Annotated in this window: 120 protein-coding genes (2 of these 120 only partly in view); 48 read left to right on the forward strand and 72 right to left on the reverse strand. The window is 73.1% G+C overall.

Annotated elements, in window-relative coordinates; all coding sequences use genetic code 11:
• A protein-coding gene (locus BLQ67_RS08255; RefSeq protein WP_172802277.1) for a LacI family DNA-binding transcriptional regulator crosses the window boundary here: on the reverse strand, positions 1–126 show its beginning. 921 nt of this gene lie to the left of the window's left edge; 126 of the gene's 1,047 nt are visible here — the first part of the coding sequence; the start codon lies at positions 124–126; the stop codon falls past the left edge of the window.
• Positions 127–194: 68 nt separating this feature from the next.
• Here BLQ67_RS08255 and BLQ67_RS16595 point away from each other — a divergent pair, with 68 nt between their 5' ends.
• Positions 195–689 (forward strand): BP74-related protein, encoded by a 495-nt coding sequence (locus BLQ67_RS16595; RefSeq protein ID WP_172802278.1) that lies wholly within the window; start codon positions 195–197, stop codon positions 687–689.
• Positions 690–698: 9 nt separating this feature from the next.
• Here BLQ67_RS16595 and BLQ67_RS08265 read toward each other — a convergent pair whose 3' ends face one another.
• Positions 699–1,292, reverse strand: a complete 594-nt coding sequence (locus BLQ67_RS08265; RefSeq protein WP_092504117.1) for a DUF2510 domain-containing protein — start codon at positions 1,290–1,292, stop codon at positions 699–701.
• A 192-nt stretch (positions 1,293–1,484) separates the two neighbouring features.
• Positions 1,485–2,492, reverse strand: a complete 1,008-nt coding sequence (locus tag BLQ67_RS08270; RefSeq protein WP_092504119.1) for a LacI family DNA-binding transcriptional regulator — start codon at positions 2,490–2,492, stop codon at positions 1,485–1,487.
• Positions 2,493–2,714: 222 nt separating this feature from the next.
• On the opposite strand from BLQ67_RS08270, the gene BLQ67_RS08275 reads away from it, so the two are divergent.
• From BLQ67_RS08275 to BLQ67_RS08320, 10 genes are all read left to right on the forward strand, one after another.
• The gene (locus BLQ67_RS08275; protein WP_092504121.1) at positions 2,715–4,322 is read left to right on the forward strand and encodes an ABC transporter substrate-binding protein; all 1,608 of its coding nucleotides are present in this window, start codon (positions 2,715–2,717) and stop codon (positions 4,320–4,322) included.
• A gap of 20 nt (positions 4,323–4,342) precedes the next feature.
• Positions 4,343–5,290, forward strand: coding sequence for an ABC transporter permease (locus BLQ67_RS08280; RefSeq protein WP_231944998.1), 948 nt, complete (start codon positions 4,343–4,345; stop codon positions 5,288–5,290).
• Positions 5,287–6,159 (forward strand): ABC transporter permease, encoded by an 873-nt coding sequence (locus BLQ67_RS08285; RefSeq protein ID WP_092504125.1) that lies wholly within the window; start codon positions 5,287–5,289, stop codon positions 6,157–6,159. The genes BLQ67_RS08280 and BLQ67_RS08285 overlap by 4 nt, the downstream gene beginning before the upstream one ends.
• Positions 6,156–7,082 carry an ABC transporter ATP-binding protein gene (locus BLQ67_RS08290; RefSeq protein WP_092504127.1) on the forward strand — a complete coding sequence of 309 codons (927 nt, stop codon included), beginning with the start codon at positions 6,156–6,158 and terminating at the stop codon, positions 7,080–7,082. Before BLQ67_RS08285 ends, BLQ67_RS08290 begins: the two co-directional genes overlap by 4 nt.
• On the forward strand, positions 7,079–7,810 hold the full coding sequence (locus BLQ67_RS08295) for an ABC transporter ATP-binding protein (protein WP_092504129.1): 732 nt from the start codon (positions 7,079–7,081) through the stop codon (positions 7,808–7,810). Before BLQ67_RS08290 ends, BLQ67_RS08295 begins: the two co-directional genes overlap by 4 nt.
• Positions 7,807–8,871, forward strand: a complete 1,065-nt coding sequence (locus BLQ67_RS08300; protein WP_092504131.1) for a P1 family peptidase — start codon at positions 7,807–7,809, stop codon at positions 8,869–8,871. The genes BLQ67_RS08295 and BLQ67_RS08300 overlap by 4 nt, the downstream gene beginning before the upstream one ends.
• A gap of 1 nt (position 8,872) precedes the next feature.
• The gene (locus BLQ67_RS08305) at positions 8,873–9,613 is read left to right on the forward strand and encodes an FMN-binding negative transcriptional regulator (protein ID WP_092504133.1); all 741 of its coding nucleotides are present in this window, start codon (positions 8,873–8,875) and stop codon (positions 9,611–9,613) included.
• Positions 9,610–10,701 (forward strand): C45 family autoproteolytic acyltransferase/hydolase, encoded by a 1,092-nt coding sequence (locus tag BLQ67_RS08310; protein ID WP_092504135.1) that lies wholly within the window; start codon positions 9,610–9,612, stop codon positions 10,699–10,701. The genes BLQ67_RS08305 and BLQ67_RS08310 overlap by 4 nt, the downstream gene beginning before the upstream one ends.
• A gap of 202 nt (positions 10,702–10,903) precedes the next feature.
• Positions 10,904–11,998 carry a C45 family autoproteolytic acyltransferase/hydolase gene (locus BLQ67_RS08315; protein WP_092504137.1) on the forward strand — a complete coding sequence of 365 codons (1,095 nt, stop codon included), beginning with the start codon at positions 10,904–10,906 and terminating at the stop codon, positions 11,996–11,998.
• Between the two features lie 174 nt (positions 11,999–12,172).
• Positions 12,173–12,517: a YciI family protein gene (locus BLQ67_RS08320; protein WP_092504139.1), complete on the forward strand. Its 345-nt coding sequence runs from the start codon at positions 12,173–12,175 to the stop codon at positions 12,515–12,517.
• 15 nt (positions 12,518–12,532) lie between these two features.
• Here BLQ67_RS08320 and BLQ67_RS08325 read toward each other — a convergent pair whose 3' ends face one another.
• From BLQ67_RS08325 to BLQ67_RS08340, 4 genes are all read right to left on the reverse strand, one after another.
• The gene (locus BLQ67_RS08325; RefSeq protein ID WP_092504141.1) at positions 12,533–13,285 is read right to left on the reverse strand and encodes an anti-sigma factor; all 753 of its coding nucleotides are present in this window, start codon (positions 13,283–13,285) and stop codon (positions 12,533–12,535) included.
• Positions 13,266–13,841, reverse strand: coding sequence for an RNA polymerase sigma factor (locus BLQ67_RS08330; protein ID WP_092504143.1), 576 nt, complete (start codon positions 13,839–13,841; stop codon positions 13,266–13,268). Before BLQ67_RS08330 ends, BLQ67_RS08325 begins: the two co-directional genes overlap by 20 nt.
• Before the next feature lie 24 nt (positions 13,842–13,865).
• Entirely contained in the window at positions 13,866–14,534 is a 669-nt protein-coding gene (locus BLQ67_RS08335) for a class F sortase (RefSeq protein WP_092504145.1), read from the reverse strand.
• A 142-nt stretch (positions 14,535–14,676) separates the two neighbouring features.
• The gene (locus BLQ67_RS08340; RefSeq protein ID WP_092504147.1) at positions 14,677–15,492 is read right to left on the reverse strand and encodes a DUF4397 domain-containing protein; all 816 of its coding nucleotides are present in this window, start codon (positions 15,490–15,492) and stop codon (positions 14,677–14,679) included.
• Between the two features lie 174 nt (positions 15,493–15,666).
• On the opposite strand from BLQ67_RS08340, the gene BLQ67_RS08345 reads away from it, so the two are divergent.
• Together BLQ67_RS08345 and BLQ67_RS08350 are read left to right on the forward strand one after the other, a co-directional pair.
• Entirely contained in the window at positions 15,667–16,032 is a 366-nt protein-coding gene (locus BLQ67_RS08345) for an ArsR/SmtB family transcription factor (RefSeq protein ID WP_092504149.1), read from the forward strand.
• Positions 16,029–16,940 carry an SRPBCC family protein gene (locus BLQ67_RS08350; protein WP_092504151.1) on the forward strand — a complete coding sequence of 304 codons (912 nt, stop codon included), beginning with the start codon at positions 16,029–16,031 and terminating at the stop codon, positions 16,938–16,940. The genes BLQ67_RS08345 and BLQ67_RS08350 overlap by 4 nt, the downstream gene beginning before the upstream one ends.
• Before the next feature lie 119 nt (positions 16,941–17,059).
• Here the strand turns inward: BLQ67_RS08350 and BLQ67_RS08355 are convergent, their stop codons facing one another.
• The 5 genes from BLQ67_RS08355 to BLQ67_RS16600 form a co-directional block, all read right to left on the reverse strand.
• The gene (locus BLQ67_RS08355; RefSeq protein WP_092504153.1) at positions 17,060–18,385 is read right to left on the reverse strand and encodes an MFS transporter; all 1,326 of its coding nucleotides are present in this window, start codon (positions 18,383–18,385) and stop codon (positions 17,060–17,062) included.
• A gap of 41 nt (positions 18,386–18,426) precedes the next feature.
• Positions 18,427–18,888, reverse strand: coding sequence for an RpiB/LacA/LacB family sugar-phosphate isomerase (locus tag BLQ67_RS08360; protein ID WP_092504155.1), 462 nt, complete (start codon positions 18,886–18,888; stop codon positions 18,427–18,429).
• Between the two features lie 31 nt (positions 18,889–18,919).
• A complete protein-coding gene (locus BLQ67_RS08365) occupies positions 18,920–19,906 on the reverse strand; it encodes a LacI family DNA-binding transcriptional regulator (RefSeq protein WP_092504157.1) in 987 nt (328 codons plus the stop codon).
• A 190-nt stretch (positions 19,907–20,096) separates the two neighbouring features.
• A complete protein-coding gene (locus BLQ67_RS08370; protein WP_092504159.1) occupies positions 20,097–20,498 on the reverse strand; it encodes a hypothetical protein in 402 nt (133 codons plus the stop codon).
• A 114-nt stretch (positions 20,499–20,612) separates the two neighbouring features.
• A complete protein-coding gene (locus tag BLQ67_RS16600; RefSeq protein WP_172802279.1) occupies positions 20,613–20,783 on the reverse strand; it encodes a hypothetical protein in 171 nt (56 codons plus the stop codon).
• 149 nt (positions 20,784–20,932) lie between these two features.
• Here BLQ67_RS16600 and BLQ67_RS08380 point away from each other — a divergent pair, with 149 nt between their 5' ends.
• Entirely contained in the window at positions 20,933–21,388 is a 456-nt protein-coding gene (locus BLQ67_RS08380) for an SRPBCC family protein (RefSeq protein ID WP_092504163.1), read from the forward strand.
• Positions 21,389–21,573: 185 nt separating this feature from the next.
• Here the strand turns inward: BLQ67_RS08380 and BLQ67_RS08385 are convergent, their stop codons facing one another.
• The 15 genes from BLQ67_RS08385 to BLQ67_RS08450 form a co-directional block, all read right to left on the reverse strand.
• Entirely contained in the window at positions 21,574–23,187 is a 1,614-nt protein-coding gene (locus BLQ67_RS08385) for an ABC transporter ATP-binding protein (protein ID WP_157674733.1), read from the reverse strand.
• On the reverse strand, positions 23,184–23,762 hold the full coding sequence (locus BLQ67_RS08390; RefSeq protein ID WP_092504165.1) for a GbsR/MarR family transcriptional regulator: 579 nt from the start codon (positions 23,760–23,762) through the stop codon (positions 23,184–23,186). Before BLQ67_RS08390 ends, BLQ67_RS08385 begins: the two co-directional genes overlap by 4 nt.
• Positions 23,759–25,270, reverse strand: a complete 1,512-nt coding sequence (locus BLQ67_RS08395; RefSeq protein ID WP_197674583.1) for a serine hydrolase domain-containing protein — start codon at positions 25,268–25,270, stop codon at positions 23,759–23,761. The genes BLQ67_RS08390 and BLQ67_RS08395 overlap by 4 nt, the downstream gene beginning before the upstream one ends.
• On the reverse strand, positions 25,267–26,160 hold the full coding sequence (locus tag BLQ67_RS08400) for an ABC transporter permease (protein WP_092504167.1): 894 nt from the start codon (positions 26,158–26,160) through the stop codon (positions 25,267–25,269). Before BLQ67_RS08400 ends, BLQ67_RS08395 begins: the two co-directional genes overlap by 4 nt.
• Positions 26,157–27,089, reverse strand: coding sequence for an ABC transporter permease (locus BLQ67_RS08405; RefSeq protein ID WP_092504169.1), 933 nt, complete (start codon positions 27,087–27,089; stop codon positions 26,157–26,159). The genes BLQ67_RS08400 and BLQ67_RS08405 overlap by 4 nt, the downstream gene beginning before the upstream one ends.
• The gene (locus tag BLQ67_RS08410) at positions 27,086–28,543 is read right to left on the reverse strand and encodes a M14 family zinc carboxypeptidase (RefSeq protein WP_092504171.1); all 1,458 of its coding nucleotides are present in this window, start codon (positions 28,541–28,543) and stop codon (positions 27,086–27,088) included. Before BLQ67_RS08410 ends, BLQ67_RS08405 begins: the two co-directional genes overlap by 4 nt.
• A gap of 106 nt (positions 28,544–28,649) precedes the next feature.
• Positions 28,650–30,239 carry a peptide ABC transporter substrate-binding protein gene (locus BLQ67_RS08415; protein WP_092504173.1) on the reverse strand — a complete coding sequence of 530 codons (1,590 nt, stop codon included), beginning with the start codon at positions 30,237–30,239 and terminating at the stop codon, positions 28,650–28,652.
• Positions 30,240–30,511: 272 nt separating this feature from the next.
• Positions 30,512–32,269: a cytochrome c biogenesis protein DipZ gene (locus BLQ67_RS08420; RefSeq protein ID WP_092504175.1), complete on the reverse strand. Its 1,758-nt coding sequence runs from the start codon at positions 32,267–32,269 to the stop codon at positions 30,512–30,514.
• Between the two features lie 168 nt (positions 32,270–32,437).
• The gene (locus BLQ67_RS08425) at positions 32,438–32,851 is read right to left on the reverse strand and encodes an arsenate reductase ArsC (protein ID WP_092504177.1); all 414 of its coding nucleotides are present in this window, start codon (positions 32,849–32,851) and stop codon (positions 32,438–32,440) included.
• Positions 32,852–32,917: 66 nt separating this feature from the next.
• Complete coding sequence (locus BLQ67_RS08430; RefSeq protein ID WP_231944999.1) at positions 32,918–33,985, reverse strand: oxidoreductase; 1,068 nt, start codon at positions 33,983–33,985, stop codon at positions 32,918–32,920.
• The gene (locus BLQ67_RS16705; protein WP_197674584.1) at positions 33,982–35,136 is read right to left on the reverse strand and encodes a M20 family metallopeptidase; all 1,155 of its coding nucleotides are present in this window, start codon (positions 35,134–35,136) and stop codon (positions 33,982–33,984) included. The genes BLQ67_RS08430 and BLQ67_RS16705 overlap by 4 nt, the downstream gene beginning before the upstream one ends.
• Entirely contained in the window at positions 35,133–36,140 is a 1,008-nt protein-coding gene (locus BLQ67_RS16710) for a ketopantoate reductase family protein (protein WP_197674585.1), read from the reverse strand. The genes BLQ67_RS16705 and BLQ67_RS16710 overlap by 4 nt, the downstream gene beginning before the upstream one ends.
• Positions 36,137–36,922: an SDR family NAD(P)-dependent oxidoreductase gene (locus tag BLQ67_RS08440; protein ID WP_092504178.1), complete on the reverse strand. Its 786-nt coding sequence runs from the start codon at positions 36,920–36,922 to the stop codon at positions 36,137–36,139. Before BLQ67_RS08440 ends, BLQ67_RS16710 begins: the two co-directional genes overlap by 4 nt.
• Positions 36,922–38,235 carry an MFS transporter gene (locus BLQ67_RS08445; RefSeq protein ID WP_092504180.1) on the reverse strand — a complete coding sequence of 438 codons (1,314 nt, stop codon included), beginning with the start codon at positions 38,233–38,235 and terminating at the stop codon, positions 36,922–36,924. The genes BLQ67_RS08440 and BLQ67_RS08445 overlap by 1 nt, the downstream gene beginning before the upstream one ends.
• 28 nt (positions 38,236–38,263) lie before the next feature.
• The gene (locus tag BLQ67_RS08450; RefSeq protein WP_092504182.1) at positions 38,264–39,163 is read right to left on the reverse strand and encodes a polysaccharide deacetylase family protein; all 900 of its coding nucleotides are present in this window, start codon (positions 39,161–39,163) and stop codon (positions 38,264–38,266) included.
• A 189-nt stretch (positions 39,164–39,352) separates the two neighbouring features.
• Here BLQ67_RS08450 and BLQ67_RS08455 point away from each other — a divergent pair, with 189 nt between their 5' ends.
• The 5 genes from BLQ67_RS08455 to BLQ67_RS08475 all read left to right on the forward strand — a co-directional run bounded on the left by BLQ67_RS08455 (position 39,353) and on the right by BLQ67_RS08475 (position 42,241).
• Positions 39,353–40,372, forward strand: coding sequence for an Lrp/AsnC family transcriptional regulator (locus BLQ67_RS08455; RefSeq protein ID WP_157674734.1), 1,020 nt, complete (start codon positions 39,353–39,355; stop codon positions 40,370–40,372).
• 124 nt (positions 40,373–40,496) lie between these two features.
• A complete protein-coding gene (locus BLQ67_RS08460) occupies positions 40,497–40,691 on the forward strand; it encodes a hypothetical protein (RefSeq protein ID WP_092504186.1) in 195 nt (64 codons plus the stop codon).
• 69 nt (positions 40,692–40,760) lie between these two features.
• On the forward strand, positions 40,761–41,714 hold the full coding sequence (locus BLQ67_RS08465) for a glycoside hydrolase family 26 protein (protein WP_092504188.1): 954 nt from the start codon (positions 40,761–40,763) through the stop codon (positions 41,712–41,714).
• Positions 41,715–41,807: 93 nt separating this feature from the next.
• On the forward strand, positions 41,808–41,996 hold the full coding sequence (locus BLQ67_RS08470; RefSeq protein ID WP_092504190.1) for a hypothetical protein: 189 nt from the start codon (positions 41,808–41,810) through the stop codon (positions 41,994–41,996).
• Entirely contained in the window at positions 41,993–42,241 is a 249-nt protein-coding gene (locus BLQ67_RS08475) for a hypothetical protein (RefSeq protein WP_092504192.1), read from the forward strand. The genes BLQ67_RS08470 and BLQ67_RS08475 overlap by 4 nt, the downstream gene beginning before the upstream one ends.
• Positions 42,242–42,256: 15 nt before the next feature.
• On the opposite strand, the gene BLQ67_RS08480 is transcribed toward BLQ67_RS08475, so the two are convergent.
• Both BLQ67_RS08480 and BLQ67_RS08485 read right to left on the reverse strand, forming a co-directional pair.
• Positions 42,257–42,772, reverse strand: coding sequence for a hypothetical protein (locus tag BLQ67_RS08480; RefSeq protein ID WP_092504194.1), 516 nt, complete (start codon positions 42,770–42,772; stop codon positions 42,257–42,259).
• A 103-nt stretch (positions 42,773–42,875) separates the two neighbouring features.
• Positions 42,876–43,199 carry a DUF7882 family protein gene (locus tag BLQ67_RS08485; RefSeq protein WP_092504196.1) on the reverse strand — a complete coding sequence of 108 codons (324 nt, stop codon included), beginning with the start codon at positions 43,197–43,199 and terminating at the stop codon, positions 42,876–42,878.
• Between the two features lie 148 nt (positions 43,200–43,347).
• On the opposite strand from BLQ67_RS08485, the gene BLQ67_RS08490 reads away from it, so the two are divergent.
• Positions 43,348–43,842, forward strand: coding sequence for a MarR family winged helix-turn-helix transcriptional regulator (locus BLQ67_RS08490; RefSeq protein ID WP_092504198.1), 495 nt, complete (start codon positions 43,348–43,350; stop codon positions 43,840–43,842).
• Positions 43,843–43,885: 43 nt separating this feature from the next.
• Here the strand turns inward: BLQ67_RS08490 and BLQ67_RS08495 are convergent, their stop codons facing one another.
• From BLQ67_RS08495 to BLQ67_RS08510, 5 genes are all read right to left on the reverse strand, one after another.
• A complete protein-coding gene (locus tag BLQ67_RS08495) occupies positions 43,886–44,644 on the reverse strand; it encodes a uroporphyrinogen-III synthase (RefSeq protein ID WP_092504200.1) in 759 nt (252 codons plus the stop codon).
• Complete coding sequence (hemC, locus tag BLQ67_RS16865; protein WP_231945000.1) at positions 44,641–45,567, reverse strand: hydroxymethylbilane synthase; 927 nt, start codon at positions 45,565–45,567, stop codon at positions 44,641–44,643. The genes BLQ67_RS08495 and hemC overlap by 4 nt, the downstream gene beginning before the upstream one ends.
• Positions 45,564–46,805, reverse strand: coding sequence for a ferrochelatase (locus BLQ67_RS16870; protein ID WP_231945231.1), 1,242 nt, complete (start codon positions 46,803–46,805; stop codon positions 45,564–45,566). The genes hemC and BLQ67_RS16870 overlap by 4 nt, the downstream gene beginning before the upstream one ends.
• 131 nt (positions 46,806–46,936) lie before the next feature.
• Complete coding sequence (gene hemQ / locus BLQ67_RS08505; RefSeq protein WP_231945001.1) at positions 46,937–47,668, reverse strand: hydrogen peroxide-dependent heme synthase; 732 nt, start codon at positions 47,666–47,668, stop codon at positions 46,937–46,939.
• 59 nt (positions 47,669–47,727) lie between these two features.
• Positions 47,728–48,294: a MarR family winged helix-turn-helix transcriptional regulator gene (locus BLQ67_RS08510; RefSeq protein WP_407922465.1), complete on the reverse strand. Its 567-nt coding sequence runs from the start codon at positions 48,292–48,294 to the stop codon at positions 47,728–47,730.
• A 132-nt stretch (positions 48,295–48,426) separates the two neighbouring features.
• Here BLQ67_RS08510 and BLQ67_RS08515 point away from each other — a divergent pair, with 132 nt between their 5' ends.
• Complete coding sequence (locus BLQ67_RS08515) at positions 48,427–48,720, forward strand: hypothetical protein (protein WP_157674735.1); 294 nt, start codon at positions 48,427–48,429, stop codon at positions 48,718–48,720.
• A gap of 1 nt (position 48,721) precedes the next feature.
• Complete coding sequence (locus tag BLQ67_RS08520; RefSeq protein WP_092504204.1) at positions 48,722–49,174, forward strand: MarR family winged helix-turn-helix transcriptional regulator; 453 nt, start codon at positions 48,722–48,724, stop codon at positions 49,172–49,174.
• Positions 49,175–49,180: 6 nt separating this feature from the next.
• On the opposite strand, the gene hemG is transcribed toward BLQ67_RS08520, so the two are convergent.
• From hemG to BLQ67_RS08580, 13 genes are all read right to left on the reverse strand, one after another.
• Positions 49,181–50,653: a protoporphyrinogen oxidase gene (hemG, locus tag BLQ67_RS08525; protein ID WP_092504206.1), complete on the reverse strand. Its 1,473-nt coding sequence runs from the start codon at positions 50,651–50,653 to the stop codon at positions 49,181–49,183.
• Positions 50,650–51,747, reverse strand: coding sequence for a uroporphyrinogen decarboxylase (gene hemE / locus BLQ67_RS08530; RefSeq protein ID WP_092504208.1), 1,098 nt, complete (start codon positions 51,745–51,747; stop codon positions 50,650–50,652). The genes hemG and hemE overlap by 4 nt, the downstream gene beginning before the upstream one ends.
• Positions 51,748–51,875: 128 nt before the next feature.
• Positions 51,876–52,175 (reverse strand): hypothetical protein, encoded by a 300-nt coding sequence (locus BLQ67_RS08535; RefSeq protein ID WP_092504210.1) that lies wholly within the window; start codon positions 52,173–52,175, stop codon positions 51,876–51,878.
• Positions 52,172–53,011, reverse strand: coding sequence for an Asp23/Gls24 family envelope stress response protein (locus BLQ67_RS08540; RefSeq protein WP_157674736.1), 840 nt, complete (start codon positions 53,009–53,011; stop codon positions 52,172–52,174). Before BLQ67_RS08540 ends, BLQ67_RS08535 begins: the two co-directional genes overlap by 4 nt.
• Positions 53,008–53,559 carry an RNA polymerase sigma factor gene (locus BLQ67_RS08545; protein ID WP_092504214.1) on the reverse strand — a complete coding sequence of 184 codons (552 nt, stop codon included), beginning with the start codon at positions 53,557–53,559 and terminating at the stop codon, positions 53,008–53,010. Before BLQ67_RS08545 ends, BLQ67_RS08540 begins: the two co-directional genes overlap by 4 nt.
• Before the next feature lie 113 nt (positions 53,560–53,672).
• Positions 53,673–53,804 carry a hypothetical protein gene (locus tag BLQ67_RS16960; RefSeq protein ID WP_269457079.1) on the reverse strand — a complete coding sequence of 44 codons (132 nt, stop codon included), beginning with the start codon at positions 53,802–53,804 and terminating at the stop codon, positions 53,673–53,675.
• Between the two features lie 31 nt (positions 53,805–53,835).
• Positions 53,836–54,222, reverse strand: coding sequence for a hypothetical protein (locus tag BLQ67_RS08550; RefSeq protein WP_092504215.1), 387 nt, complete (start codon positions 54,220–54,222; stop codon positions 53,836–53,838).
• Positions 54,223–54,322: 100 nt separating this feature from the next.
• Positions 54,323–54,514, reverse strand: coding sequence for a CsbD family protein (locus BLQ67_RS08555; protein ID WP_092504217.1), 192 nt, complete (start codon positions 54,512–54,514; stop codon positions 54,323–54,325).
• A gap of 59 nt (positions 54,515–54,573) precedes the next feature.
• The gene (locus tag BLQ67_RS08560; protein ID WP_092504218.1) at positions 54,574–55,176 is read right to left on the reverse strand and encodes an Asp23/Gls24 family envelope stress response protein; all 603 of its coding nucleotides are present in this window, start codon (positions 55,174–55,176) and stop codon (positions 54,574–54,576) included.
• Entirely contained in the window at positions 55,173–55,715 is a 543-nt protein-coding gene (locus tag BLQ67_RS08565; RefSeq protein ID WP_092504219.1) for a hypothetical protein, read from the reverse strand. The genes BLQ67_RS08560 and BLQ67_RS08565 overlap by 4 nt, the downstream gene beginning before the upstream one ends.
• Positions 55,712–56,017 carry a hypothetical protein gene (locus tag BLQ67_RS08570; RefSeq protein WP_092504220.1) on the reverse strand — a complete coding sequence of 102 codons (306 nt, stop codon included), beginning with the start codon at positions 56,015–56,017 and terminating at the stop codon, positions 55,712–55,714. Before BLQ67_RS08570 ends, BLQ67_RS08565 begins: the two co-directional genes overlap by 4 nt.
• The gene (locus tag BLQ67_RS08575; RefSeq protein WP_092504221.1) at positions 56,014–56,202 is read right to left on the reverse strand and encodes a hypothetical protein; all 189 of its coding nucleotides are present in this window, start codon (positions 56,200–56,202) and stop codon (positions 56,014–56,016) included. The genes BLQ67_RS08570 and BLQ67_RS08575 overlap by 4 nt, the downstream gene beginning before the upstream one ends.
• A complete protein-coding gene (locus BLQ67_RS08580) occupies positions 56,199–56,639 on the reverse strand; it encodes an Asp23/Gls24 family envelope stress response protein (RefSeq protein WP_092504223.1) in 441 nt (146 codons plus the stop codon). Before BLQ67_RS08580 ends, BLQ67_RS08575 begins: the two co-directional genes overlap by 4 nt.
• A gap of 281 nt (positions 56,640–56,920) precedes the next feature.
• Between BLQ67_RS08580 and BLQ67_RS08585 the strand changes: the two genes are divergently transcribed.
• On the forward strand, positions 56,921–57,115 hold the full coding sequence (locus BLQ67_RS08585) for a CsbD family protein (protein WP_092504225.1): 195 nt from the start codon (positions 56,921–56,923) through the stop codon (positions 57,113–57,115).
• Positions 57,116–57,277: 162 nt separating this feature from the next.
• Here the strand turns inward: BLQ67_RS08585 and BLQ67_RS16375 are convergent, their stop codons facing one another.
• Positions 57,278–58,117: a type IV toxin-antitoxin system AbiEi family antitoxin domain-containing protein gene (locus BLQ67_RS16375; RefSeq protein ID WP_157674737.1), complete on the reverse strand. Its 840-nt coding sequence runs from the start codon at positions 58,115–58,117 to the stop codon at positions 57,278–57,280.
• Between the two features lie 175 nt (positions 58,118–58,292).
• Here BLQ67_RS16375 and BLQ67_RS16380 point away from each other — a divergent pair, with 175 nt between their 5' ends.
• The gene (locus tag BLQ67_RS16380; protein WP_157674738.1) at positions 58,293–59,729 is read left to right on the forward strand and encodes a glutamyl-tRNA reductase; all 1,437 of its coding nucleotides are present in this window, start codon (positions 58,293–58,295) and stop codon (positions 59,727–59,729) included.
• 6 nt (positions 59,730–59,735) lie between these two features.
• Positions 59,736–60,410, forward strand: a complete 675-nt coding sequence (locus BLQ67_RS08595; RefSeq protein WP_092504228.1) for an HAD family hydrolase — start codon at positions 59,736–59,738, stop codon at positions 60,408–60,410.
• Between the two features lie 23 nt (positions 60,411–60,433).
• On the opposite strand, the gene BLQ67_RS08600 is transcribed toward BLQ67_RS08595, so the two are convergent.
• The gene (locus tag BLQ67_RS08600) at positions 60,434–60,946 is read right to left on the reverse strand and encodes a hypothetical protein (RefSeq protein WP_157674739.1); all 513 of its coding nucleotides are present in this window, start codon (positions 60,944–60,946) and stop codon (positions 60,434–60,436) included.
• A gap of 116 nt (positions 60,947–61,062) precedes the next feature.
• Between BLQ67_RS08600 and BLQ67_RS08605 the strand changes: the two genes are divergently transcribed.
• Positions 61,063–61,935: an SDR family oxidoreductase gene (locus BLQ67_RS08605; protein ID WP_092504232.1), complete on the forward strand. Its 873-nt coding sequence runs from the start codon at positions 61,063–61,065 to the stop codon at positions 61,933–61,935.
• A gap of 4 nt (positions 61,936–61,939) precedes the next feature.
• Here the strand turns inward: BLQ67_RS08605 and BLQ67_RS08610 are convergent, their stop codons facing one another.
• Genes BLQ67_RS08610 through BLQ67_RS08620 form a run of 3 tightly spaced genes read right to left on the reverse strand, consistent with a single transcriptional unit; the run spans position 61,940 to position 65,789 of the window.
• Complete coding sequence (locus BLQ67_RS08610; protein ID WP_092504234.1) at positions 61,940–63,022, reverse strand: aromatic acid exporter family protein; 1,083 nt, start codon at positions 63,020–63,022, stop codon at positions 61,940–61,942.
• A 5-nt stretch (positions 63,023–63,027) separates the two neighbouring features.
• Complete coding sequence (locus BLQ67_RS08615; RefSeq protein WP_407922466.1) at positions 63,028–64,899, reverse strand: glycoside hydrolase family 15 protein; 1,872 nt, start codon at positions 64,897–64,899, stop codon at positions 63,028–63,030.
• On the reverse strand, positions 64,896–65,789 hold the full coding sequence (locus BLQ67_RS08620; RefSeq protein WP_092504236.1) for an SDR family oxidoreductase: 894 nt from the start codon (positions 65,787–65,789) through the stop codon (positions 64,896–64,898). Before BLQ67_RS08620 ends, BLQ67_RS08615 begins: the two co-directional genes overlap by 4 nt.
• Before the next feature lie 161 nt (positions 65,790–65,950).
• Here BLQ67_RS08620 and BLQ67_RS08625 point away from each other — a divergent pair, with 161 nt between their 5' ends.
• From BLQ67_RS08625 to BLQ67_RS08640, 4 genes are all read left to right on the forward strand, one after another.
• Positions 65,951–67,015, forward strand: coding sequence for an acyl-CoA/acyl-ACP dehydrogenase (locus BLQ67_RS08625; RefSeq protein ID WP_092504238.1), 1,065 nt, complete (start codon positions 65,951–65,953; stop codon positions 67,013–67,015).
• A complete protein-coding gene (locus BLQ67_RS08630) occupies positions 67,015–68,331 on the forward strand; it encodes a bifunctional PIG-L family deacetylase/class I SAM-dependent methyltransferase (RefSeq protein WP_092504240.1) in 1,317 nt (438 codons plus the stop codon). The genes BLQ67_RS08625 and BLQ67_RS08630 overlap by 1 nt, the downstream gene beginning before the upstream one ends.
• Positions 68,328–69,035 (forward strand): glycosyltransferase, encoded by a 708-nt coding sequence (locus BLQ67_RS08635; protein WP_092504242.1) that lies wholly within the window; start codon positions 68,328–68,330, stop codon positions 69,033–69,035. Before BLQ67_RS08630 ends, BLQ67_RS08635 begins: the two co-directional genes overlap by 4 nt.
• A gap of 94 nt (positions 69,036–69,129) precedes the next feature.
• Complete coding sequence (locus BLQ67_RS08640) at positions 69,130–69,486, forward strand: PRC-barrel domain-containing protein (RefSeq protein ID WP_092504244.1); 357 nt, start codon at positions 69,130–69,132, stop codon at positions 69,484–69,486.
• 37 nt (positions 69,487–69,523) lie between these two features.
• Here the strand turns inward: BLQ67_RS08640 and BLQ67_RS08645 are convergent, their stop codons facing one another.
• Complete coding sequence (locus BLQ67_RS08645; RefSeq protein WP_157674740.1) at positions 69,524–69,736, reverse strand: hypothetical protein; 213 nt, start codon at positions 69,734–69,736, stop codon at positions 69,524–69,526.
• Positions 69,737–69,746: 10 nt separating this feature from the next.
• A complete protein-coding gene (locus BLQ67_RS08650) occupies positions 69,747–70,094 on the reverse strand; it encodes a DUF7882 family protein (RefSeq protein WP_092504247.1) in 348 nt (115 codons plus the stop codon).
• Positions 70,095–70,295: 201 nt separating this feature from the next.
• On the opposite strand from BLQ67_RS08650, the gene BLQ67_RS08655 reads away from it, so the two are divergent.
• Positions 70,296–71,252: a zinc-binding metallopeptidase family protein gene (locus BLQ67_RS08655; protein ID WP_092504249.1), complete on the forward strand. Its 957-nt coding sequence runs from the start codon at positions 70,296–70,298 to the stop codon at positions 71,250–71,252.
• A gap of 27 nt (positions 71,253–71,279) precedes the next feature.
• Here BLQ67_RS08655 and BLQ67_RS08660 read toward each other — a convergent pair whose 3' ends face one another.
• Genes BLQ67_RS08660 through BLQ67_RS08675 form a run of 4 tightly spaced genes read right to left on the reverse strand, consistent with a single transcriptional unit; the run spans position 71,280 to position 73,812 of the window.
• The gene (locus BLQ67_RS08660) at positions 71,280–72,032 is read right to left on the reverse strand and encodes an alpha/beta fold hydrolase (RefSeq protein WP_092504251.1); all 753 of its coding nucleotides are present in this window, start codon (positions 72,030–72,032) and stop codon (positions 71,280–71,282) included.
• Between the two features lie 4 nt (positions 72,033–72,036).
• Positions 72,037–72,837, reverse strand: coding sequence for an SDR family NAD(P)-dependent oxidoreductase (locus BLQ67_RS08665; protein WP_092504253.1), 801 nt, complete (start codon positions 72,835–72,837; stop codon positions 72,037–72,039).
• Positions 72,838–72,880: 43 nt separating this feature from the next.
• Positions 72,881–73,096 carry a hypervirulence associated TUDOR domain-containing protein gene (locus tag BLQ67_RS08670; protein ID WP_092504255.1) on the reverse strand — a complete coding sequence of 72 codons (216 nt, stop codon included), beginning with the start codon at positions 73,094–73,096 and terminating at the stop codon, positions 72,881–72,883.
• On the reverse strand, positions 73,093–73,812 hold the full coding sequence (locus tag BLQ67_RS08675) for a hypothetical protein (RefSeq protein WP_092504257.1): 720 nt from the start codon (positions 73,810–73,812) through the stop codon (positions 73,093–73,095). The genes BLQ67_RS08670 and BLQ67_RS08675 overlap by 4 nt, the downstream gene beginning before the upstream one ends.
• A 144-nt stretch (positions 73,813–73,956) precedes the next feature.
• Between BLQ67_RS08675 and BLQ67_RS08680 the strand changes: the two genes are divergently transcribed.
• Complete coding sequence (locus tag BLQ67_RS08680) at positions 73,957–74,433, forward strand: pyridoxamine 5'-phosphate oxidase family protein (protein ID WP_092504259.1); 477 nt, start codon at positions 73,957–73,959, stop codon at positions 74,431–74,433.
• Between the two features lie 126 nt (positions 74,434–74,559).
• On the opposite strand, the gene BLQ67_RS08685 is transcribed toward BLQ67_RS08680, so the two are convergent.
• Positions 74,560–75,573: a cation diffusion facilitator family transporter gene (locus BLQ67_RS08685; RefSeq protein ID WP_092504261.1), complete on the reverse strand. Its 1,014-nt coding sequence runs from the start codon at positions 75,571–75,573 to the stop codon at positions 74,560–74,562.
• Positions 75,570–76,037, reverse strand: coding sequence for a transporter substrate-binding domain-containing protein (locus tag BLQ67_RS08690; RefSeq protein ID WP_092504263.1), 468 nt, complete (start codon positions 76,035–76,037; stop codon positions 75,570–75,572). Before BLQ67_RS08690 ends, BLQ67_RS08685 begins: the two co-directional genes overlap by 4 nt.
• Positions 76,038–76,233: 196 nt before the next feature.
• Between BLQ67_RS08690 and BLQ67_RS08695 the strand changes: the two genes are divergently transcribed.
• Complete coding sequence (locus tag BLQ67_RS08695; RefSeq protein ID WP_092504265.1) at positions 76,234–77,370, forward strand: glutathione-independent formaldehyde dehydrogenase; 1,137 nt, start codon at positions 76,234–76,236, stop codon at positions 77,368–77,370.
• Between the two features lie 53 nt (positions 77,371–77,423).
• On the opposite strand, the gene BLQ67_RS08700 is transcribed toward BLQ67_RS08695, so the two are convergent.
• From BLQ67_RS08700 to BLQ67_RS08710, 3 genes are all read right to left on the reverse strand, one after another.
• Positions 77,424–77,612, reverse strand: coding sequence for a hypothetical protein (locus BLQ67_RS08700; protein ID WP_092504267.1), 189 nt, complete (start codon positions 77,610–77,612; stop codon positions 77,424–77,426).
• A 35-nt stretch (positions 77,613–77,647) separates the two neighbouring features.
• The gene (locus BLQ67_RS08705; protein ID WP_092504269.1) at positions 77,648–79,054 is read right to left on the reverse strand and encodes an ABC transporter substrate-binding protein; all 1,407 of its coding nucleotides are present in this window, start codon (positions 79,052–79,054) and stop codon (positions 77,648–77,650) included.
• A gap of 215 nt (positions 79,055–79,269) precedes the next feature.
• A complete protein-coding gene (locus tag BLQ67_RS08710; RefSeq protein WP_092504270.1) occupies positions 79,270–80,163 on the reverse strand; it encodes an Lrp/AsnC family transcriptional regulator in 894 nt (297 codons plus the stop codon).
• Positions 80,164–80,376: 213 nt separating this feature from the next.
• Between BLQ67_RS08710 and BLQ67_RS08715 the strand changes: the two genes are divergently transcribed.
• Genes BLQ67_RS08715 through speB form a run of 4 tightly spaced genes read left to right on the forward strand, consistent with a single transcriptional unit; the run spans position 80,377 to position 86,001 of the window.
• Positions 80,377–81,702 carry an MFS transporter gene (locus BLQ67_RS08715; RefSeq protein WP_092504272.1) on the forward strand — a complete coding sequence of 442 codons (1,326 nt, stop codon included), beginning with the start codon at positions 80,377–80,379 and terminating at the stop codon, positions 81,700–81,702.
• Positions 81,699–83,375: an amidohydrolase gene (locus BLQ67_RS08720; RefSeq protein WP_092504274.1), complete on the forward strand. Its 1,677-nt coding sequence runs from the start codon at positions 81,699–81,701 to the stop codon at positions 83,373–83,375. Before BLQ67_RS08715 ends, BLQ67_RS08720 begins: the two co-directional genes overlap by 4 nt.
• Complete coding sequence (locus tag BLQ67_RS08725) at positions 83,372–85,045, forward strand: thiamine pyrophosphate-binding protein (protein WP_092506856.1); 1,674 nt, start codon at positions 83,372–83,374, stop codon at positions 85,043–85,045. Before BLQ67_RS08720 ends, BLQ67_RS08725 begins: the two co-directional genes overlap by 4 nt.
• Entirely contained in the window at positions 85,042–86,001 is a 960-nt protein-coding gene (gene speB / locus BLQ67_RS08730; RefSeq protein WP_092504276.1) for an agmatinase, read from the forward strand. The genes BLQ67_RS08725 and speB overlap by 4 nt, the downstream gene beginning before the upstream one ends.
• Before the next feature lie 340 nt (positions 86,002–86,341).
• On the opposite strand, the gene BLQ67_RS08735 is transcribed toward speB, so the two are convergent.
• The 4 genes from BLQ67_RS08735 to BLQ67_RS08750 all read right to left on the reverse strand — a co-directional run bounded on the left by BLQ67_RS08735 (position 86,342) and on the right by BLQ67_RS08750 (position 91,520).
• Entirely contained in the window at positions 86,342–88,306 is a 1,965-nt protein-coding gene (locus BLQ67_RS08735; RefSeq protein ID WP_197674586.1) for a BCCT family transporter, read from the reverse strand.
• Between the two features lie 318 nt (positions 88,307–88,624).
• The gene (locus BLQ67_RS08740; protein ID WP_092504278.1) at positions 88,625–89,428 is read right to left on the reverse strand and encodes an ABC transporter ATP-binding protein; all 804 of its coding nucleotides are present in this window, start codon (positions 89,426–89,428) and stop codon (positions 88,625–88,627) included.
• Between the two features lie 26 nt (positions 89,429–89,454).
• A complete protein-coding gene (locus tag BLQ67_RS08745; protein WP_092504280.1) occupies positions 89,455–90,477 on the reverse strand; it encodes a FecCD family ABC transporter permease in 1,023 nt (340 codons plus the stop codon).
• Positions 90,474–91,520: a FecCD family ABC transporter permease gene (locus BLQ67_RS08750; protein WP_197674587.1), complete on the reverse strand. Its 1,047-nt coding sequence runs from the start codon at positions 91,518–91,520 to the stop codon at positions 90,474–90,476. The genes BLQ67_RS08745 and BLQ67_RS08750 overlap by 4 nt, the downstream gene beginning before the upstream one ends.
• A gap of 79 nt (positions 91,521–91,599) precedes the next feature.
• Between BLQ67_RS08750 and BLQ67_RS08755 the strand changes: the two genes are divergently transcribed.
• Both BLQ67_RS08755 and BLQ67_RS08760 read left to right on the forward strand, forming a co-directional pair.
• The gene (locus BLQ67_RS08755; RefSeq protein WP_092504282.1) at positions 91,600–92,601 is read left to right on the forward strand and encodes an ABC transporter substrate-binding protein; all 1,002 of its coding nucleotides are present in this window, start codon (positions 91,600–91,602) and stop codon (positions 92,599–92,601) included.
• 251 nt (positions 92,602–92,852) lie between these two features.
• The gene (locus BLQ67_RS08760) at positions 92,853–93,503 is read left to right on the forward strand and encodes a hypothetical protein (protein ID WP_092504284.1); all 651 of its coding nucleotides are present in this window, start codon (positions 92,853–92,855) and stop codon (positions 93,501–93,503) included.
• Between the two features lie 4 nt (positions 93,504–93,507).
• Here the strand turns inward: BLQ67_RS08760 and BLQ67_RS08765 are convergent, their stop codons facing one another.
• The 4 genes from BLQ67_RS08765 to BLQ67_RS08780 are packed head-to-tail and all read right to left on the reverse strand — an operon-like array spanning position 93,508 to position 97,748.
• Entirely contained in the window at positions 93,508–94,341 is an 834-nt protein-coding gene (locus tag BLQ67_RS08765) for a carbohydrate ABC transporter permease (RefSeq protein WP_092504286.1), read from the reverse strand.
• The gene (locus BLQ67_RS08770) at positions 94,338–95,504 is read right to left on the reverse strand and encodes a carbohydrate ABC transporter permease (RefSeq protein WP_092504287.1); all 1,167 of its coding nucleotides are present in this window, start codon (positions 95,502–95,504) and stop codon (positions 94,338–94,340) included. The genes BLQ67_RS08765 and BLQ67_RS08770 overlap by 4 nt, the downstream gene beginning before the upstream one ends.
• A 4-nt stretch (positions 95,505–95,508) precedes the next feature.
• On the reverse strand, positions 95,509–96,741 hold the full coding sequence (locus tag BLQ67_RS08775; RefSeq protein ID WP_092504289.1) for a sugar ABC transporter substrate-binding protein: 1,233 nt from the start codon (positions 96,739–96,741) through the stop codon (positions 95,509–95,511).
• Complete coding sequence (locus BLQ67_RS08780) at positions 96,738–97,748, reverse strand: LacI family DNA-binding transcriptional regulator (protein WP_172802280.1); 1,011 nt, start codon at positions 97,746–97,748, stop codon at positions 96,738–96,740. Before BLQ67_RS08780 ends, BLQ67_RS08775 begins: the two co-directional genes overlap by 4 nt.
• Positions 97,749–97,875: 127 nt before the next feature.
• Between BLQ67_RS08780 and BLQ67_RS08785 the strand changes: the two genes are divergently transcribed.
• Positions 97,876–99,765, forward strand: coding sequence for a glycogen debranching N-terminal domain-containing protein (locus tag BLQ67_RS08785; protein ID WP_231945003.1), 1,890 nt, complete (start codon positions 97,876–97,878; stop codon positions 99,763–99,765).
• Positions 99,766–99,999: 234 nt separating this feature from the next.
• On the opposite strand, the gene BLQ67_RS08790 is transcribed toward BLQ67_RS08785, so the two are convergent.
• Positions 100,000–100,836, reverse strand: a complete 837-nt coding sequence (locus BLQ67_RS08790) for a PhzF family phenazine biosynthesis protein (RefSeq protein ID WP_092504293.1) — start codon at positions 100,834–100,836, stop codon at positions 100,000–100,002.
• 77 nt (positions 100,837–100,913) lie between these two features.
• Here BLQ67_RS08790 and BLQ67_RS08795 point away from each other — a divergent pair, with 77 nt between their 5' ends.
• The 8 genes from BLQ67_RS08795 to BLQ67_RS08830 form a co-directional block, all read left to right on the forward strand.
• Entirely contained in the window at positions 100,914–101,648 is a 735-nt protein-coding gene (locus BLQ67_RS08795; protein WP_092504295.1) for a 3-keto-5-aminohexanoate cleavage protein, read from the forward strand.
• A 149-nt stretch (positions 101,649–101,797) separates the two neighbouring features.
• Entirely contained in the window at positions 101,798–102,742 is a 945-nt protein-coding gene (locus BLQ67_RS08800) for an NADP-dependent oxidoreductase (protein ID WP_092504297.1), read from the forward strand.
• Between the two features lie 530 nt (positions 102,743–103,272).
• Positions 103,273–104,115, forward strand: coding sequence for a sugar phosphate isomerase/epimerase family protein (locus tag BLQ67_RS08805; RefSeq protein ID WP_092506860.1), 843 nt, complete (start codon positions 103,273–103,275; stop codon positions 104,113–104,115).
• Positions 104,112–105,137 carry a Gfo/Idh/MocA family protein gene (locus tag BLQ67_RS08810; RefSeq protein ID WP_092504299.1) on the forward strand — a complete coding sequence of 342 codons (1,026 nt, stop codon included), beginning with the start codon at positions 104,112–104,114 and terminating at the stop codon, positions 105,135–105,137. Before BLQ67_RS08805 ends, BLQ67_RS08810 begins: the two co-directional genes overlap by 4 nt.
• Complete coding sequence (locus tag BLQ67_RS08815) at positions 105,134–106,300, forward strand: Gfo/Idh/MocA family protein (RefSeq protein WP_092504301.1); 1,167 nt, start codon at positions 105,134–105,136, stop codon at positions 106,298–106,300. The genes BLQ67_RS08810 and BLQ67_RS08815 overlap by 4 nt, the downstream gene beginning before the upstream one ends.
• A gap of 121 nt (positions 106,301–106,421) precedes the next feature.
• Complete coding sequence (locus tag BLQ67_RS08820; protein ID WP_092504303.1) at positions 106,422–107,951, forward strand: ABC transporter substrate-binding protein; 1,530 nt, start codon at positions 106,422–106,424, stop codon at positions 107,949–107,951.
• A gap of 69 nt (positions 107,952–108,020) precedes the next feature.
• A complete protein-coding gene (locus BLQ67_RS08825; RefSeq protein ID WP_092504305.1) occupies positions 108,021–108,962 on the forward strand; it encodes an ABC transporter permease in 942 nt (313 codons plus the stop codon).
• Positions 108,959–109,001: the 5' end (the start) of a dipeptide/oligopeptide/nickel ABC transporter permease/ATP-binding protein gene (locus BLQ67_RS08830; protein ID WP_092504307.1), read on the forward strand. The gene runs 1,799 nt beyond the window's last position; 43 of the gene's 1,842 nt are visible here — the first part of the coding sequence; the start codon lies at positions 108,959–108,961; the stop codon falls past the right edge of the window. The genes BLQ67_RS08825 and BLQ67_RS08830 overlap by 4 nt, the downstream gene beginning before the upstream one ends.

Here is a 109,001-nt window from a genome sequence, read left to right on the forward strand (position 1 = left end):
GCGCTCGGCGGTCTCGGGCGCGACGGGGCGCGAGCCGTTGAGCGTGAAGCTCACGACGGCGGGGCTCACGCCGGCGAGGCGCGCGACGTCGGCTCGGGTGGCGCGGCGCGACGATTCGGGCGTCATGTCTCCATCCTGACCGAGCGTCGAGCAGAGCCTGTACGACAGGTGTCGGATCGTGGAACGATCGCCGCATGCGCCGAGCCCTCGGAATCCTCGTCCTGCCGCTGATCCTCGGGGTCTGCGCGTGCACGCCCGGTGCGCTCGGGCCCGATCCCTCCGGCGCGCCGGTGCCGTCGGCGGATCCGTCGGCGGGGCCGTCGGATGGTCCGACCGTCGAACCATCCGACGCCCCCGACGAGCTCGAGCCGCCCGTCGTCGCGACGTTCGACGTGGGCGACGAGTCGTTCCGCGTCGAGCTCGCGACGCCCGAGCTCGTCGAGCAGGCCGAGGCGGTGCTCGCGGGCACGTCGGGCTCCACGATCCCGAACGGCATCGTCGTGCGCGACGACCCGAGCGTCAACGAGCCCTGGTCGTGGCACATCGACCCGGCGACGTTCGAGTTCGCGTTCCAGACGACCGAGGTGTGCGACGGCATCCCCTCGTTCGTCGAGGACGAGACCGTGACGAGCCCGTACTTCTGCCCGTGGTCGGCGCGACTCGTGTCGCTGGAGCCGCTCGAGGGCTGACGCGTCGGGCTAGGCGGACCCGGGGTCGCGCTTGCCGAGGAGGCGGTCCTTGGCGTCCTGGAACTCCTGGTCCGTGATGGCTCGCGAGTACAGCAGCTTCTGGAGGTTCTGCAGCGCGGTCGCGGTCTCGGGGTTCGAGATCGCCGCGATCTGCGCGGCCTCCGCCTCGCTGCTGTGGACGTTGATCGTCGTCGAGTGGTGCACGCCGGGGTTCTGCGCCGCGGCCATCGCGCGCTGATGCTCGGCCTCGGACGCGAGTCGAGCGTCCACCCGCTCTGCCGCGAGGCGCGTCTCGACGCTCTTCGTGGTGGGTCCGGCGCCGCGCAGGAGGTAGACGCCGAAGGCGAGGAGGGCGATGCCGACGACGGCGGTGGTCAGCGGCGAGGCGGACTGCGAGGAGGCAGCGCCCGTGAACGAGCTGAGCACGGCGGCTCCGCCGAAGATCGTCAGCCCGATGCCCCATCCCTTGTGCGCGGCTTGGGCGGCGAAGGTCTTCCTCGGGGGTCGCGTGTCGCCGGACCAGCGTCGACCATCCCAGTACCTCGTGCCCGCGTCACCGGCGTTCGGGTACCAGCCTGGCGCGGTGTTCGAGGGCGCGGACATGGGGCCTCCTTCGACGTGACGTCGAGTCTCGACGGTCGAGGTTCATCTTGACCTGTCGCGACCGCGGAGGCCGCGTCCGACGCGCCGGGTCGCGGTCGAGCTGGGCCGCGCACGAGATGCGCGTGAGCGGGGGCTCGGCTGGAATGCGCCCTCGCGGGGTCGCTCCCGCCCATCTCGTGCGGAGCGCGAGGGTCAGCCGGCCGCGCCGAGCGTGCTCGCGCGGTAGCGCACCGCGATCGGCAGCGGCACCTCGGCGTCGCCGGCGGCGTCGCCGCGCACGATGTCGAGCAGCAGGCGGATGCATGCCGCCCCCGCGGCGCGCGGCGTGAGGTCGATCGCCGTGACGGGCGGGTCGGTGTAGACGTACGCGGGGTTGTCGACGAGCGCGGCCACGAGCACGTCGTCGCCGACCTCGCGGCCGAGGTCCTGCAGCACGTCGACGACGACGATCGCCGAGCCGTCGGGGCCGCAGAGGAAGGCGTCGACCTCGGGCCGAGCGACGAGCAGCTCGCGCGCGGCGGCCGCGTACGCGCCCGACTCCGAGCCGAAGGGACGCTCGACCATCGCCGGCTCGACGCCGCGCTCGTCGCACCACGCGCGGTAGGCGGCCTGCACGCGCCCGCCCCAGTCGGTGACGGCGGGGGAGGCGAGCAGTGCCGGCATCGTGGCGCCGCGATCGGCGAGGTGGTCGAGCAGCTCGCGCACCGCGGCCTCGTGGTCGGCGGAGACGACGCCCACCGAGCGCGAGGCAGGGGAGCCCTCGAGCGTCACGATCGGCTGGTCGAGGGCGAGGAGGCGCTCGGCGACGGGGTCGTCGGCGAGCGGGTCGAGCAGGATGACGCCGTCGACGGCAGGCGGGGCCTGGCCGCCCGCGAGGCGCCGCGACGTGATGAGCGTGACGTCGACCTCGTCGGCCGCGGCCTGCTCGAGCGCCCCGTAGACGGTCTGCAGGTAGTACTCGATGCGCGTCATCGCCTCGGGCAGGTGGATGCCGAGCGTGCCGGTGGTCGCGGCGCGCAGCGAGCGCGCTGCCGAGTTCGGCCGGTAGCCGAGCGTCGCGGCGGCGGCCTCGACGGCGACGCGCGTCTCCTGCGAGACGCGCCCGTGGCCGCGCAGGGCGTCGGATGCCGTGGTGCGCGAGACGCCGGCGGCGCGGGCGACGTCGACGATCGTCGCGGCGCGGCTGGCTCGGGCGGGCATGCCCCGTGTCTACCACAGGCGCGTCCCCCGGAATCGCTGGGGCCGGATCGATCCGTCATGCGGTGTTACGAGTGCGTGACGAAACGGGCCGGATGTGCGTCCGACGCTTGACCGCGGCGGACCCCGAGCGTAGATTCCCGGCAATGCCGGAACGATCCGGCATCCGGCACGAGGCATCCAGCACCCCGCCTTCGCGTCGGCCCCACCGACCGGGAGGCTCCCGTGCGCACCACCTCCACCGCAGCCGTCGCGGCCGCCGCCATCGCGGCGCTCGCGCTCGCAGGATGCTCGGGCGGCTCGACGCCGACCGCGTCCCAGGCCGACGTGCCCGACGGCTACGTCGCCTTCGCCGACGACTCGATCGACAGCGCGGGCGGCAGCCTGCAGGTGCAGGTCGACTACGACACCGCCGAGGCGCAGGGCCTCGACCCTGCCTACGCCGAGGTCGCCCGCTCGTGGTCGATCATGGGGCTCGTGTACGAGTCGCTCGTGACGGTCGGCCCCGGCTTCGAGATCCAGCCCGAGCTCGCCTCCGAGTGGGAGCAGCCCGACGCCACGACCTACGTCTTCACCATCCAGCCCGACGCGACGTTCTCGAACGGCCGCGCCGTGACGGCCGCCGACGTCGTCGGCTCGCTGCAGCGCCTCGTCGACTCCGGCTCCGTGTGGTCGGGCCAGCTCGGCCCCGTCGCGTCGATCGAGGACACGAGCGGCGACGCGCAGCAGGTCACCGTGACGCTCGAGACGCCGTACACGCCCTTCCTCGCCGCGCTCGCGAACACGCCCGCGGCGATCCTGCCCATGGAGGAGCTGACGGCCGGCACGTTCGACCCCGTGACCGAGATGCTCGGCACCGGCGCCTTCACGGTCGCCGAGCACCGGCAGGACGAGTCGTGGACGTTCGACGCGAACCCCGGCTGGTGGGATGCGGATGCGCTCGGCATCGACACGCTCGAGCTCGTGATCGCGGGCGACGAGCAGACGCGTCTCGCCGGCCTGCGCGACGGGTCGACGCAGCTCGCGAACTTCTCGAACCCCGACGCGCTGCAGCTGCTGCAGTCGGCGTCGAACGTCACGGCCGTGAGCCAGACGCAGAGCGACTTCTTCTACGCGATGCTCAACTCGGTGAACCCCGACTCGCCGTTCGCGGACCCCGAGGTGCGCCAGACGGTCAACGCGCTCATCGACCGCCAGGCGCTCGTCGACGTGGCCCTCGCCGGCGCCGCCGAGCCGACGGCCGTCACGCCGGCGAACCTGCCCGACGCGTGCACGCCCGACTCCGTGCCGTCCGCATCCGCCGAGGTGGATGCGGATGCGCTCGCAGGCGTCGAGGCCAGCATCCTCATCTACAACTCCGACCCGGCGCTCGCGGCGATCGCGCAGCTCATGCAGCAGCAGCTCGAGGCGGCCGGTGCCGAGATCGAGCTCGAGTCGGTCGACGACGGCACGTTCGGCGAGCGCGTGTACGTGTCGCAGCCCGGCGACTTCGACATCGCGCTCAGCTGGTTCGCGGGCTACGGCGACGCGTCGATCGTGACGAGCTGGTGGAACCCCGAGACGGCGTTCTTCAACGTCGGCTTCACGCAGTCGCACGACGACCTCTCGGAGGCCATCGTCGCCGCGCAGCAGCTGGAGCCGGGCGCCGAGCGCGCCGAGGCGCTGCAGACGGTGTGCGACCTCGCCGACGAGTACGCCGAGATGCTGCCGCTCGCCACGCGCCCGCAGGTGATCGGGTTCGCGAGCGACCAGCTGTCGCCGTCGATCCTGGCCGACGAGGGCTACGGCGACTTCCTGCGCCTCATCGCCGACTTCCGCACGATCGGAGGCTGACGATGCGAGCAGCGCGATGGGTGGGCGGCCGGGTCCTCACGGGCCTCGTGACGCTGCTCGGCATCGCGCTGCTCGTCTTCGCCGCGGTGCGGGTCGTGCCCGGGCAGGCCGAGCGCGTGCTGCTCGGACCGCTCGCGACCGACGAGCAGCGCGCGGCGCTCGTGGCCGCGCTCGGCCTCGACCGCGACCTCGTGAGCCAGTTCGGCATCTGGATGGGCAAGGTGCTCACGGGTGACCTGGGCACGTCGATCGTGTCGCGGCAGCCGGTGCTCGACGAGCTCGCGATGCGACTGCCGGTGACGGCGACCATCGCGCTCATGGCCCTCGTGATCGCGCTCGCGATCGGCATCCCGGTGGGGGTGCTGCAGGCGCTGCGCGCTCGCCGTCGCGGCGGTGCGGTCGTGAGCCGCGTCGTCGGCGGCCTCGGCATCTCGATCCCCGAGTTCGTGCTCGGCGCGCTCGTGGTGCTGCTGTTCTCGTCGGTGCCGCTCGGCATCACGATCGGGGCGTTCACGCCCGTCGCCGAGGACGTCGGCCAGGGGCTGCTCTCCTCGCTGCTGCCGGCGCTCGTGCTGTCGGTGTTCTGCGCCGCCGCCACGGCCCGCACGACGAGGGATGCCGTGCTGGGCGTGCTCGTGGAGCCGTACGTGCAAGCCGCGGTGGCGCGCGGCGAGACGCCGGGGTCGATCGTGCGGCACCACGTGCTGCGCAACGCGACCATCCCCATCCTCACGCTCGCCGCGACGCTGCTCGCCTACCTGCTGGGAGGCGCCGTGATCGTGGAGGGGCTCTTCAACGTGCCGGGCGTCGGCTCGTACCTGCTGCTCGCGATGGACCGCCGCGACTACGCCGTCGTACAGGCGGGCGTCATGCTCGCCGCCGTCGTGTTCGTGGCGACGAGCGTGCTCGTCGAGCTCGTGTCGAGCCTCGTCGACCCGCGCGTCTCGACGATCGGGGCGAAGGCATGACCGGCGTCGCCGCGGGCCTCGCGGCCGCACCCGGTCGCCTGCAGGCGCTGCGCACGAAGGATGCGGTGCTCACCGCGGCCCTCGTCGTGCTGGCGCTGCTCGTGGTCGCGTCGCTCGCGGGCCGCGTCGTGCCGGGGTTGGACGACGGCACGACGACGGTCGGCGGCCGCTTCGAGGCGCCGAGCCTCGCGCATCCGCTCGGCACCGACTCCCTCGGCCGCTCGCTGCTCGCGCGCCTGCTCGAGGGCATCGGCACGACGTTCCTGCTCTCGGCCGTCGCCGTCGTCTGCACCGCGGTGATCGCGACGGCGCTCGGCATCCTCGCCGCCTACCTCGGCGGCTGGGTGCGCGAGGTCGTCATGCGCATCGGCGACGTGCTCTACGCCTTCCCGTCGATCCTGCTCGCGCTGCTCGTCGCCGCGGCGTTCGGCGCCGGCATCACGGCGTCGCTCGCGGCGATCGTGCTCATCACCGTGCCGCTCATGACCAGGCAGGTCGCCGCCGCGGCCGCGCAGGTCGCCCGGCGCGACTTCGTGACGTCGGCCCGCATCTCGGGCGTCCCGGCGCCCGTCATCATGGCACGGCACCTGCTCACGAACGTGTCTGGCACCGTCGTCATCCAGGCCACCTACGCGCTGTCGGTCGCGATCCTCGTCGAGGGCGGCCTGTCGTTCCTCGGCTACGGCGTGCAGCTGCCGGCGTCGTCGCTCGGCCTGCTCGCGAGCGAGGGCAACCTCTACCTGCTCACGGCGCCGTGGATCCTCGTCTCCTCGGGCGGCGCCATGGTGCTCGCGATCCTCGCCGTCACGCTCGTGGGCGACAGCCTGCGCGACCGCCTCGAGCCCCGACAGGCGGTGGACCTCACATGAGCGCCCTCATCGAGATCGACGACCTCGTCGTCGAGTTCCAGACGTCGCGCGGCACCGTGCGCGCGCTCGACGGTGCCACGCTGTCGGCGGATGCGGGCGAGGCGCTCACGATCGTGGGCGAGTCGGGCTCGGGCAAGTCGACGCTCGGCACCGCCATCGGCGCGCTGCTGCCGGCGAACGGACGCTTCGCGAGCGGCTCGGTGCGCGTCGACGGCGTCGACGTGGGCGCGCTCGACCGGCAGGGGCTGCGCGCGCTGCGCCGCGACTCCCTCGGCTTCATCCCGCAGGACCCCATCGCGACGCTCGACCCCACGCAGCGCGTCGGCAGGCAGCTCGCCCTCGTCGTGCGCGCGCTCGGCGGCGACGCGTCGAAGGCGGCGCTCGCGCAGATGCTCGACGAGGTGCGCATCGCCGACCCCGCCGACGTGCTGCGGCGCTACCCGCACGAGCTGTCGGGCGGCATGGCGCAGCGCGTCGCCATCGCGATCGCGATGGCCCGCAGGCCGCGCATCCTCGTCGCCGACGAGCCCACCGCCGCGCTCGACGCCAACGTGCGCCGCGAGGTGCTGCGCCTCATCTTCGAGGCCGCCGAGCAGACCGGCGCGACGGTGATCTGGCTCAGCCACGACCTCGAGGCCGTCGCCCGCTGGTGCCGCCGCGTCGCCGTGATGTACCGCGGCAAGGTCGTGGAGGTGGGCCCGCCCGACGTCGTGCTGCAGCGGCCCGAGCATCCGTACACGCGGTCGCTCATCGCGGCGATGCCGTCGCGGCTGCAGCGCGACGTGCCCGTGCGCACCTACACCGAGCTGCTCGCGGCGCAGGGTGGGGATGCGGCCGCGCCGGTCGCGTCGGCACCTGCGCCGTCGGCGCCCGCTCCCGCAGCACCCGCACCCGCATCCGCCGACGAGGAGGCCCGCGCATGACCCTCGTGGAGCTCGACGCCGTCTCGGTGCGCTTCGGCACCGGCGCCCGCGCGGTGCACGCGATGCGCGAGGTCTCGTTCTCGGTCGACCAGGGCCAGACGGTGGGCCTCGTCGGCGAGTCCGGCTCGGGCAAGTCGACCGCCGCATCCGTCGCCCTCGGCCTGCGCGCGCCCACGACGGGTGCCGTGCGCTTCGACGGGCAGCCGCTGCGCCGCCGCCGCGTCGCGGGCGAGATGCAGGCCGTGCTGCAGCACCCCATGTGGGCGCTGAACCCGCGCATGAGCGTCGCGGCGTCGATCGCCGAGCCGCTGCAGGTGCGCACGCGCGACCGCGCCGCCGTGCGCGCCCGCGTCGGCGAGATGCTCGAGCAGGTGGCCCTCGCGCCCGAGCTCGGCGCACGGCATCCGCACGAGCTCTCCGGCGGCCAGCGGCAGCGCGTCGCCATCGCCCGCGCCCTCATCACGAGCCCGCGCTTCATCGTCTTCGACGAGGCCGTCAGCGCCCTCGACGTGTCGGTGCAGGCGCAGATCCTGCAGCTCATCCAGCGGCTGCAGGCCGAGCACGGCTTCGGCGCGCTCTTCATCTCCCACGACATGGCCGTCGTGCGCTACCTCGCCGACCGCGTCGTCGTGATGCGCGGCGGCGAGGTCGTCGAGGACGCCGGCGCCGCCGACGTCGTAGCAGGCTTCACGCACCCGTACTCCCGAGCCCTCCTGGAGGAGCGATGACCACCACGTCGACCCAGCCCACGTTCGCGCCGCAGACCGAGTGGGATGCCGAGCCGCGACGCACGACGCGCTCGACGTTCGCGGGCCTCACGACGAACGACGACGTCGACCTCACGCCCGTGCCCGGCAAGGGCCGCGCCGAGGTGACGTTCGACTTCCCCCGCGTGCGCATCGGCACGGCGCAGTACGACGAGGGCCCGACGGGCGTCACCGTCATCGAGGTCGAGGGCGGCGCGCGCACGGCGATCGACGACCGCGGCGGCGCGGTGGGCATCACGGGCCGCTACCCCTTCAACCACGCCATCTGCCTCGCCGGCGGCTCGGTGCACGGCACCGCCGCCGCGTCGGGCGTGACGGATGCGCTGCTCGAGCGCGGCGGACGCCGCACGGGCTTCGGCGACCTCGCCGTGGTGTCGGGCGCCGTCATCTACGACTTCGCCGTGCGCGACAACGCCATCACGCCCGACAACGCCCTCGGCCGCGCGGCGTTCGACCGCGCCCGCGAGGGCGTCGTCGAGGTCGGTCGCGTGGGCGCTGGCGTCGGCGGCTCGTGCGGCAAGATGCGGCCGACCGCCACGGAGTGGGCGGGCCAGGGCGCCGCGTTCCGGCAGGTCGGCGATCTCAAGATCCTCGCCCTCACCGTCGTGAACGCCGTCGGTGCCGTCATGGACCGCGACGGCTCGGTGCTGCGCGGCAACGTGCAGGAGGACGGCACGCGCCGGCACCCGTCGATCGATGGCGCCGCCGCGTTCGCCGACGGTGGCGTTCCGGGTGCCGACGGCATCCAGCGCGGCAACACCACGTTGTCGGTCGTCGTCACGAACGCGCGGCTCGAGGAGATCGACCTGCGCCAGCTGGCCACGCAGATCCACTCGTCGATGCATCGCGGCATCCAGCCGTTCCACACGGCGCTCGACGGCGACACGCTCTTCCTGCTCACGACCGACGAGGTCGACCTGCCCGCCTACGACCCGAGGCAGGGCCTCGGCCCGTCGGTCGCGTCGTTCGGCGCGATCGCGTCGGAGGTCATGTGGGATGCCGTGATCGAGAGCGTGCGCTGACGTGCACACCTTCCCCGCGTACCACGCGCCCGACGGGCGTGCGCTCGTCGACCTCGTGACGCGCACGCCGTTCGCGCTCGCGGTGACGTCGCAGACGGGCGCGCCCATCGCGACGCACCTGCCGGTCGTGCTGCCGCCCACGCTCGACCCCGCATCCGTCGACACGCTCGTGGGCCAGACGCTGTGGTCGCACATGGGCCGCGCGAACCGGCACTGGCGGGCCATGCGCAGGCATCCCGAGGTGCTGCTCATCCACACGTCGACCCACGGGTACGTGTCGCCGTCGCTGTACGGCACGCCCGGCGCGGTGCCGACCGTCGACTACGCCGCCGTGCACCTCACCGGCACCGTGCGGCTCATGGACGACGACGAGGCGCTCGACGTCGTCGTGCAGACCGTCGCGCAGCTCGAGGGCCAGCGCGGCGAGGCCGGCGGGCCGACGTGGGACATGGCGGGCTCGATGGACGTGTTCCGCGACATCATCACGGGCGTCACGGCGTTCGCGATCGAGATCACCGGCGAGCAGGCCGTGTTCAAGCTCAGCCAGGACAAGCCCGCCGACATCCGCGGCCGCGTACGCGACGAGTTCGCCGGCGAGGGGTCGTTCGCGGGCGCCGGTGCCATCGCCGGCTGCCCGCACGCCGACCTCGCCGGGCTCATGGACGCCCTGCCCGCCGAGCACGTGCGCCGAGGCCACCTGCCACCGCTGTCGACGCGCGTCGACGGAGAGGATCCCCGATGAAGGTCGCCGAGCTGCGCCTGCCCGCCACCGACCCCGTCTCGCGCGGCGTCGCCTACGGGTCGGCGTTCGCCGAGCCCATCCGCGAGACGATCACGCTGTACCGGGACGCGTACGAGGTCATGGGGGTGCCCGCGGGCGTGATCGCGCCGGTGGTCGAGGGATCGATCGACGCCGTGCGTGCGTGGGCGCCTTCCGTCGCCGCCGAGCTCGACGGCGTCGCGCACGGCGCCGACGTGCCGCTCGCCGACCTGTACCTGCTCACGTCGCGCACCGAGATCCTCGCCCACGCGCCCACGGCGAAGGCGCTCGAGTGCTCGACGATCGTCGCGCTGCACGACGACCGCCGCCCCATGACGATGCAGACGTGGGACTGGCACGGCGAGCTCGCGCCCACGGGCGTGCTGCTGGAGGTGCCGCTCGAGGATCGCGTCGTGCGCACCTTCACCGAGACCGGCATGGTCGGCAAGATCGGCGTCGCCCGCACGGCATCCGGCCGCGGCCTCGGCGTGCACTTCAACATCCTCCATCACGTCTCCGATCGCACGGCCGTGGGTGTGCCGGTGCACGTCGTCGCGCGCCGCATCCTCGACGAGGCGTCGACGCTCGACGAGGCGATCGCGCTCGCGCGGGATGCCGTCGTCGGGGCGTCGACGGTGCTGACGGTGGTGGAGGCATCCTCTGCGGCCGGTCCCGCTCGGGCGGCGTGCATCGAGCTCGCTCCCGCGCAGATCGCGGTGGTCGAGCCGACCGACGCGTACCTCGCGCACACGAACCACTTCCTCGACGCGGGCCTCGCCGAGGGCGAGGCGACGAGCGACACGTCGACGACCGGCCCCCGGCTCGAGCACGCGCTCGCCCAGCGCGACGGCGCGATGGCCGCGACGGATGCGGTCTCGATGGCGGCGGGGATGTGCGGCGCCGCGGGTGCGGACGCGCCGGTGTGCGTGCGCGTGCGGCCCGCCGCCGACCTCGCCGAGCGGTGGGAGACGCTGCTCACCGCATCCCTCGACGTCGAGGCGGGCGCGATCGACTGGTTCGCCGGCCCACCGAGCGGCCTCGACGCCGCGACGGTGCGTCGGTTCGGGTAGCGGCAGTGGCGACGTCGTCACCACCCAGCAGCTGGTCGAGGAGCGCAGGCGCGCAGCGCCTCCGCGTCACGAGACCACGCGACGTGCGCGCCCGACGCGACCATGAGCGTGCCTGGGCAGGAGCGGCGGTCGCGTGGTCTCGTGACGCGTGCTCGCCCGGGGGCTCGCGCGCTCCTCGACCAGCTGGTGAGGCGCACCCCTGATGCGCGTCCTCGAGATCGCAGGCGCCACGCCCCACGACCGCGGCGTCGATCGCGGGCGACAGGTGGCCGCGGTCGTGCGCGCGCACTGGCGCGTCTACCTCGACCTGTTCGCGATCGCCGGCTGGTCGGAGGCCGAGGTGCGCAGCCACGCCCTCGCCTCGCTCGACGCGCTCGGTGCCTGGTGGCCCGACGGCCGCGACGAGGTGCTGGGCGTCGCCGCCGGCGCCGAGCTGCCCGAGTGGATCGCCGCCGCCCTCGCCGCCCGCACCGAGCTGCTCGTCGCACGCGGCGGGCCCGACGCATCCGTGCAGCCGGGCCGTGAGTGCACGATCCTCGCCACCGTGTCGCCGGCCGCGGCGGCGCAGGTGTGGGACTGGCATCGCGAGCTCGGCGACGCCTGGCACGCGCAGCAGATGCGCGGCGGGCCACTGGGCTTCGCGGGCGTGACCGAGCACGGCATCTGCGCGAAGGTCGGCATGAACGACGCAGGCGTGGGCGTGCTGCTCGCGATCCTGTCGCACGTCGACGATCGCCCGGGCGGCGTGCCCATCCACTCGGTGCTGCACCGCATCCTCGCGGAGGCGACGACGGTGGAGGCGGCGCTCGCGATCGCGCGGTCGGCAGCTGTGACGTCGTCGAGCGTCGTGACGATCGTCGGCCCCACCGAGGGCGGCGGCCGCACGGCGACGGCGATCGAGCTGAGCCCTGCCGGGCCCGAGGTGGTCGAGCCCATCGTCGACCTGCACGACGCCCTGTGGCTGCCGCGGTCGAACCACTTCCTCTCCGAGCGCCTCGCGGCGGGCTCGCGCACGTTCCGCGGCGATCCGGACTCGCCCGATCGCCTCACGCTGCTGCGCCGTCGCATCGCGGCGCGGTCGACGCCGATCACGAAGGCGATGGACCTCGTGCCGATGCTGCGCACCGCGCCGGGCGAGGAGCTGGGAGACATCTGCTGCGTGGCCCGCCCCGAGCAGCCGCTCGGCCGCGCGTGGCAGACGCTCGCGACGATCGCGATCGACGCGGCGGGGCTGACGATCCTCGAGGGCTCGCCGCTCGACGCGCCTGGCGCGCGCCTCAGGGTGCCGCTGCGCTGAGCGTCGGCGTCGCCGCGGGAGCGTGGGCCGCCGAGGCTCCGAGCCTGCTCGGGCTCCACGGCGAGCCCATGGCCTCGCCCGTCGCCGAGCCGCGGAAGGCACCGCCAGCGCCTTGCGCCGAGCCCGCCCTCGGCGCACCCTGGAGCGGAGCATCCGCCGAGCCCTGGAGGACCCGTGCCGCAGTACGCCGTGCTGATCTACGCCGATGACTCGGCGCACGCGCTCGACGCGACCGACGACGACCTCGCCGAGCCGAACGGCCACGGCGACGAGCTCGCCGCCTCGGGTGCGATGACGGCGGCGTGGGCGTTCACGCCGCGCGCGCTCGCGCGGTCGATCCGCGCCGACGGCGTCACCGAGGAGCCGTTCGTCGACGCCGAGGTCGTCGTGGCCGGCGTCTACGTGCTCGAGGCCGACGACGAGCGGGCGGCGCTGGCGATCGCGGCCACGAACCCCGCGATCCGCGGCGCCGGCGGCGTCGAGGTGCGGCTCGTGCACAGCGGCGGCGTCATCGACTGACGCCCGCCCTTCCGGTCAGGCGAGCGAGCCGCGCCAGACGCTCTCGCCGCTGTGCGTGGGGTCGCCGTCGAGCGGCTCGATCGACACGTCGACGATCGGGAACGCGTCGAGGTCGAGGTCGTCGGGCAGCACGTACTCGGCGTGATCCGCATCGAGCGTGCCGACGTTGACCATGCCCTCGACGTCGGCGTCGATGAGCCACACGTCGAGCGTGCCGCCGGCTGCCTGCGGCAGCGCATCCGCGTCGATCACGAGCACGCGGTGCCCGTCGCGCTCGACGATGGATGCGGAGGCCGGCCCGATGCCGGACTCGAGCGGGTCGAGGGCGATCGACGCGACGACCGTCTCGGCGGGCGGCCGCTGCGCGATCCAGGTGCCGATGCCCACGCCGCCGCCGACGACGATCGCCGTCGCGACGCACGCTGCGACGAGGGTGCGCAGCGAGACGCGGCGCGGCAGGCGGCGCCGCCGCGCGCGCACGCGGGGCGGCTCCCCGGCGCTCGCGGCCGCCTCGAGCGACGACGCGCCGGCGGGGCGCGCGTCGGCCTCCGCGTCCGCATCCAGCTCCGCCGCGATGCGATCCCACAGACCTGGCGGCAGGGGAGCGGGCTCGACGGCGTCGTCGCGGATGCGCTGCACCGTGCGCTCGAACGCCTGCAGCTCGGCGGCGCACGCCGCGCAGTCGCGCAAGTGCTCGTCGAGCGTGCCCGTGACGCGCGCGCCCTCGACGGCGCGCCAGGCGAGGTCGTCATGCGAGATGTGCGGCATGGGCTCCCTCCCATCGGTCCCTCAGTCGTCGCAGCGTGCGCGACAGGTGGCTCTTCACGGTGCCTACCGGGAGTTCGAGGCGCTCGGCGATCGCGGATGCCGGCAGGTCCTCGATCACGGCGAGTCGCACGATCGTGCGTTGCGGCTCGTCCATCTCGGCGAGCGTCTGCTCGACCAGGATGCTGCCCGCGACGGCGTCGGGCACGTCGACCGGATGCGGGCGCTCGGCCCGGTCGAGCACGACGGTCGGGTCGACGACGCGCTCGTGCAGCACGGAGGCGACGCGGAAGTGGTCGGCGATGCGGCGGCGCGCGATGCGCACGATCCACGCGCCGAGCGGGCCCGCCTCCGGGTCGTACCGCTCGCGCGATCGCCACGCCGACACGAAGGTCTGCTGCACGACGTCCTCCGCATCCGCCCGATCCATCACCCGCAGCGCGAGGGCCAGCACGAGGCCGCCCCAGCGGTCGTACGCGAGCCGCAGGCCGACGTCGCTCGGACCGGTCGCGAAGGCGAGCGCGATCGCGTCGTCGTCGAACCCCTCCGTCGCGGTCACGCGGTCACCGTAGTCCCGTGCTGGTCATGCGGTCACGGGGGTGGCGGTGACGATGAGGTTGTCCTCGTAGGCGCTGGCGGCGGGGTCCCAGGCGCCCGCGCACGTCACGAGCCGCAGCAGCGGCGGGCCGTCGCGGGCGAAGAGCTCGTCGAGCGGCAGCTGCTGCTTGCCGAGCTGCTCGACCGTGTCGACGCGGAACGTCAGCACGGCGCCGCTCGCGGTCGTGACCTCGACGAGCGCCCCGGGCTCGACCTCGAGCAGGGCCGCCATGGGTGCGCGACCCAGCTCGGAGTCGACGTGCGCCGACAGCACCGCCGAGCCCGCGGGCGCTCCGGGCGCCGGCCCGTACTCGTACCAGCCGACCTCGGTGACGAGCGTCGGGATCTCCATCTGCCCGTCGGCGCGCACGCCGACCGGCACGACGGCGAGGTCGAGGCCCACGTCGGCGATCGCGACCTCGACGGGCGCATCCTGCACCGCCGGCTGCTGCAGCGCGATGTCGAAGTCCGAGCGGGCGACGGGCGACGGCGACGCGGATGCGGACGGCGTGGGCTCGGGCGCGCTGGGCTCGGACGCACTGGGCTCGGCGCTCGGCGGCGGCGACCCGGCGTCGGTCGCCTCGACGCCGCTCGTGCTGCGCACGAGCCACACGCCGCCGACGACGCCGAGCACGACCGCCGCGCCCGCGAGCATCGCGGCGACGCGACGACCGGTGCGCGTCAGGCTCCTCCTGCGCGCATGTCGCACGACGCTCGGGCGCGCACGCCGCACCCGGCTCCCGTCGGGGGCGACGGGAGCCGGGCGGCGGGCGTGGCGGCCGTGCGCCACGGATGGATCAGCGCTCCCGCGCCTCGGCGACTCGCGTGCGTCCCCAGACCACGAGGGCTGCGGCGCCGAGCAGCGCCGCGATCGCGAGCACGATGCCGGGCGCCGTGCCACCGACTGCGCCGCCGAGGCCCGACGGCATGCCGGTCGGTGCGCCGTTCGCGCCGACGGTCTGCACGCCCACGCCGAGCGTGCCGTCCTCGGCGCTGCCCCACGCGGTCACGATCGTCGTCGTGCCCTCGGTGAGCGTGAGGTCGGCGGGGCCGATGACGACGTCCTCGGTGCCTGCGAGCACGACGTCGGCCGACACCATCCCGGCCGCCGTGACGAGCGATGCCTCGTTCGGGTTCTCGATGCCCTCGACGACGACGGTGCCGTCGGCGCGCACGTCGACCGCGGGTGCGGCGGCGAGGTGACGCACCGTGAGGCGCGCCTGGCCGGCGGGCACGGGCGACGTGTCGTTCACGAAGGCGCCGAGCGTCGGGTTGCCGTCGACGTCGAGGTGCGCGGCGAGCGTGATGTTGGCGTTCGCGGGCACCTGCACGTCCATCGCCTCGATGGCGGGCGTCGCGGTGGCGGGGTCGTCGCCGTCGGCGAAGACCTGGATGTCGTACGCCCCCGGCGCGAGCATGATCGGCTCGGTGAGGGTGCCGGGTTCGAGGTCGGGCACCGTCTCGGCGCCGTTCACGTAGACGTCGACGGTGATGCCCGGCACGGCGTGCAGCACCGAGACGGTCGCATCGCCCTCGGCGGCGAGCGCCGGGGCGGCACCCAGCACGGACATGGCGAGCACGGCAGCGCTGCCGATCGCGATCTTGCCCTTCATCGCTTCTCCTGACTCTGGTCGGGTCACGGGTTGCGACCCTGCACCCCTTGTATCGGAGTCCGAGGGTGGATCGATTGCACGGATGCCGACGGGGTACGGACATGCGGCAGGCGGCATGCGCGTCTGGCTCCCACAGGTCTTCCATGATTCACGTCAGCGTGATATTCATGGTGCATGAAGTCCTTCGCCACCCTCGCCGATCCCGTGCGGCGCCGCATCGTCGAGGTGCTCGCCGACGGCGCGCAGCCCGCAGGGTCGCTCGGCGCCGTCGTGCAGGCCGAGTTCGGCATCTCGCAGCCCGCCGTCTCGAACCAGCTGCGCGCGCTGCGCGAGGCCGAGGTCGTCGCCGTCGAGCCGCGCGGCACGCAGCGCATCTACTCGCTCGTGCCCGGCGCGCTCGACGACGTCACCGCGTGGGTGGAACGCTACGCGGCGCTGTGGCCGCAGCGCCTCGACGCCCTCGAGACCGAGCTCGCGCGCGGCAGGCATGCGCGCGCATCCGCATCCGCCAGCCCCGCGCCCGAGGAGGCCTCCGCATGACCGTCCCCACCATCGGCGTCGTGCGCGCCCTCACCGGCTCGCCCGATCGCCCCGTCGTCGACGTCGAGCGGCGCCTCGCGATGCCCCCGGCGGAGGTGTGGGATGCGCTCGTGCAACCCGAGCGCCTCGCGCGCTGGCTCGGCACGATCGAGTCGGGCGAGCGGCCGCCCGTCGGGGGCGCGTTCGGCCTGCGGCTCGGCGACGAGCCCGGCGACCGCGCCGACTGCCGCCTGCTCGAGTGCGACCCGGAGCGTGGGATCGCGATCGCGTGGCGCTGGACCGGCGAGCCCGACTCGGTCGTGCGCGTGACGGTCGACGCCGTCGAGGGCGGCTCGGTGCTGCGGCTGCGGCACGAGCTCGTGGCGCCGCAGCCCGTGCCCGACTACGGCGCCGGGTGGGAGGCGCACCTCGACGGCCTGGGCGACGACCTCGCCGGGCTCGCGCCGCGGCCGTTCGCGATGCCGGCGCACGAGACGTGGACGCGCATCGCCGACGGCGTGCTCGAGGTGGGGCGCGACGTCGCGGCGCCGATCGACGCCGTCTGGGCGGCGTTCGCGTCAGCCGAGGGGCTGCGCACCTGGTGGTGGCGGCACTGGGCCGACACGACGATCGAGGCCGACGTGCGCCCCGGCGGGGCGCTGCGCATCGCGGCGCCCGCCGCCGGCATCGTGCTGACGGGCGAGGTGCTGACCGCATCCGACCACCACCTCGCGGCGACCTGGACGTGGACCGACGCCGATGGCACGAGCGCCGACGAGGCGTTCGACGTGCGCCTGACCGCGACCGACGCCGGCACCCGCGTGACGGTGCGGCACTCGGGCCCGTGGGCCGACGACGCCCCCGCCGAGTCCTACCGGCAGGGCTGGGAGTTCGTGCTGGGCGAGCTCGCGGCGGTCGTCGGAGCCTGAGCCATGACTGCTCGCAGTTGCACCGGGACTGGTCGCAGTTCCCCGATGACTGGTCGCAGTTGCACCGAAGCTGCGACCAGTGTGGTGTAACTGCGACCAGTCAGGATCCTTCGGACGGGCTAGCGCGCCGCATCCACCAGCGTCTGCACGCGGGCGCGCTCGGCGCGGCCGAACGTCTCGCGCGTCACGAGGATGCCGACGAGGCCGATGACGCCCGCGAGCATGTAGAGGATCGACGCGCCCGGCCAGCCGAAGACGCCTACGAGCGCCGTCGCGAGCAGCGGCGCGAAGCCGCCGATCGCCGCGGCCAGCTGGTAGCCGAGCGAGGCGCCCGACGTGCGCGTCGCGGTCTGGAACTGCTCGGTGAGCAGCGAGCCCTGCACGCCCGTCAGCGAGGCGTGGATGACGCCGATGCCGATGATGAACGTCGCGACGACGAGCGCCGGGATCCCGTCGTTCGTGAGCAGGTACAGCGGGAACGCGAAGAGGATGACGGCGATCGACGCCCCGATGTAGATGGGCCTGCGGCCGATCCTGTCGGTGAGCGATCCCATGACGAACGTCATGCCGATGGCGATGACGCTCGCGACGGTGATGGCACCGAGGGCGATGGGCCGCAGCTCGGGGTTGCGCTCGGCGATGTAGTTCAGCAGGTACGTCGCGGTCGAGTAGTAGGCGAACGACTCGACGACGCGCAGCGCGATGACGCGCAGGATCGAGCGCCAGTCCTCGCGCAGCGTCGTGAGCAGCGGGTTCTTCACGGTCTTGCCCGTGGCCTGCGCCTCCTGGAACTCCGGCGACTCCGACAGCTTCGAGCGCACGACGAGCGCGACGATGACGAGCACCGACGAGAACAGGAAGGGCGTGCGCCACTGCCAGTCGCCCTCGAGCGTCGACGACCAGGCGAACATCGCGGTCGCGAGGGCGATGCCCAGCGGGTTGCCCGACTGCGGGATCGCGGCGAACATCCCCCTCCGGTGCCACGGCGCGTGCTCGTACGCCATCGTGATCGCGCCGCCCCATTCGGCGCCGAACGCGAGCCCCTGCACCATGCGGATGACGGTGAGGATGATGGGCGCGGCGATGCCGATCTGGTCGAACGTCGGCAGCAGGCCGATGACGAACGTCGCGCCGCCCATGACGATCATGGCGGCGACGAGCACGGGCTTCCTGCCGTGGCGGTCGGCGAGGTAGCCGCCGATCGCGCCGCCGAGCGGACGCATGAGGAAGCCGACGGCGAGCGTCGAGAACGCGAGCAGGTTGCGCACGAGCGGGTCGTCGGCGGGGAAGAACACGACGCCGAAGTACAGCGCTGCGGCGGTGCCGTACGAGACGAAGTCGTAGTTCTCGACGCTCGTGCCGACGCCGGCGGCGATGGCGGTCTTGACGCGGTCCTTCGAGCCGAGCGGGCTCCTGCGGTCGGTGGGGGCGGTGGTGCTGGACATGCGGATCTCCTTCGATCCGGTCGCGGATGCGGCCGTTCGGGTCAGTCGGTGGTGGCCGGGACGAGGTGGTCGAGCGCGTTGAGCTTGTCGACGCGGCGGTGGGTGTCGGCGTCGTCGTCGAACGTGGCGTCGAGGAACTCCTGCACGATCGACGGCACGAGCGCGTGCGGCACGAGCCAGGCGCCCATGGCGATGACGTTGGCGTCGTCGTGCTCGACGGCCTGGTGCGCCGAGTACGGCTCGTGGGCGAGGCCGCAGCGGATGCCCGGCAGCTTGTTGGCGGCCATGATGGCGCCCTGGCCGGTGCCGCACACGAGGATGGCGCGGTCTGCGTCGCCTGCCGTGACGGGCGCGCATGTGGCCTGGGTGATGTCGGGGAAGTCGACGGGGTCGGTCGAGTGCGTGCCGCAGTCGACGACCTCGTGGCCGAGGGCCTCGATGGCGGTGCGGACGGCGTCCTTGAGCGGGTAGCCGGCGTGGTCGGCGCCGAGGGCGATGCGCATGGGTCTCCTTCGCGAGGGGGTGTTCGTGGGGTCAGTGGCCGGAGCGGTCGACGAGCGTGGTGGCGACGCGCACCGACTCGGCCGGCTCGCCGCGCAGCAGCGCGAGCACGCCCTGCACGGCGGCGCGGCCGATGGCGGAGGCGTCGTTGCGCACGGCGGTGATGGCGGGGGAGGCGTAGGCGAACCAGTCGAAGTCGTCGAACGACACGACCTCGATCGCGGCCGCGGCATCCGCCCCGAGGCGCTCGCGCAGCGCGCGCAGCACGCCGACGGTCGTGGCGCCGTTGGCGCCGAAGACGGCGCTGGGATGCACGCCCCGGTCGAGGATGCGCAGCATCGCCGCCGCCGCTCCCTCGGTCTGGAAGTCGCCGGCCTCGACGAGCGCGTCGTCGGTCGAGATGCCGTGGGCGGCGCGACCGCCGAGGTAGGCGCGGGCGCGCTCGACGCCCGTCGACATCGTGGGCGTGCCGCCCACGTAGGCGACGTCGCGGTGGCCGCGGCGCTGCAGGTGGTCGAGCACGAGGCCGACGCCCTGCTCGTTGTCGGTGCCGAAGAACGGCAGGTCGACGCCCTCGATGCGGCGGTTGAGCAGCACGATCGGCACGTCGCGCTCGACGAGCGACGCGAGCTGCGGCGTCGCGGGGCCCTGCGGCGACAGCATGAGGCCGTCGATGCGCTGCGACGCGAAGGTGCGCAGCACGTCGTCGGCCTGGCGCTCGTCCTCGTTGGCGTTGGCGAGCAGCACGGCGTAGCCATGGGCGCGGGCCTCCTGCTCGGCGGCGTGCGCGAGCTCGGAGAAGAAGGGGTTGCGGATGTCGCTGACGAGCAGGCCGAGCGCGTCGGTGCGGGTACGGCGCAGGGCGCGGGCGGGGCCGTGGGCGACGTAGCCGAGCTCGGCGGCGGCGGCGAGCACGCGCTCGCGCGACGAGGGGGAGGTCTGCGTGCTGCCGTTCAGCACGCGCGATGCGGTGCCGAGTCCGACACCGGCTCGCGCCGCGACGTCCTTGATGGTCGCCATCGTTGCTCCTGCCTCGTTGCGTGGAAACGTTTCCATGACGGAAACGATTCCATCGTCACATGAGGGAGGGGGTTCACGCAAGCCTCGGTGGCACGGGCGGCAGCACGACGAAGGGCGACGACCCGGTCGGTCGTCGCCCATCGATCCGCCCGCGGCTCGCCCGGCTCGGGCCCTCGAGATCTCGCGCGCGTCAGCCCTCGGCTCGCCGCGAGGCGACCACGTCGAGCAGCTCGATCGCGCCCGCGATCGCGGCCGCTCCGATGGCCATGACGACGCGCGGCCGACGCACGCCGCGTCGCACGAGCGCCTCGTCGACGGCACGGTCGACGCGCGCGCTCGCCTCCCATGCGCCCAACGAGACCGCGCCGACGGCGACGCCGACGCCGGCCGTGGTCGGGATCCGCTCCGACGCGACTCGCTCGCGCATCCGTCGATGCGCGAGCGACGCCGCCACGGCGGCGGGCACGAACGACAGGCCCACGCCGATGCCCCAGCGCGCGCCGCGCGGCAGCCGACCGATCGGGATCAGCGTGAACGCACCCGACGAGGCGATGGATGCGGCGGACGTGAGGATGCGGGTGCGCTCGGCCATGCTCCAACGCTCGCAGCCGAGCGCGCGCGACGCGTCAGCCTCCGGTAGGACCTCGCCTGGCACCGCGGTCCCGGGCTCGGCGTCGGCCGACGGCTGCCGGCCGGCGCCGTCGGCTCAGTCGCCCGGCGCCTGCTCGTCCTCCTCGGGCTCGAACGTCGACTGCTCGCCCGTGTGCCCCACGGCGATGCCGTCGGGGGCGTTCGGGATCGTGCCGTCTTCGCCGACGCCGCCGGGCTTCGGCGTGCCCTCCTCGTCGCGCGCGTCGTGCTGCTGCTGGTCGCTCATCGCTGCCCCCTCCATCGGATGCGTTCGCTGGTGTCCGGACCGTACGCCGCCGCCCGGCGGCGGCACGAGGCCGTTGACATGCGCCCGTCCGATCCCGTCGGGGTGACCCGCCCCTCGCGACGGGGCATGCGCGGTGCCATGATCGGCGCATGAGCGCGTACGAGGTGCACAGGACGGCCGTCATCCCCGCCGAGCAGGCGACGATCCACGCGCTGATCGACGACTTCCACGAGTGGACCGCGTGGTCACCGTGGGAGGACGTCGACCCCGGCATGTCCCGCTCCTACGAGGGCGCCGACAAGGGCGTCGGCGCGCGCTACGCCTGGTCGGGCAACCGCAAGGCCGGCACGGGCACGATGCGCATCACGGGCTCGGCGCCCGAGCGCGTCGACCTCGTCGTCGACTTCGAGAAGCCGTTCAAGGCCTCCAACCCGACCGCGTTCATCCTCAAGCCCGTCGCCGGCGGCACCGAGGTGACCTGGCAGATGACGGGCGAGCACAAGGGATTCGCGGCCCTCTTCTTCCGCTTCATGTCGATGGACAAGCTCATCGGCGGCGACTTCGAGCGCGGCCTCGCGCGCCTCGCGGCGGCCGCGAAGGACTGACGGGCACGACGTGACGCTGAGCGGGTCGCCGAGGGAAGATCGCCCTCGGCGCACCGCTCAGCGTCACTCCGTGCCAGCCATCCTCTGCAGCCGAGCCGACCGCACCGGATGAGCGTGAGCGGCACCTCGAGTGGGATGCACCCTCGACGGCCCGCTCACGCGCGTCGCGTGCGAGCGACGAGCCCCTACGCCGCCCGGCGCGCCCGCTGCGCGCGCGGGTCGGGCAGCGGCGCCGCCTCGAGCAGGCGCTGCGTGTACTCGTGCTCGGGCGCCATGAGCACCGAGCGACGCGAGCCGAGCTCGACGATCGCGCCGCGGTGCATGACGGCGACGCGGTCGCAGAGGGCGTCGACGACCGCGAGGTCGTGGCTCACGAAGAGGCACGCGAAGCGCAGGTCGCGCTGCAGCTCGCGCAGCAGCTCGAGCACCGTCGCCTGCACCGACACGTCGAGGGCGCTGGTCGGCTCGTCGGCGATCAGCAGCGTCGGCTTCAGTGCGAGCGCGCGGGCGATCGCGACGCGCTGGCGCTGGCCGCCCGAGAGCTCGTGCGGGTAGCGGGCGGCCCAGGATGCGGGCAGCTCGACGCGCTCGAGCAGCTCGCCGACGCGCGCCGTCAGGGCGGCGCCGCGCATCCGCTCGTGCACGGCGAGCGGCTCGCCGATGGAGTCGCCGATCGTCGCGCGCGGGTTCAGCGCGGCCGTCGGATTCTGGAAGACGACGCCGATCGACCGCTTCACCTCGCGCACCTGCCGTCGCGACGCCGACGCGATGTCGAGGCCCGCGATGGTGACCGAGCCCTCCGTCAGCGGCGCGAGGCCCAGGATGCTCTTGCCGATCGTCGACTTGCCCGAGCCCGACTCGCCGACGAGCGCGAGCATCTCGCTTTCGCCGATCTCGAGCGAGACGCCGTCGACGGCGCGCACGACGCCGCGGCGCACCTTGTACTCCACGACGAGGTCCTGCACGCGCAGCACCGGCTCCGACGGCTCCGGCGCCGGTCGCTCGGGCGAGCCGAGCTGCGGCACGGCGGCGAGCAGCTGCTTCGTGTAGTCGGCCTGCGGGGCGTCGAACAGCGCCTGCACCTCGGCCGTCTCCTCGACGAGGCCGCGGCGCAGCACGACGACGCGGTCGGCCATGTCGGCGACGACGCCCATGTCGTGCGTGATGAGCAGGATCGACGTGCCCGTGCGCTCCTGCAGGCGGCGCATGACGTCGAGCACCTCGCGCTGCACCGTCACGTCGAGCGCGGTCGTGGGCTCGTCGGCGATGAGCAGCTCGGGGTCGCACGACAGCGCCATCGCGATCATCACGCGCTGCGCCTGCCCGCCCGACAGCTGGTGCGGGTACGAGCGGATGCGCTGCTCGGGATCGGGCAGCTCGACCATGCGCAGCAGCTCGAGGGTGCGCTCGTGCCGCTCGGCCTTCGACATCGACGGGCGGTGACGCCGCAGCATCTCGCCGATCTGGAAGCCGATCGTGAAGACGGGGTCGAGGGCGTTCGTCGGGTCCTGGAAGACGACGGCGATGCGGTCGCCGCGCACGTGCCGCATGCGCGACTCGGGCATGCCGATGAGCTCGTCGCCGTCGAGGCGGGCCGAGCCCGAGACGGATGCGGTGTCGGGCAGCAGTCCCACGAGCGACAGCGCCGAGACGCTCTTGCCCGAGCCGGACTCGCCGACGAGCGCGAGCACCTCGCCGCGGTGCAGCGTGAACGACGCCCCGCGCACGGCGGGCACGACGTCGGCGCCGACGCGGAACTCGACCTGCAGGTCGTCGACCTGCAGCAGCGGCTCGCTCATCTCTGCTCCTCCTGCGACGCCTCGGCGTCGACCTCGTCGCGGAAGCGCTGCCAGTCGGCGAGCATCTTCGCGTGGTACCCGGCAAGCCACGACATGTAGCGCTGGGCGTTCTCGAGGCGCGTGCGCGGCCCCGTCGCACCCTCGGGCACGACGTCGAGGCCGTACGCGATCGTCGACTCGATGCGCCGCAGGTACTCGCGCTCGCCGGCGAGGAACCCGCCCCACACGTCGTCCTCGGCGCGGAAGTAGTGGTTGCGGTCGCCGGGCAGCGACACGGGCTTGAGGAATCCCACGTTCATGAGCGACCGCGTCGACATCGACACCGCGCCTGCGGAGGCGCGCAGCAGGTCGGCGATGCGCGCCGACGACAGGTACGGCGCGTCGACGACGAGCAGCAGCCCCAGCACGCGGCCGTCCATGCGCGGGTTGCCCGCGGTGCCCCACGCGTACGCGAAGTCCTCGATGAACGCGCGCGTCGCCTCGTCGAGCTCCGTCGGCATGAGGTCGCGCTGGTCGAGCGACGCCTCGGCCGAGGCGGACGGGGCGGATGCGGCTGCGGCTGCGTCGTCGGTCACAGCGACACCCTAGGCAGGGCGGCGGCGAGGTCGCCCGACGCGAGCGCGGCGCGCCATGCGTCGATGCGCCAGCTCGTCATGCCGCTCGTCGTGAGCGTCTCGACGGCGCCGTCGGCATCGCGGCCGAAGACGGCGGGCTCGCCCGTCGCCCAGAAGCCGGCGACGTCGTCGGTCGCGAGCGAGTCGGCCGTGTCGGTGACGCGCAGGCGCACGACGAAGCCGGCGGGCTCGGGCGCCTTCGGGTACAGCACGACGAGGCGGCCGCCCAGAGGCACGACGTCCTCGATGCTCCACAGGTTCGCGAAGCGACCCTCGAGCTCGGCGGCGATCTCGGCGGGCACGGCGACCGACGCATCCGCCTCGACCTCCTCGGCGAGCGCGAGCGCGAGGTCGATGATCGCGAGCACGCCGCCCGCGATGACGCCGGCGGGGCCGTCGATCGCGTTCGTGAGGGCCGAGACGACGAGGTCGTCCTTCGGGTCGATCCACGTGCGCGTGATGTGGCCCGGGTAGCCGCCCGAGTGGCCCACGACCGCACGGGAGCCGATGGTCTCGACGTCGAAGCCGAGGCCGTAGTGGCGCGTGACGCCCGCGTGCGTCACGGGCGACTCGGGCCGCTGCAGCAGGCGCTTCGACGCATCGGTCACGAGCGTCTCGTTGCCGAACGCGTGCGCCGAGCCGTACACGGTGAGGTCGGCGGCGGTCGCGAACCAGCCGGTCGCAGGCGCCATGGCGGCGGTGTCGACGTGGCGGATGCGGTGGCGGGCGTCGTCGACGCGCGTGCGGCCCGTGTGGCCACTCGCGAACTCGCCGTCGCGCTCCGCGAGCCACTCCGGGCCCATCGCGGTCGTGCCGAGCGGGCCGGTGATGCGCTCGGCGACGAGCTCGGCGTACGACATGCCCGATGCGCCCTCGAGCACGAGGCCCAGCAGCGAGTAGCCGATGTTCGAGTACTTGAAGTGCTCGTTCGTCGCGTAGACGACGCCCTCGGCCTTCGCCATGGCGATGATCGCGTCGCGGTCGGGGAAGGTGCCGCCGCCGCGCTGCCAGTAGTTCGCGTCGGAGCCGTCGCGGATGATGCCGCCCTGGTGACCGAGCAGCTCGCGCACCGTCACGGTCGCGACGCCCGAGTCCGCGAGGGCAGGCACCCACTGCTCGATCGTGTCGTCGAGGCGCAGCTCGCCGGCCTCGATGAGCTGTAGCGCTGCGGTGGCCGTGAACGTCTTCGAGTGCGATGCGATGCGGAAGAGGTGGTCGGTCGTGAGCGGCGCCTGCGTCTCGACGTCGGCGACGCCCCACGCGAGGTCGAGCAGCAGCTCGCCCTTGTGGCGCACGGCGACCTGGATGCCGGGCGTGCCCAGCAGCTCGCCCTGGAACGCGACCCAGCGCTCGACGTAGGCGAGCGCATCCCGCATCGCTGCCGCCTTGGCGGCGCCCTTCGGAGTGTGGTCGGCGGTCGTCTCGACGGGCTGGTCGAGTGCGGTGGTGAGGTCCTCGGTGGAGGTCATCGTCGTCCCTTCGGGTCGAGGGCGTCGCGGAGGATGTCGCCCAGCGTGATGAGCGCGAGCACCGTGACGGAGAGGAAGAGGCTCGGGAAGAGCAGCATGTGGGGAGCGGAGGAGAAGTAGGACTGCGCGTTCGACAGCTGCAGGCCCCACGAGATCGAGGGCGACTGCAGGCCGACGCCGAGGAAGGTGAGCGTCGACTCGGCCACGATGACCGAGCCGACCATCGTCGCCGCGATCGCCATGACCGGGCCGATGGAGTTCGGCACGACGTGGCGCGCCAAGATGCGGGAGTCGGGGATGCCCATCGCCTGCGCCGCCTGCACGTACTCGGTGCCCTTGACGCCGCGCACGGCGCCGCGCACGAGGCGCGCCATCGTGGGCCACGAGAAGAACGCGAGCACGAGCGCCACCATGACGGGGGAGCGGCCGCCGACCGAGTTCAGCACGACGATGGCGCCGAGCAGGAACGGGAAGCCGAGGAACACGTCGGTGAGGCGCGAGATGAGGCGGTCGAGCACGCCGCCGACGTAGCCGGCGAACGTGCCGAGCACGATGGCGATCGCGAGGCACAGCACCGTCGTGAGCACGCCGATGAAGATCGAGGTGCTCGTGCCGTAGATCACGTTGGCGTAGATGTCGCAGCCCTGCAGGTCGGTGCCGAACACATGGCGAGTCGACGGCGGCTGCGACGAGTCGACGAGCATGCACGCGCGGGGATCGGGCTGGCCGAAGAGACCCGCGAACAGCTGCGGCACGAGCGCGATGACGACGAGCACGGCGAGCACGGCCGAGCAGATCCAGAACACGGGCCGCTTGCGCAGGCTCGCCCAGACGCCGCGCTGGCCCATGGTCGTGGTGGGGAGGTCGACGGGGGCGACGGCGCCGGTCATGCGCGGATCCTCGGGTCGAGGGCGGAGTTGATGAGGTCGACGACGAGGCTCGTCACGAGGAAGATCAGGATCAGCGCCGTCGAGACGCCCACGACCGTCGGTCCCTCGTGCGTGCGGATGCCCTCGAACAGCATCTGGCCGATGCCCGGCAGGTTGAAGATGCCCTCGATGACGACGGTGCCGCCGAGCAGGAAGCCCAGGTCGATCGCGAGGAACGTGAGCACGGGTGCGACGGAGTTGCGCAGCACGTGCACGCCCACGATGTCGCGGCGGCGCAGGCCCTTCGCGACGAGCGTGCGCACGAAGTCCGACTGCATCGTGTCGATCACCGAGCCGCGCGTCAGTCGTGCGGTGGCGGCGAGGCCGAACAGCGCGATGACGATGGCGGGGAGGATGTACGACGTCGGCCAGCCGTCGCCCGTGCCGGCGATGGGGAACCAGCCGAGCCGCAGGCCGAAGAAGAGCTGCGCCGCCGAGCCGACCACGAAGACGGGGATCGACGTGGCGAGGATCGTGCCGACGAGCACGGTGCGGTCGAGCATCGAGCCCTTGCGCAGGCCGGCGACGAGGCCGAGCACGACGCCCACGACGACCTCGATCGCCCACGCCGTGAGCGCGAGGGTGATGGTGACGGGCCAGCGCGCCTCCATGCGGGCCGCGACCGACGCGCCCTGGAAGGTCGTGCCGAGGTCACCCGTGAAGAGGTTGCCGAGGTAGCGCAGGTACTGCAGCCACAGCGGGTCGTCGAGGTGGTACTGCGCGCGGATCTGCGCCACGACGTTGTCGGGCAGCGGGCGGTCGCCGCCGAGCGCCGCGACGGGGTCGCCGGGCAGCGAGAACACCATCGCGTAGATGATGAACGTCACGCCGACGAACACGATGGCGAGCTCGAGCAGGCGAGCGCCGACCGCGCGGGCGGTGCCGCTCATGCGGTGACCCCGGAGGCGAGCGTGGCGACGTCGTCGGATGCGGCGCTCGCGGTGGCGGCGCGCGCCGCGTCGAGCAGCAGCGACGACGTCGCGAGCGTCGACGCCACCTGCACGCCCACGAGGTTCGCGATCGGCAGCGGCGTGAGCCCCTCGACCGCATCCGCCGCCGCGCACCACGCGTCGTACTGGGCGCCGAGCCGCTCGCGCACGCGGCGGAGGCCCGCCGGGGCCGTGCCGGCCTGCACCTCGGCGTCGATCGCGCGCAGCAGGATGCCGCCGAAGCGCAGCTGGAACATGCGCACGACGTCGGCGTTCGAGAAGACCTCGGCGACGGTCGCCTCGCGATCGGGGTCGATGCGGTCGAGGCGCGCGGCCTCCGACGTGCCCATGTGGGCCATGGCCGGCACGAACGCGCGGGAGGCGCGCAGGAAGGGCGTCGCGACGGGCAGGTCGGGCTCGGCGGCGTCGAGCGCCGCCTGCAGCACGGCGCCGAGCTCGGTGAGCGCGGCCGCCTTCTCGGCGATCACGTCGCGGTACTTCCGGCCGGACCCGGAGGTGTCGGTCGAGTCTGCGTGCGACCAGTACGGCAGCTCGGCGACGAGCCCGAACGTGCCGTGCTTGGCGATGTAGTCGGCCGAGCCGCCGCCGCCGACCTCGGTCGACGGGTCGAGGCCCAGCGACTCGAGGTAGTCGTAGTGCTCGCTCGACAGCGGCGAGCGGTACACGGCCTGCGCGAGCGGCTCGAGGTCGGGCGACTCGGGCTCGCCCGCATCCAGCGGGAGGTCGAGCGCCGCGGGGATGGCGTGCAGCGCATCCACGATCCCGTCGAGGTCGCGGGTGACGTAGTAGTAGACGCCGCCGAGCTCGGCATTGTGCAGGCCGACCATGAGCTCGGGGGTCGTGGCGTCGATGAGGCGCATGAGCGCCTGCGTCTCGGGCATGACGCGGTCGAACCAGGCGTCCTTGTGCGCGAACGGGAACGACCACTCCACCTGCTCGTCGGGCGCGGGGCGGTAGAAGCGGCGCGAGTAGGCGACGCGGTCGGAGGGGGCGGCGAACCAGCCCTCGTTGAGGCGCGTGCCGTCGGGGTCGATGCACGGCACGAGGTGCCAGGTGGCGTCGTGGGCGGCGCGGAGGTCGGCGTCGGCGACGAGCTCGCGGGCCAGGTGCTGCAGGGTGCGGAAGCCGATGGGCTCGTTGGGGTGCACGCCGCCGACGAGCACGACGTCGCGGGCGCCCGAGCCGATCGCGTAGGCGTGGATGGGCTCGCCGAGGCGCGAGGTGCCGATGCGCTGCTCGCGCACCAGGTCGGGATGCGCGGCGGCCAGCTCGGCGAAGCCGGCGAGCAGGGCGTCGACCGTGGGGAAGTCGTGCGTCTCGGGCACACGCTGCGCCCGCGCGATGGCGTCGGCGAGAGTGCCCGGCGTGGGGGTGGTGGCGACGGTGTCGGTCACGAAGGTCTCTCCTGATGCTGCGGGTGCTCGGCGGCGCGGCCTGCCGGGCGGGGTGCCGGCGGGGCGACCCTCGTGAGGTCGCCCCGCCGGTGGGATGGGCTCGTGATCAGTCGGCGAGCACGATCTCCCGCAGGGTCGGGTTGCCGACGGGCGAGGTGACGAGCTCGGCGATGCGCTCGCTCGTCACGTACGAGTACGTCTCGTTGAAGAGCGGCACGGCGGGGAACTCGGCCTGGATGAGCTCCTGCACCGCGGCGTACGCGGTGCCGTCGCCCGACGGGTCGGCGTCGGCCGTCGCCATGGCTGCCGCGACCTCGTCCGAGTAGAACGGGATGCAGTTGTCGCATCCGCCGCCCTGGATGAAGAACACGCGCAGCGTCGCCTGCTGGCTCGGGTACAGCGCACCCCAGCGGCTGAAGTACGGGGAGTCGATGTCGCCCGCGGTGCGGGTGGCGAGGAACTCCGCCCAGTCGGCCGAGGGGTTGATCGTCGCCTCGATGCCGAGGTTCTGGCGCAGCTGGTTGGCGATGGCCTCGTACAGCGGGTCGAGTCCGCCGCCGCCGGGGAAGTAGATCTCCATCGTGCCGTCGAAGCCGCCGGCCTCCTCGAGCAGCGCCGCGGCGGCCTCGGGGTCGTACTCGCAGTACTCGCCGCAGATGCCCTCGGGCGTGCCGGGCTCGATCGTGGGCGTCCACGCCGTCGCCGGCTCGTAGGTGCCGCCGTAGACGACGTCGATGATGGTCTCGCGGTCGATGGCCATCGAGATCGCCTGGCGCACGCGCACGTCCTGGTAGCGCTCATCCCACAGCGGCAGGCCGAGGAACGAGATGCCGGGCGCCTCGAACGAGTACAGGCGGTCGCCGAAGTCGCCCGCCGCCTGCGTGAGGCGCGATGCGGGCACGCCGTTGACGTCGAGGTTGCCGGCGAGCACGTCGGTGTACGCCGTGGCCTCGTCGGTGTAGGGCACGAACGAGATCTGGTCGATCGTCGGCTCGTCGCCCTGGAAGTCCTCGTAGGCGGTGACGACGATCGTCTCGTTCTCGACGTAGTCGTCGACGATCTCGAACGGACCGTTGCCCGCGGGGTGCACGTTGTAGGCGTCGAAGTCGTCGAACGCCGACTCCGGCATGGGGAAGAAGGCGGTCATGGCCTGCGACACCTGCAGCGGGAACTGACCGTCGGCGCCCGAGAGCTCGACGGTGAAGGTCGTGTCGTCGACGACCGTGAGGCCCGACATCTCGTCGGTGGTGGGCTCGCCCTCCGCCGGGTTGAGGTCGCCGTAGCCGACGACGTTCGCGAGCTGGCCGGAGTTCTCCATGGCGTTGGGGCCGTAGGCGACGGCGTTCCACGAGTCGACGTAGGACTGCGCGGTCACGGGGGTGCCGTCGTGGAAGGTCCAGCCGTCGCGCAGCGTGATCGTCCACGTGACGGCGTCCTCGGTCTCCACCGACTCGGCGGCGATGTAGTCGAGCGAGCCGTCGTCGTTGAGGAACGTGAGCGGCGACCACACCGCCATGTTGAAGTCGAACGCGACCGACTGGCGGCCGGGGATGAGCAGCTGCGGGTCGGTGGTGCCGTAGCTGATGGCGTTCTCGGAGGCGGCGGCGTCGGAGTCGCCGCCACCTCCCGAACAGGCGGTGATGGCGAGCGCGGAGGCCGCGATGGCCCCCACGAGCGCGAGTCGAGTGCGTCGCATGGGTCTCTCCTGGTGCCGGGGGATGCGGCGACGCTCGACGACGTGCTGACCGTCGAGGGCCGTTGGAGAGTCAGTGAACGCCTGTCGTTCACCTCTGGTCAAGCATTTCGTTCAGAAGTTTCACAAAACGGTGAAACTTTTACGCGCCTGAAACACGACGCGTTGCGGGCGTGGGCGCCGCTCGGTGCGGCTGGGCAGCCTGCACGCGGATGCCGGCCGCCGCGTGCGATGTGCACGCGACGGCCCGCTCGTGGGCGCATCTCGCCCGACGATCACCCGAAGGTGAACGAGTACGCGTTGACGCCGCTCGGCAGGGTCACCACGATCGTGCCGTCCTGGCTGGCATCGGCCCGCAGCAGCTCGTAGGCGTTCGGGGTGCCGCTGACGTCGATCTCGACGCGTTCGCCGTCGACCTCGGCCACGACGGTGCCCTCGCCCTCGAGCACCATCTGCACGACCTGCGCCGAGTACTCGAGCGTGATCTCCGCCGAGTCGCCGCGCGGCGTGACGTACTGCGACTCGAGCTGCCAGTCGCCGTCGAGCGCGAACGTGTCCTGCGGGATCGTCTCGGGGTACGAGAACGACTCCGTGCTCGCGCCGTAGCGCTCGTCGCCACCGAAGTTCACGACCTTCGACCAGCCGAGGTACGTCTCGGGCGTGCGGTCGGGGTTCGCCGCGGTCTCGTCGGCCGTCTCGGTGGCAGCGGGCAGGTCGACGCCCGGGTTCGCCTGCTCGAGCAGCTCGCGGATCATCTGCTCGCCCTCCGCGTACTGCCCCTCGCCGAAGTGCACGTTGCGCACGACGCCGTCGGCGTCGATGAGGTAGCGGGCCGGCCAGTAGGCGTTGCGGTAGTTCGTCCACGTCGACAGCGTGTTGTCGATCGCGACCGGGTACTCGATGCCGAGGCGGGCGGCGCCGTCGATGACGTTGTCGCGCACCTTCTCGAACGCGTACTCGGGGCTGTGCACGCCGATCACCTGCAGACCCGCATCCGCGTACGCGTCGTACCAGGCGTTGATGTGCGGCGCGGAGCGCTGGCAGTTGATGCACGAGTACGCCCAGAAGTCCACGAGCACGACCTGGCCGCGCAGCTCGGCGAGGTCGATCGGCTGATCGCCCTCGGTGTTGAACCACGACTCGATGCCGCGGATGCTCGGCGCGGTGCCGCACTCCTGCAGCTCGGTGGCGCCGGGGTCGCAGAGGTCGAGGTCCTGGTTCTCGTCGTTCTCGAGGCCGCCGATGGCGATGGCCTCCTGCACCTCGTCGTTCTCGGCGATCTGCTGCTGCAGCGCCGACGTGTAGTCGGGCACGAGCTGCTGCAGCCGGGCGGGCACGTCGAACACGAGGCCGACGGCGAGCAGGATCATGAGCAGGCCCGAGACGATGCGGATGGTCTTCTGGCGGCGGCGGAAGGCGCTGATGCGCTCGGCGAGCCTGCGGCCCGCGAGGGCGAAGAACAGCAGTGGCAGCGCGGCACCGATCGCGAACGAGACCGTGAGCACGACGGTGTCGGCGCCGATCTGGCCCGTCGCGCCCGCGACGGTGATGGCGGCGAGCACGGGGCCGGCGCACGGCACGTAGACGGCGCCGAGGGCGAGGCCGAGCGGGAAGCCCTGCATCTTCGACGTGCCCTTGGGCTTCGGCAGCCGCTCGAACGGCTTCTCGAGCAGGTGCTGGACCTGCGGGAACATGAGGCCGACGCCGATGAGCACGAGCACCGTGATGCCCGCCCAGCGCAGCACGTCCTGCGGGAGACCCAGGGCGTTGAGGATGAGGCTGGCCGCGAGCGTCATGATCGTGAAGCTCGTGACGATGCCGAGGATCACGAGGTACGGCCGCCAGCGCGAGACGGTGGGCGCCGCGACGCGGGTCTTCGTGGCGACGGCGCCGTCGCCGCGCTCCTCGCCGCTGGCGCCGCTGCCGCGAGCGGACTGCATGCCGCCCGACATGAGGATGACCGGCAGCACCGGGATGATGCACGGCGAGATGCCGGTGATGAACCCACCGAGCAGACCGATGATGACGAGCATGGCGCCCTCCTTGACGTTGGAGGGTTCGTCGTGGGCGGGGACTCGGATGCCTCAGGACGCGCAACTGCGCGCGCCAGGCGGATTGGATCCCGCAGATGCGGCGTTCTCGTGCGACTTCGTCCGCACGTGGCCGATGTGGCGTGCTCCAGGAGGGCGACGCCCGCAGCGTCAGCCGAGCGGCGCGAGCTCGGCGACGAGCGCCTCGACGCGGGCGCGGATGTCGTCGCGGATCGGCCGCACCGCCTCGATGCCCTGGCCGGCGGGATCCTCGAGCCCCCAGTCCTCGTAGCGCTTGCCTGGGAAGAACGGGCACGCGTCGCCGCAGCCCATCGTGATCACGGCATCCGACGCCTGCACGGCCTCGGTCGTGAGCACCTTCGGCTGCTCGGCGGTGATGTCGATGCCGACCTCCGCCATGGCGGCGACGGCGATCGGGTTGATCTGCTCGGCGGGCATCGAGCCTGCCGAGCGCACCTCGATGCGGTCGCCCGCGAGCGCCCGCACGAAGCCCGCGGCCATCTGCGAGCGGCCCGCGTTGTGCACGCAGACGAAGAGCACGGAGGGGGTGGTCACGGCATCCATCCTGCCGTGCGCGGCCGAGGCGGCCGCCGCATCGCCTGACCGGACGGATGCGGCGGCCGCCTCGAGTCAGTAGGCGCGCAGGCGCTGGGCGGGCACCCAGTCGACGTCGGCGCCGAGCTCGCGCGCCCAGCGGATGGGCGTCGACGCGTCGCGCAGCGCGGCGCGACCGATGCGCACGGCGGCGACGCCCGACGCGACGATCGCCTCCGCCTGCTCGGCCGTCTCGACGAGGCCGACGGCCGACGTCACGACGCCCTCGGCGGCGATGCGCTCCGCGAGGTGCACCTGGTAGCCGGGGCCGACGGGGATGTCGGCGAGCACGAGCCCACCCGACGACGCGTCGACGGCATCCGCTCCGGCGCCGATCGCCCACGCCGCGACCTGCGCGGCGTCGTCGGGCGTGACGCCACCCTCGGTCCAGTCGGTCGCCGACAGGCGCACGACGATCGGCAGCTCGGGCAGCTCGGCGCGGATGCGGCGCACGACGTCGAGCAGCAGCGTCGCGCGGCCGGCGAGGTCGCCGCCGAAGCGGTCGTCGCGCCGATTCGTGATGGGGGAGAGCAGCTGGTGCAGCAGGTAGCCGTGGGCGGCGTGCACCTCGACGACGTCGAAGCCCGCTGCGACCGCACGGTGCGCGGCGGCGACGAACGCGTCGGCGATCGCCTCGAGCTCGGCCGTCGATGCCGCGCGCGGCTGCGCGAGGCCGAGGATCTGCTCGTCGGAGGCCGACACCGTCTGCCAGCCGCCCGCGTCCACCGGCACCGAGCCGCGCGCGTCGCCGTCGCGGCCGAAGCCCGCATACGTGCTCGCCTTCGCGCCCGCGTGGTTCAGCTGCACGCCGATCGCCGCGCCCTGCGCATGCGCGAAGTCGACGATGGGGCGCCACGCATCCACCTGCGCGTCGTTCCAGATGCCCGTGTCCTGCCTCGTGATGCGACCGTCGGGCGCGATCGCCGTCGCCTCGACGACCAGCAGTCCCGTGCCGCCCGCGGCGAGCGCGCCGTAGTGCACGCGATGCCAGTCGGTCGGCACGCCGTCGTAGGCGTCGACGGAGTACTGGCACATCGGCGCGATCCAGATGCGGTTGCGCAGCGCGAGGCCGCGCAGCCGCATCGGCTCGACGATCGACGTCACGCCGATGCCCCGCCGAGGCGCGCGATGAGCCCGGCGGCGAGCGCGGTGCGCTGCACCATGCCGTCGATCGAGATCCACTCGTGCCGTGCGTGCGCGCCGTCGCCGACGGCGCCGAGGCCGTCGAGCACCGGCAGGCCCAGGGCAGCGGCGAAGTTGCCGTCGCTCGCGCCGCCCACCGAGATCTCCTCGACCGTCCAGCCCTGCTCGACCGACACGTCGCGCGCGACGGCGAAGAGCGCCGCCGTGACCTCGCTGCGCGGCATCACCGGCCGGTTCCAGCCGCCGGCGATCTCGAGGCCGGCGCCGTCGCGGTGCGGACGCATGGCAGCGAGGGCGGCGTCGATGCGATCCATCTCGGCGACGTCGGCGACGCGCACGTCGACGAGCGCCTGCGCGCGACCCGCGGTCACGTTCGAGCGCGAGCCCCCCGCGAGCGTGCCGACGTTGACGCTCGTGCCCGCCGAGAGGTCGGCGGATGCATGCAGCGCGAGCACCGCACGCGCCATCTCGTCGATGGCGCTCACGCCGCGCTCGGGGTCGAGGCCCGCGTGGCCCTCGATGCCGCGCGTCGTCACCGAGAAGATGCCGACGCCCTTGCGTGCCGTCTTCAGCGCGCCCTCGGCGCTCGCCTCGAACACGAGCACGGCGTCGCGCCCGGCGACGGCCTCCTCGATCACGGGGCGGGATGCGAGCGAGCCGATCTCCTCGTCGCCGTTGAGCACGAGGCGGATGGCCGGCAGCGGCAGCCCCTGCGCACGTGCGATCGCGATGGCGTGGGTGGCCTGCACGAGGCCGGCCTTCATGTCGAAGACGCCGGGACCGGTCAGGCGGTCGCCGTCGATGGTCACGGGCCAGTCGGCGAGGGTGCCGAGCGGCCAGACGGTGTCGTAGTGGCAGAGGATCGCGATGGATCCGGTGCCCCCGTTCGCGGCGGGCCAGTCGAGCACGGCGATGTTGCCCTGCTCGCCGCCGTCCACCGTGCGCGATGCCTCGGGCGCACCGAGGTGCTGCTCGACGTACGACCGCACCCACGTGAGCCCGGCCGCGAGGGCGGCGAGGTCGTCGGAGGGCGTCTCCTGCTCGGCGTACGCCGTCACGTCGGCGACGAGCGCATCCCTCGCGGCCTCGGCCGCCTGCACGAGCGCGCTCATGCGGTCGCCAGCCGGTCGAGCTCGGCGAGGTGCGCCTCGTCCATGGCGATCTCGTGGGTCTCGAGCGCGACGATCGCATCCACCATCCACTGCACGAGCGGCGTGGGGATGCCGCGGCGCGCGGCCGCCTCGAGCACGGGGCCGTACTGCGTCGGCACCTCGGTGCGGCGGCCGCGCACGGCGATGTCGCGCCAGATGCCCGAGCGCTTCTTCGTCTGCCTGCCGAGCCATGCGACGAGTCCGTCGGTCGCGGCGTCGGCGGCCTCGGCCGAGCCGAGGTAGTCGTTCGGCGCGAAGGCGTCGAAGCCCTCGAGCGCGATGCCCTCGGCCGTCGCGACCGTGAGCACCTCGCGCACGAGCGCGTGCATGCCGACGCGGTGGCGGTCGATGAGGTCGCCCATGTCGTCGTCGGCGAGGGCGGATGCGACGAGCATCGCGCCGAAGCCGAGCTTCGACCAGAGGAAGCCGGGCACGTTCTCGGAGACGATCGGCTCGCCCCAGTGGTGCAGGTCGTGCGCGAGGGTGCGCACGCGGTCGCTCGTGCCGCCGGCGTGCTCGCCGAGGGCGATGTCGCCGATGCCGCCGTCCTTCACGACGCCGGGCGCCATGACGTCGGCGAACAGGTCGACGAACGCCGCGACGGTGCGGTCGACGCCGACGTGGCGCGCGATCGTCGCCTCGTTGAGGCCGTTCTGCATCGATGCGACCCAGCCGTCGGCGGCGAGGCGCGGCGCGATCCATGCGGCGACGCCGTCGGTGGCCTGCGCCTTGACGGCGAGCAGCACGGCGCCGAGCTCGGCGGGTGCCTCGTCGGGCGTCGAGATCGGCAGTCGAGCCGTGTGCTCGCCCGTGGGGTGCTCGATGCGGAGGCCGTGCTCGCGGATGGCGGCGACGTGCTCGGGGTCGGCGTCGACGAGGTGCACGTCGGCACCCGCGAGGTGCAGGTGCACGGCGAGGGTGCCGCCGATCGCTCCTGCGCCGACGATCGTGTACTGCGAGGTCATGCCTGCTCTTCCTTGGTCGTGGCGGTCCAGTGCTGCGGGAGGTGCCAGGCGCCCGTCGACGATCCGCCGTCGACGCGCAGCACCTCCCCGGTGATCCACTCCGCCTCGTCGCCGGCGATCCAGACGACGGCGCGGGCGATGTCCGCGGGCGTGCCGCGGCGGCCGAGGGGCGTGTCGCCGACGGCGTTCGCGTACTCCTCGGTCACGGGGTTCACGCTCGAGTCGACGGTGACGAATCCGGGTGCCACGGCGTTGACGCGGATGCCGTGCCTGCCGAGCTCGAGGGCGGATGCGCGCGTGGCTGCCTCGAGCGCCGCCTTCGACGTCGAGTACGGCGCTGCACCCGGGCGGGCGCGCAGCGCGGCGCCCGACGAGATGCTCACGACGCTCGCGCCGCGGCCCGCCGCGATGGCGTGGCGCGCGAGCGCGACCGTGAGGAGCACGGGCGCGCGGGTGTTGACGTCGAGCACGAGGTCCCACGTCGCGGCGTCGAGCTCGAGGAACGGCGTCGCGGGGTAGACGCCCGCGCTCGACACGAGCACGTCGACGGGCGCGGTCGCCCACGCCGCCTCCATGAGCGTCTCGTGCGCGGTGTCGCCGCGCAGGTCGACCGTCTGCGTCGCGGCCGACGCCGCGCCCGCCTCGAGCGCGAGCGCGGCCGTCTCGGCGAGCGGCTCGGCGTGCAGGTCGGCGACCGTCAGGGCGTCGCCCCCGCGCGCGAACGCGAGGGCGACCTCCCTGCCGATGCCCGATCCGGCGCCGGTCACGAGCACGTGCCGCATCAGTCGAGCTCCTTGCCCTTCGTCTCGGGCATCGTGAGGTAGACGACGAGCCCGATGGCGGCGGCGATGGATGCGTACAGCCACACCCAGCCGCCCAGGCCGTTCGTGTTCATCCACGTCGTGATGTACGGCGCCGTGCCGCCGAAGCACGCGACGGCCAGGGCGTACGGCAGGCCGATGCCGGTGGCGCGCACCTCCGGCGGGAACTGCTCGGCCATGATGACGGCGCAGTTCGCCGAGTAGCCGACGAGCAGCACGATGCCGATGATCTCGACGGCCAGCAGCGCCCAGAAGCCGCCACCGATGAGCTGGAACGCGGGCCACGCGAAGATGAGGAAGCCGCCGGCGAACGCCGCCATCGTGGGCTTGCGGCCGATCTTGTCGGAGAGCAGGCCGCCGAACGGCAGCAGGCAGATGAAGATGATCATCGCGATGACGTTGGCGAGCAGCGCCTGGTTCAGCGGGATGCCCGTCGTGACGGCCGCGTACGTGGGCATGAAGTTGACCCACATGTAGTACAGCAGCGTGCCGGCGATCGTGATGCCGAAGACGCGCAGCGACGACTTGGGGTGCTCGCGCACCATGCGCACGAAGGCGTTGCGCTGCTTGGGCTGCGCCTCGGCGGCGACGCGCTGCTTGCCGGTCGCGAACGACTCCGTCTCCTCGATGCCGCGGCGCAGCCACAGGCCGACGAAGCCGAGCGACGCGGCGAAGATGAACGCGGCGCGCCACCCCCAGCTGTCGACGGCCTCGGGCGGCAGCGCGGTCGTGATCGTGAAGCCGAGCGCCGAGGCGATGAGCACGCCCGCCGCGACCGACACCTGCTGCCACGAGCCTGCGAAGCCGCGGCGCTCGGGCGCTGCCGACTCGACGAGGAACGCGGAGGCCGAGCCGAACTCGCCGCCGGCGGCGAAGCCCTGAGCGAGGCGAGCGAGCACGAGCAGCAGCGGCGCGACGAGGCCGACCTGCTCGTAGGTGGGCGCGAGGCCGATGACGAGCGTCGCGACCGCCATGAGCGTGATCGTGAAGAGCAGGCCCTTCTTGCGGCCGAAGCGGTCGGCGTACGAGCCCATGATCGCGGCGCCGATGGGGCGCATGATGAAGCCGACGGCGAAGATCGCGAGCGTCGACAGCAGCGCTGCGATGTCGTTGCCCGCTGGGAAGAAGTGGTGGGCGAAGATCGACGAGAACGTCGAGTAGACGGCCCAGTCGACGAACTCGACGGCGTTGCCGATCGAGCCGGCGACGATCGCCTTCTTGCCCTTCTTGCTGAGCTTCGTGCGGTGCACGGTCTCGGGTGCGGTGGTGGTCATGTGCGGTCTCTCTCGAGGTGGTGCGGGATCAGAGGAAGGGACGGACGTGACGGGCCAGGTCGGCGTGCGTGCCGATCCAGACGTCGTCGAAGGAGCGGATGTGGGTGAGGAGGTCGTCGAGGATCCGCAGGCGCGACCGGTGGCCGATGATGTGCGGGTGCATCGTGAGCTGGAAGACGCCGCCCTCCTCGCGGGCCGCGTCGAACTCGTCGATCCAGATCTGCAGCAGGCTGCGCGGCGGCATGTGGGGGCGGAGGCCGCCGAAGCGATCCATCATGAGGTACGGGGCGTCGTCGCGGATCCACTCGACGGGGATCTCGACGACGCCGGTGCGCTCGCCGCGCTCGAGCAGCTCGTAGGGGTCGGCGTCGGCCATGAGCGACGAGTCGTAGTCGAAGCCCAGCTCGCGGATGACCGAGAGCGTCGAGCCCGAGAAGTCCCATGACGGGGTGCGGATGCCGGTGGGGCGCTGGCCGATCTGGCGCTCGAACACCTCGAGGCAGCGGCTGACGAGCTCGAGCTCGTCGTCGTGGCTCAGCGCCGTGTTGCGCTCGTGGATCCAGCCGTGCACGGCCACCTCGTGGCCACCGGCGACGTACGACGGCGCCTCGTCGGGCCGCAGCAGCGCGCAGACGGCGGGCATGTAGAACGACGACGGCGCCTCGTGGCGGGCGAGGAGGTCGAGGATGCGCGGCACGGCGAAGCGGGCGCCGAACTCGCCCTGCGCCATGCGGCCGGGCGAGGTCTCGCCGTCGCGCAGCGGGATCGACTCGTGGTCGGAGTCGAACGACAGCAGCACCGCGACGCGGGCGCCGGTCGGCCACCGGAGGGCGGGGTCGTCGTGCACGAGTCGGCGTCCGGCGCGCACGTGCTCGACGTGACCGCGCCACACGTCCTCGGTCCACTGCCACGGCTGCTGCTCGTCCATGCGCTCCCTCTCGGCGTGATCGGTGACACCTGCGTCACCGATGCAGGCCACTGTAGGAAGATACGCAACCATGCGCAAGTGAGATGGGCATATCCGTCACGTTTCAGTCTTGTAACGGGTGAATCCGTCACGGCCGCTCGTCCAGGCGCACGTCGGTAGATTGAGGCCGTGCATCGCTCCGCCCCTCGCGTGAGTCGGCCCCTCCTCGACGAGACCGACCTCGACATCGTCGCGGCCCTGCACATCGCGCCCCGCGTGCCCACCGCGGCGCTCGCCGAGATCCTCGGCATCCCCACGAGCACCGCGTCGCGCCGCCTCACGCGCATGCAGGACGAGCGCCTGCTGCACGTCGTCGGCCGCTTCGCGTGGGAGCTCATCACCTCGAGCAACCCGTTCGAGCTGTGGATCACGTCGGCTCCCGGGCAGTCGCGCGCGGTGCTCGCCGAGCTGCTGCGCATCCCCGACGTGCAGTTCGTCATCCACACCTCGGGCGCCGCCGACCTGTACGTCAACCTGTTCCCGCTGCTCGGCTCCGACCACGAGGAGCTGCTCGCCGTCACGATCCCGTCGATCCCCGGCATCCGTGCGATCGACAGCCGCATGATCCTCGAGCCCGCGAAGGTCGGCCAGTCGTGGCGCTACCGCAGGCTCGACGCCGAGCGCACCGCCGCGCTCGAGGCGCACGCGTCGGTCGCGACCGAGGCCCCGATCGAGGATCTGCACCAGCTCTCCGAGCTCGAGTTCGAGACGATGCGCATGCTCGGCGCCAACGGTCGCGTGACGGCGGCCGAGGTGGGCCGCACGCTCGGGGTCTCGGCGTCGACGGCCGCGCGCGCCATCCGCCTGCTCATCCACTCGGGCGCCGTCTCGCCGCGCGTCGAGATGCAGCCCGACCTCATGGGCTACCCGCTCAACGGCATCGTCACGATCGACGTGCGTCCGCGCGACCTGCGCGGCACCCTCGAGGCCCTCGCGGCGCACCCGAGCGTGCGCCTGCTGTCGACCGTCACGGGCACGGCGCCCGTGAGCCTCGCGGGCGTCTTCGAGGGCCCGGCGGCGCTCGCGGCGTTCGTGCGCGACGACCTCGGCTCGATGCCGGGCGTGCGGTCGGTGCAGTCGGTCGCCGGCCTCAGGCTCGAGCGCCGCTACTGGATCGACCGCGAGGGCCTGCGCCTCGGCGCGCAGGTGCCCGACGTGCTGCGCCGCTGACGTTCGCCCGTCGCGCAGGGTTCTCACGACCGCAACGCCGCGGAAACGCGCCGCGCCTAGCGTGGAGCCCACGGGCGGACCTCCGCACCGAGCTGGGCTGCTCCGCCTCGAACGGAGGTGGACCATGCACACGACCATCGGACTCACGGCCTATCGGCGCGGCGTCATCGACTCGCTGCGCGGCTGGACGACCGCGCTCGAGATCGCGTACCGCAGCGGCGACGTCGCATCGGTGCGCACCGCGCAGGATGCGATCGACCGGCTCTCGCGCCTCGCGGGGCTCGCGGTGCAGCCGACCGACGAGCGCGCGGCGAGCTGACGACGACCGGCGATACGCTCGCGCTCGAGCCACGAGCACCGCAGGCTCGAGGCGAGAGGAGCGGGCGGCATGACGCGACGCCGACGGCTGCGCACGACCCTCGCGGTCGGCGTGGCGGTGCTGCTGCTGCTGGCGGGGTGCTCGTCGCCCGTCGGCGACGCGACCGGCGACGACGACCCGTTCGCCGACGTGCCCCTCGTGCCGGCGTCCGGCGTGTACCTCGGCGTCTACTACGGCGACCGCGAGCCCGACGAGACCGACGATGCGATCGGTCGCGTGCCGCAGCTGCACCTGACGTACGTCGGGTGGGAGGACGCGTGGTCGACCGATCCCGTGCTCGCTCTGGATCGCGAGCGGGGCCAGCGGTCGCTCGTCAACTGGGAGCCGTTCGGCGTGGACTTCGCCGACATCGTGGCGGGCCGCTACGACGACATGCTCGTGCAGCGCGGGCAGGAGGCGGCGCTGCTGCCCGATCCCGTCTTCGTCGACTTCGCCGCCGAGATGAACGAGGAGGAGGGGTGGGGTGGCCACGACCCCGAGCTGTACGTCGCCGCCTACCGCCACGTGCACGACGTCGTCGACGCGCACGCAGGCGGCAACGTCGTCTGGGTGTGGGCACCCAACAACGTCGACAGCGCTGGCGCCCCGCCCGCGATGGCGTACTACCCGGGCGACGACGTGGTCGACTGGACCGGCATCGACGGGTACAACTGGGGCACGTCGGATGCCGACTTCGTCTGGCAGTCGTTCGAGGACGTCTTCCGCGACATGTACGACGAGCTGAGCGCGCTCGGCAAGCCGATCATCGTCGGCGAGACGGCATCGGCCGAGGAGGGCGGCAGCAAGCCCGACTGGATCGCCGCCATCGTGCCGACGCTCGAGCAGGACTTCCCCGACATCCGCGCGCTCGTCTGGTTCGACGTCGACAAGGAGCGCGACTGGCGCATCGGATCGTCGGACGAGGCCGCCGCCGCGTTCCAGGCCATGGCCGCCGACCCGCTGTTCCAGACGTCCGACCGCTGAGCAGGAGTCGCGGTGCACATCGCGCGCCCCGCGTCCACCCGTCGCAGCGAGCGTCGGATGCGAGGAGCGTGGGACGCGACGCGAAGGAACACCATGCAGAGGCAGCTCCTCATCCTCGGCGGCGTCGCCGCCACCGGCTTCATCCTCGGCGTCCGCGCCACGCGACCGCGCTCGAAGCGGCCACCCGAGACGCTCCGCCATCAGCTCGAGCGGCTGTGGGCCGACCCGAGGGCCCGGCGCGCACGCGCGAAGGTCGCGACGCGCGTCTCGGCGCGACGATGAGCGGGGCCGACCCGACGGCCGCGGGCGACGTCGACGCGCCCCCGCGCAACACCCTCGCCGACGGACTGCGCGGCATCGGCCGACGCGAGCCGCGAGCGGACGGCGACGAGCGCAGCGACGAGGCCGCCGACCGGCACGATCGCCGCGTGCTCCGCGCGAGCCTGCAGCGACCGCTCATCCTCGCCGTGCTCATGGGCGCGGCGGCCGTCGTCGTCGCGATCGTCGTGACGCGCGGCCACGCCTGAGCCCCGCGCGCCGTCTCAGGCGGCGACGAGCGGCGCGAAGGGGCTGTTCGTCTGGTCGTGCAGGTGCGCCGCCACGGCGTCGAGCGCAGGATTCGGGATGTGCGTGACGTCGTAGTCGTCGGCGAGGTCGACGTGCGTGAGCTCGAGCCATGCGAGGTGATCAGCAGCGATGCCGAGTGCAGCGTGCATCGGCGCACCCGGCGCGAGGGTGGTGAGCGACGCGAGCGTCGCGCCGAGCGACGTCGTCACGGCGTCGACGACCGCTCGCAGCGGGGCGCGCAGGAGCGTGTCATCGGGGATGGGGGCCGCGCGCAGCTCGAGCGCTGCGGTTGCGCGATCGCTCTGGCGCACGAGGCGCGCGAGCACGTGTCGCTTGGTGCCGAGGCCGCTCGAGGCCGTCGCCGCGAGATCGGTCTCGTCGAGCTCGAGCAGCGCCAGCAGCAGCCGTCTCGTCGCGCCCTGGATGAGGTCGACGTCGGCCGCGAGGTGGGCCGAGGCGGTGCGCAGCGGCCCATGCAGCGCCATGGTCATGACGTGGACTCGGCGTCGCGCTCGGGCTGCGGGGGTGCCTGGGGGTAGAGCACCGTCGCGCCGACGGCGCTCCACGGGCTGCGTTCCGGGGCCGCGCGGCGTCTCATGCCGCCACCTCGAGCGTCTCGACGGCGGCGAGCGGGCGGCCGAGGCACTCCACGGTCAGGCCAGTCGGCCGGTTCGTGTCGCGCACCATGCGCTCGAGGCGCGCCTTGTCGAGAGGAGCCGCGACGTCGGATGCGTACGCCCACCGCAGCGTGCTCGCCTCGTGGATCCACACCGACTCGCGGCCGCCTGCCGAGACCGTGGTGAGCAGGAACGGCTCGCGGCGACGCAGCTTCGCGACGACGACCGCCGCGACATGCGCGAGGACGTCGTCGTCGATCTGGATGCCGGCCTCGTCGTTGCCGTAGTGCATGGTGCCCATGTCCGTGCTCCCATCCTCGGTGGTCGGTCGGATACGCTGGCGACGATCGGTAGATCGTCACATCGTTAGTTCAACTAGCAAACTAGTCGACGAAATGAGCGTCGGCTGGGCATGGACTGAGAGGTCCTGCGAGTGGTAGGAGGTGCACGTGGAGCGAACGGAAGGTCGACGCGCGACGCGTGCGCCGACGTCGCGGCCATCGACGGATGCGGGCGCTGCCCGTGCCGTGCGTGCCGTCGAGGACCTGCGCATGGCGGAGGCCCAGCTCGCGCGGCGTCGCCAGCAGGACGATCGCGGCCCGAGCCAGACGACGCTCGACGTGCTGCGGCTCGTCGTCGAGGCAGCCGAGCGCGACGAGCTCATCACGCCGACCGACATCGCGAGGCAGACGGGACTCACCGGCTCGGGCATCACCCCGGTGCTCAAGCGCCTGGTGGTCGACGGCCTCGTCTCGTTCACGCCGTCGCCGCAGGACGCGCGCAGCAAGACCGTGCAGCCGACCGAGCGAGGCGGCGACCAGCTGGCTGCCACGCTCGACGCACGCATCGTCGAGGCGGCTGCCGATCTCGATCCCGCGTCGGCGGATGCGGTCGCGCGATTCCTCGATCGGGTGCGAGCGATCGTCGACGAGGAGTGCACCTAGCCGACGCGAGTCCCGCGCGATCCTGGCGTGCCGGAGCAGCGCCTCAGCTGCGCGCGGGCACCGCCGCCACGAGCGCGGCGACGAGCCCCTCGGGCGTCGGCGTCTTCGCGATCGCCGACACGTGCAGGCCCGCGCGGCGGCAGTCCTCGGCCGTCTGCTCGCCGATCGTCACGACCGTGACGCCGTCGGGCAGTCCGAGGCGCAGCACCTGCTTCGCGACCGAGCCGCTCGTCACGAGCACCGCGTCCACGGGCGTCTCGCGCGGCTCGAACGCCGTGAGCGCCTGGTCGTCGCCCGCGAGCACGCCGAGGTCGTCGAGCTCGTGCTCGTCGGCGTCGAGCACCGACACCGTGCGGTAGGCGACGACGTCGACGACGTCCATGCCCTTCGCCCGCAGGCCGGCCTCGATCGTCGGCTTCGCATCCTCCGACCGCGGCCACAGCACGCGGCCCGACGGGATGGGCCACTCGTCGACGAGCCCGGCCGCCGACTGCGTGCGCGGCACGAACGCCACGGGGATGCCGCGCTCGCGCAGCGCCGCCGCCGTCACGTTGCCCACCGCGGCGACCGACACGGCCGCAGGCACGCGGGGCAGGTAGCGCACGGTCGACTGCGACGTCACGACGAGCCAGTCGAACCGCCCGGCGCCGAGCTCGTCGATCTGCGCGCGCAGCGCATCCTGATCCTCGGCGGGCGCGATCTGGATGAGCGGCAGCACGAGCGGCTCGAAGCCCGCGTCGGTCACGAGCGCAGACACCGCCTCGCCCCACGACCCGCCGCGGGGGATGAGCACGCGGGTCATGCCGCGTCCAGCTCCATGGCGCCGGCGTCGACGAGCTCGCGCACGGCGCGGCCGGCGACGTCCATCGCCGCCTCCGACAGCTCAGGCCCGCTCTGCCCGTCGAGCGTGTACGCGTGGGATGCGGTGAGGTGCTTCGAGCCGTCGAGCGCGTAGACGGTGGCGGTGAGGAAGAGCATGCCGTCGTCGACCTGGGCGCTCGCCGCGATCGGCGCCGAGCAGCCGGCCTCGAGGCCCGCGAGCACGAGGCGCTCGGCGTCGGCGCACGCGCGGGTGACGGCGTGGTCGGCCTTCGCGACGGCGCGGATCGAGGCGGCGTCGCCGTCGCGCGTCTCGACGGCGAGCGCACCCTGTGCGGGCGCGGTGGGGAAGCGGCCGAGGCTCAGCACCTCGGTGACGGCGTCGGTGCGGCCGAGGCGCGTGAGGCCCGCGAGGGCCAGCACGACGGCGTCGAGGTCGGCGTCGGGGCCCTGCGCGCGCGCGAGGCGCGTCTCGACGTTGCCGCGGATGTCGACGACGTCGAGGTCGGGGCGCACGCGCCGCAGCTGCGCGGCCCGGCGCGGGGATCCCGTGCCGACCTTCGCGCCCTCGGGCAGGTCGTCGAAGCCGAGGCCGTCGCGGGCGCACAGCGCGTCACGTGCATCCTCGCGCTTCGCGACCGCCGCGAGCACGATGCCCGGATGCGGCGCCGTCGGCAGGTCCTTCATGGAGTGCACGATGACGTCGACCTCGTCGGCGAGCAGCGCCTCGCGCAGCGCCGACGTGAAGACGCCCGTGCCGCCGATCTGCGCGAGCGGCGCCCGGTCGACGTCGCCCTGGGTCGTGATCTCGACGATCTCGACCTCGCCCGCGAAGCGCGCGGCGAGGGCCGTGGTCTGCGCGAGCGCGAGCGCCGATCCGCGCGTGCCGACCCGCAGCGCGCTCACGGCTCGAGACCCGCGATGGCCGGCTTGAAGCCGAGGCGGGGGTTCTCGCAGCAGCCGGGGCGGCACACGTCGAACCACGGTCCGATGCTCGTCACCGAGCCGCGCTCGTCGACGGGGCGGCCCTCGATGCGCTCCTGCACGAGGTCGACGAGCGCCGACACGTACGCGGGATGCGTGCCCGGCGTCGGCGTGCGACGCGCCCACAGGCCGTGCTCCTCGGCGGTCTCGAGCGCCTCCTCGTCGAGGTCCCACATGACCTCCATGTGGTCGCTCACGAACCCGAGCGGCACGATGATGACGGCCGTGCGACCCTCGAGCGCCTCGATGGCGTCGTTGATGTCGGGCTCGAGCCACGGCTGCGACGGCGGGCCGGAGCGCGACTGGTACACGAGCTGCCACGCCACCTCGGGCGCCGTCTGCTGCATGACGTGCTCGGCGACGGCGAGGTGCTGGCCCTCGTAGCCGCCGCCCTCGCCCCACGAGAACAGGTCGGGTGCACCCGATCGCTCGGCGTCGGCCGTCGGGATGGAGTGGGTCGCGAAGAGCACCTCGATGGCGTCGTCGGCGTGGCCGGCGCCGCGCGCCTCCGCCACGGCCGCCTCGACGCCCTCGACGAACGGCTGCACGAAGCCGGGGTGGTCGAAGAACTGGCGCACCTTGTCGATCTGCATCGAGCCCTGCAGGCCCGTCGCCTCGAGCGCATCCGCCCAGTCCTCGCGGTACTGACGGCACGACGAGTACGACGAGTACGCGCTCGTGGGGATCGCGAGCATGGTGCGCACGCCGTCGGCGGCGGCCTGCTCGAGCGCCTCGTCGAGGTACGGCGCCCAGTTGCGGTTGCCCCAGTAGATCGGCAGGTCGACGCCCGCGGCGACGAAGGCCTTGCGCATGGCGTCGAGCAGCGCGCGGTTCTGGTCGTTGATGGGGCTCACGCCGCCGAAGTGGCGGTAGTGGTGCGAGACCTCCTCGAGGCGCTCGTCGGGGATGCCGCGGCCGCGCGTGACGTTGCGCAGGAACGGGATGACGTCGTCCTGCCCCTCGGGGCCGCCGAAGCCCGACAGCAGCACGGCGTCGTAGCGCGTCGGCTCGGTGACGTGGGCGGGGCCGGCCTGCGCGGCGGGCGTCGCGCTCGCGACGGCGGCGCCGGGCTCGCGGTGCACGCTCGTCGCAGCGGCCGGCTTGACCTCGCGGCGCTCGGGCGCGGCGGGTGCGTCGGTCGCCTGGGCCTGCTGCTGCATCGCCTGCTCCTGCAGCGTGACGCCCGGGGTCGTGATCGGCGCGACGCTCGGCATCACGCTGGGCATCGACTCGATCGAGACGTCCTGCGTGTCCGCAGCACCGCCTCCGCAGCATCCTCCACCGCAGCAGCTCACGCCAGCACCTCCATGACGTCGGTCGTCTCGATCCTGCGCCCCGTGAAGAACGGGATCTCGTCGCGCACGTGCATGCGTGCCTCGACGGCGCGCAGGTCGCGCATCATGTCCACGAGCTCGACGAGGTCGTCGGACTCGAGCGGCAGGATCCACTCCCAGTCGCCGAGCGCGAACGCGCTGACCGTGTTCGCGATGACGCCCGTGTAGGCCGCGCCCCGGCGGCCGTGCTCGGCGAGCATGCGCGCGCGATCCTCGGCGGGCAGCAGGTACCACTCGTACGAGCGGTTGAACGGGTACACGGTCACCCAGGCGCGGGGCTCGATGCCGCGCAGGAAGCCGGGCACGTGGCGCTTGTTGAACTCGGCGTCGCGGTGCACGCCCATCGCGGCCCACGTCTGCTCGGTGCCCGCGAGCTCGGCGGTGCGGCGCAGGCGGCGCACGGCGTGCTGCAGCGCTGCGGCGTCGGGGCCATGCAGCCAGAGCATGAGGTCGGCGTCGCCGCGGAACCCCGTCAGGTCGTAGATGCCGCGCAGCGTCACGTCGCCGAGGTCGGCGGCGGCCGCCTCGATCGACTCCTTGCCGGCGGTGCCGGTCGACTCCGTGCGGCGCAGCACGATCCAGGTGGCGAAGCCCTGCGGCTCCTCCAGGTCGCGGCCGCTGGGGTGCCGGATGATCTCGATGGGTGCCGTGCCGATGGGCACGACCGGTGCCATCTTGTCGTCGCTCACCCGTCCATCCTCTCGCGTTCCACGTGCTGCGGTCACATCGCGGCGAGCCGCGACCGGCGTCAGGCGGTCGGTGCGGATCCGGCGGGGGACGTGCTCGACTCCTCGACGGCCTCGACCATGCCCGCGAGGAACGTGCCGACGGCGACGAGCTGCTCGTCGCTCATGCCGTCGACGACGGCGATCATGCGCTGATGCATGTCGCCGAGCGTCTCGCGCACCTCGCGGTCGGTCTCGGCGGTCGGCACGACGATGACGGATCGTCGGTCGGTGGGATGCGGCTGCCGCGCGACGTGGCCGGAGCGCTCGAGGCGGTCGACGAGGGCCGTGACGGATGCGGAGGAGATGTCGAGCAGCGTCGACAGATCGCGCTGGCGCACGAGCTCGCCGCGCTGCTGCGAGCGCAGCAGGTGGCGCAGCGCGAGCAGGTCGGTCTCGTTCATGTGCATCGACGAGCGCGTGCGGGCGCGCATCGCGGTCTCGGCGGCGCGGTAGCGGCGCAGCAGGTTGAGCACGTCGACGGCCGACGGCGTGTGGCCCTCGGGGTACCAGTACTCCGAGGAGCGGGGCGTCGCGGCGCCGCCGTGCGTCGCTTCGGTCGCGGGCGTGACGGTTCGCGTCTGCTCCACGGCTGGCCTCCGGATGGGTCTGAAGTCGCACGAGGGATCGCTCGTTCGATCGTCGAAGGATACTCACCGAAGAGGCATGTGGACAACTCGGCATGCTACTCAGGCGGCTAGTTGCTAGTCTGACTAATGATCATGCCTGCAGCAGTCCTGACGGAGCCTCAGCCTCCGACCCCGCCCTCGCCCGCCGCCGACGCGCACGAGCTCGTGTGGGAGGTCGCGGAGGCGGGCGTCTGGGCGGCCGCGGAGCCCGGCCCGCGCCGCGCCATGCACGCCGGCTTCGTGCACCACGTCGGCGACCGCTATCTCGCCGTCGACGGCCTCGGGGCCGGCATCGGCGCGTTCGTCGACCTCGTCGTCGCGCAGTCGGCCGTGGCGCTCGCGTTCCGCACGACGTTCGTGCCCTCGATCTGGATGCGCGAGGTCTGACGTGGACTTCATCGTCGATCCGCTCATCGGTCGCCCCGAGACCGACGTCGTGCAGGCGCTCACGCGACTCCGCACCGCCGAGTCGCACATGATGCGTCGTCGCCAGGCGATGCAGGGGCTCGGCGAGTCCGACGGCGCCGCGCTGCGGCTGATCGTGGAGCGCTACGAGGACGAGCCCGTCACGCCCACCGACGTCGCGACGCACCTCGGCCTCACGACGTCGGCGGTGACGTCGCTCGTCGACCGCCTCGTGAAGGCCGGCCTCATCGAGACGCTGCCGCACCCGACCGACCGCCGCCGCAAGGTCATCATGCCCACGGATGCCGCGCTCGCGGTCGACCCGCTCGAGGCGCACGTGCAGGAGCTCGTCGAGGAGCTCTCGACCCGGTCGCGCCTGCTCGTGGTCGGCTTCCTCGATCGCGTGGCCATGGCCATCGAGCGCGAGGCGCGCTGACGCGAGTCAGGCGTCGGCGTCGTCGCTGACGGCGTCGGGCTCGTCCTCCTGCTCCTGCGGGCCGAATCGCTCGCGGCGGATGCGCAGCGCAGCCTCCTTCGCGTCCGGCACGACCTGCGCGAGGCCCGTGCCCGCGATCCACGCGCCCACGACCTCGAGCGTCGGCTCGTCGGCGACCGCATCCCGCACGCGTCGCTGCAGCGCGCGAGCGCCGACCGACGACGACGGCTGCGCCTGCTCCCACCGCACCCTGTCGGCCGCGATGGGCTCGGGCACGGCGATGCCGAGGATCGCGGATGCGTCGCGCCGTGCGAGCGCGATGGCGTCGGCGTCGCTGAGGTCGGCGGTCGCGGGCGCCTGGCCGGCTCGGCCGTACGAGACGCGCACGACGGCGCGCTCGCCCGCATCCTCGGCGAGCCAGCCCCACTTCGCGGTCGCGTGCGTGAGGGCCTTCGCGGCGATGCCGGCGTCCTCGGCGACGAGCGCACCCGAGCCCGCCGGGGCGCCGACGAGGGGCGGCAGCACGAGCGTCACGAGCTCGACGGTCGTCGCCGGCGCGGCCTCGACCGGGATGCCCGCGCTCGCGAGCAGCGTCGCCGCGGGGGCGCCGGGCGTCGCGAGGACGAGCGCCGACGACGTCCAGCGCCGCTCGCCCGCCTGCACCGCCCATCCGAGCTCGGTGCGCTCGACGTGGTCGACCGTCGCATCCGTCACGATCGTCGCGCGCCGCTCGACCTCGGCGCGCAGCGCCTCGGGCAGGCGGTGCATGCCGCCGCGGATGCCGCGCACGGCCGAGCCGGGGCGCGCGCCGTCGCCGATGCGCAGCGCGACGCCGCCCGACAGCGAGCCGGCGCGCGTCATGGCCTCGTTGAGGCCCGGCGCGACGACGGCGACGTCGAGGTCGCGCGCGTTCGACGAGTAGACGCCGCCCGAGATGGGCGCGACGAGGCGCTCGAGCACGGCCTTACCCATGCGGCGCTCGACGAGCGGGCCGAGGCGGTCGTCCTTGCCGACCTTGAGCACGGGCATGAGGCGGTCGAGGTAGGCGCGCAGGGCGCCGCGCCAGCCGAGCACGGCGATGACGTCCTCGGCGAGCGGCACCGACGGGATGCCGAGCATCGTGCGCTTCGGCAGCGGCACCGAGCGGTCGGCGAGGCGCAGCCACGCGCCGCCCGGCTCGGGGTCGACGAGGTCGTCGCCCAGGCCCACCTGCTCCGCGAGCTCGGCGACGGCGCCGCCGCGCACCGCGAACGACTCGGCGCCCGCGTCGAGCGCGATGCCGTCGAGGTCGTGCCGCGAGACGATGCCGCCGACGCGGCCCTGCGCCTCGAGCACGAGCACGTCGTAGCCCCGGCGCGCGAGCGCGTCGGCCGTGACGAGCCCGGCGACGCCAGCGCCGACGACGATCACCTCGTGCTGCGGCGCCTCGGGCTCGGGTGCCTCCGCGTCCGCCCCCTCGGGCACCGTCGGCTCGCTCATGCCGCGTGCACGTGCTCGACGATGCGCGTCAGCACGGTCGGGTCGGTCTCGGGCGGCACGCCGTGGCCGAGGTTGAAGACGTGCGCGCGCGCCGCCGAGCCCTGACGCAGCACCTCGTCGATCGCCGCCGCGATGGTCTCCCACGGGGCGCCGAGCAGCGCCGGGTCGAGGTTGCCCTGCACCGTCACGTCGCCACCCATGCGCGCGTGCGCGACGTCGAGCGGCGTGCGCCAGTCGACGCCGATCGCATCCACGCCCAGCTGCATGGCGCCGTACAGCTCCATCGCGCCGACGCCGAAGTGCACGAGCGGCAGCGGTCGGCCGTCGGATGCCGTGAGCCCGCGCACGTGGTCGAGCGCACGCGACGACGCGGGCGCGACGTGCTGCACGTACGCGTCGAGCGGCAGCGAGCCCGCCCACGAGTCGAACAGCTGCGCGGCCGAGGCGCCTGCATCCACCTGCGCGCGCACGAAGCGGCCGGTGACGTCGGCGCACCAGTCGGTGAGGCGCGCCCACGCGACGGGATGCGCGCGCATGAGCGTGCGGGCCGCGAGGTGGTCCTTCGAAGGGCGGCCGGCGACGAGGTAGGCGGCGAGCGTGAAGGGGGCGCCGGCGAAGCCGATGAGCGGCGTCGAGCCGTCGCCGATCTCGGCGAGGCCCGCGACGGTGCGGCGCACGCCCTCGCGCACCGGCTCGAGCGCCTCGTCGAGCACGGCCGGGTCGGTCGCGACGAGCCGCTCGACGGCCTCGGGCGTCTGGATGGGCGTGCCGATGACGGGGCCGACGCCCGACTCGATGCGCACGTCGACGCCGGCGAGCAGCAGCGGCACCATGATGTCCGAGAAGAAGATCGCCGCGTCGACGCCGTGACGGCGGATGGGCTGCAGCGTGATCTCGCTCGACAGCGCCGGGTCGAGGCACGAGTCGAGCATGTCGGTGCCCGTGCGCAGCTCGCGGTACTCGGGCAGCGAGCGGCCCGCCTGCCGCATGAACCACACGGGCGTCACCTCGGGCCGGTCGCCGCGGTAGGCCCGGATGAGCCTGGAGTCGGCGGTCGTCGAGTGGAGCGGGTGGTGCTGCGGCAGCGTCGTCATCGTGCCTCCATCCTCCCACCCGCCCTCGGCGCCGGATCCTGTGCGTATCGCAGGCGATCACGGGGGTCAGAGGGGCATCTTCCCTCGGCCACCCCTGATCGCCTGCGAAACGCGAACGAGCGTCAGCGTCAGTCGCGCTCGATGCGGCGCACCTGCACCGTGAGTCGCGCATCCGACCAGTCGTCGGGCAGCACCGCGCGCACCGCGGCGGCGGCGGCGCGCGTCACGGCACGCACGTCGGCCGACTCGTGCACGCCGATCGCCACGCGGATCGCTTGCGGGAACGGCGTGACGTGCGCGAGCACGTCGCGCCTGCCGGCCTCCACGACCTGGGCGATCGCCGGCGCGGCGACGTAGACGTCTGCGACGCCGCCGACCGTCGCCACGGCGACGTCGACGAGTCGGGCGACCTGGGTGGGATCGGTCATCGTGTCGCTCCCATCAGCACGTCGTCGACCACGACGTCGATCGTGCCCACGGCCATCGGCGCGTGCGTCAGCAGCGCGTGATGCACTGCGAGGCGCACGGCCTCGGCGGTCGGCACGAGCGCGTTGCCGAAGCGCACGCCGATCGAGATGCGCACGTCGAGCACGCCGTCGGCCTCGCGCAGGTGGACGCGCCCGACCAGAACGCCGTCGACGCCGTCGCCCGCGGTGCGTGCGATCTCGCGCAGCGCACCCTCGGTGATCGTCGTCGAGGTGCGCTCGTCGGGATCCTCGATCGGCAGGTCGCGTCCAGCGCGGACCTCCGACCGGATGACGCCGAGCAGCCCGTCGAGCCACTGCTCGTCGAGATCGCCCGCTGCGGCGGCATCCTCGTTCGCCATCGTCGTGCTGAGACGGTCGAGCCGCTCCATCGAGTCGAGCAGCGCCCGCGCCTCCGCGTCGTGCTCGAGCGCCGCGATCCTCGGCGTCCGACCGCGGTCGAAGTAGGCCGAGAGCTCCTCGAGCGTGTGACCGGTGCCGCCGATCGTCTCGGGCGCCTCGGACTCGTCCGCGTCCGTCTCGCCGTCCGAGACCGCGTCGGCGTCGACCTCCACCGACACGGCGTCGACCTCGGTCGTCTCATCGGGCGTGACCGCGGCGACGAGCTCGTCGTGCTCGGCCGCGCGGGCCTCCACCGCATCCTGCGCCGCGACCTCTGCCTCGACCTGGGCGACCACGTCGTCGGTGGTCGCCTCGGTCGTCGCCGAGGATGCGTCGTCCGGTCCATCGGGTGCTGCGCGAGCGTCGTCGCGGGGCGTCGGGTCCTCGTGCATGGTCACCTCCACTGCTCCATCGTGGCGAGCACGCTCTGCCGCGCTCGCGCAAGCCTGCCGCGCACGGTCGCGGGTGTCGACCCCGTCCGTGCCGCGATCTCCTCGTACGACAGCCCAGCGAGCTGTCGCAGGATCCACACGTCGCGCTGCTCCTCGGGCAGCGCCTCGACGGCGCGACCCAGCGCACGAGTCGCCTCGCGGCGCTCGAGGGTGCGCTCCGGGCCGTCGCGGCCGTCCTCGATCTCGCGCTCCTCGATGCCGCCGTCCGTGCGTCGGCGCGCGCGCGTGCGGATGACGTCGGTCGCACGCCGCGCCACCGACGCCATGAGCCACGAGCGCACCTGCGCAGGGTCCCGCAGCTCGCCCATGCGGCGCCACGCGTTCACGAGCGCCTCCTGCACGACGTCGTCGGCCTCGAGGGTCGAGCCGAGGTAGCGCGACGCGAAGCCTCGCAAGGCGGGGGCGTACCGGCGCACGAGCACGGCGAAGGCGCGGTCGTCGCCATCGGCGGATCGTTGCGCGAGCAGCGCGTCAGGCGCTTCCTCGAGCCGCATCGCGGCCTCCTCTCGTCGTTCGTCGGCGTCCATCGTCGGATCGCCGAGGCGGTTCGGGCGTCGACGCCCAGCCGATCGTGGCCTCGGGTCGTCGACATCGTGCACGCTTACGATCAGCGGCGTCGCGTGACGCGCCGCAGCGCGCGGCGCGGGGTGGACTCGCGCACGACCGGTCGTGTCGACCGCGTGCCGAGGACGAAGCCGACGGCGACGGCGCCGACGACCAGGAGCAGGGTGCTGCGCATGGTGAGTCTCCTTCGAGAGGTGGGTCGTCGGTCAGACGACCATGCCGATGAGCTCGGCGATGAACGGGATGACGTCGCCGACGCGATCGACCGCTGCGCCCGCCGTGGCCACGATGGGCCAGGTCGAGCCGATGAGCGATGCGATCCATGCCGCGACCACGAGGATCCAGCAGAGCCGTGGTCGTCGGGAGATCGCGGCGAGCAGCACGCAGCCGACGGCCACGAGGAAGCCCACGACGATCGCGACGGCGATGGCGCCGTACGGCAGCTGGAGCACCGGGCCGACGCCGGCGGCGGTGCCGACGAGCCCCAGCACGGGGCCGAGCACGAGCAGTGCGTTGCCGAGCACGAGCACGGCACCGACGGCCGCGGCGACGTAGCGCGTCGGGATGCTGCGACGACGAGTGGTCCCTCGCATGGTCGGAGCTCCTCTCGCGACACGGGGTGCGGATGACGACGGCCGCGGGGCTCGCCTGCGGGGCGTGCGCCGCGGCCGTCGCTGCGACCGTGGTCGGCCGCTACCTCTTGTCGCCGAAGACGTCCTTGGCGGCGTCCTTGACGTGCTCGCCGGCCTGCTTGGCCTTGGCGGCGGCCTGCTCCTTCTGGCCCTCCGCAGCGAGGCGGTCGTCGTCGGTCGCGTTGCCGACGGCCTCCTTGGCCTTGCCGCCCAGCTCCTCGGCCTTGTTCGCGATCTTGTCTCCGAGTCCCATGACTCCTCCTTCGGTGGTGGTGATGGTGGATGCCGACGGATGCCGGCATCGCGGTGGGTCTATGCGGCGCGAGCCGTCTTCGACACCGACGCGCGGATGCTGCTCGTGAGGTGCACGACGACGGGCGCGTCGATGCCGATGCGCTGTCGCGTGGCGGTCGCGGCCGCTGCGGCGCGGTCGGCGACCTCGTCGAGACGAGCGTGGTCGCGCACGTCGACGCTGGCGCGCCAGGCGTTCGCGCCGCGGTGGCGCCACGAGGTGACCTTGACGTGCAGGACGTCGGGGTGGGCGCCGAGCGCGTGGCGGTAGACGTCCTCGACCGCGCCCGCATCGATGACGACGTCATCCTGCTCGACGGCGTCGTGGGTGCGCCCCCTGCCCCGCGTGGCGGCGTGGACGATGGCCCACACGAGCACGAGCACGGTTGCGGCCACGAGGGCCACGGTGGAGAGCGCGGTCGGGTCGAGCGCACCGACCTCGAGTCCGAGCTGCGCGGTGAGCGATGCCCAGCCGTCGGCGGCGGCCTGCGGTGCCGCCTCCCATGCCTGCACGACCTGGTCGGGCCAGAGCTGGCGGGCCAGGAGGCCTGCGCCGGCGCCGAGCCAGACGATGCCCAGCAGCACGAGCACGATGCGGTTCCATCCGCGGTTCGTGGTGGTCACGAGATGCTCGCCTTCACGTCGGCGCGGAGGCCCCGCTTGGGCCGCAGCGCATCGATGGTGCTGGTGGCCGCAGCGCGTGCGGCGTCGACGTCGGCCTCGAAGCCGGCGTCGGGGCGCAGGGTCGTCGCCGCGCGGCGGCGACCGAGCACGGTGCTCGCAGCGCCGGAGCCGACGCGTGCCGCCCTCGCGGCGGTGCCCGACAGCGCGCTGGCGAACGTCGAGTCGTCGACGATGAGCACGACGCCGTCCCGTTCGAGGGCGCGTCGGCTCCGTCGCCCGGCCGACAGGCCGAGCACGAGCCACACGAGGCCCACGACCATGACGCCGACGCCGGTGCCGATGCTCGCGGCACCCGCCGAGACGAGGAAGGTGCCGACGCCCTCGCCCGTGATCCCCGAGGGGAGCAGGCCGAGCGGTCCGAGGATCGCCACGAGCGATCCGCACACCAGCACGATCGCAGAGACGATCAGCGCCAGGGACGACGAGAGCGAGCGCGAGCGATGCAGCTCGCGCCGCTCGTAGCGGCGCATCCAGCTCACGAGACCCTCCTACGGTCGTCGATGTCGGTCAGGGAGGTGATGCGCAGCCGCACCCGGTCGAATCGGGCTCCCGTCAGCTCGCTCGCGCGAGCGGAGACGGCGTCGCGGCCACTGGTGGCGGCACCGAGCAGGGGCTCGGCGCCGCCGTACGGCGTCGCGATCTCGAGCTCGAGCCGTCCGCCGTCGGCGTGCACCTTCGCCCGGACGCCCTTGGTCGGCGCGTCGAACGTCTCGGCGGTCGCGGCCTCGACCACGGACCGGATCGCTCGCGGCTCGATCGAGATGCGTCCGGGGATGGTCATCCTCGGCTCCGGCCCTGGGCGGCGTCGACCGCCGCGCGGAGGTTGAGTCGGCCGGAGACGACGCCTCCGACGATGGCGCCGATCGCACCGAGCAGGAGGGCGATGAGGAATCCGCCGATGCCGAATGCCAGGCCGAAGAAGGCGAGGATCAGGCCGGCGAGCGCGCCCAGCGTGTAGCCGTTCATGCGACGCGGGTCTCCTCGACGGCGTCATCCTCGGTGCCCGGGATGTGCACGTCGGAGACGGTGACGTTGATCTCGGCGACGTCCATGCCGATGAGCTCGGTGATCGCGCGAGCGACGGCGGTGCGCACGCCCTCGGCCACGACCTGCAGTCGCTCGGGGTAGTGCACGACGATCGTCACGTCGGCGGCGACCTGCGTCTCGCCGACCTCGACGCGCACGCCCTGACCCAGGTCGGTCTGGCCGATGGCGTCGCGGATGTTGCCGACGATGCGCGCTGCGCCACCGCCGAGCGCGTAGACGCCGGGGACCTCGCGGGCAGCGATGCCCGCGATCTTCGCGACGACGGGGTCGACGACGGTCGTGGTGCCGGTGATGCCGGTCGTCGACGTGGCGACCGTGGTCTTCGGGGTGCCTGCGGTGGGGGTGGTGGTGGCCATGATGGCTGCCTTCCTGTCGTGATCGTGGGGTGCTTCGTCAGTGAGACGTCACGTCGAGCGGATTCGTCACGAAGATCTTGAGCCGATCTCGGACGACGTCGCTGAGCGCTTGTCAGCGGTGACTCGGAGCGGTAGGGCGCGCGGTCGGCTCGGCGACCGTCGTCCGACGTTGCATCGACGACCTCATCGCGCAACCCGTGGCGATGCACAGGCACGGGCGGCACCGTGGGAGGCAGACCACGCGAGGGAGACCTCGATCGCAAGAGGAGAAGGAGGAGCCCATGGGACTCGGAGACAAGATCTCGAACAAGGCCGAAGAGCTGGGCGGCAAGGCCAAGGAGGCCTTCGGCGACGCCACCGACAACGAGCGTCTGCAGGCGGAGGGCCAGGCCGATCAGGCCAAGGCCAACACGAAGCAGGCGGGCGAGAACGTGAAGGACGCCGCGAAGAACGTCTTCGGCGACGACAAGAAGTAGCGACTCGCACGAAGCCCCCGACCCCTTGCGGTCGGGGGCTTCGTCGCGTCCGGCGTCGTCGATTGGCCAACTCTTGCGGTGATTGGCGACTTCGTGCGGGGTCATCCCGCGCGAAGTGCTTCGGAGGCGACAGGCACGTGCACTCTGCGCATGCATGCCCGCTCACGAGCACTTCGTGCGCCGAGGACGACGGTGGGCGCCGCGGCGGATGATCGCGAGCAGGTCTCGCTCGACGGTCGGCCAATCGTCGACGATCTGCCGGTAGGTGAGGCGCACGACGACGTATCCGTCTGCCACGAGGATGCGATCGCGCTCTCGGTCCGCCGAGTGCGCCTGCCAGCTGCCGTGATGCTCATCGCTGTCGCACTCGATGACGAGCAGATCGCCGACGACCATGTCGACGCGTCGCCGCCCGATCCAGACCTGCGTCCGCACGCGGACGTTGCGCCGGCGGAGACGGAAGCGCGTCATGCTCTCCGTCCCGGACTCCGCGACGTCCACCTCGTCGAGCAGCGCTCGGATCCGAGACGGCGCACCGCGCATCCACGAGTTCAGCTCGTCACGGGTGGCGAGTCTGCGATGCAGCAGCGAGTCGGCGACGACCACGACGTCCTCGATCGATCCGCAGCGCAGCAGGCACCGGAAGGCCGTCTCGAGGTCGTCGATGGCACTCGTGACCGGAGGGAGGGGGCCATGCGGACGGCAGTCGCGCGGCGGCCTGATGCCGTCGCTCCGTCGTGCACGTCGCACGTGCGTCCGGTCCAGCGCGGCCGGGACCCATGCCCCTCGAAGCCGCAGCGCGCTGGCGCACGAGACGCAGCCGCCGGCCTTGACGGCGGCGACCACCGTCGGGCTCGCATCGGCACGCGCGTACCAACCGGGCCGAACTCGCAGCAGGGCGCCTGCGCGCACCGCGGCCTCACGGCTCGCGCGATCGAGGCCGAGGCGTTCGAGCTGGGCGACGGTGAGGACACCGTGCTGGCGGATGAGGGGATCGATCATGGCCGGGACTGTGGCCGACGCTGGTCCATCGCGTGCCGGGATCGCGTCGGATTCGGGATGGATCCGCGCGAAGTGCTCCTGTGAGGGACGGCATCTGCAATGCGCGCATGCCCCTCCTCTCTCGAGCACTCCGTGCGCGCACCACACCGCATCCAGAGGCCGGTACGATGGGTGCGTGCTCATCTGCCTCACGGCGAGCCACCGGAACGCCGACTTCGACGTCCTCGAGCGCCTCGCCGCTGCCGACGCGACGATGCTGCCTACCCTCCTCGCCTCGTCCGAGGGCGTGGATGGTGCGATCGTCGTGTCCACCTGCAACCGCTTCGAGGCGTACCTCGACGTGTCCGCCGAGCAGGCGGACGGGGCTGCGCGCAATGCGCTCGACGCCGCGCTGACGAAGGCCGGCGCCCCCGGCGAGGTCGAGCACGTCGAGGCGCTGTACGACGCGCACGCCGCCGAGCACCTCTTCGCCGTCGCCGCCGGACTCGAGTCCGTCGTGGTGGGCGAGGGCGAGATCGCGGGCCAGGTGCGCCGCGCGCTCGGCAACGCGCAGGACGCCGGCACGACGACGAGCGACCTCGAGCGGCTCTTCCAGCGCTCCATCGAGACGCAGCGCGGCGTGAAGCGCCGCACGGGCCTCGGCGAGCAGGGCCGGTCGATCGTGCGCCTCGCGCTCGACCTCGCGAGCGACCGCATCCACGACTGGTCGAACGCACGCGTGCTGCTCGTCGGCACGGGCCGCTTCGCCGCCGCGTCGCTCGCGGCGCTGCGCGACCGCGGCGTGCAGCAGGTCGAGGTGTGGAGCCCGTCGGGTCGCGGCGAGCGCTTCGCGCAGAGCCACGGCATCGGCAATGTCGACGGGCGGGATGCGCCGCTCGCGCTCGCGGGCGCCGACGTGGTCGTGACGTGCACGACGTCGAGCGAGCACGTCATCGACGCCGCGATGATCGCGTCGGGACGCCGCGCGCTCGCCGCCACCCACGCCTACGACGGCATGCCCGACGGCCACCCGCGCCTCGTCGCGGTCGGCAGCCGCGCCTTCCCGGTGCAGAGCCCGTTCGGCACCTCGTCGTTCCCGTTCTCGGGCGACGAGCCCATGCGCGTCGAGCCGGCTGTCTGCCCCGTCGCCGTGCAGGTCACGGGCACGTCGTGCCCTGTCGAGCACGGCCGTTCGAGCCAGCTCGTCATCGACATGGGCCTGCCGCGCAACGTCGCCCCCGACGTGTCGCGCGTGCACGGCGTCGAGCTGCTCGACCTCGAGACCATCCGCATCCACGCGCCCCTCGAGCACCTCACCGCCACCGACGACGCTCGCGCGCTCGTGCAGAAGGCGGCGAAGACATACCAGCGCGTCGGCGAGGAGCAGCGGCTCGGCCCGGCCGTCGCGGCCCTGCGCCAGCACGTGACGGATGCGCTGGAGGCAGAGCTGACGCGCGTGCGCCGCCGCGGCACCGAGGCGGAGCAGCTGGCCGCGGAGCAGGCGCTGCGTCACTTCGCGGGCGTGCTGCTGCACCAGCCGAGCGTGCGCGCACGCGACCTCGCGGCCGAGGGCCGCCACGCCGACTACCTCGACGCGCTCGAGGTGCTGTTCGGCATCGACGGCGTCGCCTGACGCGCGGTGGACGTTCCCGCTCGCCGGTTCGACGCCGTGCTGTTCGACTGCGACGGCGTGCTCGTCGACTCCGAGCCGGTCGTGAACGGCGTGCTCCGCGCGATGCTCGCAGAGCTCGGATGGGTGCTGACGCCGGAGGAGTCGATGCGGCGCTTCGTGGGTCGCGTGCTCGAGGACGAGCTGCCGGCGATCATGGCGCAGACCGGCGCGACGCTGGACGTGTCGTGGATCGACGAGTTCCGTGCGCGGCGCGACGTGGCGCTGCAGGCGAGCGGGGTCGAGCCGATCCCGGGGGCCATCGAGGCGCTCGACGCCGTCGTGGCCGCCTACCCGGGGGCCGTCGCGTGCGCCTCCGGCGCGGACCGACCGAAGATCGAGATGCAGCTGTCGATGCTGGGCATCCTCGACCGGTTCGGCGGCCACGTGCTGTCGGGGCAGGAGCAGGCGCGCAGCAAGCCGGCCCCCGACGTGTACCTGGCGGCGGCCGCCGAGCTCGGGGTCGACCCTCGCCGGTGCGCGGTCGTCGAGGACACGATCGCCGGCACGACCGCGGGCGTCGCCGCCGGCGCGACGGTCTTCGCGTACGCGCCCGACGGCGCGGACGTCGACGGGCTGCGTGCCGCGGGAGCATCCGCGACGTTCGCGTCGATGCGCGCGCTGCCCGCACTGCTCGGTATCTGACCGCGCGCTGCCCGGCTGGGCGCTCAGCGCTCGGGCCGCACCTCGTACCAGCCGAGCACGTCGACCTCGCGGTCGAGGTCGAGCGACCAGTCGAGGTAGCCCTGCAGGTCTTCGATCGTGGATGGTGCCGCGTCGTCGCGCCCCGTGCGATCGGCGAGCGTGACGAGCAGCGCGCGGGCGCCGTCGATGCGGACGTCGCGGGCGTCCGCCATCGCGCCGAGCGTGACCACGACGCCGGAGCCGTTGCCGTGCACAGTCGCGACGCCGATCATGAAGTGCATGCGGCTGCCGACGAACGGCGTCGCGTCCGGCGGGATCTCGACCGACGTCACGCCGTCGACGACGAGCACCGCCGAGCTCGCATCGGGGATGGCCGCCCACAGGTCGTCGAGCAGCACCGCGACGCGACCCTGCTGCGGCCACCGCTCGACCCGGCCCAGCTGCGCCTCCCACAGCACGTCCGCCAGCGGCGCAGGCAGCTCGTCGCCCACGACACCCGGCTGCGCGAGCAGCCGCAGCGCCTCATCGACCCGCACGGTCACCTCCTCGCCCCTGGCCGAGCCTAGGTCGCCCGGCCTCCCACGCGGCGCAAGGGGGTCCCGTCAGCGCCGCATCCCTGATCGTCTGGGCCACCCGACCCCGTCAGGAGGCGATGATCGTGACTGAGCAGCATCCGACCGACTTCCCCGTGCAGCAGCAGCCGAGCCAGCCGGGCCTCACGGCACCGATGGATCCGGCGCCCGACCACGGCGAGACGAGCTGGATCGGCCGTGGCCGGCTCGTGGGCCGCCGCGCGCTCATCACGGGCGGCGACTCCGGCATCGGCCGCGCCGTCGCGATCGCCTACGCGCGCGAAGGTGCCGACGTCGCGATCGTGCACCTGCCCGAGGAGGCGGAGGATGCGGCGGCGACGCTCGCCCAGATCGAGGACGCGGGGCAGACGGGCGTCGCGTTCGCGCTCGACCTCCGCGACGAGCAGGCGTGCATCGACGCCGTGGCGCAGACCGTCGATGCGCTCGGCGGGCTCGACGTGCTCGTGTCGAACGCGGGCCATCAGCGCGAGCGCGGCGGCATCGAGGGCGTGACGTGGGAGGGCGCGCAGCGCGTCTTCACCACGAACCTCACGGCGATGCTCGTGCTCGCCCGCGAGGCGGTGCCGCATCTGCCCAGCGGCGGCTCGATCATCGTGACGTCGTCGGTGCAGTCCGCAGACCCCTCGGCGGGGCTCATCGACTACGCGATGACGAAGTCGGCGCAGCGCGCGTTCGTCGAGGCGCTGGCCGAGGAGCTCGGGCCGCGCGGCATCCGCGTGAACGCCGTGGCGCCGGGCCCGATCTGGACGCCGCTCATCCCCGCGACCGGCTTCCCCGACGAGAAGATGGCCGAGTTCGGGCACGACACCCCGTTCGGTCGCGCTGGCCAGCCGTCGGAGCTCGCGGGCGCCTACGTCTACCTCGCGTCGGAGGAGGCGACGTACACGTCGGCCGCGGTCATCGGCGTCACGGGCGGTCGACCCGTGCCGTGATCCGTCAGGCGTCCTCCGCAGGGCGTCCGTGGATGCGCTGCTCGAGCGCCACGAGGTGGTGGGCGAGCGCGCCGGCAGCGGCGTCGGCCGCGGTCGACGGCGCATCCCAGGCGCGCAGCGCCTCGGCAGCACGCGCGCACGTGTCGACGATCGCGTCGGAGCCGCCGTGGTCGTCGACGGCGCGGGCGAGGTCGCGGAGCGCCTCCGCCAGGGATGCACGCGTCTCGGCGGGCAGGTCGTCGGGCACGGCGACGGTCGTGCGCTCGTCGGACACGACGGATGCGAGCGCCACGAGCTCGCGCACCGTCGCCCGCAGCTCACCCATGTGGACGGTGCTCATCGAGAGCGTATGCCTGCCGCCGATCGCACGCACGTTGGCGCGGCGCGTGCGCTGCGCATCCGTGAGTGCCGACTGCGCGTCGTCGACCGCGCGCTGCAGCCCGGCGGCGCGCTCCTCGAGCGACACGGCGGGCTGCTCGGCATCCTCGAGCTGGGCGGCCACGTCGTCGAGCAGCGACGCCGCGGCCGCGCGCAGCGTCGCGAGGCGACGCTCGAGGGGCAGGGTGCGCAGCGGCGGCAGGATCGCGAGGTGCACGACGGTGCCGATGACGAGTCCCATCGCGGTGAGCGCGACGTAGGCGGTGCCGAACATCTCGGGATCGCCGCCGCTCGACATGAGCACGAAGATCGCCGCGACGGGCACGTAGTCGCGGCCGGGGCCGATGGGCATGAGACCGGCGACGAGCACCGCGACCACGATGACGATCGGCACCGTGGCGAGCGCCGGCAGCGCCGAGAGGTAGGCGAGCACGGCGAGTCCGCCGCCGAGGCCGAGGCCGAGGAACGTGTAGAGGCTCGTGCGCAGCGAGTCGACGGCCGACGGCATCATCGCGACGACGGCGCCGAAGGGCGCGTAGTACGCGTAGTCGTCGAGGAAGCCGGGCAGCAGGCGCGCGGCGAGCCAGGCGATCATCGCGGCGAGGGCCGCCTTGCCGGCGAGCACGAGCCGGTCGGGCGTGACGGCGGCGGCGATGCCACGACCGGCCGCGCCCGGCGACGCGGCGACCCGGGCGGCGAGCGACGGCATGCGCGCTACGCCTCGGCGCCGTCGAGATCGCCGCGCTCGACGGACCGGATGGTGAGGGCCGCGTTCACGAGCGCGAGGTGGCTGAGCGCCTGCGGCAGGTTGCCGGCGAAGGCGCCCGTCGAGGGCTCGACCATCTCGGCCATGATGCCGACGTCGTTCGGCACGGTCGCGACGAGGTGGTCCATGCGCTCGCGCGCGACGTCGACCTGACCGCAGAGCGCGCGGGCGGCGACCATCCAGAACGAGCAGGCGACGAACGACTCCTCCTCCTGCTCGGCGCCCGACCAGCGCACGACGTGGCCATCGAAGGTCAGGTCGCGCTCGATGGCGTCGAGCGTCGACCGCATGCGCTCGCCGCGGTCGAAGCCGCTGATCGCGTGCAGCAGGATCGACGCGTCGAGCCGCTCGGATCCCGGGTACCAGACGTACGCGCCGTGCGTCTCCGACCAGCAGTGCTCGTCGACCCACTCGCGGATCGCGTTGGCCTCGAAGCGCCAGCGATCGGCGTCGCCCGGGATCTGCCCGACGTCCGCGAGGTGCGCCGCGTGCTGCAGCGCCTGCCAGCATCCGAGCTTCGACGACGTGTAGTGCTGCTCGTCGGGCAGCTCCCACATGCCCGCATCCTTCGACCGCCACCGGTCGGCGGCGAGGTCGGCGATCTCGGTCATGAGGCGGCCGGTGGGCGCATCGAGCACGTTGCCGGCGTCGACGTACAGCTGCACGATGCTGAAGAGGTCGCCGTAGACGCCGAGCTGCAGCTGCCCCGTGGCGCGATTGCCGGTCACGACGGGCTGCGCGCCGCGCCATCCGGGCACGTCGTGCTCGGTCACCTCCGAGCCCGGATCGCTGCCGTCGAGCGCGTGCAGCACCGACGTCGCGTCGGGCTGCGCTCGCAGCACGCGCAGCATGTGCGACATCGCCGCGTGCACCTCCTCGAGCACGCCGAGCTGCAGCAGCACCGACAGCGAGTACGCGGTGTCGCGCACCCACGAGAAGCGGTAGTCCCAGCCCTTCGGCTCGGTGCGGGACTCCGGCAGCGACGTGGTGGCGGCCGCCGCGATGCCGCCGGAGGGGGCGTGGATGAGCTGCTTCAGCACGAGCGCGCTGCGTGCGACCGCCGTGCTCCACGGGCCGTCGTAGTCGCACGAGCGTGTCCAGCGCACCCAGGTCTCGATCGTGCGGTCGACGCCCGCATCCATCGCCTCGGGCGACGGCAGCGGCAGGGGCTCCTCGTCGGTCGCGACGAGCCCGAGCAGGTGCCGCGACCCCTGGGAGGTCTCGTACCAGGCGACGACCCGGCGCTCCTCGACGTCGACGCCCGAGTCGTGCAGCGTGCGCGGCGCGAGCGTGAGCCCGTCGACGCGCAGCACCGTGCCGTGCACCGTGTCGCTCGCCCATGGGGATGCGGCGCCGAGCAGCGTGCCGGGCGCGATCTCGCCGCGCAGCCGCACGCGACCCGAGACGCCGTCGATGCGACGGGCGAGCTCGCACCACGGCAGCCGGCCGGCTTGGCCGGTGTTGAGCGAGTCCGTGACCTTCACGACGCCCGACGCGGTCGTGAACGTGGTCTCGAGCACGTTGCCGCCGTCGACGTAGCGGCGGCTCGAGGTGTGCTCCTCGACGGGAGCCAGGTGGATGGCGCCGCCGGTCGGCGCGTCGAGCAGCGCCGCGAACGGCGGCGGCGAGTCGAGCGACGGCAGCGGCAGCCAGTCGATGCTGCCGCCGCGCGACACGAGCGCGACCGTGCGACCGTCGCCGATCGTGGCGTAGGTGCGCAGGTCGGCGTAGCCGTCGGCGTCCCGGCCGTCCACCGGGGCGTCGACGGGCTCGCCGTCCTGCCAGCGCGGGCCGGAGCCCACCTGCCACGCGAAGGTCACGGCGTGGGCATCCCGCCGTTGACGTTGAGGGTCTCGCCGACGACGTAGCTCGACTCGGGCGAGGCGAGGAAGACGTACGCGGGCGCGAGCTCTGCAGGCTGGCCGGCGCGGCCGAGCGGCGTCTGCTCGCCGAAGTCCGGCAGCGCATCCGTCGGCTGGCCGCCCGCGGTCTGCAGCGGCGTCCAGATGGGTCCCGGGGCGACGACGTTCACGCGGATGCCCTTGGGCGCGAGCTGCTGCGCGAGCGCCTTGCACATCGCGTTCTGCGTCGCCTTCGTCGAGGCGTAGTCGACGAGGTGCGACGACGGCGAGTACGCCTGGATCGACGACGTCGCGATGATCGTCGAACCCGGCGGCATGTGCGGCACGGCGTCCTTCACCATCCAGAACAGCGGGTAGACGTTGGTCTTGAACGTCTCGTCGAACGACTCATCGGTGAGGTCGGCGATCTCGTTCACGTACTGCTGCCGGCCGGCGTTGGCGACGAGGATGTCGATGCCACCGAGCTGCGCGACGGTCTCGTCGATCGCGGTGCGGCTCGTCTCGCGGTCGGTGATGTCGCCGGGCAGCGCGACGGCCTTCCTGCCTGCCTCCTCGATGAGGGCGACGATGCGCTGCGCGTCGGACTCCTCCTCGGGCAGGTACGAGATGGCGACGTCGGCGCCCTCGCGCGCGAACGCGATGGCGGTCGCCGCGCCGATGCCGGAGTCGCCGCCCGTGACGAGCGCCTTGCGGCCCTCGAGGCGACCGGTGCCGCGGTAGGTCTGCTCGCCGAGGTCGGCGCGGTCGCGCATCTCGGAGTCGAGGCCGGAGCCGTCCTGCGAGATGGCCTTCGTGTCGATGTCGGCGTAGAGCGTGGTCGGGTCTGCGAACGTGTACTGGTCAGCCATGCACTCGACGCTAGGTACCTCGGCGGGTGCGGCGCGCGGCCTTGCGGATGCTGGGCGGATGGTGCGACGGTGCGCGTCGGTCGGTCGGGCCCCGCCTCCCACTCCGTGCAGCATCGCGCAAGGGGGCACGCGTCCGGCCGAGCCGTGGCTAGCGTCGCGACATGACCTCCGCCTCCGCACGCCCGCTCGCGGCGGGCGACGAGCCGGAGCCGACGGTGCTGCTCACGGGCGCGGAGGGGTCGTCCGTGGCGGTCGCCGCTCGGCTCGCTCGGCAGGCGGTGGCGCACGACGAGCGGATCGCGGGCGCGCTGGACGTCGCCCCGGAGGTCGCGGCGGCTCTGCCGCATCCGGGCGAGGGCGCCACCGCGACGCTGTGGTCGGCGCTCGCGTCGATCGCCTCGATCGACCTCGGGGTCGCGCGCACGATCGAGCCGCATCTCGACGCGCTCGCGATCCTGCACGAGGCCGGGATGGCCCCGCCGGCCGACGCCCGGTGGGGCGTGTTCGCGGCCGAGGGGCCGGGGCATCGGCTCTCGGCCGTGCGCTCGGGTGCCGACTGGTCGCTGTCGGGGTCGAAGCCCTGGTGCTCGCTCGCCGGCAGGCTCGATCGGGCGCTCGTGACGGCCGTCGCCGGCGCCGACCGCGGGCTGTTCTCGATCCCGCTGCGGCACGGCGGCGTCGCGGTCGAGCGTGCCGACGCGTGGGCATCGCACGGCCTCGCCGACGTGCCGAGCGTCCCCATCCGCCTCGAGCGGGTGCCCGGCATCGCGGTGGGTGCGCCCGGCTGGTACCTCGAGCGGCCGGGCTTCGCCTGGGGCGGCATCGGCGTCGCGGCGGTCTGGCTGGGCGGCGCGACGGGCATCGCTCGCACCATGCTCGCGGCGAGCCGGCGACGCGAGCCCGACCAGCTGGCGCTCGCGATGCTCGGCCGGGTGGACCGAGGGCTCGCAGCGGGGCGCGCCGCGCTCGCGGAGGCGGCGGCGCACGCGGACTCGGCGCGGCAGATGGTCGACCCCGCCGTGCTCGCGCTGCGCGTGCGCGGCATCGTCGCAGCCGTCGTCGACGACGTCGTGCGCTGCGCCGACCACGCGATGGGGCCGGCGCCGCTCGCGATGGACGTCGAGCACGCGCAGCGGGTCGACGACCTGCGCGTGTACGTGCGGCAGCACCATGCCGAGCGCGACGATGCCGCGCTGGGCCGCGCCCTGCTCGACGAGGCGCCCTGATGACCTTCCACCACGCCGAGGCGGGCACGCCCGTCGAGCGGTGGGCGGATGCCGTCGGCCCCGAGATCGACGTCGCGACGGCCGAGCGGGTCGTGGTGGTGGCCGCGCATCCCGACGACGAGTCGCTCGGCGCGGGCGGCCTGCTCGCGCGGTGCGCCGCAGCGGGCGTGCCGACGACCGTGCTGCTGGTCACCGACGGCGACGCTTCGCATCCGCGCTCGCCGACGCACTCGCGCGCGGCGCTCGGGGAGCGTCGGCGACGCGAGTCGGTGGTCGCGGCCGCGACGCTCGGGATCGACCACGAGCGGCTCGTGCATCTCGGCATCCCCGATGGCGAGGTCGCCGCGCATGAGGACGACGTCGTGACCGCGATCGTCGAGCTCGTGGGCGATGGCCGCGACGCGCTGCTCGTCGCGCCCCATCGCGGCGACGGCCACCCCGACCACGAGGCCGCCGGCCGTGCCGCCGCGATCGCAGCGGTGCGCACGGATGCGCGCCTGCTCGAGTACCCGATCTGGCTGCTCCACGCGAGCGAGCCATCCGCGCTCTCGGGCGTGCAGGTCGTGCACCTCGCGCTCGACGAGCACGAGCGGACGGCGAAGCGGCGGGCGATCGACGCCCACGCGAGCCAGGTGCATCCGCTGTCCGACGAGCCGGGCGACGAGGTGCTGCTCGGCGAGCACGTGCTCGAGCGCTTCCGCGACGGCGTCGAGCGCTACGTCATCGCACCGCGGATCGTCGACGATCGTCTCGATCGGCTGCACGCCGAGCGTGCGGAGCCGTGGGGCGCCGACGACCGCTGGTACGAGCGGCGCAAGCGCGCCCTGCTGCTCGCGATGCTGCCGCAGGAGCGGCTGGGCCGTGTGCTCGAGGTGGGGTGCTCGACGGGCGTCACGACCGCCGCGCTCGCCGAGCGGGCTGACGAGGTGGTCGCGATCGACGCGTCGGCGGCGGCGCTCGAGCGAGCCGCCGCACGCACGGCGGGGCTGCCGGTGCGCCTGCTGCACGGGCAGGCGCCCGACGCGTGGCCCGAGGGTCGCTTCGACCTCGTGGTGCTGTCGGAGGTGGGGTACTTCCTGTCGCCGGCGGCGCTCGACGCGCTCGTCGACCGCGTGCGCGACAGCCTCGCCGCCGACGGCGCCGTCGTGCTGTGCCACTGGCGGCACGCGGTGCGCGGCTGGCCCCTCGACGCCGACGCCGTGCATCGAGCCTTCGACGGTCCGGCGACCCCGCCACGCGCAGCGTCGTACGCCGACGCCGACGTGCGCATCGAGCTGCGCGCCTCCCGCGTGGCGATGCCCGAGGCGGACCGATGACGAGGATCCGCGAGGTGCGCATCGTCGTGCCGGCCCGTGACGAGGCGGAGCGCATCGATCGGTGCCTCGCGGCGATCGCGATCGCGCGAGCGACCGTCGAGGCGCTCGGCGTACGGACGCGCTGCGTCGTCGTGGCCGACGCGTGCCGCGACGACACCGCCGCCCTCGCCGCTGCGCACGAGCGCGTCGACGTCGTCGTGACGGATGCCGCACGCGTCGGCGTCGCGCGCCACGTCGGCGTCGACGCCGCGGGCGACGACGGCCACGGCACCGATCCCGCCGCGGTGTGGATCGCGTCGACCGACGCCGACAGCGTGGTGCCCGCAGACTGGCTCGCCGTGCACCTCGGGCACGCCGACCGCGGGGCCGACGTCGTGCTGGGCCTCGTGCACCTGCCGCCCGGCCACGAGAGCGCCGCAGCGCTCGCCCGCTGGCACGCGCGCTCGCAGCAGGGCGACCGCATCCACGGGGCGAACCTCGGCGTCCGCCTCGACGCCTACCGGGCCGTCGGCGGGTTCCCGCCGCTCGCGGCGCACGAGGACGTGTCGCTCGTCGCCGCGCTGGTGGATGCCCGCCGACGGGTCGTGCCGACCGCCCGGGCCTCGGTGCGCACCTCGGGCCGCGCCGAGGGCCGCGCGCCGAGCGGCTTCGCACGGCACCTGCGCACGATCGTGCTCGGCGACGTCGACGGCGCGCTGCCCTAGGTCCGACGCGCTCGCAGCGCAAGCCGCACCGCACGACCCCCTGCGCGTGGGACGGTGAGCCGAGCGCACGATCGTCGGCGCACGAGAGGACAGCATGTTCGAGGCTGCAAGCATCCGCGACTGGATCGGGTCGAACGTCGTCGATCCCTCCGGCGACACCATCGGTCCGCTCGAGAGCATCTACTTCGACACCGCGACCGAGACCCCGGCGTTCGCTGCGGTGCGCACCGGCATCCTCGGCCGCTACCGGCTGCGCTTCGTGCCGCTCGACGGCGCGACCGTCACGCCGAAGCACCTCAACGTCGTGCACGACAAGAAGCTCGTGAAGGACGCGCCATCGATCGACACCGACGGCGAGCTCGAGGCAGCGCTCGAGCCCGAGGTCTACGCGCACTACGGCCTGCCGTACGTCACCGGCAGCGGCGGCGAGCGCCGCCTCGGTCGCCGCTGAGCGGATCGACCGCGCGCGCCGCGCGCGGTCACGGGCCTCAGCGCCGCGCCGGCTCCTCCGCACGCGCGACCTCGTCCGCGTGCACGCCCATCGATCGGTGGCACGCGTCGAAGCGCACGACGTAGCCGCCCTCGTCGTCGAGCGCCTCGATCCGTCCGGGCTCGCCCGCCTGGATGAAGGGGCGCACGATGCCGCCGAGGTCGATCGTGCTGCGCACCCGTGCGCCGATGCTCAGGTCGTGCGTCGCCATGTCGTGCACCTCAGCTCGATGCGTCCGCGTCGTCCGCGGTGGCGTGGTCCGCCGCCTGCATCGCCTCGTCCTCGGTCATGAGCATGACGCCCTGCGCGGAGTTCGCCTGCTCCATGATCGCCTCGATCCAGATGCGGTTGAGGCGGTGCCGCTCGGCGTGCCGGTACGCGAACTCGAGCGGCACGGCCTCGTGCAGCGAGAGGTGCACGCGTCCGCTGCCCTCGTGCGCCTCGATCGCCCACCCCAGGGTGAGGTATTCCCGGCGGCGCAGCTTCGTCACGATCACGGCCTCGAGATGCGCCAACGTGCGGTCGTCGATCTCGTAGGCGGTCGACCCGCCATACGTCAGCGTTCCCATTCGTTCGAGCGTACGGCACCGAATCATCGGGCCCGACGTGGCGGTCGAGGTGGTAGAGGTCGCTGAATCATCTTCACGGCGCCGCATCGCAGTCGGAGCGGTCGCTGTCAACCGTCGCCGTCGTCGCTCGCCGCTGCCTAGCCTCGCAGTGGCCACGCGCCGCCGCCCGGCGCGCGCAGCCGCGAGACAGGAGTCATCCCGATGCGTCGCCTCACCTGCCCGGCCTGCGCCAACGAGGTCTTCTTCGACTCCATCCGCTGCGAGCGCTGTCGCACGACGCTGCTCTACGACCTGCAGGGCGACGCCATGCTCGCGCCCGCGCAGTCCGGAGACGCCTGGCCCGGTCGATGCGCGAACGCCGACCTCGTGCGGTGCAACTGGGCTGCCGAGCCCGATGCGCTCTGCGAGTCCTGCGCACGCACGCGCACTCGACCGGATGACGACGACGAGGAGGGGCTGCGACTGTGGCCGCTGGCCGAGGAGGCGAAGCGCCACCTGCTCCGCGACCTCCACCGCCTCGGCTTCCCCGTCGACGGGGACGACGGCCAGCCGTTGCGCTTCGACCTGCTGTCGAGCGTGCGCGCCGACGTCACGATCGGCCACGCCGACGGGATCGTCACGATCGACCTCGCGGAGGGCGACGACAGCCACCGCGAGCGCGTGCGACGACAGCTCGCCGAGCCGTACCGCACCATGCTCGGGCACTTCCGGCACGAGAGCGGGCACTACGTCGAGTGGCGGCTCGTCGAGGGCACCGACCGGATCGACGAGGCCAGGGCGCTCTTCGGCGACGAGCGCGCGGACTATCAGGGCGAGATCGATCGCCACTACCGCGAGGGCCCGCCCGCCGGGTGGCAGGACCGGTTCCTCAGCGCGTACGCCACGATGCACCCGTACGAGGACTTCGCGGAGTCGTTCGCGCATCTGCTCCACATCCACGACTCGTTGGAGACCGCGGATGCGTTCGGGCTCGCACCGTTGCCGATGCATGCGTCGGCGAAGGAGCTGATCGTCGAGACCTGGCTGCCCTTTGCCACGGCCATGAACGTCGTGAATCGGTCGCTCGGCCGTCGCGATCTCTACCCGTTCGTGCTGCCCGGCCCCGTCATCGAGAAGATCGCGTTCGTCGACTCGCTCCGCACGCCTCCGCGCGACTGAGCGCCGCGTGAGGCGTCCACGACCGACTCACGCGTGCTGCTGCCAGAGCTCGTCGACCGCCGCGGCGACCTCGGCGGGTCGCTCGAGCGGGATGAGGTGCCCCGCTCCCGCCAGCGCGACGTGCCGGGCGCGCGGATGCGTCGCGGCCGCCAGGGTCGGCTGCGCCGCGCTGCCGAGGTCGTCGTCGGCGTCGCCCGCGACGATGACCGCCGGCACGTCGAGCGCACCGACCTCCTCGTGCCAGTCCTCGCGGCTGCCCGACTCGAGCCACGCGATCCACGCGGCCGCATCCCCGGATCGCACGGTGCGCACCGCACGCGCGTCGAGGTTCGCAGGCAGCGGCGAGCCGACGTTCGCGTCGACGAACGCGCGCGCCGCGTCCGCGTCGATCGCGCCCGTGCGCGCCCAATCGAGCATCTCGGTGCGCTTCGCCGCCGGCATGGGCTCCCGAGTCACGGGCGACGGGGCCAGCAGCGCCATGCCGGCGGGCATCGGTGCTCCCGCGTCGCGCAGCAGCGCGGCGACGATCGACGCGATCCGCCCACCCATGCTGTGGCCGACGAGCATCCACGGCTCGTCGCCCGCAGCAAGGGTGATCTCGCGGGCGACGTCGTGCGCGACGGCATCGACGCTCGTCCACGGCGCATCGCGCCGCGCTCCGAAGCCGGGCAGGTCGACGCCGTGCACGTCGAAGCGCGTGGCGACGCGCGCGAGCATCGGCGCGAACGACGCGGCGTCGAGCCCGAGGCCGTGGATCGTGACGAGCGTCGGCAGCGCCATCGCGTCAGATGGTCGCGACGGAGCCCGCGTCGACACGATAGTTCGACCCGTTCACGAACGAGGCGAGGTCGGAGCAGAGGAAGGCGATGACGGCCGCGACCTCCTCGGGCTCGCCTCGGCGGCCGAGCTCCATGTACGGCCGCTCCTCGTCGAGGAACGACTCGATGGCCTCGTCGCGGTCGGTGCCGCGCTCGTCGGCCCGCTTGTCCATCATCGCGTCGGTCATGGGCGTGTGGATGAACGCGGGCGAGACGGCGTTCACGAGCAGCCCCTCCTTCGCGTAGCTGCGCGACAGACCCTTCGACAGCGCGAGGATGCCGGCCTTCGCGGCGCAGTACGGCAGCTCGTCGTCGTACGGCTGCACCGCGTCCTCCGACGCGAGCAGCACGAGCCGACCCCAGCCGCCGCTGCGCAGGTCGGGGAGGAACTCGCGAACGAGCCGCACGGGGCCGAGCAGGTCGATCTCGACCGTGTCGACCCAGCCGGCGTCGTCGATCTCGTGGAAGAGGCCCTGCGCACCCGTCACGCCCGCGGACTGCACGAGGATGTCGATCTCGCCGACGGACTCGGCGACGCGCGCGTGCAGCGCGGCGAGCGACTCGACGCTCGTCACGTCGGCAGGGAAGGCGAAGAGCCTGTCCGCGTCGGCCTCGAGCCGATCGGCCGCCTCGCGCAGGCTGTCGGCGTCCTTGTCGCTGAGGACGACCGTCGCGCCCTCCTCCAGCAGCACCCGCGCGGTGTGCCAGCCGATGCCCGAGTCTCCGCCCGTGACGAGCGCGACCTTGCCTGCGATGCCCAGATCCATGCGTCTTCCTCCGTGTCGTGTCGTGTCGTGCGTGGTGACCGCGTCAGTCCTGCAGCCGCCGCAGCGCCGAGCCCTTGTGCGCGGCGGTCGCGCCGGTCTTCTCGGACTCGACGATGTACGCGGGCTCGTCATCGGATGCGGTGAAGCGCTGGCCGTCGTGCTGGAAGTCCTTCGTGCGCCGCTCGAGCACCTTCCCCTGCGTGCGACCCTGCGACGTCGTCCAGCTCACGCGGTCGCCCTTCGACAGGTCCTTCGTCATGGACGCTCCTCCTCCTTCACGTCGTCGGGGATGTGCTGCACGTGGGTGAGCACCCGATCCCACTCGCCGACGAGCGCGCCCGTGGCCCACTCGACGTCCGTCGTGCTCGCGTCCGCCGGCCGCTCGGGATCGATGACGAGCACGGCACCCGCGACGGGCACCCTCGCCCACCGCTGAGCGATCGACTCGGCGCCGTCGCTCGACAGCTCCGCCATGTCCTCGTCGGGCTCGAGGCCCCGCGCGAGGCGGTCGCCGAGCGTGCCGACAGACGGGCCGTCGCCGGTGTCGGGCAGCGGCTCGTCGTGCGTGCCCTCCTCGCCGAGGTCGGGCGCGATGAGCGCCACGTTGGCGAACAGCTCCGAGTGGTCGAGCACGAGCGCCGCCGCGAGCAGCGCGCCGCTGCCCCAGCCGACGACGCCGATGCGCTGCAGATCCTGCGCGCCCGTGCGCGCACCCGTCTGCCGCGCCTCGCGCACGTACTCGGCGATCGCAGCCGCATGCTGCTGCGGCGTCACGACGACCTCCGCATCCTGCACCACCGGATCCGCGACGAGCAGATGCACGGGATGCCGCACGGTCACCGAGGGGTCGGGATCGACGAACCCCGTGACCTCACGCGGGTTGCAGAGGATCACGAGGTCCTCGGCGAACGGCGTGCCCGCGTTCGAGAGCGCGAGCACGGTGCCGGAGGGCAGGGTCACGTGGAGGTCGGCCATGCCTCCACGATGTCGGCCGCCCGCATCCGGCGCAGGGCCTTGCGGATGCGCGCGCAGGGGAGCACGCGCGCTCGCGATCCGCAACGGGGCGCGCGGTCGGGGTGGTGCTCGCGAGCCTGGGACGACCGATGAGAGGAGCCGACGATGGCGAAGACCGAGCTCGAGCAGGTGCAGGCGATGCTGGAGGGATTCCGGTTCGCGATGCTCACGACGCGCGACGAGCAGGGGATGCTGCAGGCGCATCCGCTGACGGTGCAGGAGCGGGAGTTCGACGGCGACCTGTGGTTCATCGTGGGCGGCGACGCGCCGCTCGTGCAGCACGTGGGCGTCGACCCGGCGGTGGGCGTCTCGTTCAGCGGGGACTCGTCGTGGCTGTCGATCTCGGGCACGGCGGCGGTCGTCGACGACCCGGCGCTGCTCGAGTCGCTGTGGAACCCGGTGGTCGACGCGTGGTTCCCCGAGGGCCCGCGGGAGTCGAAGGCGACGCTGCTCAAGGTCGACTCCGCCAGCGCCCAGTACTGGGACAGCCCCGGCCGGCTCGCGACGCTCGTGAGCCTCGTCACCTCGAGGGTGACGGGCGAGCCGAAGGGCGGCGAGAGCGGCACGGTGCAGCTCGACTGAGCCGCGCACACGTGCCGGGACGCGGCGCTACGACGCGTCGGGCGTCGATCCGTCGTCGTCTGGCTCGTCGCCGCTCCGCACGAGCCCCAGCACGAGGAATGCGCGCCGGCTGCTGCCGACGCGGCCTCAGTCGCGTTCGACTCCACCGATCGCAGCCGCTCGACGACGGCCGCCCGTGACGTCCTCGGGCACCTCGGCGACCGGCACGATCACGACGTCCTGCAGCTTCCAGTCGAGCGAGCGGGCTGCGCGCGCGGCGTGGTCGAGCCGACGTTGCGACACGCGACCCCGGCGCGCGACGAGGAAGACCTCCGCGTGCAGCACATGCCCTTGGTCGCGCACGCGGCAGCCCGCATCCGACACCCACGCGAGCCTGCGCATCCGCTGCGTCAGCCGCTCCTCGAGCGGATGCGGGCGGTCGTGGTCGACGGTCGTCGCGCGATGGTCGATGAGGTCGAGCACGGCGATGCGCAGGTTGCGCAGCCCGTCGCGCAGGATGCCGACGGCGATGAAGAGCGCGGCCGCCGAGTCGAGCCACCAGATGCCGAGCCCGATGCCGGTGACGCCGACGATCGACCCGACCGCGGTCGTCCAGTCGGCCTTGTTCATGTCGGCGTCGGCGTAGAGCAGCTTGTCGTGCAGCCGCTCGGCGAGCCGGATCTTGATGCGGCCGATGACGATGGGCGGCACGATCGTGAGCGCCATGACGCCGATCATGAGCCAGCCGAGCCACACGACGTGTCCGAGCACGACCACGGTGCCGACCGTCGGGTGCTCGGCGGCGACGAGCGTCGAGATGGACTCCACGATGAGGAACGTGCCCATGCCCGTGAGCGCGACCGCCGACACGAGGTGGCCGATGCCCACGGTGCGGTGCAGGCCGTACGGGAACCGCTCGCTCGGCGCCGTGCGGATGATGCGCACGGCGACGAGGAACGCGATCGGCGGGATGAACGACAGCAGGTCCTCGAAGAACGCCGCGCGCATCGCCTGCGAGCTGCCGACCGTGAGGTACACGAGCGTCACGGTCACCGCGAGGAACGCGAGGGTGACCCATTCGAGGCGCACGGCGCGACGCAGCAGGTCGCGCTCGCGCTCCGGCAGCTCGGTCGCGCCGAACGACGCCGTGCGCGTCGTCACCGCAGCTCCTCGGTGAGGAAGGTCTCGAGCGCCACGAGGAAGGCGTTCTCGCCCAGCGGCGTCGCCATGACGTGGTTCGTGGAGGCGCCGGTCTCGTCGGTCGTCGTGAGGTACGTGCGGGTGATCGCCGCATGGGTCGTCCACGGCGTCGCGTCGCTGAGCCCGCCGATCACGAGGTCGAGGTCGCCGGCCTCGAGCGCCTCCATGAGGTGCTCCTCGCCGCCCTCGGTCCATTCGACCTGCGCGTCGAGCGAGTCGGCGAACCCCTCGACGAGCTCGGCCTCACGGCCGACGCCCTGGCCGTCGACGACCTCGGCCCATCCCTCGTGCGGCGAGACGCCCACGTGCAGCGTGCCGCCGCGCACGTCGTCGAGCGTGCCGTCGGGATCGACGGGGATCTGCAGCCCGCACCCGGCGAGCAGCAGCACGGGCGCCGCGAGCACGGCGGCGACGAGTCGGCGCATTGGGCGAGCGTAGGCCGGTGTCCGTCGCCGGCGTCGGGGGTTGCGCGCTCCTGGTCGAAGTGCGTCGGCACGCGTCGGCGCCGGCGGCCTTGCGTGGGTGCGCGGTACGGGGTCCGTGGGCCGCGCGCAAGGCCGTCGTGCGACGCGTCGACCGCTGCGACCGTGGGACGACCACCACGACGAAGAGGAGGACGCCATGCGAGCCATCGTCTATCGAGGCCCGAAGGAGGTCGCGCTCGAGGAGGTTCCCGACGCGACGATCGAGGCTCCCACCGATGCGGTCGTGCGCATCACCACCACGAACATCTGCGGCTCCGACCTGCACATGTACGAGGGGCGTACCGCGGTCGAGGCGGGGACCGTGCTGGGGCACGAGAACATGGGCATCGTCGAGGAGGTCGGCCCCGGCGTCGAGCGCATCCGCGTCGGCGACCGCGTCGCCGTGCCGTTCAACGTCGCCTGCGGCTCGTGCCGGTCGTGCCTCACAGGCTGGACGTCGTTCTGCGAGCGCACGAACCCGAACGAGGGCATGCAGGGCGCCGCGTACGGCTACGCGAACATGGGCCCGTATCGCGGCGGTCAGGCCGAGCGCCTGCGCGTGCCGTACGCCGACTTCAACCTCCTGCGGCTGCCGGAGGGCGACGAGCACGAGCTCGACTTCGCCATGCTCTCCGACATCTTCCCCACCGGCTGGCACGGCGTCGCGATGTCGGGACTCGCGCCCGGCGATCGCGTCACCATCATGGGCGCGGGACCCGTGGGCCTCATGGCCGCGCACAGCGCGCGCATCATGGGTGCGCGCGAGGTGTTCGTCGTCGACCGCCGCCCCGACCGTCTCGCGCTCGCCGAGCGCGCGGACGCCATCCCGATCGACGACTCGAAGGGCGACCCCGTCGAGCAGATCCTCGAGGCGACCGGCGGTGCCGGCACGGAGCGCGGCGTCGAAGCCGTCGGCTGGCAGGCGCACGACCCGCAGGGCGACGAGCACCCGGAGGCGACGCTCGACGCGCTCGTGCAGGCCGTGCAGGTGCACGGCGGCATCGGCGTCGTCGGCGTCTTCGTGCCCGAGGATCCGGGTGCTCCTGACGAGCGTGCCGCCGAGGGGCGGATCGGCTGGGACTTCGGCACCTTCTTCACGAAGGGCCAGCAGCTCGGCACCGGACAGGCGCCCGTGAAGCGCTACGACCGCCAGCTGCGCGACCTCATCGTCGCCGGCCGTGCGACGCCGTCGTGGATCGTGTCGCACGAGGTCGGCCTCGACGACGCGGTGGATGCGTACGAGCGCTTCGACCGCCGCGAGGATGGCTGGACGAAGGTGCTGCTGCACCCCTGAGCAGCCGACGAGGGCCCGTGGTGCGACCACGGGCCCTCGTCATGCGCGCAGCGTCACGACGCGTCGGGCGTCGACTCCTCGTCGTCGGGCTCGTCGCCGCTGCGCACGAGCCCCAGCACGAGGAACGTGAAGGCCATCGGTGCGAACGCCATCCAGACGGGCTGCTCGGCGATGAAGAACAGCAGCGCGGCACCACCGAACACGATCGCGAGCGGCAGGAACGCGGCGCGGGATCCGGTCATGGCACCAGGCTAGGCAGCGAGCCTGGACACCCGCGCTACTCGAGCTGCTGCTCGAGGCGCGTCTGCAGGTCGGCGAGCAAGGCCGCCACGTCGGCCTCGCCCGGCTCCGCCGACGCGAGCGTCGCGAGCGTCTCGTCGAGCGCATCCGTCGCCTCGGCCGGGCCGAGCACCGTCGCCATGTCTGCGCCGCCCGCGACCGCCGCGACGACCGCCGCGCGCTCGGGATGCTGCTCGGCGAACGTCGCACCGGCGGTCGTCGTGACCGGCACCGTGCCCGTCGCATCCGCGAGCTCGACCTGCTGGCCGGCCTGCGTGAGGAAGGCGATGAGATCGCGCGCCTCGTCGCCCGTGCGCGTGTCTGCAGGGATCGCCCAGCACGACGACGAGGCGAACGCCGCGGCGTTCGCGGGGCCGGCGGGCAGCGGCACGAGGCGCACGCCGTCGAGCAGCGCCGCCGCGTCGGGAGCGGAGTCGGTGGATGCGGATGCGTCGGGCGACGCCGACGGGTCGGCGCTCTCGTCGACGCCCTCCGACTCGGGCGCGTCCGACGCGTCGAGCGTCTCCGTCGGCTCGATGCGCTCGGGCTCGTCGGAGGAGGTCGGGTCGGGCGTCTCGCTCGGGGCCGGCGCCGCGGCCTCGGCCGCGAGCAGGTCGCCCAGGTCGACGTACGCCATCGCCGCCTCGCCCGTCGCGAACGCCGCCGCCGCCGACGAGGCGCCGAGGTCCGACGGCCAGGCGAGCGCGCCCGCGTCGTGCATCCGCACCGCGAGGTCGAGCGCGGAGGCGTTCTCGGGGGAGTCGGCGACGGCGCCCGACTCGTCGACCAGCGCCCCGCCCGCCTGCGCCAGCAGTGCGCCGAGGTGCTCGGCGTCGGGGTCGATCGCGAGGCCCGCGGCGTCGTCGGTCGTGAGCGCGCCGGCGATCGTCTCGAGCTGCTCCCACGTGGTCGGCACGTCGGCGTCGGTGAGGCCCGCATCCGCCCACGCCTGCTCCGAGATCGCGAGCGTCGTCGCATCCGCCGACCGCGGCACGCACTGCAGCTCGCTGCCATCGGACACCACGTCGAGCAGCGACGGCACGATGTCGCCCGCGTCGGCGAAGCGGCCGTACGGCTCGAGGTAGCCCTCGTAGCGCTCGAGGCTCGTCGTGGGCAGCGCGAACACGTCGGGCGGGTTCGCGTTCGCGAACGACTCCGCGAGCTGCTGCTCGAGGTCCGACGCGAGCACGATGCGCACGTCGGAGCCCGACGTCTCGCTCCACGCATCCACCTGGGTCTGCAGCACGTCGACCTCGGCGGGCGTGCCGTCGACGAGCATGCGCAGCGACGGGCCGGATGCGGGCTCCGACGACGTCGGGTCGGGCGACGGGCCGCCCTGGCACGCGGCGAGCGTCAGGGCCGCGAGGGCGGCGACGCTCACGGTCGCGATGCGGGGGATCGGCACGCCCCTACGATCCCGTGCCGGGTGCGTGCGGGGCAACTTGGGTTCCCTGCCGCTGGTCGAGGAGGCCGCAGCCGAAGGCTGCAGCCGTCACGAGACCACGCGACGTGCCCGCTCGACGCGACCGTGCGCGTGGCTCGGCACGAGCGGCGGTCGCGTGGTCTCGTGACGCGGGCTCGCCCAGGGGCTCGCGCGCTCCTCGACCAGCTGGTGAGGGGTCACCCCACCGCCGGGCGCAGCGTCCTCGCGTAGTCCTCCTTCACGACCGCGAGGTGCAGCCACGCCTCGAGGCGCGCGACGCCCGGCAGGCCGCGCAGGCGGTCGAGGCTCGCGTACAGCGCGCCCGCCGACGGCTCGACGAGCGTCGCGACCGCGTCGAAGCGGCCGATGGTGCGTGCGGCGAAGTCGACGCCGCGCCATTCGCGCAGCGCCGCCAGCACGGCGTCGTCGTCGCCCGTGAGGTGCAGGCCGACGCCCATCGACAGCTGCCGATGCGTGAGGCCGCGTGCCTCGACGGCGCTGATCGTGATGACGCCGGCGGCGACGAGCCGTTGCACGCGCGTCGTCACGGCCGACGGCGACAGCCGCACGGCCTCGGCGAGCGCGCGGTACCGCATCCGCCCGTCGCGCTGCAGCAGCTCGATGAGCGCGGTGTCGACGTCGTCGATCACGAGGTCGCCGCGGTAGTCCGACACGAAGAAGCCCTTCGCGACGGCCGTGTAGACGAGCGTCGAGATGTCGGCGACGCCCGCGACGGCGCGCAGGTCGGCGAGCAGGTCGTGCAGCTGCGGCATGGATCCGACGCGCACCTCGGTCACGAGGTCGTACGTGCCGCCGACGGCCGAGACGAGCACGGTCTCGGCGAGGCCGCGCAGGTGCTGGGCGACGGGCTCGACGGGGCCGTCGACCCGAACGGACACGTGGGCGAGCACGTGCTGGCCGAGGAAGGCGGGGTCGACGGCGGCGACGACGCGCACGGCGCCCGAGTCGAGCATGCGCGCGAGGCGGGATGCGACGCTCGCGCGCGGCTGGCCCAGGCGCTGGGCGAGCTGCTGCACGCTCGCGCGGCCGTCCTCCTGCAGGGCCCGTACGAGCTCGACGTCGACGTCCACGGGCACCTCCGCGAGAAACCGGACAACGCGCGACAGCGCGTGCAGGACTCCAGCATACGAACCCAAGGAGGGTCCGCAAGGGCGACTCCTGCACCAAGAAGCGTCCAGAACGCCAGCGCGAGACGCGATGCACCAGAGTTCTGCGCTGGACCAGCACCCCAGACGCGCGTACGCTCCCCGGCATCCGTCTCGAACCGCGAAGGAGCGGGCGCCATGACCGCACAGCAGACCACCCGGGCCAGGAAGGCCGGGTTCGCCGCATTCGTCGGCACCACCATCGAGTGGTACGACTTCTACGTCTACGCGACCGCCGCCGCCCTGGTGTTCGGCCCGCTCTTCTTCCCCAGCGACGACCCCGTCGCCGAGACGGCAGCGGCGTTCGCGACCTTCGCCGTCGCCTTCCTCGTGCGCCCCCTCGGCGGCATCATCTTCGGCCACATCGGCGACAAGCTCGGCCGTCGCCGATCGCTCGTCATCACGCTCATGCTCATGGGCATCGCGACGGTCGCCGTCGGCCTGCTGCCCACCTACTCCGACGTCGGCATCCTCGCGCCGATCCTGCTCATCGCGCTGCGCGCCCTGCAGGGCCTCGCTGTCGGCGGCGAGTGGGGCGGCGCCGTGCTCATGAGCGTCGAGCACGCGCCCGCGAAGTCGAAGACGTTCTACGGCGGCTTCACGCAGCTCGGCAACCCCGCCGGCGCGCTGCTCGCCTCCGGCATCTTCGCGATCATGTCGCGCATCGGCGACGACTTCATCCGCGACGGCGGCTGGCGCATCCCCTTCCTGCTGTCGATCGTGCTCGTCGGCGTCGGCCTCTGGGTGCGGTACCGGGTCGAGGAGTCGCCCGTGTTCGCCGAGAAGGTCGAGGGTCGCAAGCAGTCGATGCCGCTCGCGTTCGCGCTGCGCTCGAACTGGCTGCCCATCCTGCTCGGCATCGGCCTGCTGCCGATCTCGACCGGCGGCTACTACCTCGCGACCACGTTCGCGACGTCGTACGCGACGAGCCCGAACGTGGGCATCAGCGAGACGCTCATCCTCGACGCCATGACCGTCGCGTCGTTCGTCGAGTTCCTCGTCACGCTGCCCATCGCGTGGCTCGGCGACAAGTGGGGCCGCAAGCGGGTCATGTACCTGGGCCTCATCACCTCGGTCGCGACGTTCGTGCCCTTCCTGCTCGTCATGCCCGGCCGCCTCGAGCCGCTCGTCTTCCTGCTCGCGTCGCTCGTGCGCATCGCCCTCAGCGGCACGTACGCGCCGATCGCGGCGATCCTCGCGCAGATGTTCCGCCCGCAGGCGCGCTACACGTCGATCGCGCTCAGCTACGGCGTCGGCGCCGCGGTGTGGGCCGGCTTCTCGCCCTGGTTCGCGACCCTGCTCGTGGGCTGGACCGGCAGCGTCTGGTCGGTGCTCGGCATGTTCACGGCCATGGCCGCCATCGCCGCCGTCTGCACGCACTTCGCACCGCAGCACTCCGACGAGGCCCCCGTGACCGAGTCGTTCACCGCCCGCACCGACACGACGGAGCACACGATCCGATGAGGAAGCTCGCCCCCTTCGACCGCCCCGCCCAGTCGGCGCCCACGATCGTCGTCGCCCGCACCATCCACACGGCCGACGCGCACGACGGCACCGCCGAGGCGATGCTGCTCGACGACGGCCGCATCCTCGCCGTCGGCACCCTCGCCGACTGCGAGGCCGCGGCTCGGGATGCGGGCCTCGCCCCCGAGCGCGTGGAGCTGGGGGATGCGGTGGTGGTGCCGGGCTTCGTCGACGCGCACGCGCATCCGCTCATGTTCGGGCAGATGATGACGTGGGTCGACTGCGGCCCCGAGCAGGCCGGCAGCATCCCCGAGATCGTCGCGCTGCTGCGTGCGGCGGCCGAGCGGATGCCCGAGGGCCGGCCGGTGCGCGGGTACGGCTACGAGCACCGCAACCTCGCCGAGCAGCGGCATCCGACGCGGTTCGAGCTCGACGAGGTCGCGACCGACCGCGAGGTCTACCTCATGAATGCGTCGGGCCACGGCGGCGTGGTGAACTCGTTCGCGCTCGCGGCCGGCGGCGTCGACCGCGACACCCCAGACCCGGCGGGCGGCACCTTCTTCCGCGGCGCCGACGGCGAGCTCACGGGCGAGCTGTCGGATGCGGCGTGCAACGTGCTCACGGGCGTCAGCGGCGTGAAGGTCGGGCATCACGGCCCCAACTTCCATCTCGCCGACGAGCCCGAGGAGCACCTGCGGCAGCTCGCCGCCGCGACCGAGCGCTTCCTCGCCGGCGGCGTCACGGCGATCGGCGACTGCCAGGTGTCGCGCCGCGAGCTCGACATGTACCTGCGGCTCGCGGGCACCGACGGCGGCCTGCCCGTGCGCGTGTCGATGTACCTGCTGTCGCACCTGCTCGACGAGGCGCTCGAGATGGGCCTCGTGGGCGCGTTCGGCAACGCGCACCTGTCGTTCGCCGGCATCAAGCTGTACGCCGACGGCACGCTCGGCGGCTGGACGGCGTACTTCCCCGACGGCTACGTGGGCGATCCGTGTCGCACGGGGCAGCTGTACCACCAGCCCGCGGAGTACGCCGAGCTCATCCGCCGCGCGCACGCCGCCGGCCTGCAGACCGCGACGCACGCGCAGTCGCCCACGGCGATCGGCATGGTCGTGGATGCGCTCGAGGCCGCGCTGGCCGAGCATCCCGACGCCGACGCGCGCCACCGCATCGAGCACTGCGGCCTGCCGACGCCCGACCAGATCCGGCGCATGGCGGCCGCGGGCATCCGCCCCGTGAACCAGCCGCAGCACTACCGCAACTGGGGCGAGGGCGTGGAGCAGGCGATCGGCACCCCGGGCGAGCGCTTCAACCCGCTCGGCGAGTTCGTGGCGGCGGGCGTGCCCGTGACGATCTCGTCGGATGCGCCGGTGGCGGAGCCCATCCCACTCGAGGCGATCGAGACCGCCGTCACGCGGCTCACGCAGCGCGGGCACCGCCTCGGCGGCGACGGCCTGCGCATCCCCGCCATCGCGGCGCTGCGCGCCCACACGATCGAGGGCGCCATCACGCTCGGCCGCGAGGACGACCTCGGGTCGCTCGAGGTCGGCAAGTGCGCCGACTTCGCGGTGCTCTCCGACGACCCGCTCGCCGTCGACGCCGAGGCGATCGCGAGCATCGACGTGCTGCAGACGTGGGTCGGTGGCGCGAGGCGCTGGGAGGCAGCACGATGACCGACGTCGGCCAGCACGAGCAGTACGCCGACACCGCGGGACGCGCGGTGCTCGAGACCATCCGCGGCTACGGGGTCGACGCCGTGTTCGGCATCCCCGGCACCCACAGCCTCGAGCTGTACCGGCCGCTCGCCGAGCTCGGCATGCGCGCCGTCACGAACCGGCACGAGCAGGGCTCGGGCTACGGCGCCGACGGCTGGGCGCAGCAGACCGGCCTGCCGGGCGTCGTCATCACGACGTCGGGGCCGGGCCTGCAGAACGCCATGAGCGCCGTCGGCACGGCGTTCGCGGAGTCGCGACCCATGATCGTGCTGTCGCCGGGCGTCGCGCTCGGCGCCGAGTTCGCCGACGTCGGCACGCTGCACGAGACGAAGGATGCGTCGGCGATGGCCGGCGCCGTGGCGGCCTGGTCGCGGCGCGTGCGCACGGCGGCCGAGGCCGTCGACGCCGTGCACGACGCGTTCGCGCTCTTCCGCACCGGCCGCCCCCGGCCCGTGCACATCGAGATCCCCCTCGACGTGCTCGAGGCGCCCGCCGACGTCAGCGCCGCCGCCCGTGCGCCGCGTCCCGCGCCCGCCGCGGAGGCGGGGGAGCAGGCCGCCGTGCGCGCCGCATCCGACCTGCTGCGGCAGGCGCAGCGGCCCGTGATCGTCGCCGGTGGCGGTGCGACGCGTGCGGGGGCGCAGCTCGTGCGCCTCGCGGAGCGGTTCGGCGCCCCCGTGCTCACGACGCTCAACGGCAAGGGCGCGGTCGACGAGCACCACCCGCTGTCGCTCGGCGCGAACCTGCGCCTCGCCGCCGCGCGCGACGTGGCCGAGGATGCCGACGTGCTCGTGGTCGTGGGCTCGAAGCTCGGCGAGGCCGAGCTGTGGGCGCCGCGGGTCGCAGCCCGCGGGCAGGTCGTGCGCATCGACGTCTCCGCCGCCCAGCTGCACAAGAACCTCGCCGCGACCGTCGGCATCGTCGGCGACGCCGCGGCCGTGCTCGAGCACCTGCTCGACGGCACGCCCGCCGACCGCCGCCTGCGCCCCGCGCCCGACCTCGCCGCGGCGCGCGCCGCGATCGACGCCGAGCGCCGCGCGGCGCTGCCCGAGACCGTCGCGCTCGCCGACACGATCGCCGAGGCGCTGCCCGCCGACGCGATCGTCGCGGGCGACTCGTCGCAGATCGTCTACATGGCGCTCGCGAACGCGCTGCGCCAGTCGCGCCCGCACTCGCTGCTCTACACGCCGACCTACGCGACGCTCGGCTACGGCCTGCCCGCCGCGATCGGCGCACGCGTCGCCGACGCCTCGCGTCCCGTCGTGGCCGTGCTCGGCGACGGCGCGCTGATGTTCTGCGTCAACGAGCTCGTCACGGCGCTCGAGCAGCGCCTCGACCTCACGATCGTGTGCGTCGACAACGGCGGCTACGCCGAGATCAAGCAGAACGAGGTCGACCGCGGCATCGCGCCCATCGGCGTCGACCTCGTGCAGCCCGACTGGGTCGCGCTCGCGACCGCGTTCGGCGCCGTCGGGCGTCGCGCGTCGACGCACGCGGAGGTGGCTGCAGCGATCCGCTCGAGCGTCGCCGAGGGCGGCGTGCAGCTCGTGCACGTGCCGCAGGCGGCGCTCGAGGCGAGCGCATCCGACCCGACCGCATCCGAGACCGACACCGAGGAGCAGGCATGACCGAGCCCACCCCGACCCCCGTCGGCCCCGTCGACGCCTCCGTCGTGCCGCGCTACGCCGGCATCGCCACGTTCGCGCGCCTGCCGCGCATCGAGGACGTGCCGCGCGCCGACGTCGCCGTCGTCGGCATCCCGTTCGACACCGGCGTCAGCTACCGGCCCGGCGCGCGCTTCGGCCCGAGCCACGTGCGCGAGGCGTCGCGGCTGCTGCGGCCCTACAACCCGGCGCAGGACGTGTCGCCGTTCGCGGTCGCGCAGGTGGTGGATGCGGGCGACATCCCCGTGAACCCGTTCGCGATCGACGAGGCCGTCGGCGAGGTCGAGCGGGCGGCGGATGCGCTCGCCGAGCGCGCGCCGCGCATCGTGACGATCGGCGGCGACCACACGATCGCGCTGCCGCTGCTGCGGTCGGTGACGAAGCGGCACGGGCCGGTCGCGGTGCTGCACTTCGACGCGCACCTCGACACGTGGGACACGTACTTCGGCGCGCCGGTCACGCACGGCACGCCCTTCCGCCGCGCGAGCGAGGAGGGCCTCATCGACCTCACCGCCAGCTGCCACGTCGGCACGCGCGGGCCGCTGTACTCGAAGCAGGACCTCGTCGACGACGAGCGCCTCGGCTTCCAGGTGCTGTCGAGCGAGCTCGTCGAGCAGGAGGGCGTCGCGTCGGTGATCGAGCGGATGCGCGCGCGGCTCGGCGACCGGCCCGTGTACGTGTCGATCGACATCGACGTGCTCGACCCAGCGCACGCGCCGGGCACGGGCACGCCCGAGGCGGGTGGGCTCACGAGCCGCGAGCTGCTGCGCATGGTGCGGGCGCTGTCCGACCTGCACGTGGTCGGCGCCGACGTCGTCGAGGTGTCGCCGGCGTACGACCACGCGCAGCTCACGGGCATCGCCGCGAGCCACGTCGTCTACGAGCTCGTGACGCTGCTGGCGGCGCAGGTCGGGCGGTAGGCAGCCGCCGACTCCGCGGCCCTTCCATCCTCGCGGAACGTTGCCCTCACCGGCCCTTGAGGTGCGAGCGAAGCGAGCCTCGAAAGGGTCCCAGCGTCGACGGCGGGCACCTTTCGAGGCTCGCTTCGTTCGCACCTCAAGGAGCGGTCACTGGGGCGGCCACACCAGCTGGTCGAGGAGCGCGCGAGCGCAGCGAGCACGCGTCACGAGACCACGCGACCGCCGCTCCCGCTCAGACACGCGCATGGTCGCGCCGAGCGGGCACGTCACGAGGTCTCGTGACGGCTCCTCGCCTGCGGCTCGGGGCCTCCTCGACCAGCTGGTGGGGGCGAATCGTCCCTCAGCGCTCCTCGTCCTTCGCCGCATCCTCCTCGCGCGGCTTCGACTCGCCCTCCATCTCCAGCAGGTGCCCCGCGTGCGACGCCGCGAACTCGGGGGTGTCGAAGACCTCGCCCGCGATCGGGTCCTGCACGGCGCGGTCCTCGTCGTAGGTCGCGACGCCCGTGCGCGCATCCACGTCGACCGCCTCGCTCGGCACCGTGTGCAGCGCGACGAGGAACTCACCCTCGCCGGTCTCCTGCTGCGTCGATGGCTGCGGGCTGCTCTTCGACAGCCCCGCGAACGTCGCCGAGAAGTCGCGGATCCCGCGTCGCCATCCCGTGCTCCGGCCTCCGCCCTCCGCGGCGCCCACGGCCTCGGCGACCGCCGAGCCCACGTCGCCGCCCGAGGCGATGCGCGCGCGGACGTAGCGCGGCGTCGACGCGACCTCGTAGTGGAAGGCGCGCAGCAGCGAGATGCACGCGAGCGCCATGATGATCGAGAACGGCACGGCCGTCGCGATCGACGTCGTCTGCAGCGCCGTGAGCGACGCCGAGCCGCCGACGAGCAGCAGCGCGGCAGCAGCGATGCCCTCGGTCACCGACCAGAACACGCGCGTGAGGCGCGGCGTCTCGGTGTCGCCGCCCGTCGACAGGATGTCGATGACGAGCGAGCCCGAGTCCGACGACGTCACGAAGAAGAACACGATGACGAGGATCGCCAGCACGCTCGTGATCGTCGACAGGGGCAGCGTGTCGAGGAGGTGGAACAGCGACGTGTTCGTGTCGACGGCGCCGTCGACGAGCATGTCGCCCTCGGCGAGCTGTCGGATGATCGCCGAGTCGCCGAAGATCGTGAACCACAGGATGCCGATCGCCGTCGGCGCCAGCAGCACGCCCATGACGAACTGGCGGATGGTGCGGCCGCGCGAGATGCGCGCGATGAACATGCCCACGAACGGGGCCCAGCTCATCCACCAGCCCCAGTAGAAGATCGTCCAGTCGCCCGACCACGAGTCGTTCGCGAGCGGGAACGTCTCGAGCATCTGCCCGGGCAGCGATGCGACGTAGCTGCCGGTGTTGGCGACGATCGCCTGCAGGATGACGAGCGTCGGCCCGAGCAGCAGCACGAACACCGCGAGCAGCGCTGCGAGCGACATGTTGACGTTCGACAGCCACTTGAGGCCCTTGTCGAGACCCGAGACGACCGAGAGCGTCGCCATGCCGGTGATGACGGCGATCGCGACGATCGTGAACGTGGGCGTGCCCTCGATCCAGCCGAGGAACTCGAGGCCGGCGGTGATCTGCTGCACGCCGAAGCCGAGCGACGTCGCGACGCCGAACAGGGTGCCGACGATCGCGACGACGTCGACCGCGTGGCCGATCCAGCCCTCGGTGCGCGTGCGGCCGATGAGCGGCTCGAGCAGCCAGCGGATCGACAGCGGACGCCCGCGTCGGAAGGTCATGTACGCGAGGCCGAGGCCGACGACGACGTAGATCGCCCACGCGTGCAGGCCCCAGTGGAAGAGGGTGAGGTCCATGGCGGTGCGGCCCGCCTCGCCCGTGCCGGGCTCGACGCCCGCGCCCACCGGCGGCGTCATCATGTGCGACAGCGGCTCGGCGACGCCGTAGAACACGAGGCCGATGCCCATGCCGGCGCTGAAGAGCATCGTGAACCACGACAGCGTCGAGAACTCGGGCTCCTCGTCGTCGCGGCCCAGCTTGATCTGGCCGATGCGCGACAGGCCGCAGTACAGCGCGAACACGACGAAGCCGGTCGCGGCGAGCACGTACCACCAGCCCACGCCCTCGGTGATGATGGCGTTCAGCTGCGCGAACGCGTCGCCGCCGGTCTGGCCGTAGACGATCGCGAAGATCACGAGGCCGAAGACGAGGACGACGGCCGGGATGAAGACGGGCTTGTTCAGCCCGCGCCAGACGACGGCGGGCGACCAGTCGGCGCGCAGGCGGGACATGGGCTCGGGCATGCGGATGCTCCAGCTCGAATCGAGTGCGTGGGGACGCATCCACGGTATCGAGCAACGCTCAGCCGCGGGCGGGCTTGCGTGCGCGTGCTAGCCCCCGTCTGCACTTCGTCGTGCGAGCCGCTGCTCCCACCAGCTGGTCGAGGAGGCCCCGAGCCGCAGGCGAGGAGCCGTCACGAGACCACGCGACGTGCCCGCCCGACGCGACCACGCGCATGGCCGGGCGGGAGCGGCCGTCACGTGGTCTCGTGACGCGTGCTCGCCCAGGGGGCTCGCGCGCTCCTCGACCAGCTGATGAGGAGCAGCCTCGAGGGAGGGCCCCTAGCCCTCCAGTCCCGGCGCCCCCGAGCGCGGCACCACGAGCGGCGTGCCCGTGACCGGGTCGTCGATCACGACGCACGGCAGGCCGAACACGCGCTCGACGAGCTCGGCGGTCACGATCTCCATCGGCGGACCCTGGGCGATGACCTCGCCGTCGCGCATCGCGATGAGGTGCGTCGCGTAGCGGGCGGCGTGGTTGAGGTCGTGCAGCACGGCGACGATCGTCGAGCCCTGGCGGTGCAGGTCGGCGAACAGGTCGAGCAGGTCGATCTGGTGCGCGACGTCGAGGTACGTCGTCGGCTCGTCGAGCAGCAGCAGCGGCGTCTCCTGCGCGAGCGCCATCGCCGCCCACACGCGCTGCCGCTGGCCGCCCGACAGCTCGTCGACCGGCACGTCGGCGAGCGACGCCACGTTGGTGCGCTCCATCGCCGTCTCGACGGCGTGCGTGTCGTCGGCGCTCCACCGCTTGAGCAGCGACTGGTGCGGGTAGCGGCCGCGGCGCACGAGGTCGACGACCGTGATGCCCTCGGGTGCCGTCGCCGTCTGCGGCAGCAGGCCGACGCGGCGCGCGACCTCCTTGGGCGCTTGGCTCCGCAGGTCCTTGCCGTCGAGCAGCACCGCGCCGGCCTCGGGCTTCAGCAGCCGCGCGAGCGAGCGCAGCAGCGTCGACTTGCCGCACGCATTTGGCCCCACGATCACCGTGAAGGACCCGTCCGGGATGCCCACCGTCAGGTTCGTCGCGACCGTGCGGCGGTCGTAGCCGAGCGTCACGTCCTGCGCGAGCAGGGGCGTGGATGCGGTCATGTCGGCTCCGTTCGAGGCAGAGGGATTCACCATGCGCGTCGCGCCTCCCGCACGAGCAGCGCCACGAGGTAGACGCCGCCGAGCACGACGGTGACGACGCCCGCCGGGATGTCGGTGAGCGCGTGCTGCGCCACGAGGTCGGCGGCGAGCAGCAGCGCGGCGCCGACGATGGCGGATGCGGCGAGCGGCAGGCCCGAGCCGCCCACGAGGCGCTTCGCGATCTGCGGCGCCGTGAGCGCCACGAACGCGATCGGACCGGTGGTGGCGGTGACGATGGCGGTGAGGGCGACGCCGATGGCGAGGATGCCGAGGCGCGCGGGCTCGAGCCGCAGGCCGTGCGCGCGGGCGGCATCGTCGCCGAGCTCGAGCTGGCGCAGCGCCGGCAGGGCGATGAGCAGGAAGCCGACCGCGGCGGCGAGCGGCAGCGCGGCGAGCGCGAGCTGCGACCACGTGACGCCGCCGAGCGAGCCGACGCCCCAGATCGCGGCGCTCATCGCCACCTCGGGCTGCAGCCGCAGCAGCAGCCACGTGTTGACGGCATGCAGCATCGCCGTGACGCCGATGCCCACGACCACGAGGCGGAAGCCCGACAGGCCGCGCTTGTACGCGAGGGCGTAGACGACGACCGCGGTGGCGAGGCCGCCGACGAGGGCGCCACCCGTGACCGACAAGGTCGCCTGGCCGGCGAGCGCGACCGCCACGATGGCGCCCGTGTAGGCGCCGGTCGAGAAGCCGATGACGTCGGGCGAGCCGAGCGGGTTGCGCGACAGGGTCTGGAACACGGCGCCCGACAGCGCGAGCGCCGCACCGAACGCCAGCGCGGCGAGCGTGCGCGGCAGGCGCCACTCCAGCACGACGCGGCGACCGAATCCGGCGTCCGGGTCGAGGATGACGCCGGGCACCTCCCACGGCGCGATCGGGAACGAGCCCATCGTGAGGCCCGCGACGAACAGCCCGGCGAGCACGACGATCGCGATCGCGTAGCCCCGGCGGCGCCTCGTGCGCGCGAGCGCGACGACGTCGGCGCGCGTGCCGACGACGGCGGTCACGACCGGCCTCCCAGTCGTCGGCGGGCGAGCACGATGAGCACGGGGGCGCCGACGAACGCCAGCACGACGCCCACGGGCAGCTCGCCGTTCGTGAGCGCGACGCGCGCGAGCATGTCGGAGACGATGAGGATGACGGGCGCGATGAGCGCCGACAGGATCACGATCCAGCCGTTGCGCGGGCCCGCGAGGAAGCGGCCGACGTGCGGCACCATGAGCCCGAGGAACGCGAGCGGCCCCGCCACGGCCGTCGCCGAGCCGGCGAGGATCGACACCGCGATCACGGTGCCGGTGCGCACGATGCCGACGCGGGCGCCGAGCGACGACGCGAGGTCGTCGCCGAGGGCCAGCACGTCGAGCGCGGGCGACAGCACGAGCGCGAGCACGAGGCCCACGCAGAGGATGGGCAGGATCGGCAGCAGCACGTCCCAGCCGCGGTTGTCGAGCCGGCCCGACTCCCACACCTGCAGCACCGAGAACGTGCGCGGGTTCGACAGGCGCAGGCCCGCGACGATGCCGGCGAGCACGGCGCCGATCGCGACGCCCGCGAGCACGATGCGCACGGGATCCCCGCCACCGCGCCCCACGGATCCGATCGCCATCACGAGCGTCGTCGCGATGCCGGCGCCGATGAGCGCGATCCACACGTACTGCGCGGGCGACGTGATGCCGAAGAGCGCGACGCCCATCGCGACCGCGAACGACGAGCCGCTCGTGACGCCCAGCAGGCCCGGGTCGGCGAGCGGATTGCGCGTGAGCGCCTGGATGAGCGCGCCGGCCACGCCGAGCGCGGCCCCGACGAGCACGGCCGCGATCGTGCGCGGCAGACGCAGGCCCAGCACGGCGTCGGTGTCCTGCACCGATGCGTCGCCGCCCAGCAGGATGTGCACGACGAGGTCGGGCGGCACGTCGCGTGCGCCCACGAACATGCTCGCGGCGATCGCGGCGGTCAGCAGCACGAGGGCGCCGACGAGGGATGCGATGCGCACGACGACGCCCCGGCGCGAGCGAGTCGCGACGGTGGTGGCGTCGACGGCCGCGGTCACGCATGCATCCTACGGTTAGGCTTGCCTCACCTCCGCACGCCGTCGCGTGCGTCGATCCACCATCTGTGCAGGAGCACCCATGCGCCGACCCCTCATCGCGCTCGCAGCCGCCACGGCTGCCGCGCTCGCCCTCGCCGGCTGCTCGGCAGGCACGTCGACCGACGAGCCCACCGACGCCGCCTCCGGCCCCGCCGTCGAGGAGGGCGCGTACCCCGCGACCATCCCCACGCTCTTCGGCGACGTCGAGATCACCGAGCAGCCCACCACCATCGTCGCCCTCGGCTGGGGCGACGCCGAGACCGTGCTCGCGCTCGGCGGCCAGCCCGTCGGCGCATCCGACTGGCTCGGCTTCGGCGGCGAGGGCGTCGGCCCGTGGGCCGAGGGCCTCTACGACCAGGCGCCCACGATCATCGAGACGCTCGAGCCCGACTACGAGGCGATCGCGGCGCTCGAGCCCGACCTCATCCTCGACGTCAAGGGCTCGGGCGAGCAGGACCGCTACGACCGCCTGTCCGAGATCGCGACGACGATCGGCGTGCCCGAGGGCGGCGAGTCGTACCTCACGACGCCCGCGCAGCAGCTCGAGATGATCTCGGCAGCGCTGGGCGTGCCGCAGGCCGGCGCCGACCTCGCCACCGAGATCGACGACGCCTTCACGGCTGCCGCCGACGCGCACCCCGAGTGGGAGGGCCTCACGGCCACCGCCGCGACCCGCACGAGCGAGGGCTGGGGCGCCTACATCGACGGCACCGAGCGCGTCGAGTTCCTCGAGCGCCTCGGCTTCGTGCTGAACCCGGCGATCGCGGCCATGGAGCCCAGCGACGGCGGCTTCTCGGTGAACGTGTCGCAGGAGGAGCTCGACACGTTCGACGCCGACCTCATCATCGCGTTCCCGATCTTCATCGAGTCGTCCGAGATCACCGACGACCCGCAGTGGCAGGCCATCCCGGCCGTCGCCGAGGGCCACGCCGTGGTCATCGACGGCGACATCTCGTCGGCCTACTCGCTCGGCTCGCCCCTGTCGCAGCTGTACGCGATCGACGAGGTCTCTGGCCTCATCGCCGACGCGCTCGGCAGCTGACCGCAGCCTGACGCACGACGCGCCCCGCACCGGATGGTGCGGGGCGCGTTCGCGTTCCTCCCCCAAACCGGCCCTTGAGGTGCGAGCGCAGCGAGCCTCGAAAGGGTCCCGTCGGCTTCGGTGGGCTCGCTTCGAGGCTCACTGCGTTCGCACCTCACCGAGCGGTCTGGGGGCGAACGGGTCCTTGGCTGTTGGGGGAGGCCCCGCCGGCGATCCTCGTGACCGATCGCCCGTGCCGGACATGATCGGGCATGGAGACGAGCACCCTCTGGGCTCGCGGGGCCGCTGCGGCCGTCATGCTGCTCGCGCTCGCCGGATGCTCGAGCGCGCCGGAGCCGGACCTCAGCCCGTCCCCGTCGACCACCGCCTCCCCGTCGCCAGCGCCGTCGGAGACGGCCGAGCCGCAGGTCGATCCTCTGCCGGAGTCGTTCGACTGCCGGCTCGCGTCGGGGATCTTCCCGCCCATGGACCTCGCGTGGGGCGCGCATGCCCTGCAGATGGAGCTCGTCGGTCTCGACGGCGCCGAGATCGCGATGGTCGCCCCGGAGGGCATGCACGCCACCGTGACGCCGAGTGCCGACGCCGTCGATCCGGAGGCGCTCGTCGTCGCAGCCGTGCAGCGGATCGAAGCCGCTGGCTACGCGACGCCGACGTGGTCCCTCGCTCCCGCCGTGCCGTGGACGTTCGACGACCTGTGCGCGTCGATGGAGGCCGCGTTCGTCGAGATGACGCGCGACGGCGCCGTCACGGAGCTCGGCATCCAGGGTGACGCCCGCCTGCGCGTCGGCATCCGCACCGGGTTCCCCGTGCCGTCGAGCGTCGAGGCCATCGACGACGCCCATCCCGGCCTGCTCCTGCTCGTGGAGACCGTCGGCGTGGACATCGGCGCCGACGGCGGCTGACGCCCTACCCCTTCTCCGCACCCTCCGTCGTCGACATGATGCGGCGCTGGAAGACGAAGAACACGATCGCGACCGGGATCGTCATGAGCACGGCGGCGGCGAGCTTCAGCGGGAACTGGCTGCCCGAGCCGAGCTGGCCCGACACGAGGGATGCGACGCCCGTCGTGAGCGTGTTGAGCTCGGGGCTCTGGCGCGAGACGACGAAGTGGGCGAACTCGTTCCACGAGCCCTGGAACGACAGGATCGTGAGCGTCACGAGCGCGGGCGCCGCCATGGGCAGCGTCACCGACCAGAAGGTGCGGAAGACGCCGGCGCCGTCGATGCGTGCCGCCTCCTCGATCGACACGGGGATCGAGTCGAAGAACTGCTTCATGATGAAGATGCCCGCCGCATCCGCCAGCAGCGGGATGATCATGCCCGCGTACGAGTCGTAGAGCGAGAGCTCCTTGAGCACGAGGAAGCGCGGCACCATGAGCACGACGGTCGGCACGGCCATGACGCCGATGAAGAGCCCGAACACCCACGACCGCCCGCGGAAGCGGAGCCGCGAGAGCGCGTAGCCGGCGAGCGAGTCGAAGAAGACGCGACCGAGGGTCACGGAGAGCGTGACGATGACGGAGTTCACGCCCCACAGGCCGATGTCCGTGCCGGTGAACAGCCGCTCGTAGGCGGCGAACGTCGGCGTCTCGGGGATGAGCGACAGCGGCTGCGCCACGGCCTCGCCGTCGGTCTTGAACGATGACGCGACGGAGATGAGGAACGGGTACAGGTAGGCGACGGCGAGCAGGATCAGCACGACGTAGCCGGCGACGAGCCCGGCGGTCACACGTTGCCTCATGCGCCCGTCCCCTTGCCCGATGCCCCGGCTCTCAGTCGCGCGGTGCCCTGCGCGACGCCGCCGTCGGCGCTCGCGATCGTGCGCGGACCGCGGCGCCAGAACGGCTTCGACGGCTCGTCGCGGTCGCGCAGGATGAACCGCTGCAGCAGCGAGAACGCGATGATGATGAGGAAGAGCACGAACGCGATCGCGGCGGCGATGCCGGGCTCGTTCTCGGTGAACGCCTGGTCGTACGCCATGTACGCGGGGCTCGTCAGCGTCGCCGCCGCGGGGGTGCCGCGCGTGAGGTACACCTGGTCGAACACCTGCCACGTGCCGATGAGGCCCAGCGTCAGCACGGTGAAGAGCACGGGCCGCAGCATCGGCAGCGTCACGCTGAAGAACGCCTGGCGGGGGCTCGCGCCATCCATGACCGCGGCCTCGCCGATCTCGGCGCCCACCGACTGCAGCCCCGCGAGGAACAGCAGCATGAAGGTGCCGGAGGTCGTGAAGACGGCCATGACGATGAGCACGAGCTGCGCGACCGACGGGCCGGCCGCCCACTCCCACGCGCTCTGCCCGAGGAATCCGGGCTCGCCCCATCCGCCCGGCTGCCCGCCGCCGAGCGCGCCCACGATCACGTGCACGACGCCGCGCGGGTCGGCCATCCAGTTGGGGCCGTCGACCTGCAGCCACGCGAGCACGGCGTTGACGGCGCCGGATGCCTGGAACAGGAAGAGGAAGACGCCGGTGATGGCGATGGACGACGTCACCGACGGGAAGTAGAACGCGGTGCGGAAGAAGCCCTTCGCACGCAGCAGGCGCCGGTTCACCTGCACGGCGAGGAAGAGCGAGAGCGCCGTCTGCAGCGGCACGACGAGCAGCACGTAGAAGAGGTTGTTGCGCAGCGCGCGACCGAAGAGGTCGCGCGTGAGCCGGTCGTCGGTCGTGATCGCCTGGTAGTTCTCGAGCCCGACGACGTCGACGCGGTCGTTGAACAGTGGCGAGTTGCGGCCGTTCCAGTCGGTGAACGACACGAACAGGGCCAGCAGGATCGGCGCGATGAGGAAGACGCCCACGATCACGAGGGCGGGCGAGACGAACAGCCAGCCGGCTGCCGTCTCGCCGCCGCGCGTGCTCCCGCGACGTCGCACCCGCGCCGTCGCGGGAGCACGCGTTGCCATCAGGTCACTCCACCTCGGACCAGGCGTCCTCGAGCTGCCCCTGCAGCGTCGTGAGGATCGCCTGCGGATCGGCCGTCGCGAGCGTCGGCACCACCGTGTTGAACTCGCCGACCACCTCGGAGGCACCGGGGAACGCGATGGGGCTCACCGCGTAGTCGGCGCCGGCGACGAAGGCCGCGTTCTCGGGGTAGGTCTCCGCGTACGTCGCCGCAGCGGACTCCGTCGAGGGGATGACGCCGAACGCGTCGGAGAACGCGAGCTGCTGGTCGTCGCTCGTGAGGAACTCGACGAGGCTCGCCGCATCCTCGGCCGTGTCGGCACCCTCGGGGATGCCCCAGCAGTTCGAGAACGTGTACGTGCCCTGGCCGCCGGGGCCCGCGGGCAGCTCGGCGATCTGGTAGCTGACGTCGGGGAAGTCGTTCTCGAGCGCGCCCGCGATCCACGGACCCTCGATGACCATCGCCGCCTGCTGGTTGCCGAACGCCTCGCCGCCCCAGCCGGCGCCGAGGTCGGCGGGCCATGCGAGCGAGCCGGCGGTGAGCAGGCCCTGCAGGTAGGTCAGCGCCTCGACGTTCTCGGGGCTGTCGGCCGTGACCTCGTCGTCGGTCATGAGACCGCCGCCCGCCTGCTCCATGAAGACGCCGACGCGTGCGTACTCGGCACCCATCGACAGGCCGACCGTGTCATCGGTCGTCAGGGTCTGCGCCACCGTGGCGAGGGAATCCCAGTCGGTGGGGATGTCGGCGTCGGTCAGGCCGGCAGCCGCCCACAGGTCGGTGTTGATGACGAGGCCGAGGGTCGAGAAGTCCTTCGGGTCGCAGATGAGCTCGCCGTCGTACGAGAACGTGTCGGCGAGCGCCGGGTAGAAGTCGCCCGCGTTGTCGAGGCCCGCCGCGTACGGCTCGAGGTAGTCGTCGGCCGCGTACGTCTGGAACTGGTCCCACGACATGTAGAAGAGGTCCGGCGGGATGTCGCCCGCGAAGCCCTGCGCGAGCTCCTGGCCGAGGTCCGAGGCCACGACGACCTCCACGGCGATGCCCGACTCCTCGGTCCACGCGTCGACGGCGGCCTGCACGGCCTGCGTCTCGGCGTCGCCCGACGTGCCGATGAGCACCTGCAGCGGCTCGTCGCCGCCGCCTCCGCTGCCGCCGCCCGAGCAGCCGGCGAGCGCGATGGCTCCGATGCCGGTGATCGCTGCGATCTGCAGGGCGCGTCCTTGCCTCCTGCGATGCGTCATGATGCATCCTTCCCGTCGGCGTGCGCCGACTGCTGTGCCGGGAGTCCCCAGCGTGGGTTCGCGCGCCGGTGCAGGCGCGGGGTCACGAGACGGTGGGCGGGCTCGCCGTGCAGCAGCTCGAGCACGGCTGCGGCGACGGCGCCCAGGTTCTGGTCGATGCTCGAGAAGCCGAGGCCCGCGGCGACGCCCGTGTCGTCGAAGCCGACGACGGGCACGGATGCGTCGGCCCGCGAGAGCGCGCCGATCGCGCCGAGTGCGAGGGTGTCGGAGGCGCACACGATGCTCGTGGCGCCGGCGGCGAGCAGCTCGGCGGCGGCGGCCTGCGCCTCGGCGGGGTCGTCGTGCACGGCGCGGTCGAGGTCGGGCTCGAGGCCCGCTGCCGTCATCGCGTCGCGCCAGCCGCCGCGGCGCTCGTCGCCCGCGCCCGATCCCTCCGGCCAGCCGAGGAACGCGACGCGGTCGCCGGTCGCGAGGCTCGCCTCGGTGGCCTCGCGCGTGCCTGCGCGGCCGTCGACGTCGACCCACGAGTGCGGCGCCGATCCGTCATCCCACGGGCGGCCGAAGGCGACGAAGGGGATGCCGGCCTCGGCGAGCGCGTCGACGCGGCGGTCGCGGTGGTCGGTCGAGGTGAGCACGAACGCGTCGGCGAGGCTGCGCTGCGACAGCGACCGGATCTGCGCGACCTCGGCGTCGGCGTCGTCGGCCGTGAACACGAGCACGTGCCGGTCGACGCCCGCGGCCTGCTCGGTGACGGCATGCAGGAAGCGGTCGAGCAGCACGCCGTGGATGCCGTCGTCGTGCCGCTCGAGGCGGATGCCGATCGTGCGTGCCGACGACGTGCGCAGGCGGCGCGCGTGGAGGTTGGGGGCGTAGCCGAGCTCGGCGACGGCGGCCATGACGCGCTCGAGGGTCGCGGGGTGCACGATGCGCGGGGTGTTGATCGCGTTCGACACGGTCTGGCGAGAGACGCCGGCCTTCGCGGCCACGTCGGCGAGCGTCGCGCTCATCCCGCACCTCCTCGTGCCTCGCATCCCGCCGTCGTGGCGTGGATTCGATCGATCCATTTGATCGTTCCAACGAAGGTAGCGTACGGTGGCGGAGCACGCCAGCCCTACCCGAACCCGGAGGTCGACGGTGACCGACAGCGCGCACGGCAGGCAGCCGCTGCTGCACGAGGAGCTCGTCGTGCTCCACGCCCCCACGCAGGTCTGGTCGGCCCCGACCGGCGACGTGGGCGGCATGCCCATCCACGGCGTCTTCCACGCCGACGCCCGCGTGATCGACGAGCTGCGCGTCGAGGTCGGTGGCGAGGTGCCCGAGCCGATCGGCGCGTCGTCGACCGCGTCGTCGGCGACGTTCACCGCCGTCGCGAGGAACGTCGACGACCGCACGCCCGACCCGCGCGTGCGCGTCGAGCGGCACCGCGTCGTCGGCGCCGGCTCCGTCGTGGAGCACGTCGCGATCGTCAACGCGCTCGACGCCGCGATCGACACGACCGTCACCTACGTCGTCGGCGTCGACGCCAGCGACCTGCAATCGGTGAAGTCGGGTGTGCCCACCGGCATCGAGCCGACGATCGTCGAGCGGCCCGGCATCGTCGTCGCGACCCACGCATCCCGCACGCTCGAGCTCGACGCATCCGGCGCCGACGTCGCCGTGCTCGGCCGCCGCGTCGCGCTCACGTGGCCCGTGCACGTGCCCGCCCACGGTCGCGCCGAGGTGGCGCTGCGCCTGCGCGTCTCGGATGCCGGCCAGGTCGTCGCGCCCTACGGCGGCGACGCCGTGCTGCGCCGTCTGCCCGCGACGGGTGACGCGCGCCTCGACCGCTGGGCCGACCTCGCGCTCGCCGACCTCGACGCGCTCGTCACGACGCGCCCCGGCCACGGCGACGAGCCGTTCCTCGCCGCCGGCGCCCCGTGGTTCCTCACGCTCTTCGGCCGCGATACCCTCATCGCCGCGCGCCTGCTGCTGCCGGTGGATGCGGGCCTCGCGCTCGGCACGCTGCGCACGCTCGCGCGCCTGCAGGGCGCCGCGGTCGACCCCGGCTCCGCCGAGCAGCCGGGCAAGATCCTGCACGAGATCCGCGACGGCGTCTTCACGATGCCGGGCGAGGGCATCGCGCTGCCGCCCGTCTACTACGGCACGGTCGACGCGACGCCGCTGTGGGTCGTGCTGCTGGGGCGCGCGCTCGCCGCCGGCGCCATCGGCCTCGAGGACGTGCGCGAGCTGCGCGGCACGCTCGAGGGTGCGCTCGCGTGGATGCGCGACTTCGGCGACCCGACCGGCACCGGCTTCCTGCACTACCGCGACGAGCTCGGCACGGGCCTCGCGAACCAGGGCTGGAAGGACTCGGGCGACTCGATCCGCTTCCACGACGGCGGCATCGCCGAGGGGCCGATCGCGCTCGCCGAGGTGCAGGCGCAGGCGTACGAGGCCGCGGTGGTCGGTGCTGGGCTGCTGGATGCGCTCGACGGCGACGGCGCCGGGGATGCGTGGCGCGTGTGGGCTGCGGACATGGCGGTGCGGTTCCGCGACCGGTTCTGGGTCACGCGCGGCGATCGGCGATTCCTGGCGATCGCGCTCGACGGTGCTGGCCGGCCGGTGGACTCGCGCACGTCCAACATGGGCCAGTGCATCGGCACGGGCATCCTGACCGCCGACGAGGAGGCGGAGGTCGCCGCGCAGCTGGTGGCTTCGGACATGGCCTCGCGGTGGGGCCTGCGCACGATGGCGACCGACGAGGGCGGCTTCTGGCCGCTGTCGTACCACTGCGGCTCGGTGTGGCCGCACGACACGGGCGTCGTCATCGAGGGGATGCTGCGGGCCGGGCTGCGGTCGGAGGCTGCTGCGCTGTCGACGCGTCTGCTGGATGCGGCGGAGGCGTTCTCGTGGCGCATGCCCGAGCTCTTCTCGGGCGACGACCTCGCCTCGCCGATCGCCTACCCCGCCTCGTGCCGCCCCCAGGCGTGGAGCGCGGCGGCGGTGGTCGCGGTGGCGGAGGCCCTCGCGCAGCCCGCTCCTTGAGGTGCGAGCGGAGCGAGCCTCGAAGGGTGCCGCTCGGCTGACGTCCTCTGGAGGGACCCTTCGAGGCTCGCCCTTCGGGCTCGCACCTCAGGGAGCGGTGGGAAGCGTCGCGCCAAGGGACCGTTCCTTGAGGTGCGAGCGGAGCGAGCCTCGAAAGGTGCCTTACGACTGACGGCTCTCGGAGGGACCCTTCGAGGCTCGCCCTTCGGGCTCGCACCTCAGGGAGCGCGGGAGTCAGACCCCGATCGTGCCCTCGATCGCGACCGTGCACGCGCCGCCGACCCAGACGGCGCCCGCCGCGTCGGTCGAGATGGCGATCTCGCCCGCCCGCTGCAGCCTGGCGCCCTGCGAGACCGTGTACGGCGCCGACGCGACGCCGGCACCCGTCATCCACTGCGCCGCGCTCGCGTTCATCGAGCCGCACACCGGATCCTCGGGCACGCCGACGCCCGGCGCGAAGGCGCGCAGCTCGAACGCGTGCGGCGAGCCCTCGGGGTAGGCGCCGATCGCGCCGACCATGGCGTCGGGGATGCGCGACAGGTCGGGCTCGAGCGCCAGCACCTCGTCGGCCGAGTCGAGCCGCACGATGCACCAGCCGGGGCCGTTGTCGATCCACTGGTGGTCGACGATCGCGGCCCGCTCGATGCCGAACGCGGCGGCGATCGCATCCACCTCGTCCTCGTCGATCGCTCCCGACCGCACCGTCGGCGGCGCCTCGAACGACAGGATGCCGCCCGATCGGCGGATGCGCACGAGGCCCGCGCCGCACTCCTGCACGACGTCGTCGCCCGCGGGCTCGCCGCCGGCGTGCAGCCACGCCGCGGCCGAGCCGAGCGTCGGATGCCCCGCGAACGGCAGCTCGCCGCCGGGCGTGAAGATGCGCAGCCGGTAGTCGGCGCCGTCGCGCGTCGGCGGCAGCACGAAGGTCGTCTCCGACAGGTTCGTCCAGCGGGCGATGCGCTGCATGTCGTCGTCGCCGATGCCGTCGGCATCGAGCACGACGGCGACGGGGTTGCCGAGGAACGGCGTCGACGAGAACACGTCGACCTGGGCGAAGCGATGCTGCGGCATCCGGCCAGCGTAGGTCGGCGCTCGCGTTCCACTCGGCCCCTCGTGGACGTCGCGGCGCGCGGCTAGGCTCGGCGCCCATGACGCATCCGCTGCGGCTGCAGGCGTGCTGCAACGGCACCCGATCGGCGCCCGGGCTCGCGCCCGAGTCGGCAGCGGCGCTCGCAGCGGCCGCCGCCGAGGTGGTGCACCACGTCGAGGGCGTGCACGTGCACCCGAGGGATGCGACGGGCCGCGACTCGCTCGCCGCCGACGACGTCGACGCGACCGTCGCCGCCGTCCGTGCTGCGGCGCCGACGCTCGAGGTCGGCGTCACGACCGGCGCGTGGGCGATGCCCGACGTCGACGATCGCCTCCGTGCGATCGCGTCGTGGACGACGCTGCCCGACGTCGCCTCGGTGAACTGGCACGAGCCCGGCGCCGACGAGGTCGCCGCCGCCCTGCTCGACCGCGGCGTCGGCGTCGAGGCGGGCATCTGGCACGCCGAAGGGCTCGCGGCCTGGCTCGCGTCGCCCGTGCGCGACCGCGTCACGCGCGTGCTGGTCGAGGTGCAGCCGATGGCCGAGGCGGCCGCGCTCGCGACCGCCCGCGAGCTCGTCGACGCCGTCGCCGCAGCCTCGTCGGCGCCGATCCTGCTGCACGGCGAGGACGAGAGCGCGTGGCCCGTGCTGCGCGAGGCCGCCCGCCGCGGGCTCGCGACGCGCATGGGCCTCGAGGATGCGCTGCTGCTGCCCGACGGCTCGGTCGCGAGCGGCAATCGCGCGCTCGTCGAGGCGGCGATCGAGGTGCGACGGGTCGTGGCCGGCACGGGGTGACGCTCAGCGCACCTTCATCGGCATATCGCAAGGCAACCCACGCTCAGCGTCACCTCGTGCCACGGCTCGGCCCGCAGCGAACGCCCCCTGCCCGCGCGACCGCATCCGCGGAAGACTGGAGGCCGACGAATCGACACGAGGAGCGAGCGATGGCGCAGCAGATCCAGTACACCGAGTTCGGCGAGCCCGAGGTCATGCACCTCGTCGACGTGCCGCAGCCGACCGCCGGCGACGGCGAGGTCGTCGTGGCCGTGCGCGCCGCGGGCGTGAACCCGCTCGACTCGAAGCTGCGCTCAGGCGCCCGCGCGTCGGGCGAGATCACGACGCCGCGCGTGCCCGGCGGGGATGCGGCGGGCGAGGTCGTGGAGGTCGGCGCCGGCGTCGCCGGCTGGGCGGTCGGCGACCGCGTCGTCGTGCAGAACGCCCGCGGCGCGTATGCGACCCACACCGTCGCGACGCCGCAGCAGCTGCACGCGCTGCCCGACGCCGTCACGTTCGAGCAGGGCGCCGCGATGGGCATCCCAGCCTCCACGGCGTACCAGGGGCTCGTCGAGCTCGAGCTGCGCGCCGGCGAGACGCTGCTCATCCACGCCGGCTCGGGCGCCGTCGGCCAGGCGGCGATCCAGCTGGGCGTGCTGCAGGGCGCGACGGTGATCGCGACCGGCAGCGAGGCGAACCACGACCGCATCCGTGCGCTCGGCGCGACGCCCGTCGCCTACGGGCCGGGCCTGCTCGACCGCGTGCGCGAGGCCGCACCCGGTGGCGTCGACGTGATCTACGACTGCGTCGGCACCGAGGAGTCGATGGCGGTCTCGGCGCAGCTCGTCGCCGACCCGCACCGCATCGGCACCATCGTCTGGAGCCCCGCCGCGGCCGCGCTCGGCGTGCAGGGATGGATGGGCGGCAAGCCCGAGCCGCTCTCGGAGCGCACGATCCAGCTGCGGCACGAGGCGTACCCGGTCGTGCTCGGGCGCATGGCGTCGGGCTCGTTCGAGGTCGAGGTCGCGAAGGTGCTGCCGCTCGCGGAGGCCGCCGAGGCGCAGCGCCTCAACGTCGCGAACGCGGTGCGCGGCAAGATCCTGCTGGTGCCGTAGCCCCCGGGGCCAACCTCGCCGGCAGCTGGTCGAGGAGGCCCCGAGCGCAGCGAGGTGCCGTCACGAGACCACGTGAGATGCGCGCCCGACGCGACCATGCACGTGGCTGCGCGGGAGCGGCGGTCGCGTGGTCTCGTGACGCGTGCTCGCTGCGCTCGCGCGCTCCTCGACCAGCTGGTGGGGGAGTGCCCGCCCATGACCGCTCCTCGAGGTGCGAGCGGAGCGAGCCTCGAAAGGTGCCCACGGGCTGACGTCAACCGGAGGGACCCTTCGAGGCTCGCCCTTCGGGCTCGCACCTCAGGGAGCGGTGGTGGGCGTCCCCCGAGGCGTCGCCGTCGTCTCGGGACGCCATCTCGCGCGCCACCGCGCGGCGATTCCGACAACCGCTTGCCAACCAGCGAGGGCGCGGAATCCCGCCACGCCGACGAGTTTTGGCAAACGGTTGCACAAACGACGACGCGCCCGTACGCTCGGGGCATCCGGTCATGGCGGCCGGCACCTACCCCGACGACGTGGAGGCTCGAGCAGCGATGACGACGACGACCTGGACGCTCTCCGGATTCGGCGACGAGATCGATCCCGATCCTCGCATCCAGGTGGCCGTCCTCCAGGCGCTCGGCGCTCGTGCGATCGAGGTGCGCAGCGCGTGGGGCGTGAACGTCGTCGAGCTCGACGACCAGCAGCTCGAGGAGCTCGCGGGCATCCTCGAGACCGCCGGCATGACCGTCTCGGCCGTCGCCTCGCCGATCGGCAAGGTGCCGCTCGACGCCCCCATCGCGGACGAGGTCGCGCGGCTCGAGCGCATCGTGCGCGTCGCCCACCGCCTCGGCGCCCGCTTCATCCGCGTCTTCAGCTTCTACCCCGCCGAGGGCACCGATCCCGACGACGCGCACGACGCGACCGTCGCATCCATGCGCGCCCTCGCCGACACGGCCCACGCGGCGAACCTCGTGCTGCTGCACGAGAACGAGAAGGGCATCTACGGCGACACCCCCGAGCGCGTGCACGCGATGGTCACGGCCGTCGACTCGCCCGCCCTGCGCCTCGCGTGGGACAGCGCGAACTTCGTGCAGGTCGGCGTCGAGCACCCGCACGACGACGGCTGGGCGCTGCTCGCCCCCTACGTCGACTACCTGCAGGTGAAGGATGCGCTCGCCGCGACCGGCGAGGTCGTGCCCGCGGGGCAGGGCCAGGGCCAGGTCGCGAAGACCGTCGCCGCCCTGCGCGACGCCGGCTACGAGGGCTTCGTGTCGCTCGAGCCGCACCTGGCCGAGGGCCACGAGCTCGGCGGCTTCTCGGGGCCGTTCGCGTTCGGCGATGCGGCGCGCGCGCTGCACGCCATCGCCGACGAGGCGGGGATCGCGCTGCGATGAGCACGGTGCGGGCAGCGGTGGTCGGCGTCGGCGACGTCTCGGTCGTGCACCTCGACGCCATCGTCGCGCGCGCAGGGTCGACCCTCGTGGCCATCGCCGACCGCGACCCCGTGCGCCGCGAGGCCGCCGCCGAGGCGTGGGGCGTGCCCGGCTACGCCGACGTCGAGTCGCTGCTCGAGACGGAGGCCGTCGACGTCGTGCACGTGTGCACGCCGCACGACCAGCACGAGCCCGTCGCGACCGCGGTGCTCGCGTCGGGCGCGAGCGTGCTCGTCGAGAAGCCGCTCGCCGACTCACCCGCCGCCGCCCGTCGCCTCGCCGAGGCGGCCGAGCACAGCGCCGGCATCCTCGGCGTCACGTACCAGAACCGCTACAACGCGGCATCGCAGGCCGCGAAGGCGTTGCTCGAGCGCGGCGACCTCGGCGCCGTGCTCGGTGCCTCGGCCGTCGTGCACTGGCACCGCGCCCCCGCCTACTACGAGGCGGCGCCGTGGCGCGGCACGTGGGCCGGCGGCGGTGGCGGCCTGCTCATGAACCAGGCCATCCACACGCTCGACCTCGTGCTGTGGCTGCTCGGCCCCGCCGCGCGCGTCGACGGCACCGCATCCACGCGCGTGCTGGGCGACGTCATCGAGGTCGAGGACACCGCCGACGTGCGCATCACCCACGAGTCGGGCGCGACGAGCATCCTCTCGGCCACGAACGCGCACGTGCGCAACGCGCCCGTGCGCATCGAGATCGTCACCGAGCACGCCGTGCTGCACCTCGAGCAGGGCCTCACCATCACCCACGCCGACGGCCGCGTCGAGCGCGTCGACGAGCCGCCGCTGCCCACGGGCCCCCGCGGCTACTGGGGCGTCTCGCACCAGCTGCTCGTCGACGCCTTCCACGGCGCCGTCGAGCGCGGCGAGCCGTTCTGGATCGACGCGAGCGAGGGCCTGCCCGCGCTCGACGCCATCGCGGCCGTCTACGACCAGTCCTTCCCCCACCGACCCCAGACCACGCAAGGAGGCTCGCGATGACCGCGACCGTCAGGATCGGCATCGTCGGATACGGCGCCCAGGGCCGCATGTACGCCGGCTTCATCGCCGAGGGCAAGGTGCCGAGCATGGTGATCGGCGCCATCGTCGACACTGACCCGGCCGTGCGCGCGAAGGCCGCCGCCGAGCATCCCGACGTGCCCGTGCTCGAGTCGCTCGAGGCCCTCATCGAGGCGGGCATCGCCGACGCCGTCGTCACGACCGTGCCGCACTACCTGCACCCCGAGATGGGCATCGCCGCCCTCGAGGCCGGCCTGCACGCGCTCGTCGAGAAGCCCGCGGGCGTCTACACGCGCCAGGTGAAGCGCCTCAACGAGCTCGCCGCATCCAAGCCCGAGCTCACGTTCGCGATCATGTTCAACCAGCGCAACAACCCGCTGTACCGACGCCTCAAGGAGATCGTCGACGCCGGCGAGATCGGCGCCATCCGCCGCACGAACTGGATCATCACGACCTGGTGGCGCCCGCAGGGCTACTACGACCAGTCGGAGTGGCGTGCGACGTGGGGCGGCGAGGGCGGCGGCGTGCTCGTGAACCAGGCGCCGCACCAGCTCGACCTGTGGCAGTGGATCTGCGGCGTGCCGAAGTCGGTCTACGCGAAGGTCGCATACGGCTTCCGCCGCGACATCGCCACCGAGGACGAGGTCACGGCCGTCGTCGACTACGGCGACGGCGCCACGGGCGTCTTCGTCACGGCGACGCACGACCTCGTCGGCACCGACCGGTTCGAGATCCTCGGCGACAAGGGAAAGATCGTCGTCGAGGGCTCGAAGACCGCCACGGTCACGCGCCTCGTCGACGACGAGCGCACCCTCAGCGAGGGCATGACGATGGAGCACGTCGTCGGCATGTTCCGTGGCGAGTTCGACCCGACGACCCTGTACACGCAGGAGACCATCGAGTTCGAGTCGGTCTGGGGCGGCCAGCACGCCGGCGTGCTCGAGAACTTCGCCCAGGCCATCCTCGGCGGCGAGCCGCTGCTCGCGCCCGGCGCCGACGGCATCGCGGGCGTGCGCCTCGCGAACGCGATCCACCTCTCGAGCTGGACGGGCCGCGAGGTCTCGCTCGACTTCGACGAGGACGAGTACCTGACCGAGCTGAACAGCCGGATCGAGCAGGAGGGACGGTTCGCAGCACGAGCCTGACCGGCAGGCGCCCCACCTGCAGGCGCCTGCACCCGCCGCTCGCCACCCCGGCGACCGGCACGGCGATCGAAGGGGTCGCCACATCCCCACGACGCAACGACGCGTTGCACAGGAGTGAACCATGAAGAGCACTGCACTGAAGGCGGGCGCCGTCGGCGTCGCAGCCACGCTCGCGCTCGCCGGATGCGGCGGCGGAGGAGGAGGCGGCGGCGCCGCGGATCCGTCGGGCGCGACCCTCTCGATCGGCATGACGAACGACGTCATGGACTGGGATCCGGGCCAGGCGCACGTCGGCCACCTGCTGCAGCCGTACCAGGCGGCGTACGACACGCTCATCCTGCGCGAGCCCGACGGCGAGTACTCGCCGATGCTCGCCACCGAGTGGGAGTACGACGACACGAACACGGTGCTCACGATGTCGCTGCGCGACGACGTGACGTTCAGCGACGGCGAGCAGTTCGACGCGGATGCCGTGGTCGCCAACCTCGAGCACTTCCAGGCAGACAACGGTCGCCAGGCGGCGCAGCTGCGCTCGTTCGCGGGCGCCGAGGCGATCGACGCCACGACGGTCGAGATCACGCTCACGCAGGCCGACCCGGCGTTCGAGTACTTCCTGAGCCAGGCGGCAGGCCTCATGGGCAGCCCCGCAGCGCTCGACGGCGACGAGATCGGCGCCGTGCCCGTGGGCAGCGGCCCGTACGTCATGGACACCGCCGCGACCCAGGCCGGCTCGCAGTACGTCTTCACCCCGCGCGAGGACTACTGGAACCCCGACCTGCAGCTGTTCTCGAGCATCACGTTCCGCCCGCTCGTCGACGTCACCGCCCGCGTCAACGCCCTCGCCTCCGGCCAGGTCGACGCGACGATCGTCAACGCCCCGTCGGTCGCGCAGCTCGAGGGCTCCGGCTTCACGCTCGTCGCCCAGCCCGTCGACTGGAGCGGCCTGCTGCTCTTCGACCGCGACGGCAGCATGGTGCCCGCCCTCGGCGACGTGCGCGTGCGCCAGGCGATCAACTACGCCGTCGACCGGCAGACGCTGCTCGACGCCGTGCAGCTCGGCTACGGCGAGACGACGGCGCAGCCGTTCGGCCCCACCACGGGTGCGTTCGACGAGGAGCTCGAGGACGCGTACCCGTACGACCCCGAGCGGGCGCGCGAGCTGCTCGCCGAGGCCGGCTACTCGTCGGGCGTGACCATCCAGGTGCCGTCGGTGGGCCAGTTCGAGTCGTACATCGCGGCGCTGCGCCAGCAGCTCGGCGACGTCGGCATCACGCTCGAGCCCGTGCCGATCCCCGACCAGGAGCTCGTCACCGAGATCTCCAGCGGCGACTACCCCGTGGGCCTCTTCCAGATGTTCCAGGGCGAGCCGTGGGTCGCGATCCAGCAGATCATCTCGACCGACGCGCTCTACAACTCGCGCGACTCCATGACGCCCGAGCTGCAGGCGCTCATCGACGCCGTGCAGGCGGCGCCGACGCCTGAGGAGAGCGACGCGGCGGCCCAGGAGGTCAACCGGTACGTCGTGGAGAACGCGTGGTTCGTGCCCGTGTTCCGCCCCGACCAGCTGTACTTCGTCGACGCCGACATCACGGTGGAGCCGCAGATCCAGATGGCCGTGCCCTCCATCTACAACTTCGCCCCGGCGAGCTGATCCCCGCGGGGCGGTGCCGCCCAGGCGCCGCCCCGCACCCACCATGACCGCATCGACGAAGGGGTCGACGTGCTGACCTTCACCCTGAAGAGGCTCGGATCGGGCGTGCTGCTGCTCGCCGTGATCAGCGCCATCGCCTACGCGCTGCTGTTCGCCTCCGGCACGAACATCGCGCGCAACATCCTCGGCGAGACCGCCACCGAGGAGCAGGTGCTGCTGAAGCAGCAGGAGCTCGGCCTCGACCGACCGCTGTGGGAGCAGTACGGCGACTGGGTCACCTCCGCCATCACGGGCGACCTCGGCCGCTCGTGGTTCGGCGCCGAGACCGTCGCCGGCGCCGTCGCCTCGCGGCTGCCCGTGACGCTCACGCTCATCGTCGCGGCCATCCTCCTCACGGCCCTGCTCGCCACCGCGCTCGGCGTCACCGCCGCCGTGAAGCGCGGATGGGTCGACCGCACCCTGCAGGTGTCGGCCGTCGTCGGCGACGCCATCCCCGGCTTCGTGCTCGCGATCGCCCTCGTGTTCGTCTTCGCGCTGCAGCTGCGGCTGCTGCCCGCCATCTCCACGATCGCGCCGGGCGCGGGAGCCCAGGCGTGGATCACCTCCCTCTCGCTGCCGATCATCGCGATCGTCGTCAACGCCGTCACGTCGAGCGCGCAGCAGATCCGCTCGGCCGTCATCGCCCAGTACGAGCGCGACTTCGTGCGCACGCTCCGCAGTCGCGGCCTCGGCGAGCGCGAGATCCTGCTGAAGCACGTGCTGCGCGGCGCCTCGCCCGCCGGCCTCACGGTGCTGAGCCTGCAGTTCATCGGCATGCTCGGCGGCGTCGTGATCATCGAGCGCATCTTCGCGATCCCCGGCATCGGCAACCTCGCCGTCACCGCGACGCAGGTCGGCGACGTGCCCATCGTCATGGGCGTCGTGCTCTACACCGTCGTGATCGTCGTCATCGTCAACCTGCTCGTCGATCTGCTGAACGGCTGGCTCAACCCGAAGGTGCGTGTCGCATGACCTCCGCTCTCGACGGCCTCACCGACGCCGCCACCTCGT

Source organism: Agrococcus jejuensis, assembly GCF_900099705.1.
GTDB lineage: Bacteria > Actinomycetota > Actinomycetes > Actinomycetales > Microbacteriaceae > Agrococcus > Agrococcus jejuensis.

Excerpts from the sequence above, each read along its gene's own strand:
- BLQ67_RS16595 (WP_172802278.1), top strand. The coding sequence starts at position 195 with ATGCGCCGAGCCCTCGGAATCCTCGTCCTGCCGCTGATCCTCGGGGTC.
- BLQ67_RS08265 (WP_092504117.1), bottom strand. The coding sequence starts at position 1,292 with ATGTCCGCGCCCTCGAACACCGCGCCAGGCTGGTACCCGAACGCCGGT.
- BLQ67_RS08270 (WP_092504119.1), bottom strand. The coding sequence starts at position 2,492 with ATGCCCGCCCGAGCCAGCCGCGCCGCGACGATCGTCGACGTCGCCCGC.
- BLQ67_RS08285 (WP_092504125.1), top strand. The coding sequence starts at position 5,287 with ATGACCGGCGTCGCCGCGGGCCTCGCGGCCGCACCCGGTCGCCTGCAG.
- BLQ67_RS08290 (WP_092504127.1), top strand. The coding sequence starts at position 6,156 with ATGAGCGCCCTCATCGAGATCGACGACCTCGTCGTCGAGTTCCAGACG.
- BLQ67_RS08295 (WP_092504129.1), top strand. The coding sequence starts at position 7,079 with ATGACCCTCGTGGAGCTCGACGCCGTCTCGGTGCGCTTCGGCACCGGC.
- BLQ67_RS08300 (WP_092504131.1), top strand. The coding sequence starts at position 7,807 with ATGACCACCACGTCGACCCAGCCCACGTTCGCGCCGCAGACCGAGTGG.
- BLQ67_RS08310 (WP_092504135.1), top strand. The coding sequence starts at position 9,610 with ATGAAGGTCGCCGAGCTGCGCCTGCCCGCCACCGACCCCGTCTCGCGC.
- BLQ67_RS08315 (WP_092504137.1), top strand. The coding sequence starts at position 10,904 with ATGCGCGTCCTCGAGATCGCAGGCGCCACGCCCCACGACCGCGGCGTC.
- BLQ67_RS08325 (WP_092504141.1), bottom strand. The coding sequence starts at position 13,285 with ATGCCGCACATCTCGCATGACGACCTCGCCTGGCGCGCCGTCGAGGGC.
- BLQ67_RS08335 (WP_092504145.1), bottom strand. The coding sequence starts at position 14,534 with ATGCTCGCGGGCGCGGCGGTCGTGCTCGGCGTCGTCGGCGGCGTGTGG.
- BLQ67_RS08340 (WP_092504147.1), bottom strand. The coding sequence starts at position 15,492 with ATGAAGGGCAAGATCGCGATCGGCAGCGCTGCCGTGCTCGCCATGTCC.
- BLQ67_RS08345 (WP_092504149.1), top strand. The coding sequence starts at position 15,667 with ATGAAGTCCTTCGCCACCCTCGCCGATCCCGTGCGGCGCCGCATCGTC.
- BLQ67_RS08350 (WP_092504151.1), top strand. The coding sequence starts at position 16,029 with ATGACCGTCCCCACCATCGGCGTCGTGCGCGCCCTCACCGGCTCGCCC.
- BLQ67_RS08355 (WP_092504153.1), bottom strand. The coding sequence starts at position 18,385 with ATGTCCAGCACCACCGCCCCCACCGACCGCAGGAGCCCGCTCGGCTCG.
- BLQ67_RS08360 (WP_092504155.1), bottom strand. The coding sequence starts at position 18,888 with ATGCGCATCGCCCTCGGCGCCGACCACGCCGGCTACCCGCTCAAGGAC.
- BLQ67_RS08365 (WP_092504157.1), bottom strand. The coding sequence starts at position 19,906 with ATGGCGACCATCAAGGACGTCGCGGCGCGAGCCGGTGTCGGACTCGGC.
- BLQ67_RS08370 (WP_092504159.1), bottom strand. The coding sequence starts at position 20,498 with ATGGCCGAGCGCACCCGCATCCTCACGTCCGCCGCATCCATCGCCTCG.
- BLQ67_RS16600 (WP_172802279.1), bottom strand. The coding sequence starts at position 20,783 with ATGAGCGACCAGCAGCAGCACGACGCGCGCGACGAGGAGGGCACGCCG.
- BLQ67_RS08380 (WP_092504163.1), top strand. The coding sequence starts at position 20,933 with ATGAGCGCGTACGAGGTGCACAGGACGGCCGTCATCCCCGCCGAGCAG.
- BLQ67_RS08385 (WP_157674733.1), bottom strand. The coding sequence starts at position 23,187 with ATGAGCGAGCCGCTGCTGCAGGTCGACGACCTGCAGGTCGAGTTCCGC.
- BLQ67_RS08395 (WP_197674583.1), bottom strand. The coding sequence starts at position 25,270 with ATGACCTCCACCGAGGACCTCACCACCGCACTCGACCAGCCCGTCGAG.
- BLQ67_RS08400 (WP_092504167.1), bottom strand. The coding sequence starts at position 26,160 with ATGACCGGCGCCGTCGCCCCCGTCGACCTCCCCACCACGACCATGGGC.
- BLQ67_RS08405 (WP_092504169.1), bottom strand. The coding sequence starts at position 27,089 with ATGAGCGGCACCGCCCGCGCGGTCGGCGCTCGCCTGCTCGAGCTCGCC.
- BLQ67_RS08415 (WP_092504173.1), bottom strand. The coding sequence starts at position 30,239 with ATGCGACGCACTCGACTCGCGCTCGTGGGGGCCATCGCGGCCTCCGCG.
- BLQ67_RS08420 (WP_092504175.1), bottom strand. The coding sequence starts at position 32,269 with ATGCTCGTCATCATCGGTCTGCTCGGTGGGTTCATCACCGGCATCTCG.
- BLQ67_RS08425 (WP_092504177.1), bottom strand. The coding sequence starts at position 32,851 with ATGGATGCCGTGACCACCCCCTCCGTGCTCTTCGTCTGCGTGCACAAC.
- BLQ67_RS16705 (WP_197674584.1), bottom strand. The coding sequence starts at position 35,136 with ATGAGCGCGCTCGTGCAGGCGGCCGAGGCCGCGAGGGATGCGCTCGTC.
- BLQ67_RS16710 (WP_197674585.1), bottom strand. The coding sequence starts at position 36,140 with ATGACCTCGCAGTACACGATCGTCGGCGCAGGAGCGATCGGCGGCACC.
- BLQ67_RS08440 (WP_092504178.1), bottom strand. The coding sequence starts at position 36,922 with ATGCGGCACGTGCTCGTGACCGGCGCCGGATCGGGCATCGGCAGGGAG.
- BLQ67_RS08445 (WP_092504180.1), bottom strand. The coding sequence starts at position 38,235 with ATGACCACCACCGCACCCGAGACCGTGCACCGCACGAAGCTCAGCAAG.
- BLQ67_RS08450 (WP_092504182.1), bottom strand. The coding sequence starts at position 39,163 with ATGGACGAGCAGCAGCCGTGGCAGTGGACCGAGGACGTGTGGCGCGGT.
- BLQ67_RS08460 (WP_092504186.1), top strand. The coding sequence starts at position 40,497 with ATGCACACGACCATCGGACTCACGGCCTATCGGCGCGGCGTCATCGAC.
- BLQ67_RS08465 (WP_092504188.1), top strand. The coding sequence starts at position 40,761 with ATGACGCGACGCCGACGGCTGCGCACGACCCTCGCGGTCGGCGTGGCG.
- BLQ67_RS08470 (WP_092504190.1), top strand. The coding sequence starts at position 41,808 with ATGCAGAGGCAGCTCCTCATCCTCGGCGGCGTCGCCGCCACCGGCTTC.
- BLQ67_RS08475 (WP_092504192.1), top strand. The coding sequence starts at position 41,993 with ATGAGCGGGGCCGACCCGACGGCCGCGGGCGACGTCGACGCGCCCCCG.
- BLQ67_RS08480 (WP_092504194.1), bottom strand. The coding sequence starts at position 42,772 with ATGACCATGGCGCTGCATGGGCCGCTGCGCACCGCCTCGGCCCACCTC.
- BLQ67_RS08485 (WP_092504196.1), bottom strand. The coding sequence starts at position 43,199 with ATGGGCACCATGCACTACGGCAACGACGAGGCCGGCATCCAGATCGAC.
- BLQ67_RS08495 (WP_092504200.1), bottom strand. The coding sequence starts at position 44,644 with ATGACCCGCGTGCTCATCCCCCGCGGCGGGTCGTGGGGCGAGGCGGTG.
- BLQ67_RS16870 (WP_231945231.1), bottom strand. The coding sequence starts at position 46,805 with ATGCAGCAGCAGGCCCAGGCGACCGACGCACCCGCCGCGCCCGAGCGC.
- BLQ67_RS08515 (WP_157674735.1), top strand. The coding sequence starts at position 48,427 with ATGCCTGCAGCAGTCCTGACGGAGCCTCAGCCTCCGACCCCGCCCTCG.
- hemG (WP_092504206.1), bottom strand. The coding sequence starts at position 50,653 with ATGAGCGAGCCGACGGTGCCCGAGGGGGCGGACGCGGAGGCACCCGAG.
- hemE (WP_092504208.1), bottom strand. The coding sequence starts at position 51,747 with ATGACGACGCTGCCGCAGCACCACCCGCTCCACTCGACGACCGCCGAC.
- BLQ67_RS08535 (WP_092504210.1), bottom strand. The coding sequence starts at position 52,175 with ATGACCGATCCCACCCAGGTCGCCCGACTCGTCGACGTCGCCGTGGCG.
- BLQ67_RS08545 (WP_092504214.1), bottom strand. The coding sequence starts at position 53,559 with ATGCGGCTCGAGGAAGCGCCTGACGCGCTGCTCGCGCAACGATCCGCC.
- BLQ67_RS16960 (WP_269457079.1), bottom strand. The coding sequence starts at position 53,804 with ATGCGCAGCACCCTGCTCCTGGTCGTCGGCGCCGTCGCCGTCGGCTTC.
- BLQ67_RS08550 (WP_092504215.1), bottom strand. The coding sequence starts at position 54,222 with ATGCGAGGGACCACTCGTCGTCGCAGCATCCCGACGCGCTACGTCGCC.
- BLQ67_RS08555 (WP_092504217.1), bottom strand. The coding sequence starts at position 54,514 with ATGGGACTCGGAGACAAGATCGCGAACAAGGCCGAGGAGCTGGGCGGC.
- BLQ67_RS08570 (WP_092504220.1), bottom strand. The coding sequence starts at position 56,017 with ATGACCATCCCCGGACGCATCTCGATCGAGCCGCGAGCGATCCGGTCC.
- BLQ67_RS08575 (WP_092504221.1), bottom strand. The coding sequence starts at position 56,202 with ATGAACGGCTACACGCTGGGCGCGCTCGCCGGCCTGATCCTCGCCTTC.
- BLQ67_RS08580 (WP_092504223.1), bottom strand. The coding sequence starts at position 56,639 with ATGGCCACCACCACCCCCACCGCAGGCACCCCGAAGACCACGGTCGCC.
- BLQ67_RS08585 (WP_092504225.1), top strand. The coding sequence starts at position 56,921 with ATGGGACTCGGAGACAAGATCTCGAACAAGGCCGAAGAGCTGGGCGGC.
- BLQ67_RS16375 (WP_157674737.1), bottom strand. The coding sequence starts at position 58,117 with ATGATCGATCCCCTCATCCGCCAGCACGGTGTCCTCACCGTCGCCCAG.
- BLQ67_RS08605 (WP_092504232.1), top strand. The coding sequence starts at position 61,063 with ATGATCGTGACTGAGCAGCATCCGACCGACTTCCCCGTGCAGCAGCAG.
- BLQ67_RS08610 (WP_092504234.1), bottom strand. The coding sequence starts at position 63,022 with ATGCCGTCGCTCGCCGCCCGGGTCGCCGCGTCGCCGGGCGCGGCCGGT.
- BLQ67_RS08620 (WP_092504236.1), bottom strand. The coding sequence starts at position 65,789 with ATGGCTGACCAGTACACGTTCGCAGACCCGACCACGCTCTACGCCGAC.
- BLQ67_RS08625 (WP_092504238.1), top strand. The coding sequence starts at position 65,951 with ATGACCTCCGCCTCCGCACGCCCGCTCGCGGCGGGCGACGAGCCGGAG.
- BLQ67_RS08630 (WP_092504240.1), top strand. The coding sequence starts at position 67,015 with ATGACCTTCCACCACGCCGAGGCGGGCACGCCCGTCGAGCGGTGGGCG.
- BLQ67_RS08635 (WP_092504242.1), top strand. The coding sequence starts at position 68,328 with ATGACGAGGATCCGCGAGGTGCGCATCGTCGTGCCGGCCCGTGACGAG.
- BLQ67_RS08640 (WP_092504244.1), top strand. The coding sequence starts at position 69,130 with ATGTTCGAGGCTGCAAGCATCCGCGACTGGATCGGGTCGAACGTCGTC.
- BLQ67_RS08645 (WP_157674740.1), bottom strand. The coding sequence starts at position 69,736 with ATGGCGACGCACGACCTGAGCATCGGCGCACGGGTGCGCAGCACGATC.
- BLQ67_RS08650 (WP_092504247.1), bottom strand. The coding sequence starts at position 70,094 with ATGGGAACGCTGACGTATGGCGGGTCGACCGCCTACGAGATCGACGAC.
- BLQ67_RS08655 (WP_092504249.1), top strand. The coding sequence starts at position 70,296 with ATGCGTCGCCTCACCTGCCCGGCCTGCGCCAACGAGGTCTTCTTCGAC.
- BLQ67_RS08660 (WP_092504251.1), bottom strand. The coding sequence starts at position 72,032 with ATGGCGCTGCCGACGCTCGTCACGATCCACGGCCTCGGGCTCGACGCC.
- BLQ67_RS08665 (WP_092504253.1), bottom strand. The coding sequence starts at position 72,837 with ATGGATCTGGGCATCGCAGGCAAGGTCGCGCTCGTCACGGGCGGAGAC.
- BLQ67_RS08670 (WP_092504255.1), bottom strand. The coding sequence starts at position 73,096 with ATGACGAAGGACCTGTCGAAGGGCGACCGCGTGAGCTGGACGACGTCG.
- BLQ67_RS08675 (WP_092504257.1), bottom strand. The coding sequence starts at position 73,812 with ATGGCCGACCTCCACGTGACCCTGCCCTCCGGCACCGTGCTCGCGCTC.
- BLQ67_RS08680 (WP_092504259.1), top strand. The coding sequence starts at position 73,957 with ATGGCGAAGACCGAGCTCGAGCAGGTGCAGGCGATGCTGGAGGGATTC.
- BLQ67_RS08690 (WP_092504263.1), bottom strand. The coding sequence starts at position 76,037 with ATGCGCCGACTCGTCGCCGCCGTGCTCGCGGCGCCCGTGCTGCTGCTC.
- BLQ67_RS08695 (WP_092504265.1), top strand. The coding sequence starts at position 76,234 with ATGCGAGCCATCGTCTATCGAGGCCCGAAGGAGGTCGCGCTCGAGGAG.
- BLQ67_RS08700 (WP_092504267.1), bottom strand. The coding sequence starts at position 77,612 with ATGACCGGATCCCGCGCCGCGTTCCTGCCGCTCGCGATCGTGTTCGGT.
- BLQ67_RS08715 (WP_092504272.1), top strand. The coding sequence starts at position 80,377 with ATGACCGCACAGCAGACCACCCGGGCCAGGAAGGCCGGGTTCGCCGCA.
- BLQ67_RS08720 (WP_092504274.1), top strand. The coding sequence starts at position 81,699 with ATGAGGAAGCTCGCCCCCTTCGACCGCCCCGCCCAGTCGGCGCCCACG.
- BLQ67_RS08725 (WP_092506856.1), top strand. The coding sequence starts at position 83,372 with ATGACCGACGTCGGCCAGCACGAGCAGTACGCCGACACCGCGGGACGC.
- speB (WP_092504276.1), top strand. The coding sequence starts at position 85,042 with ATGACCGAGCCCACCCCGACCCCCGTCGGCCCCGTCGACGCCTCCGTC.
- BLQ67_RS08735 (WP_197674586.1), bottom strand. The coding sequence starts at position 88,306 with ATGCCCGAGCCCATGTCCCGCCTGCGCGCCGACTGGTCGCCCGCCGTC.
- BLQ67_RS08740 (WP_092504278.1), bottom strand. The coding sequence starts at position 89,428 with ATGACCGCATCCACGCCCCTGCTCGCGCAGGACGTGACGCTCGGCTAC.
- BLQ67_RS08755 (WP_092504282.1), top strand. The coding sequence starts at position 91,600 with ATGCGCCGACCCCTCATCGCGCTCGCAGCCGCCACGGCTGCCGCGCTC.
- BLQ67_RS08760 (WP_092504284.1), top strand. The coding sequence starts at position 92,853 with ATGGAGACGAGCACCCTCTGGGCTCGCGGGGCCGCTGCGGCCGTCATG.
- BLQ67_RS08765 (WP_092504286.1), bottom strand. The coding sequence starts at position 94,341 with ATGAGGCAACGTGTGACCGCCGGGCTCGTCGCCGGCTACGTCGTGCTG.
- BLQ67_RS08770 (WP_092504287.1), bottom strand. The coding sequence starts at position 95,504 with ATGGCAACGCGTGCTCCCGCGACGGCGCGGGTGCGACGTCGCGGGAGC.
- BLQ67_RS08775 (WP_092504289.1), bottom strand. The coding sequence starts at position 96,741 with ATGACGCATCGCAGGAGGCAAGGACGCGCCCTGCAGATCGCAGCGATC.
- BLQ67_RS08780 (WP_172802280.1), bottom strand. The coding sequence starts at position 97,748 with ATGAGCGCGACGCTCGCCGACGTGGCCGCGAAGGCCGGCGTCTCTCGC.
- BLQ67_RS08790 (WP_092504293.1), bottom strand. The coding sequence starts at position 100,836 with ATGCCGCAGCATCGCTTCGCCCAGGTCGACGTGTTCTCGTCGACGCCG.
- BLQ67_RS08795 (WP_092504295.1), top strand. The coding sequence starts at position 100,914 with ATGACGCATCCGCTGCGGCTGCAGGCGTGCTGCAACGGCACCCGATCG.
- BLQ67_RS08800 (WP_092504297.1), top strand. The coding sequence starts at position 101,798 with ATGGCGCAGCAGATCCAGTACACCGAGTTCGGCGAGCCCGAGGTCATG.
- BLQ67_RS08805 (WP_092506860.1), top strand. The coding sequence starts at position 103,273 with ATGACGACGACGACCTGGACGCTCTCCGGATTCGGCGACGAGATCGAT.
- BLQ67_RS08810 (WP_092504299.1), top strand. The coding sequence starts at position 104,112 with ATGAGCACGGTGCGGGCAGCGGTGGTCGGCGTCGGCGACGTCTCGGTC.
- BLQ67_RS08815 (WP_092504301.1), top strand. The coding sequence starts at position 105,134 with ATGACCGCGACCGTCAGGATCGGCATCGTCGGATACGGCGCCCAGGGC.
- BLQ67_RS08820 (WP_092504303.1), top strand. The coding sequence starts at position 106,422 with ATGAAGAGCACTGCACTGAAGGCGGGCGCCGTCGGCGTCGCAGCCACG.